This is a genomic window from Rathayibacter sp. VKM Ac-2801, from assembly GCF_009834245.1.
GTDB lineage: Bacteria > Actinomycetota > Actinomycetes > Actinomycetales > Microbacteriaceae > Rathayibacter.
In genome coordinates, this window is record NZ_CP047183.1 from 1,695,441 (window position 1) to 1,810,783 (window position 115,343).

The following is a 115,343-nucleotide window of genomic DNA, read 5'->3' on the forward strand; positions in this document are numbered from 1 at the left end:
GCTCGTCGAGGCGATGGCGCTCGGGACACCGGTTGTGGTGAGCGACATCCCGATCTTCCGCGAGATCGCCCAGGACGGCGCCGTGTACGTCGACCCGTCGAGCGCGAAGGGCATCGCCGACGGCGTGCGGTCGCTCGAGGACGGCGCCGTGTGGCGGACGCTGTCGGCACGGGCGAGGGAGCGCGCCGCGGCCTTCTCCTGGCGCGACTCCGCCCGGGTGCTCTTCGGGCTCCTGCAGGATCTCGGTCGGCGCTGACGCAGGGCCGGCGTCCGGGCCGCCTCCGGGAAGCGGCCGTCAGGCTCCCGGGGCCGGGCTGAGCACGTCGTCGAGGTCGACGTCCGCGACGACCACGTCGCCGGAGTCGTCGACGCCGACGATGCGCAGGGCCCCGTCGACGATCGCGAAGTCGTGCCGGGAGCCGTTGCCGACGGAGATGCCGTGCACGGGGAGGTCCTCGCTGCTGAGCGCGCGGATCAGGCTGCCGATGACCGCACCGTGCGTGGCGACGACGACGGACGCGTCGGGGAAGCGCTCGGCCACCTCGAGCAGCGCGGCGGTCGCCCGCTCGACGACCTCGGCGCGGGTCTCGCAGCCGGGGATCGGTGCGCGCTCGATGCCTCCGGGGAAGCGCTCGGCGAGCTCGGGGCCGGTCATCCCCTCCGCCTCGCCGTAGGCGCGCTCGGCGAGCCCCGGGACGGCCAGAGGCTCATCGAGGCCGAGACCGCGGGCGATGATCGCTCCGGTGTCGAAGGCGCGCTGCAGCGGACTGGCGACCACAGCGTCGAAGCGCTTCTCGGCGAGCAGCCGCGCCGCCGCCCGCGCCTGGGCGCGCCCGGTCGCGTTCAGCGGGATGTCGCTCCTGCCCTGGATGCGCCGGGCGGCGTTCCAGTCGGTCTGGCCGTGGCGGACGAGGGTGAGCTGGGTCACAGGGGCCTCTCGGGAGGTCGGGTGCGAAAGCGGGCGGGAGCTCAGAGGGCGGCGGTGCGCCGGGCGGGCAGGCGCTCGGCGAGCTCGCGGAGCACCTCGCTGGTGCCGCCGTCGATCTTGATGCTCGCGCGCGTGTCGCCCTTGGTGGTGCCGCGGTTGACGATCACGATCGGCATCCGGGCGCGGCGGGCGATCTCGAGGAAGCGGATCCCGGAGTTGACCACGAGCGAGGAGCCGGCCACGAGCAGGGCGTCGGCGCCCGCGACGATGGCGCGCGCCTCCTCGAACCGCTCGGTCGGGATGAACTCGCCGAAGAAGACGATGTCCGGCTTCAGGATCCCGCCGCAGACCGTGCACTCGGGGACGGTCATCGCCGAGACGTCGTGGACCTCGGCGTCGCCGTCGGGGTTGAGGGAGGAGACGTCGGGGTCGTCGAGCCAGGGGTTGAGCGCCTCGATCCGCTCGGCCACTGCGTCGCGGGCGAAGTACTGGCCGCAGGTCATGCAGCGCACGCGGTCCGCCGAGCCGTGGAGATCCACCACGCGGCGCGAGCCGGCGCGGACGTGCAGGCCGTCGACGTTCTGGGTGACGACGCCCGTGAGCAGGCCCCGCTCCTCGAGCCGGGCCAGGGCTCGGTGGCCGTCGTTCGGGAGGGTGCTGGTGAAGCGGCGCCAGCCGAGCTGGCTGCCGGCCCAGTACCGGCGGCGGTAGTCGGGATCGGCGACGAACTGCGAGTAGGTCATCGGGCTGCGCACAGGTGCCCCGGCTCCGCGGTAGTCGGGGATGCCCGAGTCGGTGCTCATGCCCGCGCCGGTGACGGCGGCGATGCGGCGCCCGCTGAGGAGTTCGACGGCCTGCTCGACCGCGAGTGCCTCGGGGCCCTCGGCGACCGGTGTCGGACTCGACTCCATCCGCGCCTCCTTCGAGGGCCGTTCGAGCGGCCCCTGGACGAGTTTAGTCCGCGCCGTGCCCTAGATTGCCGGGATGCCGATCGTGCACATCACCGACCTCGACCACCCGCTCCTCGCCGACTACCACCGCCTCACCGACGTGGCGCTGCGGCGGGTGCTGGAGCCGGAGGGCGGCCTGTACGTCGCCGAGTCGGCCAAGGTGATCGAGCGAGCGCTCGACGCCGGGCACCGTCCCCGCTCGGTCCTGGTGCAGGAGAAGCGGCTTCCGGATGCGGCCGGGGTGCTCGAGCGTCATCCCGAGGTGCCGGTCTTCGTGGCGCCGGATCCGCTGATCGAGGAGCTGACCGGGTTCCACCTCCACCGCGGAGCACTCGCCTCGATGCACCGTCCGCCGCTGCGGCCGATGGCCGAGCTGCTGGAGGGCGCGCGCCTCGTCGTGATCCTGGAGGACCTGGTCGACCACACCAACGTCGGCGCCGTCTTCCGCGCCGCCGCCGGCATGGGCGCGGACGCGGTGCTCGTGACGCCGCGCTGCGCGGACCCCCTCTACCGGCGCAGCGTCCGAGTGAGCATGGGCACGGTCCTGCAGGTGCCGTGGACGCGCACGCCCGAGTGGGCACCGGCTCGCCGGGCTCTGGAGGAGGCCGGGTTCTCGGTCGCCGCGCTGGCGCTCGCCCCGGACGCGGTGCCGCTCGACGAGTACGCGGCGGCCCGCCCCGAGCGTGTCGCGATCGTCCTGGGCGCGGAGGGGGACGGGCTCAGCCGCGCAGCGCTGGACGCCTCCGACACCGTCGTCACCATCCCGATGCTGCACGGCGTCGACTCGCTCAACGTCGCCTCGGCGAGCGCCGTCGCACTGTGGGCGCTGACCCGCGGACGCTGACCCGCCGGGTCCGGCCCGCGTCGACCCGGCGGTGAGCGGCCGCTGACGCTCGGGGCGCGGGATCGGCGTCGGCGCCGTGCGTCGCCCCGCCGCGCCTGACGCCGGGGCGGCGTCCGGGGCGGGTGCGGGGCCCGCCCGTACGATGACGGGGTGACCTCCCCGACCCGATCCGACGACGCCCTCGACCTGTTCGGGGAGCCCGCCGCGCCGGAGCCGCGACCGCGTCGACGGCGCGGAGCGGTCGTCGCCGGCCTCGTCGCCGCGACGGTGCTGGTCGGCGGAGGCGGCGCCTACGCGACCAACGCGGCGACGGCGGAGCTGCCGACGGCGAGCGCCGTCGCGGTCGAGCCCGTCTCCAGCACCGTCGACGCGCCCGCTCTGGCCTGGCCGGCCTACGGCTCCGGCGCCGTGGCGGCCGTCGGCGTCGACGGCACGGAGGAGGACGGGCTGCTCGCCCGCTACGGCTCCACCGGCACCGTGCCGACGGGGAGCATCGCCAAGGTCGTCACCGCTCTCGTCGTCCTCGCGGCGAAGCCGATCGCGGAGGGGACGGACGGGGAGACCATCACCTTCACGAACGCGGACGTGCAGTACTACGACGACACCCTGGCCGAGAACGGCTCGAACGCTCCGGTCACCGCGGGTCTGCAGCTGACGGAGCGGGAGGCGCTGACCGCCATGATGCTCCCGTCCGCGAACAACTACGCGAAGTCGCTCGCGATCTGGGCGTACGGCTCGGAGGACGCCTTCCTCGCCGCCGCGCGCAGCTGGCTCGACGAGCGGGGACTCGAGCGGACCTCCCTCGCCGACACCAGCGGGCTCTCGCCGGCGACGGTCAGCACGACGGCCGAGATGGTGCGGCTGGGCGAGCTGCTGATCGCGGACCCGGTGCTCGCTCCGATCGTCGCGATGCCGACCGCGGACATCCCGGGGGTCGGCGAGGTCGACAACACCAACTCGCTCCTCGGCCGCTCGGGAGTCGACGGGATCAAGACGGGGACGACCGACGAGGCGGGCTCCTGCCTGCTGTTCTCGCTCGACGCGACCGTCGAGGGGCAGCCGGTCACCCTGGTCGGCGTGGTGGTGGGGGCGCGCACGCATCCGCAGCTCGCCGCGGACGTGCTGACCCTCGTCCCGACCGTCGAGGCGGGCTTCCGGACCGTTCCGCTGACCGTCGAGGGCCAGGACTACGGCACTCTCACCAGCGCCTGGGGGGAGGCGGCGACGGCCGAGACCGAGGAGGCGCGGTCCGTGCTGGTGTGGGGCGCGGTGTCGACGACGACCACGGTCGCCCTCGACCCGCTCGAGACGGTCGCCGACGGCGGGCGCGTGGGGACCGCGACCGTCGACGTCAACGGCACCCCGTACGACCTTCCTCTCGTCGCCGATGGATCCATCGAGGACCCGGGCTTCGCCTGGCGCCTCGGCCACCCGGCCGAGCTGTTCGGCTAGTCCCGGGGTGATCGGCGGCCTCCCCGGGCAGGATCAGTCCCGGGGGTCCGCGGCCTGGTCGCCGACGATCCGCACGCCCGCGGTCGCGATGTCCTCGGCGACCTCCTCCGGTGTCGCGTTGCCCGGCACGACCGAGCCCGGCTCCGAGGCCGCGGGATCCGTGCGCCAGCGCTCGGCGGAGGGCCGCTTGGCGGTGATGAAGTCGCCGGAGGACTGGTGGCGGACGCGGCGCAGCACCCACGGCACGAGGTACTCCCGCGCCCACTGGATGTCCTCCGTGCGGGCGGCGCGCCACGTGCGGGCGTGCAGCGGCTCCGGCGCGAGGGGGCGCAGGTCGTTCTCGACGTTCAGCGCCTCGAGCACCATCCGTGCGACTTCGTGGTGGCCGTGCGGGTTCAGGTGCAGGCGGTCCGGCGCCCACATCCGCAGGTCCTGGATCTCCTGGAGGGACCACTGGTCGGCGACGATGCAGTCGTACCGCTTGGCCAGCGCCCGCAGGTTCTCGTTGTAGATCGCGACCTTGCCGCGGATCCGCCCGAACACGGGGGAGAAGCCCACGTCCACGCCGGTGAAGAGGACGACGGTCGCCCCGTCGGAGCGGAGCCGGGCGAGGCCCGACTCGAAGCGGGAGGCGATGTCGTCCGGGTCGGTCCCCGGTCGGATGACGTCGTTCCCGCCCGCGGAGATGGTGATGAGGTCGGGGCGCAGCTCCAGCGCGGGCTCGACCTGCTCGTCGACGATCTGCTGCAGCAGCCGGCCGCGCACGGCCAGGTTGGCGTAGGCGAAGTCCTCGTTCTGGCTGCCCAGGACCTCCGCCACGCGGTCGGCCCAGCCGCGGTGCCCGCCGGGGCTGCCGGGCTCGGGATCGCCGATCCCCTCGGTGAAGGAGTCGCCCAGGGCGACGTAGCGGGACCACGGATGACGCTGCTCGACCATCCCTCCATCATGCTCCGCACCCGGCGGCGGGTGTCACCGCGCGACACGCCGGGCGCCTCCCGGCGGGGCGCGGAGACCGAGCCGCTGTCGGAGGCGTCGGCTAGATTCGATCCACGTGAACAGTCCCTCGAGCTTCGGTCATCAGGTCGGCACCTCCGCCGCTGAGCACCTGTCCCCGTCGTTCCCGGGCAGGGCCCCGTGGGGTACCGCGAACAAGCTCCGCGCCTGGCAGGCGGAGGCGCTCGAGGCCTACTTCCAGCACGAGCCGCGCGACTTCCTGGCGGCCGCGACCCCGGGCGCGGGCAAGACCACCTTCGCTCTGCGGCTGGCCGCCGAGCTGCTGCACAACCGCACGGTCGACCGGATCACCGTGGTCGCGCCGACGGAGCACCTCAAGCGCCAGTGGGCCGAGGCCGCGCACCGGGTCGGCATCCGTCTGGACCCCACCTTCACCAACCGCATGGGCCGCCACGCCCGCCACTACCACGGCGTCGCCGTCACCTACGCCCAGGTCGCCGTCCGAGCCGAGCTCCACCGCGAGCTCACCCTGTCCGGCCGCACCCTCGTCATCCTCGACGAGGTGCACCACGCCGGCGACGCGCTCAGCTGGGGCGACGCCGTGCGCGAGGCCTTCGAGCCCGCCGTCCGCCGGCTCTCGCTGACCGGGACGCCGTTCCGCTCGGACACGGCGGCGATCCCCTTCGTCAGCTACCTCCCGGACGAGGAGGGCATCCGCACCTCGCTCACCGACTACGCCTACGGCTACGGCCGCGCGCTCGCGGACGGCGTCGTCCGGCCGGTGCTGTTCATGGTCTACGCCGGGCAGATGCGCTGGAAGTCCAAGGCCGGCGACGAGATGGAGGCCCGGCTCGGCGAGGGCAACACCAAGGACATCACCTCCCAGGCCTGGCGGACCGCGCTGGACCCGAAGGGCGACTGGATCCCCTCGGTCCTCCGCGCCGCGAACACCCGCCTCACCGAGGTGCGGCGGGCCGTTCCCGACGCCGGGGGCCTGGTCATCGCGACCGACCACTACACCGCTCGCGCCTACGCCGCGATGCTCCGCGAGATCAGCGGCGAGACGGTCACGGTCGTGCTCTCCGACGAGAAGGAGGCGAGCGACCGGATCGAGGAGTTCGCGAAGGACACCAGCCGCTGGATGGTCGCGGTCCGCATGGTCTCCGAGGGCGTCGACGTGCCGAGGCTCGCGGTCGGCGTCTACGCGACGTCGGCGTCGACTCCGCTCTTCTTCGCCCAGGCGATCGGCCGCTTCGTGCGCGCGCGGCGCCGCGGCGAGACCGCCTCGGTGTTCCTCCCGAACGTGCCCGGACTGCTCGCGCTGGCGGGCTCGATGGAGCTGCAGCGCGACCACGCCCTCGATCGGAAGAGCTCCGACGACGAGGAGTACCCCGAGCCCGACCTGATGGCCGACGCCGAACGCAGCGACAAGGCGTCCTCCGACCTGCTGGAGGAGGGCCGCTTCGAGTCGATCGGCTCGGCCGCCACCTTCGACCGCGTCGTCTACGAGGGCGCGGAGTTCGGCATGGAGGTCGAGGTCGAGAGCGAGGAGGAGCTGGACTTCATCGGCCTGCCGGGGCTCCTCGAGCCCGACCAGGTGCGGGAGCTGCTCCAGCACCGGCAGCAGCGGCAGGCCAAGCGCGCCGGAAGCCGCACGGGAGCGGCGGCCCCGGCCGAGCCGGCGAGCGAGATCCCGGCACCGCTCTACCGTACGCTCAAGGAGCAGCGGAGCCTGCTCAACTCCCTGGTCGGGCTGTGGGCACGGGGGACGGGCGAGTCGCACGGCCAGGTGCACACCGAGCTGCGACGCCTCTGCGGCGGGCCCGCGGTGGCGCAGGCGAGCGTCACCCAGCTGCAGGCGCGGATCGACCTCCTGCGGCGCAGGCTCGGCTCGCACTGATCCCGCCGCGCCTGCCGGTCCGGGAGTCGCCGCGACCGCGAAGGGCGGGCCCGACCGACGCCCCGGGGGGCCGGGCCGGTCCCTCCGGCGCGTCTAGCCGATGCACACGCCGCGGCGCCAGCCCTCCCCGGCGGACCGGGCGCGACCGTACTGTTCGAGAGTGACCCACCGGAACGACCTGCCCGCGCACGCGCCGGCAGGACGATCCGGACGGCGGTTCCGACCATTGGTCGTGCCCACCGGAGGAGGTCCGCGCGATGAGCGCTGACCGTCAGGGGAATGCTCGAGACCCGCTCGCTAAGCTGAGCAGTCGGTCCGTCGCGGAAGTGACGGACCATCACCCCCGACGTCGGGCATCCGCAGACCGCACATCGGCGTCTTCCGGACTGCCCGAGAACTATCCCCTGAGGAGTCTCGTGGAGACCTGGCCCGGAACCGCCTACCCGTTGGGCGCGACGTTCGACGGAAGCGGCACGAACTTCGCCCTGTTCAGCGAGATCGCCGAGCACGTCGAGCTGTGCCTCTTCGACGAGGACGGCACCGAGACGCGCGTCGAGATCCAGGAGTCGGACGCGTACGTCTGGCACTGCTACCTCCCGCAGGTCCAGCCGGGCCAGCGCTACGGCTTCCGCATCCACGGGCCGTACGACCCCGACTCGGGCCACCGCTGCAACCCGAACAAGCTGCTGCTGGACCCCTACGCGAAGGCGATCTCGGGGGAGATCGACTGGGACCAGTCCCTGTTCTCGTACACGTTCGGCGACCCGGACTCGACGAACGACGAGGACTCGGCGCCGCACATGATGATGGGCGTCGTCATCAACCCCTTCTTCGACTGGGCCGGCGACCGCCGTCCGCGCACCTCCTACGACAGCACGGTGATCTACGAGGCTCACGTGAAGGGGCTCACCAAGACGCACCCCGACGTGCCGGAGGAGCTCCGCGGCACCTACGCCGGAGTCGCCCACCCCGCGGTGATCGACCACCTCAAGCACCTGGGCGTCTCGGCGATCGAGCTCATGCCCGTGCACCAGTTCGTGAACGACTCCACGCTGATGGACAAGGGCCTCTCGAACTACTGGGGCTACAACACGATCGGCTTCTTCGCGCCGCAGAACACCTACTCCTCCACGGGCGACCAGGGCCAGCAGGTCCAGGAGTTCAAGAGCATGGTGAAGGCGCTGCACGCGGCCGGCATCGAGGTCATCCTCGACGTGGTCTACAACCACACGGCGGAGGGCAATCACCTCGGCCCCACCCTGTCGTTCCGCGGCATCGACAACGAGGCGTACTACCGCCTCGTCGACGACGACAAGCGCTACTACATGGACTACACCGGCACCGGGAACACGCTGAACGTGCGCCACCCGCACTCGCTGCAGCTGATCATGGACTCCCTGCGCTACTGGGTGACGGAGATGCGCGTCGACGGCTTCCGCTTCGACCTCGCCTCCGCGCTGGCACGCGAGTTCTACGACGTCGACCGGCTCTCCACCTTCTTCGAGCTCGTCCAGCAGGACCCGGTGGTGTCGCAGGTGAAGCTGATCGCCGAGCCGTGGGACGTCGGCCCCGGCGGCTACCAGGTGGGCAACTTCCCGCCCCAGTGGACGGAGTGGAACGGCAAGTACCGCGACACGGTCCGCGACTTCTGGCGCGGCGAGCCGTCGACGCTGGGGGAGTTCGCCTCGCGCCTCACCGGCTCGGCCGACCTCTACGCGCACTCGGGCCGCTACCCGGTCGCCTCGATCAACTTCGTCACGGCGCACGACGGCTTCACCCTCCGCGACCTGGTCTCGTACAACGAGAAGCACAACGACGCGAACGGCGAGGACGGCAACGACGGGGAGTCGCACAACCGCTCCTGGAACCACGGCGTCGAGGGGCCCACGGACGACCCGCGGGTGCTCGCGCTCCGGGCGCGCCAGCAGCGGAACTTCCTCGCGACCATGCTGATCTCGCAGGGCGTCCCGATGATCCTTCACGGCGACGAGCTGGGCCGGACCCAGAACGGCAACAACAACACCTACGCCCAGGACAGCGAGCTGACCTGGATCGACTGGGCGCACGCCGACCGGCCGCTGCTCGAGTTCACCGCGGCGCTCATCCGCCTGCGTGCCGAGCACCCGACCTTCCGCCGCATGCGCTTCTTCGACGGTCGTCCCGTTCTGCGCGGGACCGGCGAGCCCCTGCCCGACATCGTCTGGTTCACCGTGGGCGGGACCGAGATGGCGCCGTCCGACTGGGACACCGGACTGGGCCGCTCCGTGGGGATCTACCTCAACGGCAACGGCATCCGCGAGCGCGACCAGCGCGGGCGCCCGGTGACCGACGACAGCTTCTTGCTGTACTTCAACGCCGACGACGTCGACGTCGAGTTCTCGATCCCGAGCGACGAGTACGCCCTCGAGTGGAGCGTCCTGGTCGACACCGCCGGCGCCGAGGCGGACTCGATCCCGCGCCCGGCGGGGGCGATGCTCACGGTCCAGGCGAAGTCGCTCGTCATCCTCCAGGAGCACAGCACCCCCGAGCCCGAGGTCGACCACTCGGTCGCCGCCTCGCTCGCGTCGCTCGCCGCGACGTCGGCCATCCCGATCGTCACCTCGACGGGACCCACCAGCCCCCACGCCGAGTCGACCGACTCCGCGACCGCCCCCTCGACAGGAGCCTGACGTGCGTCTGCCCGCCTCCACCTACCGCCTCCAGATCCGGTCGGCGTTCGACCTCGACGACGCCGCCCGCGTCGCCGACTACGTGCGCGCGCTCGGAGCGGACTGGCTGTACTTCTCGCCGCTGCTGAAGGCCGAGCCCGGCTCGGACCACGGCTACGACGTGGTGGACCACACCGAGGTCGATCCTGACCGTGGCGGCGCGGCCGGCCTGGCGAACGCCTCGGCCGCGGCGCGGGCAGAGGGCCTCGGCGTCCTCATCGACATCGTCCCGAACCACATGGGCGTCGCGACCCCGAGCGAGAACTCCTGGTGGTGGGACCTCCTGAAGAACGGGAAGTCCTCCCGCTACGCCACCGCGTTCGACATCGACTGGGAGGCGGGGGGCGGAAAGCTGCGCGTGCCTATCCTCGGCGACGGTGCGAGCGAGGGCGACAGCGACAGTGAGCTCGACGCGCTCGAGGTCGTCGGCGACGAGCTGCACTACTACGAGAACCGCCTGCCGATCGCTCCCGGGACCGCCGAGCCCGGCGACTCCGGCCGCATCGTGCACGAGCGCCAGAGCTACGAGCTCGTGAACTGGCGCCGTGCTGACGCCGAGCTGAACTACCGCCGCTTCTTCGCGGTGAACACCCTCGCCGCCATCACGGTCGAGCGGCCCGAGGTGTTCGACGCCTCGCACGCCGAGATCGTCCGCTGGTTCACGGAGGGGCTCGCGGACGGCCTGCGCGTCGACCACCCGGACGGCCTGGCCGACCCGGGCGGCTACCTCGACGACCTGGCCCGCGCGATCGGCGGCGCCCCGGTCTGGGTCGAGAAGATCCTCGAGGGCGACGAGGAGCTCCCGCCGCACTGGGCGACCGTCGGCACCACGGGCTACGACGCCCTGGCCGACGTCGACCGCATCCTGGTCGACCCCGACGCGCGCCCCGTGCTGGAGGGGCTCGACGCCGAGCTCACGGGGAAGGGCGCCCCGCTGCAGTGGGCCGACCTCATCCACGACACCAAGCGCGGCATCGCCGACGGGATCCTCCGCTCCGAGGTCCTGCGGCTGGCCCGCCTGATCCCCGGCATCGAGGGAGCGGACGACGCGCTGGCGGAGCTCCTGGCGACCTACCCCGTCTACCGCAGCTACCTGCCCTACGGAGCGGAGCACCTCGAGCACGCCCGCGTCGACGCCGTGCGCCGCCGCCCCGAGATCCGCGCGACCATCGACGAGGTCGCCGCGGCGCTCGGCGAGACCGGCACCCCGGTGTCCGTGCGCTTCCAGCAGACCTCCGGCATGGTGATGGCGAAGGGCGTCGAGGACACGGCGTTCTACCGCTTCAGCCGCCTCACCTCGCTGAACGAGGTCGGAGCGGACCCGGACGAGTTCGCGATCGACCTGGTCGAGTTCCACCGCCGCCAGGCCGTGCGCCAGGCCTCCTTCCCCGCCTCGCTCACCACGCTCTCGACGCACGACACGAAGCGCGGCGAGGACACCCGTGCCCGCATCACCGCGCTGGCCGAGGACCCGGAGGCGTGGGCGGCGACGCTCCGCGAGCTCCACGCCCTCGTCGGCATCGGCGACGGCCCGGTCGAGCACCTGCTCTGGGAGGCCGTCGTGGGGACCTGGCCCGCGAGCCGCGAGCGCCTGCACGCGTACGCCGAGAAGGCGTCGCGCGAGGCCGACGACTCGACGCACTGGACCGCTCCCGACGAGGAGTTCGAGAAGCGGATGCACGCGGCGATCGACGCGGCGTTCGACGAGCCCGCCGTCCGCCGGCTGGTGGAGCAGACCGTCGAGCGGGTGTCGGCCGCCGGCTGGTCGAACGGCCTCGCCGCGAAGCTCGTGCAGATCACCGCCCCGGGCATCCCGGACGTCTACCAGGGCAGCGAGCTCTGGGAGACCTCCCTCGTCGACCCGGACAACCGCCGCGAGGTCGACTTCGGGCAGCGCCGGGCGCTGCTGGAGCGGATCGACGGCGGCTGGAAGCCCGCTGTCGACGCCGAGGGAGCCGCGAAGCTGCTCGTCACCTCGCGCGCCCTCCGGCTCCGCCGCGACCGCCCCGAGCTCTTCACCCGCTACGCCGCCGTGCCCGCGATCGGGCCCGCCGCCGAGCACGCGATCGCCTTCGACCGCGGCGGCGCACTGACCGTCGCGACCCGGCTCCCCGAGGGCCTCGCCGCCGAGGGCGGCTGGGACGGCACGGTCGTGGTCCTGCCCGGGCACCCGATGGAGGACGTCCTCACCGGCCGCACCTTCGCGGGAGGGGTGACCCCGGTCGCCGAGATCCTCGCCGACTACCCCGTGGCCCTGCTCGCCCCGGTCTCCTGACCGGTTCCGCCACCGCACCGCAGACCGACCCGACCCCTCCTGGAGACAGCAGTGATCAGCACGACTCCCTACCGCTACGCCCTCCCGACGACCGGTCCCGAGCGGTTCGACGTCTGGGCCCCCGAGGCCTCGACGGTCGAGCTCTTGCTCGGCGGCGACTCGTCGCTGACGATGACCCGCCACGGAGACGAGGGATGGTGGCGGGCGCCCGCGTCGGCCCCGGCCACCGGCGAGGTCGACTACGGGTACCGAGTGGACGGCGGCGGTCCGCTGCCGGACCCCCGCTCGCGCCGCCAGCCGAAGGGCGTGCACGAGCTCTCGCGGACGTTCGACCCCTCGGCGCACGTGTGGGGCGACTCCGCCTGGACCGGGCGCGAGCTGGCCGGCGCCGTCATCTACGAGCTGCACCTCGGGACCTTCACGCCCGAGGGCACCCTGGACGCGGCGGCGGAGCGCTTCGAGCACCTGCGCTCGATCGGCGTGGACTTCATCGAGCTGCTGCCGGTCAACGCGGTGAACGGAACGCACAACTGGGGCTACGACGGGGTCCTCTGGTACGCCGTGCACGAGCCGTACGGCGGACCCGAGGCGTACCAGCGCTTCGTGGACGCCGCCCACCGCGCCGGTCTCGGCGTGGTCCAGGACGTCGTCTACAACCACCTCGGCCCGAGCGGCAACTACCTCCCGGAGTTCGGCCCCTACCTCAAGAACGAGAAGGCCAACACCTGGGGCAGCTCGATCAACCTGGACGGCGAGGGCTCCGACACCGTCCGCGGGTACATCATCGACAACGCCCTGATGTGGCTGCGCGACTACCATGTCGACGCCCTGCGCCTGGACGCGGTCCACGCCCTCTCGGACGAGCGGGCCGTGCACGTGCTCGAGGAGATGGCGAGCGAGGTGGCCGTGCTGTCGGCCCACGTCGGACGCCCTCTGACGCTGATCGCGGAGTCCGACCTCAACGATCCGACGCTGATCACTCCGCGGGAGGCGCACGGCTACGGGCTCGACGCGCAGTGGAGCGACGACTTCCACCACGCGGTCCACGTCGCACTGACCGGGGAGACCACGGGCTACTACGAGGACTTCGCGCCGCTCGGCGCCCTCGCGAAGGTGCTGACCCGGGGCTTCTTCCACGACGGCACTCTCTCGACGTTCCGCGGCCGTCACCACGGCCGTCCGGTGGACACCGAGCACATGCCGACCTGGCGCCTGGTGGTCTGCAGCCAGAACCACGACCAGATCGGCAACCGGGCCGTCGGCGACCGTCTGACGGCGACCCTCGACGAGGGGCGCCTGGCGATCGCGGCCGCTCTGACACTGCTGGGCCCCTTCACTCCGATGCTCTTCATGGGCGAGGAGTGGGCGGCGTCGACGCCGTGGCAGTTCTTCACCTCGCACCCCGAGAAGGATCTGGGCGAGGCGACGGCGAAGGGCCGCATCGAGGAGTTCGCGAAGATGGGCTGGGACCCGGAGGTCGTGCCCGACCCGCAGGACCCGGAGACGTTCCTGCGCTCGCGGCTCGACTGGTCCGAGGTCGGGGAGGGGCGTCACGCCCGCACCCTCGAGGTGTACCGCGAGCTGGCGGCGATCCGCCGCCGCTACCCGGAGCTGACCGACCCGCGCTTCGGGTCGCTCCATGTGGATGTCGATGAGAAGGCCCGCTGGCTGACTCTCGGCCGTGGTCGTGTGACCGTGGCGATCAACGTGGGCGAGGCCGCCGCGCGCGTCGCTCTGCCGGAGGTGGCGGAGACGCTGCTCGGCGTCGGAGAGTACGCGGTCCGGCCGGGGGACACCGAGGTGGATCTCGGTGCCTCCTCGCTGCTGGTGACGCTGAGCGGCTGAGCTCCGCGGCGGCCGGCTGTCCAGGTGGCCGGCCGCCTGAGCGCCTGAGGGGCGTCCTCGAGCCCGAGCACTCAGATCGTGACCGCGGCGTACTCCGTCGGGGTCACGACCCGCACTCCCTCGTCGTGGACGAGCAGGAGCGCCCGCAGGGGGATGGCCCGCTTGTGGCAGGCCGCGGCGAGGTGACGGGCGAGGACCCGGTCGGTCTCGCCGAGGAAGGCGCGCCCGGGACGTTCGAGGGCGAAGGCGAGCGAGCCCACGTCCTGGTGCGCCACGGCTTTGGCGAGGGTGGCGACGATCCGCTCGGTCTTCTCCTCGTCGGGGTGCACGGGGAGCCCGTCCACCGGATAGAGGATCGGCAGCTGCACGCCGTCGCGGTCGAGGAAGATCGGCCACAGTGCCCGGCGGTAGGCCGGCCCGATCAGCGAGGAGACGCGCTCGCGCAGCTCGCGGTCGTTCAGGAGCGGCGCATCCAGGTGCGGAGCGGGAGCGGCGTGGTCGAGAGTGGTCATGGTGTCGCTTTCTCGTGGGGCGAGCGGGCGGTGCCGCTGAGGGGTCATCGGAAGTTGCGTGAGGTGGTGCGAGCGCCGACCGTGAGGGTGTCGAACCGGTCGGCGAGGAGGTTCGTCACCCCCTCGTCGGAGCGCTCGAGGATCCCCCTGACCAGCAGGGCGGGTGCCTCGCGGGCCACGCGGCGATAGCGGTTCCATACTCCGACGGAGCAGATCACGTTGAGGATCCCGTGCTCGTCCTCGAGGTTGAGGAAGGTCACTCCACCGGCTGTGGAGGGACGTTGGCGGTGGATCACGACCCCGCCCACCTCGATCCGGGTCCCCGAGGGGATGCCGGGGAGATCGGCCGAGGAGCGGGCTCCGCGCCGGGCGAGCCCCTCGCGGAGGTGGCGCAGCGGGTGGTCGTCGGGCGAGATGCCGGTGGCCCAGAAGTCGAAGACCACGCGCTCCTGAGGGGAGAGCATCGGCAGGAGCGGGGGCTGCACGACGACCGTCGAGCCGGCGAGGAACTCCTCGCGGTCGCCTGCGGCGGTGCCGGCCTCCCAGAGCGCCTGCCGGCGCTGGAGACCGAGCGAGTCGAAGGCTCCCGCCGCGCCGAGGGCCTCCAGCTGAGCCGCGGTCGTTCCGACCCGCCGCGAGAGGTCGGCCATGCTCGCGTAGGGTCCACCGCGCTCGCGCTCGGCGACGATGTGCTCGGCGAGCGCGGTGCCGATACCCTTCACTCCGGCCAGCCCCAGCCGGATCACGAATCCGCTGTCGCGCCGGTGGTCGTCCGAGTGGAAGTGCTCGCTGCGGTCGAACAGGCCCGTGGGCGGCTGATCGGAGCGGAGGCAGTCGTCGCTCCCGTAGGCGGCGCCGCTTCTCCGGCGTGCGGGGGCGTCCTCCTTCGCCTCGAGCCCGGGAGGCGCCAGGGAGCGGTTGACGTCGGGCGGGACGACCTCCACTCCGTGTCGGCGGGCATCGGCGACCAGGGTGTGCGGGGCGTAGAAGCCCATGGGCTGCGCCCTCAGCAGCGCGGCGGTGAACGCGGCGGGGTAGTGCAGGCGGAGCCAGGCGCTGGCGTAGACCAGCAGGGCGAAGCTGATCGCGTGGCTCTCGGCGAAGCCGAAGTTCGCGAACGCCTGGATCCGCAGGTAGATGTCGTCCGCGACCTCGCCGGTGATGCCGTTGCGGGCCATCCCCTGGTAGAGCCGCTCGCGGAGGGTCTCGATCTTCTCGGTCCCGCGCTTGGACCCCATCGCCCGGCGCAGCAGGTCGGCGTCCTCCGCATTGCAGTCGCCGACGGCCACGGCCACCTGCATGAGCTGCTCCTGGAAGAGCGGCACGCCGAGGGTGCGCTTGAGCGGCGTCACGAGGAGGGGGTGCTGGTACGTCACCGGCTCCTCGCCGAGCTTGCGGCGGATGTAGGGATGGACCGCACCGCCCTGGATGGGGCCGGGGCGGATGAGCGCGACCTCGATCACCAGATCGTAGAAGCGGCGCGGCTGCAGCCGGGGGAGGGTGCCCATCTGCGCCCTGCTCTCGACCTGGAACACCCCGATCGAATCGGCTCGGCAGAGCTGGTCGTAGACGCCCTTCTCCTCGCGGGGGATGGTGGAGAGGTCCCACTTCTCGCCGACGTGCTCGGCGACGAGGTCGAACGTGTACTGCAGAGCGGCCAGCATCCCGAGCCCGAGGAGGTCGAACTTGACCAGGCCCATCCAGGCGCAGTCGTCCTTGTCCCACTGCAGGACGGTGCGGTCCTCCATCCGCGCGGGCTCGATCGGGCAGACCTCGCCCACGGGCCGGTCGGTCAGCACCATCCCGCCGGAGTGGATGCCCAGGTGACGGGGCGTGCCCAGCACCCGGGTGGTCAGGGCGACCACGTCCTCGGGGATGTCGTGGTCGGTGCTCTCAGTGACGGACCCCCACCGCTCGACCTGCTTGGACCAGCCGTCCTGCTGCCCGGCGCTGTACCCGAGCGCCTTGGCCATGTCGCGGACGGCGAACTTGGGCCGGTAGGTGATGACGTTGGCGACCTGGGCCGCGTTCAGGCGTCCGTACTTCCGGTAGACGTACTGGATGACCTCCTCGCGCCGTTCCGAGTCGAAGTCGACGTCGATGTCGGGCTCCTCGTCGCGGATGCTGGAGAGGAACCGCTCGAACGGCAGGTCGTAGAAGATCGAGTCGACCGCCGTGATGCCCAGGACGTAGCAGACCGCCGAGTTGGCGGCCGAGCCGCGTCCCTGGCAGAGGATGCCGTTCCGCTTGGCGTAGTGGACGATGTCGTGGACGATCAGGAAGTAGCCCGGGAAGTCCTTCTGCTCGATCACCGCGAGCTCCTTCTCGAGACGGGCGAGGACGTCGGCGTCGGCGCGGGGGTACTTGGCCGGTACCGCCTCGCGCACGAGCTCGCGCAGCCAGCTCATCGAGGTGTGCCCCTCGGGGACCTCCTGGCGCGGGAGCCGGGGCCGGACGCGGCCGAGCTCGAAGGCGATCTCGTCGGCGACGCGCACCGTGTTCTCGACGGAGCCGGGGTAGCGGCAGAAGCGCTCGGCCATCTCGGCGCCGGAGCGCAGGTGGGCCCCGCCGGCGGCGGGGAGCCAGCCGTCCATCTCGTCGAGGCTCCGGCGTGCTCTGACCGCGGCGAGGGCGGTCTGGAGGGGGCGCTCCTCCGGCCGGGCGTAGTGCACGTTGCCGGTGGCGACCGTCCGGAGCTGGAGCTTCTCGGCGATCGCCGCCAGGTGGTCGTTGGCCCGCGAGGCGAGGGGGTCGCCGTGGTCATAGAGCTCCACGAGGACGTTGGCGGGACCGAAGAGCCGGACGAGCTCGCGGACCTCCCGCTCGGCGGCGGCCTCTCCCGCGGCGGCGAGGGCCTGGCGGACCGCTCCCTTGCGGCAGCCCGTCAGCACGATCCAGTGCCCGTCGGCGGCGCGGGCGAGCTCCTCGAGGTCGTAGCTCGGCTTGCCCTTCTCGGCTCCGGCGAGCTGGGCGGTGGTGATCGCGCGGGCGAGGCGGTGGTAGCCCTCCTCGCGGCGGGCGAGGACGAGCAGGTGGGTCCCCTCCGGGTCGGCGACGCCGTTCTGGGGCGAGGTGAGCCCGATGGAGAGCTCGGCTCCGAAGGCGGTGCGGACTGCGTGCCCCTGCGCGGCCTCGGCCATCCTCACGATGCCGTAGAGGCCGTCGTGGTCGGTGAGCGCCAGAGTGTCGATGCCGAGCCGGACCGCCTCCTCGACCAGCTGCTCCGGCTTGCTCGCGCCGTCGAGGAAGCTGAAGTGGGAGTGGGCGTGCAGCTCGGCGTAGGGCACCGGATGCGCCGGCGGCAGGACGTCGTCCCCGGCGACGTAGGCGGGGCGCCTGTGCGACCAGGCCGGGCTGTCGCCGCCGTCGCCGCGGACGACCGTGCCGTCGGCGCGCTTGCCGCTGGACAGGCGGCGCTCGAACTCCGACCAGGGGATCGGCGGGTTGTTCCAGCCCATCGGGGCTCCTTCGGTTCTCGTTCGCGGTGGTGGAGGGACTCTCCGGGTCAGTCGTAGCGGGCCTCGGCGGCCCAGACCCCGTCGAGGCAGAGCAGCAGCCAGGCGACACCGGCGGCGTCGACCACCTGGAAGCGGTCGTAGCGGACGGCGGTGCTCGGATCCCACCAGCGCTCGTCGATCGGCCAGGGACCCGCCCATCCCGCGAGGGGCTCCAGGCGGGCCTGGGACGTCCCGGGGGTGAAGTAGGCGGGCACGGAGCTGAGGGTGCCGCGCTCGTCGACCGCGACGGGTTCGCCCCTCGGTCCGCGGACCAGCACGGCGGCGGGCTCCGCGAAGACGGTCGGCGGCAGGGGCGGCGGCAGGGAGCCGGGCCAGGGCAGGGCCCTCGGACGGGCGTCGCCCGGCTCCCGGTCTCCCCACGGGATCAGGTGCTGGCGGTCGCGGAGGGACCGACCGCCTCCGATCGACGCGGTCATCACGGCCTCGTGCCCGAGCATGCTCTGCACGCGGCTCAGCCCGTGGTGGACGCGCTCCTCCGGGGCGGTGCCCCAGAGGCCCTGCTCGTGGTTGCCGATCGCGTCGACGGCTTCGGGCTCGACGCACAGCCGCGAGATCGGCGCTCCGAGACCGGTGTCGATCGCCCCGCTGCCCTGGAGCTGCCAGCGGACCCGGTCGAGCACGTCGCCCGGGTTGAACCATCTCGGGTGCAGCCAGCTCCGGGAGGAGACCTCACCGCGCTCGCTGACGACCTCGATGCGGATGGCGGTCGCGACCAGCTGTGCGCGGGTGAGCCCGGCGACGAACTCCTCCGCCGGCACGCGGAAGGCGAAGGCTGCCTGGTCGATGCGGTCCAGAGGAGGCTCGAACTCCATCGCCCGGTCGAGGCGCTCGGGCGGAAGCCGGGGCACCACCGTCTCCGACTCCGCTCCGGCGGCGAGGAGGTGCGCGTGGGCGCCCTCCGGTCCGAACCGGGCGGCGACGTCCTCTCGAGGGAGCGCGGCGAAGGCGCCGAGGGTGCGGACGCCGAGCTTGCGCAGGAGCGCCACCAGGTCGTCCCCCCGGTGGGGAACGCGGGCAGGCGCTGCGACGGACTCGGTCTCGAGCGAGTCGAGCGGGAGCGGGGAGAGGAACCCGGCCGCTGATCCTGCGGGCACGACGGCGATGGGACGGCCGGAGTGCTTCGCGGCGAGCTCGGAGGCGAAGAGCCCGTCGGCGATCCCGATACGGGCATCGGGCAGACCCAGCTCGGCCAGACGCTGCAGGATCGCCTCGGCCGCGCTCTGCTCGCTCCCGTAGTACCGGCGAGGACCGCGGGCGCGGATCGCGCACAGACCGGGCCGGATCAGCTGGACGCCCGGGGTGATCTCCTCGAGCGCCTGGATGAGCGGCTCGAACGCCCGGTGGTCGAGAACCGGGTCGTACGGGAGGACGGCGAGACCCGTGCAGCGGGACTGCGCCTCGCGCACGCGCATGCCCCGCCGGACCCCTTCGGCCCGGGCAGCGGGGGAGGAGGCGAAGACCAGGCTCTTCTCGGTGAGGGCCAGGGGGTGCTCGGCGCCGAGGCCGGCGTCGGCAGCGGCCGCGAGGAGGGGCCAGTCGGGGCACCAGACGAGGATCGTCCGCCGCAGCTCGGGTGCGCTCGCCATCTCAGACCGCCCGCTCGCGCAGGCGGCCGTGCTCGACCCGGGAGCCGAAGACGCTCTCGACGCCCGGCATGCTCATCCTCACCGTGCGCACCCGGGTGCCGGCCCGACCGACCACATCGACCATAGCCTCTCGGGAGCGGAGGTAGCCGTGGCCGTCGCCGAGCCCCTCCCAACGGCTGCTGCGGAGGCTGAGCCGCGCCTCGGCCTGGGGCCACTCGCCGAGGACCACCAGCGCGGCCCCCCGCTGCCGCAGTCGTGCTCCCAGACGTGAGACGTCTGCCGAGGAGACGGAGGCGGGAGGACGGGTGAGCACGACGGTCAGCACATCGACCAGTGCGGCGGTGACGGTGAGCCAGTGCTCGGCGGGTGCGGGCACGAGAACCAGGCGCTCGAGGTCGATCCCCATGCCGGCCGCGGCCTCGGCCCCGAACTCCGGGACGCCCACAACGCCGCACCACGAGCCCTCGGCGGACGGGCCGGCGAGCAGCCCCATCGCCAGGCTCATCGAGCCCTCCACCGAGTAGGCCGCGCCCTGCTTGAGCGAGCCGCCCGGGAGAACGGAGGAGAAGGCCGGCAGGGTGGCGAGGCTCCTGGTCTCGAGGGTCGTCGCCTGCATGTCACGGATGCGGGACTGCAGCTCCTTCACCGACGCGAGCTGCCGCAGAAGGGGCTCTGCGGCCTCGGCCGTCTCCGCGGAGACGAGGGGTGAAGGGGGGCTCATCTGCCCATGTTCGAACATGTGTTCGAGTATGTCAATCGCCACCGACATCCACCGGCGAGCCGCTTGGACCCTTCCGCGACAGCCCTGTCCAGGGCTCTGCGGAGGAGGTTCGACGCGTGCCGGGCAGTCTCGCATGCGACCCCGACATCGCCGTGCGGCGGCGTCCTCCGCCTGGTCTCGTCAAGGGAGGGCCTCTGCCCGCGCCTCTACCATGGGAGCCATGTCCGACGCCCTGCCCGATCCCGCCGACTCCGACGCCATTACCCCGGCCGCGCCGCGCAGGCGGACCCTCGTGGTCAAGATGGGGTCCAGCTCGGTCACCAAGCAGTCGGGCCCGGATCCCGTGCTCCTGGCCAGTGCGCTCGAGAGCGCGTTCGCCGCCCGGGCGCTGGGCTGGGACGTCGTGCTGGTCTCCTCCGGCGCCGTCTCCTCGGGCCGGGCGCTCTTCGCCCGCTCGCAGGAGGAGCCGATCAGCGCCCGCCTGGCGGCAGCGGTGGGCCAGACCGTCCTCATGGGCTTCTACCGCTCGGTGGCCGAGCTCTCGGGTGCCCTGGTCGCGCAGATCCTGATCGGCGAGTCCGACCTCGCCTCGCCCCGGCAGATGGCGCACGTCGCCGAGGCGATCCGCCACGCCCTCGACGCCGGAGTCGTGCCCGTGGTCAACGGCAACGACACGATCGACTCCGCCGGCTCGGACAACGACGGCGTCGCCGGCGGACTGGCGATGCTCCTCGGCGCGGACCTGCTGCTGCTCCTCACCGATGTGCCCGGTGTCTTCGCCGGCAGCATCGCCGAGGGCGTGCACCTCGAGGAGCTGGGCATCTCGGAGCTGCGCCGCATCGGCGTGCAGAAGGGCGGGACCGGACGAGGGGGCATCCGCTCCAAGCTGCGGGCCGCCGAGCTCGCCGCTCACAACGGCGTCTCGACCAGGATCGCCGGGGCGCGCACCCCCGAGGTGATCCTGGGTGCCCTGGGCGGTCCGGGCCCGGGCACCCTCGTGCGCGCGGTGCACGCGCACCCGCCCGTCGAGCAGCGCTGGATCTCCGGAGTGGCGACCGGCCGCGGCCGCGTCGAGATCAACCTCGAGGCCGAGCGGAGCATCGGAGCCGGCTCGAGCCTGTTCGCCTCGGGCATCAAGCGCGTCTCGGGCGAGTTCGGCGGCGGCGACGTGATCGAGGTGCGCGCCCTCAGCGGAGAGCTCCTCGCACGCGGCGTCTCCCGCGTCTCCTCGCGTCTGCTGACCCTGGTCCGAGCGCTCCGGGTCGACGAGATCGCCCGGGTCTTCGTGGCGGTCCTCGGCCATGCGGCCGCGACGTCGCCGTCGGCGAGTCCCGAGGGGGAGGAGAGGCCGCAGCTGACCCGCGCCCTGGAGTACGCGCGCACTCTCTCCTCCGAGCATGCGCGAGCGGTAGCGATGGAGATCGTCTCCCTCTTTCCCGCCGAGAGCATCTCGGCCCTGCTGGGTCAGGGAGCGGGTGAGGGCGAGCTGGTCGAGCGCTACACCCGGCTCGTCCGCACCCTCGCCATCGTGGAGAACGAGAACCTGGCCGTCTTCCGCTCCTGACCGCCGGAGGCGCGCCACGCCTCAGTGCATTTCGCGCCTTCGCGTCATGATCTCCGTTCTCCGGTGTCTTCCTGGTGATGGCGCCGCTCCTGGGCGCCCCGACGGAACGGATCATCGATGAGCGTCCCCCCTTCCACAGCCGGCCACTTCCGCGAGTCCGACATCACGCCCGAGAGCTTCGAGACCGAGCGGCTCGAGCGGCGGCTCGCCCTGCTCGAGGCGTCGATCGTCCAGGGAGAGCGGGCTCTTCTCGGCCGGGTCGATCCGAGAACCGGAGATCCCCTCCCGGGTGCCTGCGGGGGGCACCGCGCCCAGCTGGTCAGCAACCTGACGACGGAGCGGGCCCTCGCCGATCGCATCCGGGCGATACTCGCCGCTCGGAGCTGACGGGGTGCGTACGGCACGATGGGGCCATGGTCACCATCACCGTCGCCGGTCTCGCCCAGCACTTCCACCCCGCCGAGCGGGGCACCGTCCGCCTCGAGATCCGGCGCGAGTCGCGGTCCCGGCCCCAGGCGCTCGCCGAGGTCACCGCCCTGCACGCGCGGGTCCGTGAGGAGGCGGCCGCCGAGCAGGCGTCCGGGGCCGCCACCTGGTGGTCCTCCGACCAGATCTCGGTGTCCTCGATCCGCCGGTACATCAAGGACTCGGACGTCACGCAGCTCTTCCACGTCGCGGCCGCCGGGGTCCGGGTGAAGTACCGCGACTTCGCGGCTCTCGGCCGCTGGGTCGGCTCAATCTCGGAGGTGCCGGGGATCCAGATCTCGGGCGTCGACTGGGACGTGACGGCGGCTCGACGGGCGGGCATCGAGCGCGAGGTCCGCACCGCTGCCGTGCGCGACGCGCTCGAGCGGGCGGAGGCCTACGCGGCGGCCCTCGGCCTGACCGAGGTACGGGTGCTGACCCTCTTCGAGCCGGGACTGCGGCCGCACACGCGCATCGAGGGCGGCTCGGCGCTGATGAGCCGCGCCAAGGCGTTCTCCTCGTCGGAGGAGCCGCTGGCCCTCAAGCCGGAGGACATCGAGGTCACCGCCTCGGTCTCCGCCGACTTCGAGGCGCACTGACGCGGAGCCGCGCCCGGGCGTGCGATCCCGCTGCGGTCCGAGAGCGCGCACCGGCACCCGCTGCCCGCTGATCGTCTCGATGCCGACCGTGAGCGGCTCGAAGCGTTCATCCGTCTGCTCCACGACGCCCCCCTCTCCGCCTGACCACCGGGCACTCGACCACCATACGAGTATTGAGGAGTCCTCGGCAGCTCTGTCGCGGTTCGGCGTCCAGAGTGCGCACCACCGGGAATAGCGGTGGACCTCCGAGCGCTGAGGCAGGCATGGTCTCGCGCATCGGCTTCCTCTCCTTCGGCCATTACCAACCGGTTCCCGGGTCGCAGACCCGCTCCGCCCGCGACGTCCTCCTCCAGACGATCGAGCTCGCGGAGGCGGCGGAGGAGATCGGAATCGACGGCGCCTACGTCCGCGTGCACCACTTCGCGCCGCAGCTCGCCTCGCCGTTCCCGCTGCTGGCGGCGATCGCCGCGCGCACCCGCCGCATCGAGATCGGCACCGGGGTCATCGACATGCGCTACGAGAAGTCCGTCCGAGCTAGTGATCTAGGCGAGGGGGCCCGACGGGGAGTCGCTCCGAAGCGCCTCCCCGCCTCGACCTAGTTCTCACACTCCCACAGAGGCAACATGCAGTACCGGCACATTGCGTACGTCTTTCGAAGCTCCCCTTCCAAGTAGGGAGGCCACACGAAGCGATCGGGGGGTGTGTACTCATGACCCACATTGGTGATAAGTTGACACGACCGCTTCGAAGCACCTCGAATCATGTCGGGGTCCTCGGGGCAGACAGTATCCATATGTTGACCTCTCGTCGACGAACCGCATACATGCGGGTGAGCGCAGCGGAACGCGAAGGCGCCCTTGAGAAGAAACTTTCGATTCCGCGCTACCAATACTACGTATAGGGTGCGGGCCGGTTTAAGCCCGCTAGACGTAGTAGTTACAGCCGTGTAGTTATCCCCCGGTTTCTCCCCCGTTCATCCACAAGCCGGAGCCTGCGGAACCGCGGAAGGACGCGGGTCAGCACGAACCATCCACAGGTGTGGACAGAAGGATCCCGTTCACTGTGCACAACGCGCCACGGCGTGTCGGCCTGCCGACCAATAGGGCCCGGGCGCATCAAAGGCCCCCACCCGTGGAGGGTAGGGGCCTCTTCTGCAACGAGCTCAGTCCCGACGGTACGCCGACGCGGGGCCGTACGACCCGTCGCGGAAGATCGCGCGGAACTCTTCGGGGCCGCCGGGCCAGGGCTCAATGCGGTAGGAAAGGTTGGCGGTGGCGTCGGCGTTCATCGGTGCTCCTTGGCTGCTCGAGCCGCGCGGTGCGGCTGGATTTATTGTTACCCAACAAATTCGGTCGCGCAACCCGCTAGCGTGGCGGCATGAGCGAGAAGGCTGCCCGCGGCAGGCCAAGGGTGGCCGAGCCGCTGAGCAAAGTCAGAGGCGTGCGCTTCACGGAGCAGGAGTACAGCCTCGTCCTCGCTGCTGCCGCCGCGGCGGGAGTGAGCCCCGCCCAATGGATCAGAGCCGCAGCGGTAGACGAGGCTCAGAAACGACGAAAAGCCCCTCCCTCCACGGATGCGGAGGAAGGGGCGTAAGCCGCTGACAAACGACCTGCGGTTTGTCAGAGGGATGCTTGGGTGGAGCCGGACTGCTATAACGTCGGCCAGGCACCCGTAGAGGCGGCACGCGCCGAGTCCTGGTCGTAGACGTCGATCCGCTCGTCGGCGACGGCCGCGGTCTGGGCGAGGAGGTACTCGCCCGTCCAGGGGTTCTGCACGTAGACCGGCGCGGGCGCCGGCGCTGCAGCCGCGAGGGCAGCCGCGCGAGACGCCTCGGCGGTCGGAGAGGCGAAGCCGGCGGTCGGCGCGACGAGCGGCCGGACCGTCGGCGAGGCGGCTGATGGCATCCTGGACTGGGTCAAGAGAGCTGGCGAGGCAACCGAAGGAGGCATCGTCGATTCTGGCCGGACTAGACGCCGTGGGATGCTCGGTGTTGCCTGTGGCTGAGGCTACGGCGCAGGTCCTCGGCGCAAAGCTTGACGACGCGACGCGCCCCGACGGGCCGCATCTCGTATGACAGCGGGTCTGCGAATTCGAACAGCTCGAGTCACGCTGACGCGACTGCTTCGTGGAGGAGCGCACTACGCCACGCTTGCTGGCCTGGCCAAAAGTCGCCGCTAGGCAGTATCCTCGCTTGAAGCGAGGGGACATTTACATGGACTGGTTCTTTGATGGCCTGGGAACTTTGCTCATCGGGCTTGCCTTGGGGGCAGGAGGGGGCTCGGCGATTACTTGGCGAGTAGTCACCCGTCGAAACCGACAGAGCCAGCGAGCTGGGCGCAATTCAACTCAGACCATGGCGGGGCGAGACCTTTCGGGTTCGAAGTGACATTTGATCGCCAGGCACAGCGCGCCGGGGCTCACTCGGTTCAGGTGATGGTGCAAGGGGACTACGTCGTCGGGGTCTCTGAGGAACGCGCTACGGAAATCGCTATGGAAGTCGCGCTCGAGATTGCGAATGGGTACCACGCGGAGGCGGCGAGGGTTGTTCGAGATCGCGTGACTGAATTTGTTCCGATCGCAATTCGACAGCTTGACGCCGCTGGTGTCCTGGACGCGTTCCGAGACCCCGGATTCAACAACGATGTTGCAAAGGCCGAGTCCGCTGCGGCGGCAAGTGGCACCGCGGATGATTACGAGATAATCGCCGACCTACTGACAGAGCGCGCCAAGACGGTCGCAGACCGAATTGCTGCAGTAGAGGTTTCGGATGCGATAGCAATCGCGGGTCGAATTGACCCAAATGCGCTGCGGGCGCTGACGGTGGTTCTCGCGCTAAACGTAGTTCATTCGTCAATAACCACCGAACAGATCCTCGACACTATGGAAAATGACTTCAAGGTCCTTGTCGGTAGTGGACTACCAAAGGGGCGCGCGTGGATCGATCACCTTGACGCCGTAGGCGCTGTCCGCCAACAGTCAGGGACAACGTTCAACTCAGCAACGGCGATTTGGACGAGCAACATGGCTGGAATCTATGCTCCCGGAATGCGTAGAGGCGAAGAGGAGATGCGTCTATATAACGAGACTTGTAGAGAAATCCGATGCGCACTCCCACTCGTTGCGCACTCCTATCGGCCGGGATACGTCAGAGTATCTGTTAGCAATTTGGACGTGTTTCGCTCTGACAGGCTAGAGGATGGCTTCGATGAGGAAGAGATATCGAAGGCGATCGATGCGGCAATCACTTTCGGGGGAGTGGGCACAATTGAAGCGGAGAGCCAAAGGCGTTTTATTGCCGACTTAAACTCGAGAGAAATTCTTGGCGAGGTTGCATCCTGGCTTCAGGATCTACCGACCTATTTCGAAGCGACCCCGGCAGGTCGGACGATCGGACGAGCAAACCTGCGGCGACTCACGGGGGTGCCCTGGAAGCCTCCAGGCCCGCTTGCCTAAGAAGCCTGAACGCTTCGCCCTATCGGGCGTCTTAAGAGGCGTCCTTGCAGCGGAAGAACTCGGCCTTTAAGCCGAGCGAGCGCCTGTCGCAGTCGTGTGCGCTGCAAAGGCATCGGCATCGTGCGTGGGACGATCGATCGGTGCGTGTCGGTGGTCTTAGGTGACGGCCATCCCTTAGCGCTCGTGACGCTGCGTGGTTCTGCCACAGTCGAGGCGGTGCAAGTTGCACTCCGGGTGGCCCGCTGACGATGTACGGCGTTGAGTCTGATGAGATTTTAGTCCGCACTTCTTCGCCGGGCGACAACCTGCGCCTTCAAGACGGCTGCCAGGGTGTCGCGGTAGACCTGTTCGTTGACGACGAAGCGCTCGCCGGGAGCCGGAGTCAGCGGAGCCGCTCCGGGAAGGTCCAGCGGCGCTCGCTCGGTGTGAGTGTTGAAGACCTCGATCTGAAACGACGGGACGGTCACGCCGACAAAGCGGAAGGTCACCTCGTAGCGCCCGGCGACGAAACAGACTCCGACGCCGCCCGCCTCGTCGAGGAGGTCGCCGGTCAGCGGGTCGATACTCGCGTCGACGATGAGCGGGACGACGGCCGTCGGGATGGGCTGCGTCGCGACGAGCGCCGAGCCGAGCCAGCGGAAGCGCACGGTCCCGACCGCGGGGCGAATGTCGGGCAGCCGGTCGAAGTCGGAGACGGTGTCGCCGACCGCGAGGATGTACCGACCGCGGACGTAGCCGTAGACGAGATCAGACGGAGCGACGGGCAAGGCGCCTCCTGGGCGTGTAAACGGGCCTGAGGCAGGCTCGACGGGCCGGGGTGGCGGCCTTGGGCGGTTTGTTGAAACCCCGGAACCCGCGCGCACAGAGAGGCGCTATGCCGTTTCGGGCTTCTAGGAGGGGGGGAGGGGAGGGGGTCGCCCCCAGGGACGCCAGCAATCCGTCAGCGGTTTGTCAGCGCGGGAGGAGGAGCTAGAGGGCCCCGGGATGGGCCTCGGGGCGCCGGTAGCGCGAGACCGCAGGCCGACGTGCAGCGGCACCCTCGGCGCTGCTCTTGCGTCCGTGATGCCATGAGCACAGCGCTTGCAGGTTGTCGAGCGAGTGGTCGTCGCCCGGCTTGACGTGGTCGCACTGGTTGGCCGGCGCTTCGCACTTCTGCCCGGTCGAGTCGCGGGCCTGGCATCGGTAGCCGTCGCGGCGCAGGACCCGGACTCGGCGGGTGCTCCAGTCGGAGGGAAGGCGGTGGCTGCCCTGAGGTACGCTCGTCAGATGCAGTGGTGGGCCGACCTTGTTTCAGAAATCGAACACCACCGAATTCCCTTGGACGGGGCAGCTTTGCTGGCGCAGGTTTATCCTCTTGGGATCCTCTTCGCAGTCATCGAAGTGCGATTCCTAGGGGGCTCGGCGCGCCGACGCGTTGTGCGGAGAGGGGCTGACCCGTCGAAGGCTTCCAGAGTGGGTCTGTATTCACGAGCTTCTGCGGGGATGATCGCCACGCTCTCGCTTCCGGCCCTTATCGCAACATATGGTCTAGTCACTTCTGTAGTGACCCAAGTTGAATTGCGCAGTTGGTGGGCGGCACTGGCTGGACTCGCCGGAACGTTTCTGTGGGTGTCGGTAGTGGCTCTGTTTTTTGAGTTTGTGTGGGCAGCGTGGGCGCTCGACCGTGCGGAGGTGAAAGCTCCGGACATGGTTCAGAAGCCACAGCATTTTGAAGGTCCGAGAACGCAACCGAAGCCCGCTTCGGTTAAGCCCGGAAAAAAGCGGAAGCGGCGCTCCTAGCTGCGGAACTTGGAGAGCGCCGCGAGCTCCCGCGCCTCTGCAATCTCGCGAGTCTGCTCCGCGCGCCGACGGTGCAGGAGCGCCGTCGGCGTGATGCCGAGCTCGTGAGCGGCGTCCTCGAGGCGGCGGCGGTCGGACGGGGCGAGCTCGTCGACGGTCGTCGGCAGCGGGTGGCTTTCGAGGACGTCGGCGACGATAGAGGCGGTCAGGGCGCGCGAGCGCTCGTCGGCGTTGTAGCTGGTCATGCTGGGCTCTTCTCTGTGGAGGGGGTCGGGGAGGGCGAGGACTACACCGCGGCCGGAATGCCGGTCAGGACGCGGACAGCCCCACCGTTGGGGACGAGGGTCACAGTCCCGTCCTCGTTGTCGACGGGCAGTGGCAGGGCGTTGACGCCGACGAAGGCCGAGACGACCGAGCGGTCCACCGCGACGTTGCCGTCGTAGGAGCGGATCCAGCGAAGGGCGAAAGGCTCGGCGCCGGTCCGGTCGACAACGGAGGCGCCGAACGGAGCGCCCTCCGGCACCTCCGGAGCGCGGACGACGAGGCTAAACGCGTTCTTCACGAAGGCGACGATTTCGTCAGGGGCGAGGCGAGTCGACTCCACGACCTTGATACCGCGGACGACGCCGGGAGAGTCAAAGGTCGTCCCGGCCGAGCCGACGGGGCCGTCGAGGAGGTCGGCGTAGACCTGGCTGCCGACGGCCGCGACGATCGGGGTCTCGGCGGTGACGCCCTTGGCGCGGAGCGCCGAGCGAATCGCCGTGAAGGTGCGCGCGGGGTTGGTCGCGTCGTAGGTGATCGTGGTCGATTCGGGCGTCGCCTTGAGAGCGGCAGCGACGGCGCGCTCGACGTGCTTCGTGATCGCCGAGGTCTGCGGATCGAGCACCTGGCGCGTGAAGTCCCCGATTTCGAGGTCGAGGTCCGCCTCCGACAGCACGACCGCGTTGTAGACGTGATCGGTGAGTTCCACCGAGACGAACTGCTCTGCGATCTTGCCAGTGACGAGCGGAGTGGTCGTGTCGGCTGCGGGCTTCGTCTGCGAGGCGATTGCGCCGGGGACACGGACCTTGACGGTCATCCCCTTGCCCGGCTCGAAGTCGGCCTCGAGGTCGCGGGCGATCAGTGCGCCGAGGTTCAGGTCGCGACCGACGAGGTTGGCGGCCACGGTCGCGATGTTGTTGGGCGTTAGAAATGCGTTGGGCATGGGGTCTCCAGGGGTCGGGAGGAGCGGGCGGGAGGGGGCGAGGCCGCGCTCAGGCCAGGAGCGGCGCGGCCTCGCGAGGGAGCGGCCTGACGCCGCCCGGGTCCTCCGGGACCTTCGACGCCCGAAAGGAAGCGCCGAAGCGGTGTGCAGCGTTGACGCTGCGGGTCTAGGAAGCGCGCAGGAGCGCGCGAGCGCGGTCGTCGAGGGCGGCGACCTGTTCAGCGGTTCCGCCGGCCGCGGCGAGGCAGTCGCGGCGCTCGAGGAGCGCGAGGGCGGCGTCACGGGCTGCCGAGCGGTTCGCGCGGGAGCGGCGCTGGCGGCAGCGGTCGGAGCACACTGTCTGTGCCCCAGACAGGGCGGCGCCGCACATCGGGCAGGACACGGGCGAGCTCCGATCAGGTGTGACACCGGTTGTTGGGCCGAAAAAAGAGGAAGAGTCCACGGGCCTGGCGGAGCTGGAACTCTTCCCGACTGAGGAGGGGGCCACGGGCCCGACAAGCGCCGTGACTCGACGAGAGCGGCAGCCGCGGCAGAGCCGGTGGAGGCCGTTGCGCTCGCGCCCGTCGCGGCCGAAGGACGAGAGGGGCCGGCGGACGCCGCACTTCGCGCACGTCTTCCCGCTGCCCGCGGTCAGCCGCTCGAGGAGCCGGAGCGCCCCGTCCGCGAGGACGCCATCTTCGCCATGCGCGAGCGCCGCGGCCCGAATCAGGCGCTCGGCGCTCATGCTGCAGCGCGGACGGCGGGACCTTCGCCGGTCCATCGGCCGATCGCACCGTCGAGGGTGTCAACACACCGCCGGAGCTCGCCGAGGGAGGAACGTAGCGTCACCTCCGCGTCGACGACGGCAGCCCGGGCGGCGAGTCGTCGAGCGTCGACGGCGGTCTCGCCCGTTGGGTCGCCGTGCCCGCCGCTTGCGCGGATGCCGGAGTCGTCGCGGGGCTGCAGGGCGGGGGCGGGCTGCCATTGAGCGTCCTCAATTGTCGCGAGGAGCCGGGCGAGGACGAGGACCTCCTCGGCGAAGGCGCGGAGGAAGATCGGGAGGGGGAGCGGCGCGGGCATGGGCTGGCGGTCCTTCTTGACAGCCGACGGCGGATCCATCGGGTACGCGTGAGGAGGGGGCCAGGAGGGCTAGCGCGGCTCGGATCCGCGGCGAAGACCCAGGGTCGGCGCCGGAGGCGCCCCCGGCGCCGTCCGGGGTGTCGAAGGTGACGGTTCTAGGGGTAGTTACCATCTGCTGTTAAGAGAGAGACCCCTTAAGAGGAGATAGAGAGAAGGGGTCACTTCCGACACCTTCGACACCCGGGAACAACGAAGCGCCCCCGCCCCGGCGTCGGGAGGGAGGCGCTTCGCGCTCGGCGGGGGCTACTCGGCGTCGGCGCTCTCGCGCATGAAGCGCACGCGGGCGCGGACGTCGCCCCGGCGGTGGGCCGGGTCGTAGGACGAAACCGTCAGGTGGTCGAAGTGGCGGGCGAGCTCGGCTCGGCGCTCGGGGACGTCGACGAGGGAGAGGAAGTGTTCGCGGATCGTCAGGCCCGACGCGCGCTCGATCGTCTCCGACGAGGGCTCGACCCGGCGGAGCTCCGAGCGGCGCTCCTTGAGGGCGGCGACGCGAGCGAGGAGGGCGGAGGTGTCGGCGTCGTCGTCCATCATTGCCGCCGTCGCCTCGCGGAGGGCAGCCTCGACCTCCCGGAGCGCGCCGAAGGCCTCCTCGCCGTAGACGACCTCGATCACTTCCCGGTGCGGCTTCGCGCCGTCGAGAGCGAGCGTGTCCTCGATCACGAACTCCTCGAGGAGGACCGCGTCGATCCGGGGCGAGCGGCAGGCCTGGCCGTTGCGGTTCGCCGGACAGAAGTAGATCGGCTTGCCGCCGGCCGTCGTGACGTAGAGCTTCCGTCCGCAGTGGGCGCAGTAGGCCAGGCCCGAGAGGAGACGGGCTGCCCGACGAGGGCGGGCGCGGTCGGGGTCGCGGTCGCCGAAGCGGGCCCGGAGGCGCTCGAGAGTCTCGAGCTCGACGAGCGGGGGCCAGACGGTCACCGGCAGCCCGTCGGTATCGCGGACGACGTCGTCGCCGAGCGGGACGCGGCCGACGATCGTCGGGGCCGTCCAGAGCGCGCGGACCGTCGACGCCGTCCAGCGCCCGCGGTCGAGGCCCTCGGTCGGGGCGCCGCGGTAGGCGGCTCGCCGGTGCGCGGACTTCGACGTCGGCACGCCTCGGGCGGTCAGGTCGGCGACGATCGCGGAGAGCGGCTCGCGCTCGGCGAGGAGCCGCTCGGCCACCTCCCGCACGACCGCCGCCTCCTCTTCGTTCACGACGAGCACCCGGCCCGGGCCGTCCTCGGCCGGCGCTGACGAGTAGCCGAAGGGGATCGTCCCGCCGCCGGTGAATCGGTGAGTGACCGTCTTGCGGTAGGCGATCGCGCTCTTGGCTCGGGCGCTCGTGTTCTCCGCCTCCGTGCGCGCGACTTCCGAGAGGACGGCCGCGATGATCCTCCACGCCGGCTGATCGGAGCGGAGGCCGTCGCGGTGCGCGACGAAGAGGGAGCCGGGGACGGCGTCGAGGGTGCTCACGAGTTCGCCGACGGCGCCGAGGCCCTGCCGGGTCAGCCGGTCGAGCTTCCAGACGGCGAGCACGGCAGCCTCGCCGGCGGTGAGCATCCGGAAGGCCTCGGCGACGTTCGCGCGCACCTTCCGGCCCGAGATCCCGTCGTCGGCGAGCACGCGGACGACCTCCCAGCCCTCGCGCTGGGCGAGCTCGCGGAGGTCGGCCTCCTGCCTGGCGATCGAGGTCGAGTCGTCAGCGGAGGCGGAGAGGCGAAGATAGAGGACGGCGCGCATGAGGAACAGATTACTAGCTCACTAGGAGAACCCGCTCTACATGGCGGAGGAGGCGGCCGCCGCCGACCTGATCTCGGGCGGGCGGCTCGAGCTCGGCGTCAGCAGGGGATCGCCCGAGACGGCCCTGCGCGGGTCCGAGGCGTTCGGCTTCGTCCCGCCTGAGGGGATGACCGACGCCGACCTCGCCAGGGAGAAGGTGCGGATCTTCCGGGAGGCGCTCGCCGGGGCGCCGGTCGCTCAGTCGGATCCGGCGATGACGCGCCAGTCGCTCCCGCTCTCGATCGAGCCGCACTCGCCCGGGCTCGCGGACCGGATCTGGTGGGGTGCGGGCAGCTTCGCGACCGCTCGCTGGGCCGCCGAGCAGGGCATGAACCTGCAGTCGTCGACCCTGCTCCTGGAGGAGGAGGGCGTGCCCTTCGACGAGCTGCAGGCGCGCCAGATCCGCGAGTACCGCGCCGCGTGGAGCGACGCGGGCTGGGAGCGCGCCCCGCGTGTCTCCGTCTCGCGCAGCGTCCTTCCGATCACGAGCGATCTCGACCGCCTGTACTTCGGCGGCCGCGGCGAGCAGGACCAGGTCGCCACCCTCGAGGGCGTCCGCGCCCGCTTCGGCCGCAGCTACACGGGCGAGCCGGACGCCGTGGCCGCCGAGCTGGCCGCCGACGTCGCCGTGCAGGAGGCGGACACGCTGCTGCTCACCGTGCCCAACCAGCTGGGCGTCGAGTACAACGCGCGGCTCCTGCGCACCGTGGCAGAGTCGATCGCCCCGGCTCTCGGCTGGTCGCCGGCGACCGTGAGAGTCTGACGCCGGGGCCCGATGCCGGAACGCTCCGTCTCCTCGAGGAGAGGCGGGGCGTTCGTCGTTCTCCGCCCCTCGCATCCCTCTCGCCGACGCGAGGAGGGGACGGTGACGGAAACGACGGAACCCCCCGCCTCTCCGAAGAGAGACGAGGGGTTCCGGTCAGTGTGTCCGAGGGGGGACTTGAACCCCCACGCCCTATACGGGCACTAGCACCTCAAGCTAGCGCGTCTGCCATTTCCGCCACCCGGACGAGTGTTTCCTTCGACCTGCGTTTCCGCGGCCGAAGAAGACATTAGCACGGTTCCGGAGCCTCTCACGCCACCTCCCGGCCCACCGGCCTCCGCGCGCCGTCGAGCCCGCGCCGGTACCGTTGCCCGCATGTCCGACAGCATCGACAGCGCGCCCGTGACCGACAGCACCCTCGACGAGACGGCGCTCATCGCGCGCGATCTCATCCGCTTCGACACCAGCAACTACGGCGACGGGAAGGCGGAGCCGGAGCGCCCGGCCGCCGAGTACGTCGCGGCGAAGCTGCGCGATCTCGGCCTCGAGCCCGAGCTGATCGATTCCGACCCGGGACGCACGAGCGTCGTCGCGCGGGTCGCGGGGGAGGACCGCGAGCGCGGCGCCCTCGTCGTGCACGGGCACCTCGACGTGGTGCCCGCCATCGCCGACAACTGGAGCGTCGACCCGTTCGGCGGCGAGATCAAGGACGGCATGCTCTGGGGCCGCGGCGCGGTCGACATGAAGAACATGGACGCGATGATCCTCGCCTCGCTCGGCGACATCCTCCGCGAGGGGAAGCGCCCCTCCCGCGACCTCGTCATCGCCTTCTTCGCCGACGAGGAGGCGGGCGGCGTGCGGGGCTCGGGATTCCTGGCCCGGGAGCGGCCCGAGCTCTTCGCGGGAGCGACCGAGGCCATCAGCGAGGTCGGCGGCTACTCGATCGAGCTGGCCGGCAAGCGCGCCTACCTCGTGCAGACCGGCGAGAAGGCGCTGATGTGGCTGACCCTCCGCGCGCACGGCACGGCGGGGCACGGCTCGCAGATCAACTCCGAGAACGCCGTCACCCGGCTGGCGCAGGCGATCGCCCGCATCGGCAGCGAGGAGTGGCCCACGCGCCTCACCGACACCACGCGCGAGCTGCTCGACGAGGTCGCCCGCCTGCTCGGCCACGACCCGCAGCGCAGCACCCCGGAGGAGCTCGCGCTCGCCACCGGCACCGCCTCGCGCTTCATCGCCGCGACGCTGCGCACCACGGCGAATCCGTCGATGCTGTCGGCCGGTTACAAGGCCAACGTGATCCCGGACTCGGCGGAGGCCACCATCGACGTGCGCGTCCTCCCCGGCGAGGAGGACGCGGTGCTGGAGCGCCTGAAGGTCCTCGCCGGCGAGCACGTCGAGATCCTCGTCCAGCACCGCGACATCGGGCTCGAGGTGCCTTTCGCCGGCCCCCTCGTCGAGAGCATGGCCGCCTCGATCCGCCGGTTCGATCCGGGCGCCGAGGTCCTCCCGTACCTGCTCTCCGGAGGCACCGACAACAAGGCGCTCTCGACGCTCGGCATCACCGGATACGGGTTCGCGCCCCTCCAGCTGCCGTCGTCCCTGGACTTCCCGGCACTGTTCCACGGGGTCGACGAGCGCGTTCCACTGGACGCACTAGTGTTTGGCAGGAAGGTCCTGACCGATCTCCTGCTGAGCTCCTGACGGCGCCGCGGACCGGGTCAGCACCGACCGATCCCGACCGACTGCTGGCCGACGACGCCCCAGCCCTCCTCGAAAGTGACGCATGGGCCTGCTCGACGCGCTGATCCTGGGACTCGTCCAGGGTCTGACCGAATTCCTCCCCATCTCCTCCAGCGCCCACCTCCGGATCGTCAGCGAGCTGCTGCCCGGTCTCGGCGGCCGCGACACCGGAGCCGCGTTCACCGCGATCACGCAGCTGGGCACTGAGACCGCAGTCATCATCTACTTCTGGCGCGACATCGTGCGGATCGTGTCGCACTGGTCCCGCTCCCTCGTCGGCCGGGTCCCGCGCTCGGACCCGGACGCCCGCATGGGCTGGCTGATCATCCTGGGCAGCCTCCCGATCATCGTCCTCGGCCTCGTCTTCCAGGACGCGATCGAGACGACCCTCCGCTCCCTGTGGGTGGTGGCCACCACGCTGATCCTCTTCGGCATCCTGCTCGGCATCGCCGACGCGGTCGGCGCGAAGAAGCGCCGCCTGCGCGACCTGGGCGTCCGCGACGGCCTGATCTACGGAGGCGCGCAGGCGCTCGCCCTGATCCCCGGCGTCTCGCGCTCGGGAGGCACCATCACCGCCGGCCTCTTCCTCGGCTACGAGCGCAAGGCTGCGGCGCGCTACTCCTTCCTCCTCGCGATCCCCGCGGTGTTCGGCAGCGGGCTCTACCAGCTGTACAAGAGCATCAGCGACCCGGTGGTGCTTCCGAACCAGGTCCAGGTCGGCGGGCTCGAGACCCTCGTGGCGACCATCGTCGCGTTCGTGGTCGGCTTCGTCGTGATCGCGTTCTTCATGAACTACATCTCCCGCCGCAGCTTCCTCCCGTTCGTCGTCTACCGCATCGTGCTCGGCGTCGTCCTGATGATCGCGCTCGCCACCGGCCTGATCGCCGCCTAGATGCGCGCCTGGACCGCCGCCGACGTCCCCGCCCTCCCCGGCCGGGGGAGCGCCCCGCGACTGCACGACACCGCGACCGCAGCCCCCGTCGAGCTCGACGCGCCCAGCGGAGTCGCGAGCCTCTACGTCTGCGGCATCACGCCCTACGACGCCACCCATCTCGGGCACGCGTCGACCTATCTCGCCTTCGACACGGTCCAGCGCGTCTGGCTCGACGCGGGCTACACGGTCGAGTACGCCCAGAACGTGACCGACGTCGACGACCCGCTGCTCGAGCGGGCGACGGCCACCGGCGTCGACTGGCGCGACCTGGCCGAGGAGCAGGTCGAGCTGTTCCGCGGCGACATGGCGGCCCTGCGCGTCCTGCCTCCGCAGCACTACGTCGGCGTCACCGAGACCGTGGATCCGATCGCTGAGGCGGTCGCCCGACTGGAGCGCGACGGCGTCGCCTACCGCGTCGCTGCTCCGGACGCGGCGGCGGAGGGGGCGAGCGACCTCTACTACGACATCGCCGCGGCCGAGAGCGCCGTCTGGCACCTGGGCAGCGAGAGCGGGCTCGACGCGGAGACGATGGCCCGCTTCTCGGCGCTGCGCGGGGGCGACCCGGAGCGTGCCGGCAAGCGCGACCCCCTCGATCCGCTGCTCTGGCGGGCCGAGCGCGCCGGCGAGCCCGCCTGGGAGGCCGAGGTCGGCCGCGGTCGCCCGGGCTGGCACATCGAGTGCTCGGTGATCGCCCTCGACCGGCTCGGACCCGAGTTCACCCTGCAGGGCGGCGGGAGCGACCTTGTCTTCCCGCACCACGAGTTCAGCGCCGGCCACGCGGCGTCGCTGTCCGGCCGTCCTCTGGCCCGTGCCTACGCGCACGCCGGGATGGTCGCCTACCAGGGCGAGAAGATGAGCAAGTCGCTCGGCAACCTGGTGCTGGTCTCCCGTCTGCGGAGTGAGGGAGCGGACCCGCGAGCGGTCCGCCTGGCGCTCCTCGCGCACCACTACCGCTCCGACTGGGAGTGGCTGCCCGAGGACCTTCCATCGGCCGAGGCGCGCCTGGCGCACTGGGAGGCGGCCCTCGCCTCCGTCGGACCGCGCTCGGCGCTGGAGGTGCTGGCGCAGCTGCGCGAGGCGCTGGCCGACGACCTCGACACTCCGGCCGCCCTCGCCGTCGTGGACGCCGCACTGACCGAGGGCGTGGACGACCCGTCGCTCCTGCGCGACGCGGTCGACGCCCTGCTCGGAGTCCGTCCGGCCTGAGGCACGTCGGGTCCGAGGCCCGCCCGGCCGGAGATCCGTCCGGGCACGAGTCCTGTCAGGACCGGTCGTCGATCACGGGTCGCGAGCAGTCGCGGGATCGCCGACCGGCTCCGACGAGCAGTCGGCGGAGGAGGCTACGGCCGCCAGGGCTCCTCGCCGGAGCGGCCGTCGCCGCGGCGGCGCAGGTAGCGCTCGAACTCCTGGGCGATCGCCTCGCCGCTCGCCTCGGGCGAGTCGACGGTGTCCCGCGCCTGCTCGAGCTGGGCGATGTACGCCGCCATCTCCTCGTCCTCGGCGGCGAGGGCGTCGATGCCGCGCTCCCACTCCTCCGCCTCCTCGACGAGGTCGCCGCGGGGGATCGCCAGGCCGACGACCTCCTCGAGCTTCTCGAGCAGCGCCAGCATCGCCTTGGGCGACGGGGCGTTGTGCACGTAGTGCGGGACGGAGGCCCAGATCGAGACGGCGGGGATGCCGACCTTCTGCGCGGCCTCGCCGATCACGCTGAGGATGCCGACCGGCCCCTCGTAGCTGGAGCGCTCGAGCTCGAACGAGCTCCGCAGCTCCGCGTTCTCGCTCGAGGCGAAGATCGAGATCGGCCGGGTGTGCGGGACGTCGGCGAGCATCGCGCCGAGGAAGACGACGGCGGAGATGTCGATCGCGAGCATGGCGTCGACGACCTCGGCGGCGAAGCTCTTCCAGCTGCGCGAGGGCTCGGTGCCGATCATGAGGTACAGCGCGCTCTCGGCGTCGACCGAGGTGTCGGCCGGGCCGAAGATCTGGGTGCCGGGCCAGGAGAGGCTGCGACGGCCGTCCTCGCCGATCGAGAGCAGGGGGCGGGTGTACTGGAAGTCGTAGTACTGCTCGGCGTCGACGGCGAAGAGGGGCACGTACTCCCCGGCGTCCTTGACCAGCCGCAGCGCGCCGCTGGCGGCGTCTCCGGCGTCGTTCCAGCCCTCGAAGGCCACGACCAGGACGTTCCCCGTGATCACGTTCATAGGCAGGATCTCCGCGTTCGGCTCGATGTCCGGGGAGCGCACAGCGCGCCTGTCCCTCCGTCCAGGATAGGACCGCCCCCGACCCCGCCCGTCCCGCCCGGCGGGATCGGGGGCGCTGTTCGCTCTGGGCCCGCGGCCGGGGAGGGGCGCGGCCCTGCCGGTACCATGGTCGCTCGTGACTCCCGAGACCTCCGCCCGGCCGCTGTCCTCCGAGCCGCTCGAAGGAGCGGCCGCCCCCGCCGCCGTCCTCTGGGACATGGACGGGACGCTCGTCGACACCGAGCCGTACTGGATGGCGTCGGAGCACGCGCTCGTCTCGTCCTTCGGGGGAGTGTGGACGCACGAGGACGCGATGGGCCTCGTCGGCTCGGGCCTGCCCGCCGCCGCCCGGATCCTGCAGGGCAAGGGCGTCGACCTCTCCGTCGACGCGATCATCGACCGGATGACCGACGAGGTCGTCCAGCAGCTGGCCGTGAGCATCCCGTGGCGCCCGGGCGCGCTCGAGCTGCTGCGCGCGGTGTCCGACGCGGGAGTGCCGCAGGCGCTGGTCACGATGTCGATCTCGCGGATGGCCGCGGCCGTCGTCGACCGGATCCCGTTCCCCGCCTTCGCGGCCGTCGTCAGCGGCGACATGGTCGAGCGCAGCAAGCCCCACCCCGAGGCGTACCTCCTCGCTGCGAGCACTCTCGGCGTCGACATCGCCGCCTGCGTCGCGATCGAGGACTCGCTCACGGGCCTCGGCGCGGCTGTCGCCTCCGGAGCCGCGGCGATCGGCGTCCCGCACCAGCTCGAGCTGGACCCCGCCGCCCCCTACGCCCTCTGGCCCACCCTCGCGGGCCGCACCGTCGCGGACCTCGCGACGGTGTCCTCCGAGCACCGCGGCTCCGGCCCGGCCACGACCGAGACGGAGGCCCGCCGATGACCGGTGAGGCACTGCAGCATTCCGGACCCTTCCGCGCGGGGGACCGCGTCCAGCTGACGGGCCCCAAGGGGCGGATGAACACCATCACGCTCGTGCCCGGCAAGGTGTTCCACACCCACCGGGGCGGCATCGAGCACGACACGGTGATCGGGCTGCCCGACGGCTCGGTGGTGACCAACACCGTCGGCGTCGAGCATCTGGCGCTGCGCCCCCTCCTCGCCGACTTCGTGATGTCGATGCCCCGCGGAGCGGCGATCGTGTACCCGAAGGACGCCGCCCAGATCCTCGCCCTCGCCGACGTCTTCCCCGGCGCCCGCGTCGTCGAGGCCGGTGTCGGCTCCGGCGCGCTCTCGCTCTGGCTGCTGCGGGCGGTCGGGCCGACCGGCCGGCTGTCGTCGTTCGAGCGGCGCGAGGAGTTCGCCGACGTCGCACGGGCGAACATCGAGACCTTCCTCGGCTACACGCCCGACAACTGGAGCGTCACCGTCGGCGACCTGGTCGAGGCCCTGCCCGGCACGGTCCCGTCGGGCGAGGCCGACCGCGTCGTGCTGGACATGCTCGCGCCGTGGGAGTGCCTCGATGTCGCCGCCGAGGCTCTCACGCCCGGGGGAGTGCTCCTCTGCTACGTGGCCACCGTCACGCAGCTCTCGCGGACGGCGGAGGCGATCCGCGCCTCAGGGCTGTTCACGAACCCGTCGTCGAACGAGACCATGGTCCGCGGCTGGCACGTCGAGGGCCTGGCGGTCCGGCCGGACCACCGGATGATCGGCCACACCGGCTTCCTCATCACCGCCCGCCGGCTCGCTCCGGACACCGTGCTCCCCGAGCTCAAGCGGCGCCCGTCGAAGACGGACTTCAGCGACGAGGACGTGGAGGCGTGGACCCCCGGCGCTCTCGGCGAGCGTGCCGTGAGCCCGAAGAGCCTGCGCAAGCGGGTCCGCGAGTCCGCCACCAGCGCCGAGCTCTCCCGTGCCCGCGGCTTCGGCGAGGAGACCGCGGAGCCCGACGACGAGGGCATCCTCTAAGCTGTTCCCGGCCTCCGGGCCGTCTCCACTCCGGGCGTCACCGCTCCCCTTCTCTCGAATCGAGGACCCGTGCGCAGGACCACCGCGCTCATCGCCGGCATCGGCATCGTCGCCGCTCTCACCGGATGCACCGCGTCCTCCTCGCAGACCGACTGCGACGCTCCGTTCTCCTCCGGCGACTCCTCGGCGGCTGTCAGCGCCACGGGCGACTTCGGAGCGAAGCCGGACGTCAGCGTCCCGACGCCGCTGAAGGCGGACGGCACGCAGGTCAGCACCCTGATCGAGGGCTCGGGCGCACCGCTCGAGAAGGGCCAGCTCGTCACCATCGACTACACCCTGGTCAACGGAGCGGACGGCACCGTCCTCGAGACCTCGCCCTACGACGGGTCGAGCACCGCCCGCTTCGGCGTCGGCGGAGCCGGGCTCGTCGGCCTGAACGAGGGCCTCCTCTGCACGCAGGTCGGCTCGCGCGTCGCCATCGCGATCGCCCCCGAGGACGGCTTCGGCCAGTCCTCCTCGCAGCTCGGCATCTCGGAGGACGACACCCTCGTGCTCGTCGCGGACGTCCGCGAGGCCTCGCTGGCCCGCGCGAACGGCGCCGCCCAGCCCGTGCCCGACGGCTTCCCGACGGTGACCCTCGGCGACGACGGACGCCCGGGGCTCGCGAAGCCCTCCGGCGATGCGCCGACCGACCTCCGCATCGCCCAGCTCAAGAAGGGCGACGGCGACGTCGTCGCCGAGGGCGATCAGGTCGTCGTGGCCTACACCGGCTGGCAGTGGAGCGACGGGAAGGTGTTCGACTCCAGCTGGGAGAAGGGCGCTCCCGCCGTCTTCACGGCCGCCGACGGCTCGACCACCCAGGGCGGAGTGATCGCCGGATTCGCCGACGCCCTCATCGGCCAGCCCGTCGGCTCCCAGGTCATCGCGGTCATCCCGCCGGACCAGGGCTACGGCGACCAGGGCTCGCCCCAGGGCGGGATCCCCGGCGGCGCCACGCTGATCTTCGTCGCCGACATCCTCGGAAAGGTCTGACCGGACCCGGCCCTAGACTGGAGGGCGTGCCTTCCGACGCCCCGTCCTCGAGCCGCGTCCCGGCCGAGGAGCGTCTGTTCAACCTCGTGCTCGCGCTCGTCGCGGCCGAGAGCGGACTGACGAAGGCCGACGTCCTCTCGACGGTGCAGGGCTACCGGCAGCGGGTGGGGCGGGGCGACCGGACCTCGCTCGAGCGCCAGTTCGAGCGCGACAAGGACGACCTGCGCGAGCTGGGCATCCCGATCGAGACGGTCGACGCCCCGGGCGATCCGGGCAACACCCAGACCGTCCGGTACCGCATCGCGAAGCGCAGCTACGACCTCCCGGCCGACCTGACCTTCGATCCGGAGGAGCTCGCGCTGCTCCGCCTGGCCGGGGCGGTCTGGCGCGAGGGGACGCTCTCGGCGGAGTCGCGGCGCGCGCTGATCAAGCTGCGCTCGATCGGCGTCGAGTCCGTCGACCCCGTCATCGGCATCAGCCCCTCCATCCGGGTCCGCGAGGCCTCGTTCGAGCCGCTCAGCACCGCGCTCGACCGCGGCCAGGTCGTCCGGTTCCCCTACCTCAAGCCCGGCGGCGAGGAGCCGCGCGTGCGCACCGTGCAGCCCCGCGCCCTGGTGAACCACCAGGGGCGCTGGCACCTCCACGGCTGGGACGAGGGTGCCGAGGGCACGCGGACCTTCCTCCTGTCGCGGATCGTCGGACCCGTCGCCCCGACCGGACGCACCGCGCCTCCAGCCGAGGGGGACCACGCCGCGACCGCCCTCGCCCAGCTCGACGAGATCCTGCGGCGCAACAGCGCTCTTTTGCGCGTCGCTCCCGACTCCGACGCCGCCCTCCGGCTCGGCGGGCGCGCCGAGGCGGAGGGCGAGGGCCAGGATCTGCTGCGCCTGCACTACACCGACCCGGACGTGCTCGCCGACGAGCTCGCCGGCCACGGCCCCGAGGTGCGGGTGCTCGAGCCGGAGGAGCTCCGGCGACGCGTCCTCGACCGCCTCCGCCGCACCCTGGACGACCATGGAGGGGATCCCCGTGGCTAGACCCCGCTCCCTGCAGGCGCGCGACCGCCTGGCCGTCCTGCTCTCCCTCGTGCCCTATCTGCTCGACCGGGGCCGCGTCTCCGTCGCCGAGGTCGCTGCGCACTTCGAGATCCCGGAGGAGGAGGTGCGCCGCGCGGTGCGCCTCATCGCCGTCTCGGGCATCCCGGGCGAGACCGCGCAGTACCAGGCGAACGACCTGTTCGACATCGGCTGGGACGACTTCGAGGAGAACGACCACGTCGTCCTCACCCACCAGGTCGCGATCGACGACTCGCCGAGGTTCTCGGCGCGCGAGGCCGCCGCCCTCATCGCCGGCATGCAGTACCTCGCGGCGCTGCCGGAGAACCAGGGCAACGATCGGATCGCCTCGCTGATGGGGAAGCTCGCGCGCGGCGCCTCGTCGGCCCCGAGCGCGGTGGCGGTCTCGCGCGGCACGGGCGCCGACAGCGCCGTGGCGCTCCTGCGGACCGCGATGGCCTCCGCGACGCAGGTCGCGTTCGACTACCGCAGCGCCCGCGGCGAGACCGAGTCCCGGCTCGTCGACCCCTTCGTGCTCGAATCCGTCGACCGGGACTGGTACCTGCGCGGGTGGGACCACCTCCGCGAGGGCGTCAGGACGTTCCGCGTCGACCGGATGCGCTCCCTCCGCGACAGGGGGGCGCCGATCGTCCGGCGCCGCAACGAGGTGACCCTCTCGGAGCGCCTCTTCGAGGCCTCCGCCTCCGATCTGGTCGTTGATCTGCGCGTCGCCCCCAGCGCTGTCGTGCTGCTGGGCGACTACGCGGCCGACGCCGAGTTCCCCGATCCGGTGCCGGGGGAGGCTGACCGAGGTGTCCTCGTCCGCCTGCGCGTCGCCCATCTGGAGGGACTGACGCGCCTGGTGGCGTCATTGGCGGGACTCGCCACGGTGGTGGCGCCCCCCGAGGCGCGCGCCGCTGTCAGGCACTGGGCGGCCGCCGCACTCGCCGCGAACGAGGGGGAGCCGTCGTGACCTGGTGGTCGTGGATCCTGATCTGGCTCGGCCTCGCGCTGGGCGCACTGGCGATGCTGGCCCTCTTCGCCCTCTCCTACTGGCGCAAGGGCAGGGTTCTGCTCGGCCGGCTGGCCGAGGTCACCGCGAAACTCGAGACGCTGAGTCCCGGAGTGACGGACGACCTGCCGCCCCGGCCGCCCTCGTCGCTCTTCGCCGATCGCGACGACGTGAGGCGCGCGCACGAGGGGCGGCGTGACGCACGTCGCGACAGGATCGATCTCCGCCGGTCAGGAAGAGTCGAACGGGGTAAGCTCCTCGTACACCGCAACCGACAAGTGAAGTGAGTCTGCAATGTTCGCTGGCCTCCAGGGGTGGCACCTCCTCATCATCCTCGCCGTGATCCTCCTCCTGTTCGGTGCGCCCAAGCTCCCGCAGCTGGCCCGCAGTGTCGGGCAGTCGATGCGGATCTTCAAGAGCGAGGTCAAGACCATGAAGGACGAGGACGGCACCGAGCGCCGTGAGTCGACCGAGGGGACCACCGGCACCGTCGCCGGATCCACCGGGACGACCACCGGCACCGGCTCCACCACGCCGCCCGAGTCCCCGCTCAAGTAATGACGTCCGTGGCAGCGAAGAAGCCACGGACGAAGCGGACGAAGAACCCCGACGGGCGCATGTCGCTCGGGGCCCACCTCGTCGAGCTTCGCAACAGGCTCTTCAAGTCGGCGATCGCGATCGTCATCGCGTGCGTCGCGGGATGGTTCGTCTCGGAGTGGGTCTTCGAGGCGCTCAAGGCTCCGATCTCCGAGGTGGCCGCCACCCAGGGCAAGGAGGCGATCCTCAACTTCCCGACGATCGCCGGAGCCTTCGACCTGCGGCTGCAGATCGCCATCACGGTGGGCATCGTCCTGGCGAGCCCGGTCTGGCTCTACCAGATCTGGGCGTTCCTCGTCCCGGGCCTGACCCGCAAGGAGATGCGGTACGGCCTCGGCTTCATCCTCACCGCCATCCCGCTGTTCTTCGCGGGCTGCGCGGCCGGCTGGTTCGTGTTCCCGCACATCGTCGAGCTCCTGACGAGCTTCACCGGCAGCGACGCGGCGAGCTTCCTCGACGCCAAGATCTACTACGAGTTCGTGCTCAAGCTCGTGCTGGTGGTCGGCATCGCCTTCGTGCTGCCCGTCTTCCTGGTGCTCCTCAACTTCCTCGGCATCCTCCCCGGAATGCTGATCCTCAAGTCGTGGCGCATCGCGATCATGGCGATCGTGCTCTTCACCGCGATCGCGACCCCCGCGGCCGACCCGATCTCGATGTTCCTCCTGGCCATCCCGATCATCTTCCTGTTCTTCCTCGCCTGCGGGATCGCGATCCTGCACGACCGGCGCGCCGCCAAGCGCCAGCTGGTGTTCGACGGCAGCCCCTCCGACCTGCCCGCGTGACCGGACCGTCTCCCGCCGAGCGGTTCGCCGCGTTCCGGACGCGCCAGGGCCATGCGAGGGTCGAGGCGTTCCGCTCGACCCTCGCGTTCGACCTCGACCCCTTCCAGTACGAGGCCTGCAGCGCGCTCGACGACGGCCACAGCGTCCTCGTCGCCGCGCCCACCGGTGCCGGCAAGACCGCGGTGGCGGAGTTCGCGATCCACCTGGCCATGCAGGACCCGACGGCCAAGGTCTTCTACACGACGCCGATGAAGGCGCTGAGCAACCAGAAGTTCCAGGAGTTCGTCGAGGACTACGGAGCCTCCGAGGTCGGCCTGCTGACCGGCGACTCCAACGTCAACGCGCGCGCCCGCATCGTCGTGATGACGACCGAGGTGCTGCGCAACATGCTGTACGCCGACTCGGACCTCCTGCACGACCTCGCCTACGTCGTGATGGACGAGGTGCACTACCTCGCCGACCGCTTCCGCGGCGCCGTCTGGGAGGAGGTCATCATCCACCTCCCGCAGCGCGTGCGGCTGGTCTCGCTCAGCGCGACCGTGTCGAACGCCGAGGAGTTCGGCGACTGGCTCCAGACCGTCCGGGGCGAGACCGAGGTCATCGTCTCCGAGGAGCGTCCCGTCCCGCTCGACCAGCACGTCCTCGTGGGCGGCAAGCTCGTCGACCTCTTCGACTCCTCCGGACGGGCGGCGACGAACCGGGTGAACCCGGAGCTCGCCCGCATGGCCCAGGGCGGCTCGCGGGTCGAGCGCGGCGGCCGGGGCGGCCGCAACGGCCGAGGCGGTCGCGGCCGCTACCCGGAGCAGCGCACCGAGGAGCTCGTGCTGCGCTCGGAGGTCGTCGAGATCCTCCGCGGCAAGAACCTCCTCCCCGCGATCTTCTTCGTCTTCAGCCGCGCCGGCTGCGACCAGGCCGTCCGCCAGGTGCTGCGGTCGGGCGTGCGCCTCACCGAGCGCCACGAGCGCGACGAGATCCGCGCGATCGTCGAGGAGCGCTGCCGGACGATCCGCGACGAGGACCTCGCGGTGCTCGGCTACTGGGAGTGGCTCGACGGACTCCAGCGGGGCGTCGCCGCCCACCACGCCGGGATGCTCCCCGCCTTCAAGGAGGTCGTGGAGGAGCTGTTCCTGCGCAGGCTCGTGCGCGTGGTCTTCGCGACCGAGACGCTCGCGCTCGGCATCAACATGCCCGCCCGCACGGTCGTCCTCGAGAAGCTCGAGAAGTTCAACGGCGAGGCGCGCGTCCCGATCACGCCGGGGGAGTACACCCAGCTCACGGGCCGCGCCGGCCGACGCGGCATCGACGTCGAGGGCCACTCGGTGATCCAGTGGCGCGGGGGGATGGACCCCCAGGCGGTCGCGTCCCTCGCCTCGCGGCGGACCTACCCGCTCAACTCCAGCTTCCGCCCCAGCTACAACATGGCCGCGAACCTGATCGAGCAGTTCGGACGGGTGCGCACGCGCGAGATCCTGGAGTCGTCTTTCGCGCAGTTCCAGGCCGACCGGTCCGTCGTCGATCTCGCCCGCCGGGTCCGCCAGCAGGAGGAGTCGATGGCGGGCTACGTGGCGGCGATGCAGTGCCACCTGGGCGACTTCGAGCAGTACGCGGCGATCCGCCGCGAGATCGGCGATCTCGAGCGCCGGGGCGCAGTGCGCGGCGAATCGGCCTCCCACGCCGAGCGCGAGAAGCGCCAGGGCCAGCTCACGAGCCTGCGGCGCCGGATGAAGGCCCACCCGTGCCACGCCTGCTCCGACCGCGAGCAGCACGCCCGCTGGGCCGAGCGCTGGTGGAAGCTGCGCCGCGAGACCGACGAGATCGAGCGCCAGATCCGCTCGCGGACCGGAGCCGTCGCCCGCATCTTCGACCACATCACGGACGTGCTGCTCGAGCTCGGATACTTCCGCCGCGACGAGGTCGGCGAGCTCTCGCTGACGCCGAACGGACGCACGCTCCGCCGGATCTACGGGGAGCGGGACCTGCTGGTCGCCGAGTGCCTCCGGAAGCAGGCGTGGACGGAGCTCGACCCGGCCGGCCTCGCGGCGATGGCGTGCTGCCTCGTCTTCGAGCCGCGACGCGAGGAGGGGACGCTGGGCGAGCGGTTCCTGCCCCGCGGCGCGTTCCCCGAGGCGCTGGAGAAGACCCAGCTGCTGTGGGCCCGGCTCGACGACGTCGAGCGCGACCACCGCCTGCCGGGCAGCAACCCGATCTCGACGAGCCTCGCGCTCTCGATGAACATGTGGGCCAAGGGCATGCCGCTCGACATGGTGCTCCGCGAGTCCGACATGGCCGCCGGCGACTTCGTGCGCTGGGCGAAGCAGACCATCGACCTCCTCGACCAGCTCTCCGTCGTCGCCGAGGGCAAGGTGGGCCGCGCTGCCCGGACCGCCCTCGACCTGGTGCGCCGCGGCATCGTCGCGTACTCGACCGTCGCATGACGCCGGTCGCTCCTCCGCCCGGTGGGCGGACCGTTCCGCTGTGGGTGGCGCTGCCCCTCGCGGCCCTCGGCGGTGCCGTGCTCGACCGCGGCTTCCCCGACTCCGACGTCTGGCCGCTGGCGATCGTGGGCGCTGCGGCGATCCTGTTCGCGCTGGCGGGCCGCGGCTTCTGGAGCGGGGCCCTCGTCGGCCTCGTCGGCGGGGCGGTCTTCTGGGGCGTCCACATCGAGTGGCTGACGCTCTACCTCGGCCCGGTCCCGTGGGCGGCCCTCGCCGGCCTGCAGGCGATCTTCTTCGCTCTCTCCGCGGGGCTCATGGCGGTCGTCTCCACGCGCGGCCACCGCGTCTGGACGGGGCCGCTCGGCCGGATGGTCGGCCTCCCCGCCCTCCTGGCGGCACTCTGGATCGGCCGGGAGTCGATCACCAGCGTCTGGCCCTACGGCGGCTTCGCCTGGGGCAGGCTCGCGATCTCTCAGTCCCTCAGCCCGCTCGCCGGTCTCGCAGCGTGGATCGGCTTCGCCGGGCTCGGCTTCATCGTGGCGTTCCTCGCCGCCGTGCTCGCGCAGGCCGTTCGCGAGGTGTCCGTCCCGGCCTCCGCCCGCGTCAGTGCTCTCGCGGGCTTCGCGATCGTGGCACTGGTGTTCCCCGCCTGGCCGGCACCGACGGAGGGCACGACCCGGATCGCCGCCGTGCAGGGCGACTCCGATGCGGGCCTGTTCTCGCAGAGCTACCGCGGGCAGATCCTCGAGGACCACACCTCGGCGACGCTGCCGATCCTCGACCAGGACGTCGACATGGTGGTGTGGCCCGAGAACGGGGTCGATATCGATCCGACCCGGAACGCCCAGTCGGCCGCCGTCCTCGACTACCTCAGCAGGACGATGGACGCGCCGTTCATCGTGGGCACGATCACGAACCCGTCGGACGACGTCTTCTACAACAGCTCGCTGCTCTGGAAGGCGGGGGAGGGGGCGACGCAGGTCTACGACAAGGTGCACCCCGTCCCGTTCGCCGAGTACATGCCGGACCGCGCGTTCTGGCGGATGTTCGCCCCGGACCTGGTCGACCTGGTGAGCCGCGACTACTCGATCGGCACGCGTCCCAACGTCTTCGACGTGAACGGCGTGCTCGCGGGCATCGCGATCTGCTTCGACATCTCGGACGACGCGCTGACGAACGCGATGGTCGACGGGGGAGCCCAGGTCATCCTCGGGCAGACCAACAACGCCGACTTCGGCCGGACCGACGAGAGCGTCCAGCAGCTCGCCATCGCGCGCCTGCGGGCCATCGAGACCGGGCGCAGCGTGGTCAACATCTCGACCGTCGGGACGAGCGCGATCATCGGGCCGGACGGCGCGACGATCGACTCCCTGACATGGTTCGAGCCGGGTGCCATGGTGGACGAGGTCCCCCTCAGCTCCACCACGACCCCGGCTCTGGTGTGGGCGCGAGACCTCGGCTGGTACTTCCTGGCCGCCGGTCTCATCGGCATGGTCTCGTTCGTCCTCAGGACTCGCGAGCCGCGACGCCGTTCCCGCTGACCGGCGCTACGCGCCGATCTTGTGCTCGCCGCGCCTGGCCCGCAGATAGGCGAGCCGCTCCTCGAGCAGCTCCTCCAGCTCCGCACGGGTCCGCCGCTCGAGCAGCATGTCCCAGTGGGTGCGCGGAGCCTTCTGCTCGCCCCTGTCCACGACGACCGGCTTCGAGTCCACCATCAGAGTGGCCTCGTGACCGCAGGAGCGGCACTCCCAGGTCTCCGGTGCTTCCGCGTCGGCCGAGAACACCATGTCGGTGTCGTGGCCGCAGTTCGCGCAGTGGTACTCGTAGGTCGATCGCGGGGAGAAGACGACGCCTTCCTCGCTCTGCAGGCTCTGGGATCCGAGCCGCATTCCTCGCAGGCTTCGATCTGCCATTGTGTGGTCTCCTCTCGCTGTGCTTCCTCAGTGTCAACGTCGTACCTGGAGGTGGTCTTCCCGTCCCTGCCATTGCCAGAGAATCCTCAGGTCGGAGGCGTATTCCGCGACTCCTGAGGGCGGCCCCGACGGGCGTCGATGAGGGCGTCGACCGCCACTCGGGCGAGATCGGTGCGGTCGGTCACGAGCCCGTCGATCCCGAGCGCGAGGAGCTCGTCCATCCGCTCCGGATCGTCGATGGTCCAGAGGTGGATCTCGCAGCCGGTCGCCCGCAGCCGGGCGAGGATCCGCGGCTCGGCGACGCGGAGGCCGAGCGCGCTCTCGGGCACCTGGAGTGCATCGATGCCGCGGAGAGCGAGACGCAGGGGGAGGGCGGCGCCGAGGTGCGCGGCGACCAGCGCGACGAGGAAGCGGAGGGCGGACGCCGAGGTCGCGGCGCCGGAAAGACGCCTGACGGCCGCTGATCGACGGCCCTCGGAGAACGAGGTGATCAGGACCCGCTCTGCAGCGGCGGCGCCGGCGACCGCGGCGACGACCGGGTCGATCGCGTCCCGCGACTTCACGTCGATGTTGAAGCGCGCCCGGGGGAGCGCGGCGAGGGCCTGCTCGAGAGAGGCGAGCCGGGCACCTCCCGACAGCCCGAGGTCGGCGAGCTCCTCCCACCGGGTCGCGGCGACGGCGTGGCGGCGGCCGGAGCGGTCGACCACCTCGGCGTCGTGGACGAGAACGGCGACACCGTCGAGGGAGGCCCGCGCATCGGTCTCGAGGAGTTCAGCGCCCGCTGCCAGGGCGCGTTCGAAAGCAGCGAGCGTGTTGCCCTCCGCAGGCGGGCCGAACCCGCGGTGCGCGATCACCCGGGGCGTCGGCCCGCTCAGGACGAGGGGTCGCTCGGAGGCGCGCATCGCGGGCCGGCTCCCGGGGCTCAGACGGCCGCCGGCGGGGGAGTGCGCGCGGAGTCGGGGGCTCCGTCGATCGGCGCGGACGCGTCCGATCCGGACCCGACAGGCGGGGAGCCGACAGACCCGGAAGCGGCTGTCGCGGACGCGGCAGGCGGCGCCGCCGTGGGCGTCGCGTCCTGCGGGCGGACCGTCGGAGCGGCCTGACTGCGCTGGCCGAGCGCGCCTCCGATGCCCTTCAGCGCCTCGGTGAGCTCGCTCGGGATGACCCAGAGCTTGTTCGCGCTGCCCTCGGCGATCTTGGGGAGCGTCTGGAGGTACTGGTAGGCGAGGAGCTCGCTGTCGGGGCGGCCCTCGTGGATGGCGTGGAAGACGGTGGTGATCGCCTTGGCCTCACCCTCGGCCCGCAGGACCGCCGCCTTCGCCTGGCCCTCCGCCGCGAGGATGGCGGCCTGGCGCTGGCCCTCGGCGTTCAGGATCTGGGACTGCTTGGTGCCCTCGGCCGTGAGGATCACGGCACGACGGTCGCGCTCGGCGCGCATCTGCTTCTCCATCGAGTCCTGGATGGAGAGGGGCGGGTCGATGGCCTTGAGCTCCACGCGTCCGACGCGGATGCCCCACTTGCCGGTGGCCTCGTCGAGGACGATGCGCAGCTGCCCGTTGATGTTGTCGCGGGAGGTCAGCGCCTCCTCGAGGTTCAGGCCGCCCACGACGTTGCGGAGCGTGGTGGTGGTCAGCTGCTCGACCGCGCCGAGGTAGTTGGCGATCTCGTACGTCGCCGCCCGGGCGTCCGTCACCTGGAAGTAGACGACCGTGTCGATCGAGACGACGAGGTTGTCCTCGGTGATCACGGGCTGGGGCGGGAACGAGACGACCTGCTCGCGCAGGTCGATCAGCGGGCGGACCCGGTCGATGAACGGCACGACGAGGTTGAGGCCCGGCAGCAGGGTCTTGTGGTACTTGCCGAGGCGCTCCACGACCCCGGCCGTGGCCTGGGGGATGATGCGGACCGCCCGGAAGAGGACGACGAGCGCGAAGAGGACGACGGCGGCGACGACGACGATCGTCACGACGGAGGACGGTGTCACGGTGTGCTCCTTTCGGCGGGGACGACGACCGCGGTCGCGCCCTCGATGGCGGTGACGACGACTCTCTCGCCGACTCCGAGTGTGCGGTCCTCGACGAGCGGGGACAGGCGGAGCGTCCAGGTCTCGCCGTTGGCGAGCTTGACCTGGCCGGCTCCGGGGCCGGCGAGGACGACGCTGCCGGCGAGGCCGAGAAGAGCATCCGCTCCGCTCGGGGTGGGATCGCCGCCCCGTTTCAGCAGCCGCAGCAGCGGCGGCCGGACGGTGAACAGCAGAAGGGCGGCGAGGACAGCCGCGACGGGCACCTGGACCCAGAAGGGAGCCCCGACCAGCCCGGTCAGCAGTCCGCCGATGCTGCCGACGGCGAGCATCAGGAACGTGAACTCAAGAGTGATCATCTCGACGATCACGAAGATGAGGATCAGCGCGAGCCAGAGGATCCATGCGTACTGGGTGACAGCGTCCATGCTGTGCGCTCCTTCCCCTCGACGAGCATTCCCAGGCTATCAACGCCCCCCGGACGAGGGCTGGGAGAGAGGGTGCGCCGAGGGTCTCGAGGCGCTTGGTAGACTCCTCCGTCGGGCCACGGCCCGTCATCGTGCCCGATCCGGTCTCCGAGCCGGCGTTCTGGAGGAATACCCGTGTCCAACCCCCTCGCCCCCGGCTCCTTCGACGGCAAGCGCGCTCTCGTCACCGGGTCGTCCCGCGGCATCGGCGCCGACACGGTCCGCTACCTGGCCGAGGCCGGAGCCCGCGTCGTCGTCAACTACCGCTCGAAGGCGCCGCGCGCCGACAAGCTCGTCGCGCAGATCGTCGAGGCCGGCGGCACCGCCATCGCCGTCGGCGCCGACCTCACGGACGCCGCCTCGCGCGCCGAGCTCTTCTCGCGCATCGAGAAGGAGTACGGCGGACTCGACGTGCTCGTCCTGAACGCCTCCGGCGGCATGGAGAGCAACATGGGGGAGGACTACGCGATGGTCCTCAACCGCGACTCGCAGGTCGCCGTGCTCGACGCGGCACTGCCGCTGCTCGGGGAGGGCTCGCGCGTCGTGTTCGTCACGAGCCACCAGGCGCACTTCATCCGGACCACGCCCACGATGCCCGAGTACGAGCCCGTCGCGCTGTCCAAGCGCGCCGGAGAGGACGCCCTGCGCGAGCGGATCGGCGAGCTCGCCGAGCGCGGGATCGAGTTCGTCGTCGTCTCGGGCGACATGATCGAGGGCACCATCACAGCGACCCTGCTGGAGCGCGCGAACCCGGGCGCGATCAGCTCGCGTCGCGAGTCGGCCGGCAAGCTCTACAACGTGCAGGAGTTCGCGGCCGAGGTCGCTCTGGCGGCCGTCGAGCCGATCCCCGCGGACAACACGCGCCTCGTCGGCGACGTCTCCGACTTCGCCTGATCCCACGCGCGAGCCGGTCCCTGCGCACGTCTGCGACCACCGACGGACGATCTCGACGGACGCCATCGGAGCGGCGTCGGGATCCCGAGACGGAGGGCGCATTGAGCTTTCGTCAGAATTGGTAGTCGCGGTGACGGAGAGGCGGAAGCGATCGCCCTTTCGCTGCCGCGGCGTCCGGCGGCCGACCGGGTGACTCGCGCCCCGTCGTCCGGAGATCCGGCCGGGAATCCGACGTCGTCTTGCGTCGACGAGCCCACCACGACGACCGGTTCTCATCCGACCGCCGGAAGCCGGGCCGGACGGTCACACGGTGGGAGTGACGGCCCGCCGAGCTCCCTCTCCGTTATCCGATAATGCACATTATGTCAGTTCGAGTGCTTTCCCCGTCGGCAGCGATGCCGGTCGGATCCCCCTGGTCACCGTCACCACACGTGATCACCGCTCGCCGTCGTGCTCCGGTGACCGTCCGGCCGCGTCGACGGTGAGGCCTCGGATCACCGCGGCGACGACCAGCCGCTGCGTGAGCGCCGCGCTCGTGTCCACGGGCCACTGGCTCACCGATCCGACGTGCGCCGCGACGACCGCCTTGGCCAGGACGGCGGACTTGACGGCGGGAACGCGTCCGTGCACGGCGGCGAGGGCCGCGAAGCGCTCGCCCAGCTCGCGCGAGACGCGGTCGTCGTCGATCATCATCCGCTCGGCGAACACCGGGTCCGCGGCGGCGCGGGCCAGGAGCACCGACCGCAGGGAGAACCACTCTCGGCTGGACGGGAGGGCGTCGAGGAGGGAGCGGACCGCGCCGTCGAGGGTCGCCTCGCGGTGCTCCTCCTGCAGCTGGACGTCGAGGGCCTCCTGCAGACTCCCCCACACTCTCGCGGCCTGCTCCTCGTGGAGCGCGAGGAAGAGCTGGTCGACGCCGGCGAAGTTCGAGTAGAACGCGCCTCGGGTGAAGCCCGCCTGTGCGCAGATGTCCTCGACGCGCTGGCCGATGGCGCCCGTGCTCTCGAAGAGCTCGGCGGCCGCGGCGAGGAGGCGCCGTCGCGTCTCGCTCCTCCGCCGGACCGGAGCCTGCTCGCCTGTGTCCACGCCCCCAGCCTATGCGGGTCCTTGCGCACTCCGCGCCTTTTCAGTACGTTCCGTGTTCAATGCATCTTGTATCGAAAGCTGAGACGACCGGACCGCGACGACGGGTCCAGTGGCTGCCGGCGGCGACCGTCGTGCTGATCGGGGCGGTCCTCGCCTGGCTGAATCAGGTGCCGTGGTGGGGGTGGCTCGTCGTCGGGACGGCCGCGTCCCTGATCGTGTCCGTCTCGAGGAGCTGGCGGCGCCGGCACGGAGCGCTGAGGGCGGCGGCCTGGCTCGCGTCCGCAGGGCTCGTCGGAGCCCTTGCCCTTGCCGCGGGTCCTCTCCCGGCGACGCGGACGCTCGCCGGTCCGCACACCGCTCCGGTCACGACCCGGGAGGGCGACGTCGTCGGAGTGCACGATGCCGCGGCCGGGGTCGACGCGTTCGCGGGGATCCCCTACGCCGCTCCCCCGGTCGGCCCGCTGCGCTGGGAGGCGCCCCGTCCGGCCCCGCAGCGGTCGGCGACCCTCGTGGCCGACGACTTCGGCCCCTCCGCGGTCCAGCCGGAGCCGACGTTCCTCTCCCGAGCGGCGACGCGCGTGCTCGACCTGCCGCTGGAGGAGACGCTCCTCGGCGGCTACGCGACGGACGAGGACAGCCTCCGCCTGAACATCTGGAGGCCGGCCGGCGGGGCCGGCGATGCGAGCCCGGTCCTCGTCTACCTCCACGGCGGCGCCTTCGTCTCGGGATCCGGCGCCCTCCCCGCCTATGACGGCGCGGCGCTCGCCTCCCGTGGCGCCGTGGTGGTCACCGTCGGCTACCGTCTGGGCGTCTTCGGCTTCCTCTCCGGTGACGCTCTCGGCGGCGGCAGCCCGGGGAACCAGGGACTGCTCGACCAGGTCGCCGCTCTGCAGTGGGTGCAGGACAACATCGCGGCCTTCGGAGGAGACCCGGGGCGGGTGACGGTCGCCGGCCAGTCCGCCGGCTCGGGCAGCGCCTGCATCCTCGGCGCCTCGCCGCTCGCCGCCGGCCTCCTCCACGGGATCATCGGGGAGAGCGGAGGATGCCTGGGGACGGCGGGAGACCGCGAGGCCGGCGACCTCTACGACGACGCCGCCACCGCACGGGAGGCGGCTGCGCGCTTGAGCCAAGCGCTCGGCGGGGCGAGCCTGGCCGAGATGCGGGCCCTGCCGGCCGAGCGCATCGTCTCGGCCGCTGCGGGCCTCTCGCAGCACTGGTGGCCGTCGATCGACGGCGTCGTCCTCCCGGACACGCCGCTCGCCGTCTACGAGGCCGGTCGGCAGAACGACGTCCCCCTCCTGCTCGGCAGCAACTCCGACGAGACCTCGCTCGATCTGCTGGGAGGCGTCGACTCGGATCCGGACGACTACGAGCAGGAGGTGCGCCGGGAGCACGGAGACGACGCGGACCGCTTCCTCGCGCTGTACCCGGGTGCCGACGAGGATCAGGTCGTCGACTCCCGACTACGTGCCGGCACCGACCGGACGATGACCGCGCCGATGCGCCTCTGGGCGCTGACGGCCGCCCGGACCGGGCGGGCGGCCGTCCACCTCTACGTCTTCACCCGCACTCCCCCGGAGAGCGGACTCGAGCGGTTCGGCGCCTACCACGGCGCCGAGGTGATGTACGCCTACGGGAACCTCGGGGCGGACGGCGACGCCGACTACACGGATCTCGACCGCCGGCTCGAGCAGGAGATGACCGCGCGCTGGCTCGCGTTCGTCTCCCGCGGCGATCCGGACGCCCCCGGCCGGGAGCGGTGGCCCGCCGTCCAGGAGGATCCGGACAGCGTGCTGGAGTTCGGCGACGTCGTCCGGGTCACCGGGCGCCCGTCCCCCGACGCCGTCGACTTCTGGCTCGAGGGGACGGGCTGACGGGGGACGCTCCTCTCGGCGGAACGCTCCGGACGGCGGGGAGCCCCCGGTCAGAGCTGCCCGACGAGGTGCGCCTGCCGGCCGTCGCGCGCGAAGACCGGGATGACGGCAAGGGGCGCGTCGGCGACGATCCACTGCCCGCCTTCGTGCTCGGCGCCTGTCGAGAGCTCGGTCCACCGCGCCCCGGCGGGCAGGTAGACCCTCCGGGAGACGGCTCCGGCGTGCGTGACCGGAGCGACCAGCAGGTCCGAGCCGAACAGGTACTGGTCGGCGAGGTCCCAGGCCTCCGGGTCGCCGGGGAACTCGTGGAACACCGCGCGCAGCACCGGCTGACCGAGCTCGTGCGCCTCCCGCATCGCCTCGCGCGTGTACGGGCGCAGGGTCTCGCGCAGATGCAGCAGGCGGGTGAGGATCGGCGTGGCCTCCTCGCCGAAGCTCCACACCTCGTTCGCGGCTCCGGTCGGCGCTCGCCTGGTGCCGTCGGCGGCCGTGACCGGGGCCGCCGGCGCGCGGTCGCCGTGCAGGCGCATCACCGGGCTGAACGCTCCGAACTGGAACCAGCGCACGAGGAGCTCACGGAACTCCGGGTCGGACGGGTCTCCCCCGGCGAATCCTCCGATGTCGGTCGTGAACCACGGGATCCCCGCGACGCCCATGTGGATGCCGGCCGTGATCTGGTGGCGGAGGTCCGCGAAGGTCGAATGGATGTCACCCGACCACACGAGCGCACCGTACCGCTGGCTGCCCGCCCAGGCCGTGCGGACGAGGTTCACGATCGCGGTCTCCCCGCTCTCGCGCTGCCCCTCGAAGAAGCCGCGGGAGAACGCCTGCGGGTAGAGGTTGCCGACCTGGACGGCAGGGCCGGCGGCGTAGCGGTAGTTGTCGAAGTCGTAGACGCCGTACTCGGGCTCGGCCTCGTCGAGCCAGAAGAGCCGGATCCCGTGCTCGCCGTAGTTGCGCCGGCACGCCTCCCAGACGAACCTCCGGGCGGCGGGGCTCGTCGCGTCGTAGAACGCGCTCGGGCCCTCGAACTGCATGTGCAGGTCCAGGCCCCGCTCGGCCTTGACGAGCAAATTCCCCTTCTTCATCGCGACGTAGTTCTCGGACTCGACCGACACCTGCGGCCAGACCGAGACCATGAGCTCGATCCCGAGCTCGCGCAGCTCGGCGACCATCGCCGACGGATCCGGCCAGAACTCCTCCTCGAAGCGGAAGTCGCCCATGCGGGGCCAGTGGAAGAAGTCGGCCACGATCACGTCCATCGGGAGGCCGCGCCGCCGGTGCTCGCGGGCGACCTCGAGCAGCTGCTCCTGGTTCCAGTAGCGCAGCTTGCACTGCCAGAAGCCCAGGCCGTGCTCGGGCATCATCGGGACGTGCCCGGTCGCGTCGGCGTAGGCGCGGGTGATGTCGGCCGGGGTCTCGCCCGCGGTCACCCAGTAGTCGAGCTGCTGGGAGGACTCGGCGGACCACTCCGAGCGGTTGGCCGCGAAGGTCGCGCGGCCGATCGCCGGGTTGTGCCAGAGGAAGCCGTATCCGCGGCTCGAGAGCACGAACGGGACGCTGGACTGGGAGTTGCGGTGCGCGAGCTCGAGCGTGCAGCCCTTCAGGTCGAGGATGTCCTGCTGGTACTGCCCCATCCCGTACAGCTTCTCGTCGGGGGCCGTCTCGAACAGCGCGGTCAGCCGGCAGTCGCCGCCCAGGTGCGGACGCTGCTCGCGGGCGCGCAGCTTGAGCGCTCCCCCGCTCCCCAGCTCCCGGAAGAGCAGCTCCCCCCGACGGTCGTAGAAGGAGAGGGAGCAGGAGAGCTCGTGGTAGCCGGTCTGGTACCCGTAGCCCTCCTGCTGCTCGAGGACGACGGTGATGCCGCCGGTGCGCAGCGTCGCCCGGGGTCCCTCGATCGAGACCTCCGGCGCGCGGCGCTCGGGGGCGATCAGCGCCCAGTCGGTGTCGAGCACCTCCCCCGAGCGGCGGGCGCGGACCCGGACGCTGTCCCTCCCCCAGGGCTCGACGACGACGGTCTCGCCGTCGCCGCGCCAGACGAGACGGTCGTCCTCGAGCGCGAACGCGTCAGTGTCCATGTGCTCCTGCTTCCTCGAGTCGGGCACGGCGCTCAGTCCTTGACCGCGCCGGCGGTGACCCCGGCGGCGACGTAGCGCTGGGCCACGATCAGCAGCACGGCGGCCGGGAGGGAGGCGATCACGGCGGTCGCCATGATCCCGTTCCAGTTGGTGGTGGTCGATCCGATGTAGCGGTAGAGGCCGAGGGTGAACGGCACGATGCTGTTGCCCGAGGTGAGCGAGTTCGCGTTGAGGAAGTCGGCCCAGGCGAACAGGAACGAGAACAGGCCCGCGGTCACGATCGAGTTCCGGCTCAGCGGTATGACGATCGAGACGAAGGAGCGCCAGTTGCTCGCGCCGTCGATCCGAGCGGCCTCGATCAGCTCGTCGGGGATGCCGAGCATGAAGGCCCGGAGGATGATCACCGCGAACGGCACCGAGGCGGTGGCGTCGGCGAGGATGAGGCCCGGATAGGTGTTGAGCAGCCCCAGCGCGTTGTAGATCGCGAACAGCGCGGTGACCAGGACGATCCCGGGGATCATCTGGGCGAGCAGGAACACGAACATCACGACGCCGGTCCCCCGCACCCGGAACTTCGCCATCGCGAAGGCGGCGGGCAGGGCGATCGCCAGCGTCAGGATCACGCAGCCGATCGAGATCACGAGGCTCGTGATCAGGTTCGGCAGCTGCGTCGAGAACGCCTGCACGTACCCGTCGAGGGTCGGGTCGCCGGGGAACAGGCTCGGCGGGGTCTGGATCAGGTTCTGCGGCTTGGTCAGCGAGACGTTGACCATCCAGTAGAGCGGGAAGAGGAGGAAGCCGCAGAGCACGATCGCGATGACCACGTCGATCCCGCGGCGCAGCCCTGTGGTGTGCCGGTTCATCCGAGGTCCTCCTTGCGCTGGGCGCGGATGTAGATCACGCCGAAGACGAGGGCGACGATCACGAGGATCTGGCCGGCCGCCGCTCCGACTCCGAACTGCAGGTCGGTGAAGGACTGCTCGTAGGCCCAGGTCGCGAGGGTGTGCGAGCTGTTGGCCGGACCGCCCTTGGTGAGGATCCAGATGACGTCGAACACCTTGATCGTGTAGACGAGGCCGAGCAGGAGGGTGACGGAGGTCACCGGTCGCAGCAGCGGCCAGGTGATGCTCCAGAAGGACCGCCAGTGCGAGGCGCCGTCCAGCGCCGCGGCCTCGTAGAGGCTCTCGGGGATGCCCTGCAGGCCTCCGTGCAGCAGCACCATGTTGAACGGGATGCCCAGCCAGATGTTCGCGATGATGACCGCCCACAGTGAGACGGACGGATCGGTCAGCCAGCCGACCGGCGTGCCGATCGCGGCGTTCAGGATGCCGAACTGCTGGTCGAAGATCCAGCGCCAGGCCGTCGCCGAGACGATCAGCGGGAGGAGCCACGGCAGCAGGATGAGGGAGCGGAAGGTCGCCGAGAGCGGGAACCGGCGGCTGAAGAACAGCGCCAGCGCCATGCCGATCGTGAACTGCCCCACCAGCGAGACCACCGTGAAGACCACGGTGTGCCACGCGATGCTCGCGAAGATCGGATCGGTGACGACGGTGACGTAGTTGTCGAAGCCGACGAAGGGGGCGATCCCGGTGACGAAGGACGACGGTCCGAAGTCCTGGAGGCTGAGGACGACGCCGCGGATGATCGGGTAGACGAAGAAGACGGCGAGGAAGATCACCACGGGTGCCATGAAGGCGGCGGCGGCGAGGCGGAGGTGGGAGCGGGGTCGGCGGCGGGCGGGCGGCCGCGTGGCCGCCCCGCCCGCGACCGGCGCCGTGAGCACGGCGGGGTCGGTCATGCGGCCGCTACTTCAGGCTCGCCGCGGCGTCGTCGAGGGCCGCCTGCGGCGTCTTCGAGCCGGTCAGCGACTCCTGGATCGCGGTCCAGAGCGCCTTCGAGGTGTCGGGGTAGGCGACGCCGAGGTCGCTGGTGCGTCCCTGCGCGACCGAGATGGCCTCGACCCACGGCTGGAGCGCGGGGTCCTCTGTCGCCTGCTCGGCGGCCGCATCGGCGTACGGCATGATGTACGACTGGCCGGCCGCCCACGCCTTCAGGCTGTCGGGCTGGATGACGCACTGGGCGAACTCCGTCGCGAGGGTCTGCTTCGCGGCGTCGGAGGCGACCACCTCGACGAACTCGCCGCCGAGCGGGCTCGGGGCCGCTCCCCCGTCCTTCGCCGGGATCGGCACGACGCCGTAGTCGATGCCCGCCTCGTCGAGGGCGGAGAGCTGCCAGGTGCCGTTGACCATCATCCCGAGCTTGCCCGCGAGGAACTGGTCGCGGACGTCCTGCTGGTTGGCGTTGACGTTCGCCTGCGAGGCCGATCCGCTCTTGACCAGGTCGGTCCAGAGCGCGAGCGCCGAGACGGCGTCGTCGGAGGAGATGTCCTCGAGGGTGGCGCCGGAGCCCCAGAAGAAGGGCAGGAACTGGAAGGTGCCCTCCTCGGTGCCGATCGCGGAGAAGCCGAGACCGGTGACGTCGCCCGCGGTGAGGGCCTTCGCGGCGGTGGTCAGCTCGTCCCAGGTCGTCGGCGGAGTGACGCCGGCGGCCTCGAAGAGCGCCGTGTTGTAGAAGAGCGCGAGGGTGTTCGAGCCGATCGACGAGCCGTAGGTCTTCCCGTCCAGCTGGCCGGCGGCGAGCACGTTCGGGAGGACGTCGCTGGTGTCGAGCCCGGAGGCGGCGTTGTCGACGAGCAGGCCGGTGTCGGCGAACTTCGCGACGTTGGGGTTGTCGAGGACGACCAGGTTCGGCGTGGTCTTCGACGCGGCCGACTGCAGGAGCTTGGTGGTGAGGTCGGGGTCGGAGGTGCGCTCGAGGGTGATCCCGGTCGAGGCCTCGCAGCCGGCCAGGAGCTGGCCGTAGGGGGAGGACGCGTCGTACTGGGTGAAGCTGTCCCAGAGGGTGAGCGACTTCGACGAGTCGTCGCCCGCTCCCTGTGCGCTGCACGCGCTCAGAGCGACTCCGGCGATGAGGACGAGGGAGGCGGCGCCTGCGGCCCGTCGGATGCTGTTCTTCACGGTATTCCTCTCTGAATACGGTCGGAACGAGCGGAGCGCTCGCGCCGGGAAGACCCTCCGGAGGCGCCCGCTGAGGCGGTCCGTCCGGAAGTCGTGGCGAGCCTAACCGAGTTGGAGAACCGGTTCAATAGATTCCGGAGAACCGGTTCTCCGGTCGACGTCGGAGCGTCACGGACGACCGGCTCCTCGTCAGCCGCGCGCCCGCCGCCACGAGGGGACGACGCCCCGGCTCGTGCCCGGCGAGAAGGGCGCGGTGGTGCCCAGGTCCACGACGACCGCGGGCAGCAGCTCCGTCACTCCCGGAGTCGCGGTGCCGGCGAGCTCGTCGAGCACCAGGTCGACCGCCCGCGAGACCATCTCGTCGCCGGGCAGGTCCACCACGGTGACCGGCTGATCGGCGTGCCGCATCACCGCCTCCGGCGCGATGGTCATGATCGAGCAGTCCTCCGGGACGCGCAGGCCCAGGCTGCTGAGGCGCTGCAGGAACGGCTCGAGCACGCCCGGCCCGTGCGTGACCACGGCGCTCAGGCCGGGGAGCTGCTCCTGAGCCTGCTCGAACCAGTCGTCGACGTCGTCGGTGCTGGGGATGACGGCACCGCGCACGCCGCGCAGGCGGCACTGGTCGAGGAAGCCCTCGCGGAACCGCAGTGCGAAGGCGTAGCCGCTCTCGTAGGCGTCCGGGCCCATCCCGAGGACCGCGATCTCCACGTGCCCGAGGTCGGCGAGGTGGTCGACCGCGACCCGCGCCGCGCCGTCGAAGTCGAGGTCGATCGCGCTGAACGGGCTGCCCTCGCCCGGATAGCCGACCAGGGCGGTGGGCAGCCCGATGCTCGCGAGGACCGGCAGCCGGGGGTCGTCCCGGCGGATGTCCATCACCACGAGCGCATCGGCGAGGACGTCGCGCGAGAGCTCCCCCTCGCCGGTTCCCATCATCAGCAGGTCGAAGCCGCGGGCACGGGCCGCGTACATCGCCGCCCGCACGAAGCGCATGAAGACGTCGACGTCGGTCTGCCGCGACTCCGGATCGACGGAGGCGAAGAAGCCGAGGATGTTCGTGCGCCGCAGCGCGAGGGCCCGCGCCATCGGGTCGGGCCGGTAGCCGAGCCGCTCCACGCTCGCGAGCACGCGCAGGCGGGTCGCCTCCGGGAGCTTCTTGTTGCCGGAGAGCACGTAGGACACCGTGCTGCGGGCCACCCCCGCATCGGCCGCGACGTCGCGAATGGTCACCATGGGCTCAGCGTAGTGAGGGCCCGGCGTCGGGAGGGCCCGCCATCGGCTCCCTCGACCGGTGGGGAGCAGCGTGCACACCCCGGCGATCCGGCCGTCCCGCGGGGGAATGAGAGCAGTCCGCGACGAGCGGTGCGGCGGGCGCCGACGACGGACGCCGGACGCGGACGAGCAGGCGATCACGGTTGCGCGCGGGTCCGGCGGGCACGTACGGTCGACGGGTACCTCGTCGCGAGCCGCGACGTCGGTGCGGCCGTCACACCGGCCGATCCAGCGGCTCGCGGTCACGGGGGCTCCCCGCACGGAAGACGGACTCTTGCGCTCCAGCACCGGTACTGCGTCCACGACGCAGCAGCTGCTCTCGCACTGACGTCCCCCGTGCCCGCCCCTCAAGGGCGAGCCGCTGCTCCCTCGGAGCCCGGTGGTCGTCGTGCGCCGACACCGACCCCTGGAGCACCGTGCCCTCCGTCTCCCGCACCACCCCGCCCGCCGTCGTCCTCCACGACTGCACGTTCGCCTGGCCCGACGGCTCCGTCGTCCTCGACCGCGTCACCGCTGCGTTCGGCCGCGGGCGCACCGGTCTCGTCGGCGCGAACGGCGCCGGCAAGTCGACGCTCGTCCGCCTCGTCACGGGCGACCTCTCCCCCACCGCCGGGAGCGTCTCGACGACGGGACCCGTCGACCTGCTGCCCCAGCGGCTCCGGCGGGGGCCCGACGACACCGTCGCCGATCTCCTCGGGATCCGGCAGCGCCTCGACGCGTTGCACGCGATCCTCCGCGGCGACGCGGATCCGCGGCACTTCGAGGTGCTCGCGGACGACTGGGACCTCGAGGCCCGGGCGCTCGCCGCCCTCGGCGACGCCGGTCTCGACCTGGAGGAGGCGGACCTGCTGCGCCCGGTCGCGACCCTCTCGGGAGGGCAGGCCGTCCTCACGGCGGTGACCGGCGTCCGCCTGCGCGACCGGCCGATCGCCGTGCTCGACGAGCCGACGAACGACCTCGACCGCCGCTCCCGGGGGCTGCTGCTCGACCTCGTCGACCGGTGGCGCGGAACGCTCGTGCTCGTCAGCCACGACCGGGAGCTGCTCGAGCACGTCGACGAGGTCGCGGAGCTGCGCGACGGGGCGGTCCGCACCTCCGGCGGGACGTTCTCGGCGTTCGAGGAGCGGCTCGCCCTCGAGCAGGCGGCCGCGGAGCGCGATCTGCGCGACGCCGACCGGCTGCTCCGCGCCGAGCGCCGGCAGCGCATCGAGGCCGAGACGACCATCGCGCGACGGGCGCGGGCGGGAGCGCGATCGGCGGAGTCGATGCCGGCGATCCTCGCGAACGCGCGGAGAGGCCGCGCCGAGGCGACCGCGGGGCGGCTGCGCTCCGGGCACGGCGCCGCCGAGGCGCGGGCGCGCGAGCAGGTCGATGCCGCGTCGCGAGCAGTGCGGGACGACGACCGGGTCCGCCTCGACCTGCCGGACCCCGGGGTCGCGGCCGGGCGCCGTCTGGCGGAGCTGACGGTGCGGGGCCGGACGACGGTGCTGCAGGGTCCGGAGCGGATCGCCGTGGTCGGCGCGAACGGGACGGGGAAGACGACCCTGCTCGAGCACCTCGTCGGGGCTCCGGGCGCGCGGGAGCATCCGCTCGCCGGCACCACGGCCCGAGCGCTGACGGAGCGGGTCGGCTGGCTCCCCCAGCGCCGCGAGGGGCTCCTCGACGAGGAGGCGACCGTGCGGGAGCACGTCGCGCGGGCCGCACCGGATCTGCCGGCGGTCGAGCTGCGGAACGCCCTCGCGCGGCTCCTGGTGCGCGGCGACGTGGTCGACCGGAGGATCGCGACGCTCTCGGGCGGCGAGCGGTTCCGCGTCGCGCTCGCCGGGCTCGTGCTGGCGCAGCCGGCTCCGCAGCTGCTCGTGCTCGACGAGCCGACGAACGACCTCGATCTCGTCACGACCGACCACCTCGTCGAGGTGCTCGCCGCCTGGCGGGGCGGCCTGGTCGTCGTCAGCCACGACGAGGCGTTCCTCGACCGGCTCGGACTCCACTCCCGAGTGGTGCTCGACGCGCAGTGACGGCTGGTCCCCCGGCCCCCGGTGGTTCCGGCCTCGACCGGGCCCCCGCCTCCGGGGAGACTGGCCGGACCCCTCCCGCCCCCAGCGAACGGACCGACGTGCTCACCGGACTCAGCGCCTTCCCCCTCACACCGCTGCGCGACGACAGCATCGACGAGCCGTCGTTCGCCGCTCTCGTCGAGCGGCTCGCGCGGGCGGGAGTCGACTCGATCGGCGCTCTGGGCTCGACCGGCTCGGCTCCGTACCTGGACCGCGGCGAGCGCCGCCGGGCCGCCGAGATCGCTGTGAGCTGCGCCGGCCCGGTGCCGGTCGTGGTCGGGATCGGAGCGCTGCGCACCTCGGACGTGCTGGCGCTCGCCGAGGACGCGCAGAGCGCCGGGGCGAGCGCGGTGCTCCTGGCGCCGCTCAGCTACCAGCCGCTGACGGACGAGGACGTGCTCGGGCTCTACGAGGACGTGACGGCTCAGCTCTCGGTGCCGCTGGTCGTGTACGACAACCCCGGGACCACGCGCTTCTCGTTCTCCGACGACCTCTACGGGGCCGTCGCCCGGCTGCCGCAGGTCGCCTCCCTCAAGATCCCCGGCGTGCCGGGGGAGCCGGGTGCGGCTGCGGCCCGTGTCCGCGAGATCCGGGCGCGGGTGCCGGAGGGGGTCACTGTCGGGGTCTCGGGGGACGCCGCCGGCGCGCGCGGGCTGCTCGGCGGCTGCGACGCCTGGTACTCGGTGGTCGGCGGCCTCTTGCCGCGGACGGCGCTGTCGATCGCCCGGGCGGCGCAGTCGGGCGACGAAGCCGCGGCGATCGCGGGATCGGCGCGCCTGCAGCCCGTCTGGGACCTCTTCGCGGAGCACGGCGGCAGCTACCGCGTGATCGCGGCGATGGCGGAGCAGCTCGGTCTCGCCGAGGCGCGCTGCCTGCCGCGTCCGGTCCGCGGGCTCGATGCGACGGCGCGGGTCCGGGTCGCGGAGGTCCTGGCGGAGCTGGGGCCGGTGCTGGAATGAGGCCCGGGCGGGTCGACCGGGAGGACGGGCCGGACGAGGCAGTCGTTCCGGTCGGCGTCGTCGTTCCGGTCGGCGTCGTCGCTCCGGACGGCCGGAGGGGCGGGCCGGGGATGCCCCCGACCCGCCCCTCCGGCGGAGCACGCGACCTCAGCAGGCCTTGGACGCGCGGTAGGTGTTGCGTCCGGCGGCCACGAACAGCGCGTCGAGGACCCGGGCCTTGCCCGGCGCGACGGAGTAGCAGCTGCCGTCGAAGTCGGCGATGATGTCGGCCTTGCGCTCGACCGTGCTCGACCCGCAGTTGCGGAAGACGAGAGCGCGCTGGCGCAGGACGCCCTCGGGTCCGAGGGTGGCACCGGTGGCCACCTCCTGGGCTCCGCACGCGTAGTTCGAGGCGTTCACGTACTGTCCGTTCGCGACCTCGGCCGCGGAGGCGGGCGTCGCGACGGCGACGACGCCGACGGAGGCGATGGCGCCCGTGAGGGCGAGGGTGGCAAGAGTTCGTCGAAGAGTCATGATCGTTTCTCCTTCTGCTTCTCGGTCCCTTCACGCTGGCACCGGTCCGCGGACGAGCGCGAGGAACCTGGGAGCCTTCACACCGGGGGCCCAGACCGGTGCGGGGAAGTGCTCCGGAACGGGGCGAAAGAGTCGGAAGCGGCGGGGCGGGCGATCAGGAACGGGCCCGGCAGCGGTGGGGCGGCGTCGCGATCGACCGCCGATGCGGTCGCCGGACCGCCGACCGTTCCGCCCCGGCGTCGTCGACCCTCCGTCGTCCCGCGACTGGCGCGCATCGACGGATCGTCCGGCCCGTCCTCGGGCTAGCGTTGTGAGCACACCCCGCCGACCCGGACCGCTCCGCCGACCTCGTCGGCCCGCGGCCCCTGCACGAGGAGCTCCCGTGTCCCCCGACGATCCAGCAGGACCCCCCTCCCGAGCTCCCGGCCTCCGGCGGCGCACCGTCGTCGGCGGCGCCCTCACGGGTGCTCTCGCCCTGGGGGCGGCGGCGTTCCCGGCGGTCTCCGCCGCAGCCTCCCCCGTGCCCGGCCTGCCCGGGGAGAAGACCCGCACGATCAACGTGAGGACGAAGAACCGGGGCGTGCTCTACGACGTCCTGACCATCTCGATCGCGGGCGACCTCGCCCGGGTCTTCGTGCCGCAGACGGTGAAGCCGCGGCAGGCGGCAGCGGTCCCGGTGATCTGGTTCATCCACTCCGCACAGGCCGACCACACCTCGCTGTCCAGTGTGTTCAAGTACCCGGCCGAGCTCGCCGTCGAGCGGGGCGCCATCGCGATCTGCCAGACCCTCGGCGGCACGATCTGGACCAACGACACCGCGCAGAAGCACCAGCGGAACGGCTACGCCTACCTCTCCGGCCAGTTCCCGATCGCCGCGAGCTACCTCTGGGCGATGTCGGCCGGCGGCGCGCTCGCGTGCGAGGACTACGGCGCCCGGGTCTTCCCCGGCATCAACGGCGTCTACCTGGTCAACGGCGTCTACGACCTCCGCGACACCCACGACCGCACGGCGCGGGGACGCTTCTCGATCGGCGGCGCCTTCGGCGGCAGCACCGCTCAGATCGACTCCCACAACCCGAAGCGGCTGCCCGCCTCCGGCTGGGCGGGCGCGAACATCCGCGCGGTGGTCTCCGACACGGCTCACCCCGACCCGAGCGTGCCGCCCGCTCTGCACGGGCTCGCCCTCGTGGCGAAGGCGACGCCCACGGCCCGGGAGGCGACTGTCCGGACGCACGCGCTCGGTCACAACGCGCCGTCGTGGGTGAACCAGGACGGCATCGACGCGATCTTCCGCTGGCACGCCGGGCTGGCCGCCGCACCGGCGCCGTCCGCGACGCCCGCACCCACCAGGACGCCGGTCGTCCGCCCGTCCACCGCGGGCCGCTGGGACTTCGATCAGGCGGACGCCCCGTTCGTGCAGGGGCCGGGGTCCCCGTTCCGACCCCGCTGAGCGGTCCGGAGGCGACCGCGTCCCTCAGGGAGCGCTGAGCACCACCGGCGAGCGCCGCGGCGTTCGACGCCGAGCGCTCGTCTGCCGCGCGACCGGGGCTGCATCCCCTCCGCGGCGCTCCTCGGCGCCCTCTTCCGGACAGGTCCGCTAGAGGACATTGTCAGCGGCGGGACGGCCGTGTCACGGTTCGAGGACGGCCGATGAGGGCCGTCCCGATCGAAGGCAGCACATGCGCTCCAGCACCGTCCCTCGTCCGCCCGCCGTCGAGGACGGCACGACGCCGCCGCGGGATCCAGGGGCGGCGCGACGGCTCCGGCGGGGCCTGCTCGGGCTGACCGCGACCGTCGCGCTCCTCGTCGGCGCCGCCGTTCCTCTCGCGGCGGTCGCCGCTGCGTCCGCTCCGGTCCTCGGGGTGGCGGCCTGGGGAAGCAGCGCCGACGGGAGGACCACGGTGCCGGCCGGGGTCGAGAACGTCCTCTCCCTCGCCGCGGGCCGGACCCACAGCCTCGCCGCGAACGGCGACGGCGGGGTCGTCGCCTGGGGCCGCGGATCGTACGGGCAGACCAGCGTCCCCGACGGGCTCACGGGGGTCGTCGCGGTGTCCGCCGGCGACTACAGCAGCCACGCCCTGAAGAGCGACGGGACTGTCGTCTCCTGGGGGTACGACGGCGACGGGCAGGTCTCGAGGAGCGCCGCGCTGACCGGGATCGTCGCGATCTCGTCGTCCCGGGACAACAGCCTCGCGCTCGGAGGCGACGGCACCGTGACCGCGTGGGGCAGCAACGGGCTGGGCGAGGGCCTGGTCCCGGCCGGGCTCGGAGGCGTCACGGCCATCGCCGCGGGACAGCGCCACAGCCTCGCCGTGTCCAGCGGGAGGGTGGTCGCCTGGGGCTGGGACCTCTACGGGCAGACCGACGTCCCCGCGGGACTGGAGGGCGTGGTGGCCGTCGCCGCGGGAGAGACCCACAGCCTCGCGCTGAAGGAGGACGGCACCGTCGTCGCCTGGGGTGCGAGCTCCGACTCGGTCGTCGTCGACTACGGCCAGACCACGGTGCCGGCCGGGCTGTCCGGAGTCGTGGCGATCGCCGCCGCGTCCGACTACAGCCTCGCGCTGAAGGGCGACGGCACGGTCGTGGGCTGGGGACGGAGCTCGGCCGGGCAGCTGCAGTTCCCCGCCGGCCTCGCCGGCACGACCGCTCTCGCGGCCGGGCCCGATCACGTCCTCGCCCGGGGGCCGCGTCCCGTTCTGACGGCGGACGCTCCCCCCGCGTCCGGATCGCTCGGTGCCGCCGCGTCGTACACCTTCGCGGCCGACAACCCGGCCTCGTTCGCGGTCGCCTCCGGCTCCCTCCCCGACGGCCTGACCCTCAGCGCGTCCGGCCTGCTCACCGGCACGCCGACGACCAAGGGGACGTCCACCTTCGCCGTCTCCGCCCGGAACCCCTTCGGCGCCACCGTCGGGGCCTCGCACACGTTCGCCGTGTCGGAGACGACGGTCGCGCCGACGCTGACGGGCGACCCGCCCGCCGCGACGGTGGGCGCCCCGTACGACTTCGACTACAGCGTGACGGGCACCCCCGCGCCGACGGTCTCGCTCGTCTCCGGCCGGCTCCCCGCCGGCCTGAGTCTCGGTGATCGAGGCGGACTGACCGGGACGCCCACCACAGCCGGCCGCTCCACCTTCACCCTGCGGGCCTCGAGCGCCGCCGGGAGCGCGGAGACCACCAGCACCGTGGTCGTCTCCCCCGCCGCCGCTGCACCGGCGATCTCGGGCACTCCCGGAGCGGGCGTCGTCGGCACCCCCTACGACTTCGGCTACACCGTCTCGGGCTTCCCCGTGCCGTCGGTGGCCGTCTCCGCCGGTGCGCTCCCGCCCGGCCTCACCCTCACCCCGGCCGGGCGCCTGTCCGGGACTCCGTCCACGCCGGGCACCTTCATGTTCACGCTGGCAGCCCGTACCGACACCGCCGGCGCCGAGACCACCAGCACCGTCACGGTCACGGCGCCGACGGGCGCGCCGACCCTCTCCGGGACGGTCGCGGCGGGCGTCGTCGGCTCGGCCTACGACTTCCACTACGCGGTGAGCGGCACGCCCGCTCCGTCGGTCTCCCTGGTCTCCGGCGCCCTGCCCGCCGGACTCACCCTCGACGCGACCGGGCGCCTCTCCGGGACGCCGACCACGGCCGGGACCACCACCTTCAGCATCCAGGCCGCGAACTCGGTGGGCACGGCGCGGGCGACGAGCACGCTGACGGTCTCGCCGAAGCAGGTCGCGACGAAGGCCGATCTGCGCGTCGACCTCTCCGCGCCGGCCTCGGCGGTGAAGGGGAGGACTCTTACCTACACCCTCATCACGACGAACGCCGGTCGGGCCGCCTCGGCGTCGGTCTTCTCGCAGGTCGTCCTGCCCGCGGGCGTGCAGTTCGTGTCGGCGACCGGCTCGTACACCAGGGTCGGGAACGTCGTGGTGTTCCAGCGAGCCGGCCTGGCGGACGGGCGGACCGTGTCGGAGAAGATCACGGTGAGGGCGACCGTCTCGGGCACGGCGACCGCGCTGGCGGCGGCGTTCTCGACGAAGACCCCCGACCCGTCCGTCCGCAGCAACGCGGACACGGCGAGCACGACGATCCGCTGACCGCGGGAGCGCGACGGTGGGCGGTCCCTCGAGGCCCGCCCGCCGTTCAGGGCGCCGGGAGCGTCGAGGTCCGGAGCGCCCGCGCCCCGTCCCCGGCCGCTAGCCGGCCTGCGGGCGGTAGTAGCGGACGACCGGGAGGGGGGCCGTCTGCGCCTCGCGCACGACGATCTCGAGGCGCTGGATCAGCGCCGGGACGGTCGGCGTGGTCTCGACCCGGCACTCGATCTCCCCGTCGCGGCCCGGCAGGAGGAAGGCCGCCTGAGCCGCGGAGGCGCTCCAGAGCAGCCGCTCGCGCAGCGGCCGCGCGGTCGGGTCCTCGGCGAGTCCGCCGATCTCGGCGATCGCCGCGGCGAGGCGGCGGGCGCGCACGTCGGCCGGCACGTCGCTCAGCAGGTTGGGGCTGAACAGGGCTCCGCTGCCCGGCTCCCCCGCCCGGGTGAGGTCGCCGGCGACGATCGCGGCCTCGACGGCGGCGGCCGCGGCGAGGGTCGACGGGAGGAGCGTGATGGTCCGCGCAGGCGGAGCGGTGTCCTCGAGGGCCGCGCGGAGCAGTCCCGTCGCGGCGGCGGCGAGCTTCGCCCCGTTCGCGGTCGCGAAGACCACGGCCCCCAGGCCCGACTCGAGGTGCCAGCGCATGTTCGAGGACCAGCCCGGCAGGCCGCCGGAGTGATGGGCGATCCCGCCGAAGCGGACGTCGTGCTCGACGACGAGGCCGAACCCGTAGGCGGACCCGTCGAGCGTGCTCTCGACGGCGCGAGGGCTCAGCGCGGGAACCGGCGTCCAGCCGTGCTGCATCTCGCGACGGGAGGCGCGGCTCAGCACCGCGTCGTCGTCCGCGCCGTCCGCGCCCTCGAACGCGGAGGAGAGCCAGCCGCTCCAGCGGGCGATGTCGCCGACGGTGCTGAACATGCTCGCTGCGCAGGCACCCGCTCCGGTGCCGGTGACGGGGCGGGGCTCCCAGGTCGCTCCGTCGTCGAAGGTGCTGAAGCCGCGCGCCAGGTCGGTGCCGTCGGGGTAGTCGGCGCTGTCGTAGCGGGTGTCGCGGAGACCGAGCGGCTCGAGGATCGTGTGCGACGCGAAGGAGGGGAAGTCCTCTCCGGTCACGTTCTCAACGAGCACGCCCAGCAGCCAGAAGCCGATGTTGGAGTACTGGTAGACCTCACCCGGACGCTCCGTGAAGGCCAGCCCGCGGCCGACGACCTCGAGGAACTCCTCCCGCGTCAGCGCCATGACGTCGTCGGCCCAGCCGTTGTCCTCCGGGAGCCCCGAGCAGTTGCTGAGGAGCATCCGGATCGTCACGGGCAGCGTCCGGCCCGCGGAGTCGACCGGGTCGGCGAACTCCGGCACGTGGTCGGCGATCCGGTCGTCGAGGTGGAGCAGCCCGCGGTCGCGCAGGATCAGCACCGCCGCCGCCTCGAAGCTCTTCGACATCGAGGCGATGCGGTGCACGGTCCCGGGTCCGGGAGCGGCGCCGTCGAGGCGGTGCTCGCCGAGGCCGTGGTGGACGAGCAGCCCGGTGCGGTCGAACAGGGCCCAGCTCAGCGAGGGGGCCGGCGGCGCCTCCTCGTCGAACCACCGGGCCAGCCGGTCCTGAAGCGGCGGGGAGAGGAGCGTCGGCCGAGGAAGCGTCATGCCCTCATCCTCCCGCACGCGGCACCGACCCCTCCGGCCGGGCGGCCTGCCTGAGACCCGAGCCCTCGAGAGCTCGCGATCCTGTGCGGAGGGGCCTGCGAGCCGGACGAGGAACTTCTCAGGTCCTCTTGCGTATCGCGGGCGCGGGAACCTAGATTCGTCGAACCGGTTCGAAGCACTGTTGCTCCGACCCCGGACCGACGCCCGCCGTCGTCCGGCCGGCTGTCCCCACAGAAAGTGACCAGCGTGACAACGATGTCCTCCCCGAGGCGGGGTACCCGCTCCCTCGCCCTCGCGCTGAGTGCCGCGACACTCGCCGCCCTCGCCGTCGCTCTCCCGAGCGCCGAGTCCGCCTCCGCGGCCGACACCTCCGTCCCCGCCGACGCGCTCATCCTCCAGTACGACTTCGAGCAGGGGCAGGTGTCCGGCTCCACGGTCGCCGACCTCTCGTCCAAGAAGCTCGACGGCACCGTCGTCAACAGCGCGAGAGCGGCCTACGTCGCGGGTCGGAAGGCCGGCACGACGGCGATCGACCTTCCCGGAGGCGCGGCCGACTCGACCTCGGCGCCCTACCTGACCGTGCCGAACGGGCTCTTCCAGGGCGTGACGCAGACCACCGTCTCCGCCTGGACGACGTGGTCCGGCACCGGAGGCTTCCAGTGGCTCTGGTGCCTGGGCATCAGCCCCGACGCCGCGTCGGCCTTCGCTCCGTCGTTCGACGGCGGCAGCGCCCGCGCGATCATCAAGCAGCTGAAGGACGGCGGCGAGACCGGCGTCTCCAGCTCGTCGCCGCTGCAGAAGGACCAGTGGGTCAACGTCACCGCGACGATGGACGGCACGACCGTGACCCTGTACCTCAACGGTCTGCAGGTCGGGACGGCCCCTGCCTCCGTCGACCTCGCGAAGCAGCTCTACTCCGCCTCCGCCTCGAAGAGCGGCAACATCGGCCGGGCGCTCTGGGACGTGCACCCCTACTTCGACGGAGCGATCGACGACTTCCGCGTCTACGACCGCGCCCTGACCGCCGCTCAGGTCCGCGGTCTGGCGGGCGACGCCGCGCCCGCCGTCACCGGCGTGCTCTCCACGAGCGTCGCGGTCACCACCGGCATCGGCGTCGCGCCGGCGCTGCCGGGGGTCCCCGCCACCTACTCCGACGGCGTGGACCGCGACGCCCCGGTCACCTGGGAGAGCGTCCCCGCCTCCGCCTACGCGACCCGCGGCACCTTCACCGTGAAGGGCACCGTCACCGGCCTCGGCACCGCGGTCACGGCGACCGTCACGGTACGCGCCCTCGACGAGATGACCATCGACCTCGGCACGAGCACCGGGGAGTTCATGGGCGGCGCGTCCGGCACCCTCTACGGGGTCTACGGCGAGGGCCTGCCCTCCGACAACCTCCTCGAGGGGATCGACCTGCGCACGGTCTCGACCAAGGCGCAGGACGGGCCGCAGCACCCGGGCGCCGACGCGCTCAGCGTCGCGAAGGCCGTCGCCGACACCTCGGACGGCGACACCTACATCTACATGACCGACATCTACCGCGGCTTCCCCTACGAGTGGCCGGGCAGCACGCCCCAGGAGAAGCTGGCCGACTACCAGGCGAAGATCGCCACGCAGGTCGACCAGGTGCTCGCGCTCCCCGAGGAGTACCAGGACAACATCGTGTTCGTGCCTTTCAACGAGCCCGAGGGCAACATGTTCGGCAACGGGACGTGGAGCTACGACGGGAAGAGCTGGCTGGAGGACCCGACCGCGTTCTTCGCGGCCTGGGACAGCACGTACGCGCTGATCCGCGACAGGATGCCCGATGCGCGCATCGCGGGACCGAACACCAGCGTCCTCTACGACCAGGTCCGCGGATTCATGACCCACACGCTCGAGCAGAACACCGTCCCCGACGTGATGACCTGGCACGAGCTGAGCGCTCCGGGCGAGATCCGCACCAACGTCGACCGCTTCCGGGCCTGGGAGGACGAGCTGTACGCGGGCACGTCCTACGCCGGGAAGCACCTGCCGGTGAACCTCAACGAGTACGCCTTCAACTACCACACCTCCGTGCCCGGCCAGATGGTCCAGTGGATCAGCGCGCTCGAGGACAAGAAGGTCGACGGCGACATCGCCTACTGGAACATCGACGGCAACCTCTCCGACTCCGCGGTGCAGGCCAACCGCGCCAACGGCCAGTGGTGGCTCCTGAACGCCTACGCCTCGATGACCGGCGACACCGTCGCGGTCACCCCGCCCAAGCCCGGCCAGAGCTACACCCTCCAGGGCGTCGCCACCCTCGACACCGAGGCCGCGCAGGCGAGAGCCCTCTTCGGAGGCGTCGGCGGCTCGCAGAAGGTCGCGTTCGAGCGCGTTCCGGCCGCCGTCTTCGGCTCGAAGGTCCACGTGGAGGTGAGTGAGATCCGCTGGACCGGCCAGGTCGGCGACTCGGGAGCCCCGCAGACGGTGAAGGAGTTCGACGCGTCCGTGGTGAACGGCGGGCTCTCGCTCGACTTCGGCGGCTCCCTCCCCGCGCTCGACGTCGACTCGGCCTACGAGGTCGTCCTGACCCCGGGCGCGAACGCGTCGTCGCCGTCCGCCTCGCCCGTCGACTTCCGCCAGAAGTACGAGGCCGAGGACGCCCGCTACACCGGATCGCGGAACCTCAACGGACCCGAGGGCTCACCGACCAACGTCGGCGGCTTCTACACCTCGGGTGGACGCAACGTGGGCGGGATCCGCACCGGCGGCGACCTGAAGCTGGACTTCGCGGTCACCGTCCCTCAGGGCGGCGAGTACGACCTCAGCGTGTTCGCCAACTCCCTCAACACCTATGCCGCCAACGCCCAGCAGGGTCCGATCAACGCCTTCCTGAGCGTCGACGGAGCCGCGGAGCAGGAGATCCTGCTTCCGCTGGCCTACAAGTTCGTGGTCTGGGACCACGCGGACACGAAGGTGACGCTGACCGCCGGCACCCACACGATCTCGCTCGCCGCGAAGAACCTCGCCGGCACGAAGTCCACCGTGGGTGACGCGATCGTCGACAAGATCGAGCTCTCCCTCCCCAGCGCGGCCGCCGCGACCTCGATCCACGAGGCCGAGACCGGCACGCTCGACAACGGAGCGACGGCCGACTACTCCCGCACCGGCGTCTCCGGCTCGGGCACGGCGGAGCTCGCCACCGGCGCCTCCACCACCGTCTGGGGCTACTCCGCGAAGGACGCACCGTCCTCCGTGACGGTGGACACCCTGGGCGGCGGCACCGGCGACCTCGTCGTCAACGACGTGAAGGTCGGGCCGGTGGGCGCGAGCTCGACCCGTCAGGTCTTCCTCTCGGGCGGCGTGAACAAGATCGAGGTCGTCGGCACGAGCGGCACCCTCCTCGTCGACCGGATCGTCATCGGAGCGAGCGCGAACCCGCCCGGGACGACGAGCTACGAGGCGGAGGCGGCCACCATCACCGGCCCCGCCACGGTCCGCGACCTGTCCTTCGCCTCGGGAGGCAAGGCAGTCGGGAGCATCGGCGGCGGACGCGACGGCGACTCGACCCTGACCTTCGGCGACGTGAGGGCCGAGCAGGACGGGACCTATGCGCTCACGCTGCGCTACTCCAACGAGGAGCAGTCCCCCGCGACGCACTACAACCCCGATCCGCTCGCCCGCCACGCGGACATCACGGTCAACGGAGTGACGCAGCGCGTCCTCTTCCCGCACACGTTCCACCAGAACCAGCTGTGGGACCTGAGCGTGCCGGTCACGCTCAGGAAGGGCTCGAACACCATCGCGATCACCTCGAAGGAGCTCCCGGGCTTCGACGGGACGACCTACCTCTCCGACACGTTCCCCGGCGTCCTGCTCACCTCGCAGTATGCGCCGAACATCGACAGGATCTCGGTCACGCCCTTCGTCGGGCGGACCGCGGGCCTGACGGTGACCGGCACGGCGGCCTCGCGCTGCACGGCGGGGAAGGTCACGATCACCGGGACGGCGACCAACACCAGCGCGGTCGCCGCTGACGTCACGATCAGCTCGGCCTGGGGCACGAAGACCTTCACCGGGGTCGCCCCCGGCAGGACGGTGTCGGCCGCGTTCAGCACCCGCGCGGCGAGCGTCGGAGCCGGCGCTCTCGACGTGCGGATCGCAGGGACGGTCGACGGCGATGCGGCGAGCGGATCCGCGACGCCGGCCTACAGCGCAGGGCGCTGCGGCTGATCCCGTCCAGAGCGCAGCCGACGCGGCCGGGCACCTCGTGCGCCCGGCCACGTCGGCGCCCGAGTTGCGTGCGCCGCGCGGCACTGCCACTCTCGACACGGTTCGAGCGGGGGTGGAGATGGCCACGATCGGAGACGTCGCGAAAGCGGCAGGGGTCTCGCGCAGCACGGTGTCGTACGTCCTCTCCGGCAAGCGCAGCATCTCCCCCGAGACGCGCAAGCGGATCGAGGACGCGATCGCCGAGCTCGACTTCACGGTCAACGCCGGAGCACGAGCGCTCGCCACGCGCCGCACCATGGCGCTGGGCCTGCTCGTCCACTTCGATCCGGACGAGTTCGCGCCCGCGATGGTCGAGTACGTGCTCCCCATCACGGCCCGCGCCCGCGAGCTCGGCTACGACGTGCTGCTGGCCACCGAGGCCGACGGGGCCGCCGCCGTCCGCCGGCTCACGCGCTCCGGCCAGGTCGACGGACTGATCCTCCTGAGCGTCGCGGACGACGACGACCGGCTGCCGGTCCTGCGCGCGTCGCAGCGGCCCGGTGCCGCCCTCGGCGTGCCCGCGGACGCCTCCGGGGTGGACGTCTTCGACCTCGACTTCGGCGACGCGGCCCGCCTGCTGATCGAGCACCTGGGTGACCTCGGGCATCGGAGCGTCGGTCTCCTCACCCCTCCCGAGCGCGTCTTCGACCGCGGAGGGACCTACGGGCTCCGGTTCCGGGAGTCGGCTCTCGAGACCGCCGACCGGCTCGGGATCGAGCTGGTGCTGCGCCCGGCCGCCACCGCCGCCGACGCCGTCGAGCCGATGGTCTCGGCGTTCCTCGACGACCACCCCGGCCTCACGGCGCTGGTCGTCCACAGCGACCGCACGATCGCGATGCTCCCCGCGATCCTCGGCCGACGCGCTGTCGCCGTGCCCGAGCAGCTGTCCGTCGTGAGCCTGTACTCGGCCGAGTTCGCCCGCGACTTCTCGCTCCCCTACAGCTACGTCGAGACGGGTGCCGCCGAGCTCGGCGCGCACCTGGTCGACACGCTCGTCGAGCGGATCGAGCAGCCGTCCTTCGGCGAGGAGCCGTCGATCCGCCTCCTGCCCGCGCGTCTCGTCGACCGCGGGAGCGCCCGGGCGGTCTGAGGACCGGCCGACGAGTCCGAGGCCCGCTCGGAGGCGCCTGAGGCCCGGTCAGAAGCGCGAGGCGACCTCGTAGAGGACCTCGTCGTCGCCCGCGTAGACCCCGCCGCGCCGCGGCCAGTGCGCGATCACGTCCGTGAAGCCGAGCTCCTCCGCGCGGCCGGCCATGTCCTCGAAGCGGGCGACGCTCTCGAGGGAGTAGTCGCTCCCGGAGTCGAGCGAGAGGTGGCGCTCGACGGTCCGCGGGTCGCGCCCGGCCGCCTCGAGCGCTGTGTCGAGCCGCCGGGAGAGGGTCGCCACCGCCCGCCACCACTCCTCGCTCGACACCCCGTCCGGGCCGGTGGTGACCCAGCCCTGCCCGCGCTCCGCGACGAGCGCGAGGCCCTTCGGCCCGTTCGCGGCGAGGACGAACGGGACGCGGGGTCGCTGCGCGGGCTCGCCCACCATGCGCGCCGAGCGAGCGGTGAACCACTCCCCCTCGACGTCCACGCCGCCCGAGCCGGGCTCCTCGAAGCGCAGGAGCGCGTCGAGGGCCGAGACGAACTCGGCGAAGCGCTCGTGCCGCTGCCGGGGCGAGTACTCGGGCTGCCCCAGCACGCGCGCGTCGAAGCCGGTGCCGCCCGAGCCGACCCCGAGGATCGTCCGACCGCCCGAGATCTCGTCCAGGGTCGCGATCTCCTTGGCGAACGGCACCGGGTGACGGAAGTTCGGGGAGGCGACGAATGTGCCCAGGCGGAGCGTGCCGGTCACCATCGCGGCAGCGGTGAGGGTGGGGACGGTGGCGTGCCACGGCTCGTCGGCGAGGGAGCGCCAGGAGAGGTGGTCGTAGGTCCACGCGTGGTCGAAGCCCAGGCCCTCGGCCGACTGCCACTTCCGGCGGGCCTCGGCCCACGGGTCCTGCGGGAGGATGACGATGCCGTGTCGCATCGTCCGAGTGTACGAGCGCCGTCGGGTCGGAGCGCGGCGGGCGGCACCGGGGGCGGGTCGGGCACCTCGTCCACGACCGAGCGCGGGACCATCAGGGTCGGCATCCGCGCGCGCAGGCGCAGCGGCTCCCGCTCCGCAAGGCCGAGCAGCTCGCGGGCGGCGCTGCTCACCTGCCGGGCCGGCGCCGGGTGCACGGCACCCGCCCGGGCCTGTCCGGTCGCGGCTACTCTCGGGGCGTGATCACGACGACGGAGCGGGTGGACGACTGGATCGAGGGCTGGTGCCGCGCGCGCGGCGTGCAGCGCGTCCGCGACGACGGGGCCTGGCTGGTCGAGGTCGGAGCGGAGTCGCGCAGGAGGGAGCGGATCCTGGTCGATCCGTCGCCCTCCGTGCTGCAGCGGGGCGCCGAGCGGACGGCCGGGCCCGAGGAGTGGCTGACGGTCGTGGGCGAGGGCGACGACGCCCGCCTCGCTCCCCTGGCAGGGCTCGAGCTCGTCGCGGGCGACGAGAGCCTGATGGCGGCGCTCCTCGGCCCGGGCCGCACCGTCGAGGGCGCCGTGCTCGAGGCCGCGGACGCAGTGGCGAGCGTCCGGCTGCTGGTCGACGGGGTCGTCGCCGCCCGCGGCAGCGCCGCCGTGCACGGGACGGTCGCGGTCCTGGACCGGATCGAGACCGACGCGCGGTTCCGCCGACGCGGGCTGGGACGGCAGGTCGTCGACGCCCTCACCGCCTGGGGCCGGGCCGAAGGTGCACGGAGCGGTCTGCTCGTCGCGAGCACCGACGGCCGCGCCCTCTACCTCGCCCTCGGCTGGGAGGTGGTCGCGCCGGTGCGCATCTGGCGCGGAGTCGCGCTCTGAGATCTGGGACAGGGCGGCTCCGTCATCGGAGGGAAGTCCTCGCCGATCGTCTCTCCGGACATGCACGTCCACGTGATTCCGGCCCGGATCCGGCGCCTTTTTGAGAGAAAGGCGCCGGACTTCCCGGCTCCGGAGAAAGGCGGCCGAGAACGACGCGACGATCGCGATCCGGCCACGGAAGCGGCGATGGCCGCCCAGTGCAATCACCCCCGGAAGAGGGAGCCGCGATATCGATCACGCGGCTCTGTCCGATAAGCGGATCAGCCGCTTCCCAGACTCGTGTCACCGCCCCCGGGTCATCAGCCGAGAGCGCCCTTCTCGGCCGAGTAGAGCTGCTTCACCTGCTCCGCGGTCAGCGCCCGGTCCCACACCCGCAACCGGGCGAGGGAGCCGGCGAAGCGGTTGATCATCGTGCCGTCCCGGCCGACAGCTCCGACCACGAAGTCGCCCGGAGCCGCGTTGAGGCCGTCGGGGTAGACATACGGGTTCTTGGCGTAGGTCGCGCCGAGCTTGTCGGTGTAGACCGGGTATGCGGTGGCGGAGCCGTCGAGGTAGGAGACAGCGACACCGCCGTCGTACGTCCCGACGTGCAGCTGCCACACCCCGCGCGTGATCCGGCGGGGCTCCACCGAGTAGTCGCGCGAGTACGGGTAGCCGGGCGTCGGCCCGCCGAGCTTCGAGACGTGCATGCACACGCGCTCCCAGCCGCCGTACTCGGGGAGGTTGTTGAACAGCGCGTAGGAGCGCAGCGGCCCGACCGTCGACTCCTCCCAGACGCCCGCGATGCAGGCGCCGTCCGGGTCGGAGTTGAGCACCCAGGCGGCGATCGTCACCTGGCCGGTCGAGGCGCCCAGGTTGAGGGGGCCGACCTCGCCCTTGGGCACGAGGAGGTGATCGGTCGTCCCGTTCAGGGCGACACCGGTGCCGAACGGCGTGGCGACGGCACGGGCGGAGGAGCCGGCACCCTGCTGCAGCGCCGGAGCGCCCGCGACGGCCGAGGCGAAGGGGGCGGCGCTCTCGGCGAAGGACCACTCTGCGATCGGCGAGGGCACGGTGACCGCGGGGACCGGAGCGGCGTCGCCGACGACGAACGCGTCGAGGATCAGGTTGGTGCCGCTCGAGGCCGGGTTGCGCCCGCTCCCGCGGCGGATCGTCACCGTGTGCGGCCCGGCCGCGAGCTGTCCGCTGCTCCAGACCGTCTGCTTCGACCGCGTCGCGGCGCTGTAGCGGTCGACGGACGCGACCTTCGCGCCGTCGAGCTCGACGTCGTTGGTGCCGGACGAGCCGGTGAGGCGGCTGATCCAGCTCACGCTGGTACCCGTGAAGGCGAGGGTGGCGGAGGCGCCCGCCGTGGTCGAGTACGCGATGCTGCCGCCGCTGTCCGTGCTCGCCTTCAGCGTCGACCAGGTGCCGGTCGTGACGATCGGGGCGGCGCCGTTCTCGTAGGTGCCCGCACCGGGGAGCGTCGTCGCCGGCGGAGGCGTCGCGTCCCCGACCACGAAGGAGTCGAGCAGCAGGTTGCTTCCCGTCGAGGCCGGGTTGCGGCTGCTCCCCCGGCGGATCGTCAGCGTGTGCGGTCCCGCGGTGAGCTGTCCGCTGCTCCACACGGTCTGCTTCGAGCGGGTGGCCGCGCTGTAGCGGTCGACGGACGCGACCTTCACTCCGTCGAGCTCGACGTCGTTGATCCCGGAGGACGACGTGAGGCGGCTGACCCAGGCGATGCTCGTGCCGGTGAAGGCGAGCGTCGCGGAGGCGCCGGAGCTGGTGGAGTAGGCGATGCTCCCGCCGCTGTCCGCCGTGGCCTTCAGCGTCGTCCAGGTGCCGGTGGTGACGATCTGCGCGGCGCCGTTCTCGTAGGTGCCCGCGCCGGGCAGCGTGGACACGGGCGGGGTCTCGGGCGCGGGCTCCGTCTGCGGCACGGGGCCCTCGACGATCCAGCGCTGGAAGGTGTCGATCATCTCCCTGTTGGTGAAGCTCGGGACCTTGTGGCCGTCGGCGCCCTCCCCCGGGTGGGTGCGGATCGTCGCCTCCTTCGCCAGGGGCAGGGCCGCGGCGTGCAGAGCGGCGCCGTGCAGGGCGAGCGGAACCATGACGTCGTCGGGCGATCCGGTGATCCTCAGCCGTGCGCCGCGCCACACCGACGCGGGCAGTCGCGCGGGATTGGTGGCGATGATCGCCGCGGCGTCCGCGTACTCGGGGCCGATCTTGTCCGGCTCGCTCGCCGCCCGCTCCTCCATGTCGTAGGAGCTGCTGCAGAGGTACGCGCCCCGGATGTTCGGCACCATCCGCTTCCCGTAGGCCCAGGCCAGGAGCGGTCCGCCCCCGGAATCGGAGCGCAGGAGGCTCGCGTCGATCCGCCACACCGACGAGGCCCAGGCGGCGATCGCGGCCTGGATCTCGATCGCTCGCGGGCTCGACCAGATGCTGCCGCCGTAGGTCGGGCAGATGCTGACGATGCCGCGGTCGACGGCGAGGTCGGCGGAGTAGGCGAAGGCGCTCGAGAGCGCCGTGTGGGTGCCGTTGCGGGCGTGGTAGTACCAGAGCATCGACGCGCCCCTGGTCTGCGACGGAGGCGTCGCGTGCGGCACGAACAGCCGCGCCCGGTCCCCCGCGACGACGACGTCGATGATCTTGTAGCGCTTCCCGCCCGTCTTCGACGTAGCGGTGGACAGGCGCGAGACCTCGCCGGGCAGCCGGGGCACCGCAGTGAGGTCGCCGGCTGCGAGGGCCGGAGTCGCGAAGGCGAGGGCGCCCGCGCCGGCGACGGATCCGGCGAGGATCGTGCGGCGCGTAAGGGCGGAGAGAGCCTTGACGCCGGTGCGGGAGTCGGAGCGGGAGGAGTCGCCGGAATCGCCGACGGCAGTGTCCTGGGGAGTCACGAAAGAGAACGCCTTTCCGATCGTCACCGTTAGAGGTACACGAATCGAAAGAGGAGGAGAAGGCGTTCAGCGAACGAGCGGCAGTGCTCGCGCGACCTATTCGGATCACTTTCTCCTCGAAGAGAACGGGGAAGCCGGATCAGGCTAACAGAGGATAGGAGAAGCGATTCGATATTTCTTTCAGCCGGTTCATCTTCTGGAAGTGAATGCGTGAGGAATCACTTCTTCCGTCGTTTATCGTCCCTTTTCCGGGGACACCGCTCCTGCCGGACACCACCGTCTGGCAGGATGCCCCCGTGTCGGAGGCGGGTCGGCTGCAGCGGGGCGGCGCCCTCCCCGTGCTCCTCGTGTTCCTCCGCCTCGGGCTGACCTCGTTCGGCGGGCCGATCGCGCACCTCGGCTACTTCCGCGAGGAGTTCGTGGTGCGCCGCGGCTGGCTGACCGATCGCGAGTACGCCGACCTCGTGGCGCTGTGCCAGTTCCTCCCCGGACCCGCGTCCAGCCAGGTCGGGATGGCGGTCGGCCTGCAGCGCGCGGGACTCCCGGGACTCGTCGCCGCGTGGTGCGGATTCACGCTCCCCTCGGCGATCGCCCTGGTCCTCGTCGCCGGTCTCGTCGCAGGAGCGGGCGACGTCGCCTCCGCCGGCTGGCTCCTCGGCCTGCAGGCGGCGGCGGCCGCTGTCGTCGCGCAGGCCGTGCTCGGGATGGCGCGCTCACTCGCGCCGGACCGCCGCCGCGCGACGATCGCCGGCGCGGCGGCCGTCGCCGTGCTCCTCGCCCCGGAGCCCTCGCTGCAGGTGGCGGTGATCGCGGCGGCGGGCGTGGCCGGCGTCCTGTGGCTGCGTCACGAGGAGGCGGCTCCGGACGACGGCTCGGGCTTCGCGGTCCGGATCCCGACGGCGCTCGCGGTCTCGGCCCTCGCCCTCTGGGGACTCCTCCTGGCCGGCCTCCCCCTCCTCGCCGCGCTCACCGGCGACGGAGCGGCGGGTCTCGCCTCCGTCTTCTACCGCGCGGGCGCTCTGGTGTTCGGGGGCGGTCACGTCGTGCTGCCTCTGCTGGAGGCGCAGACGGTCGGCGCCGGCACGGTCGGCCAGAGCGAGTTCCTGGCCGGCTACGGGGCGGCGCAGGCGGTCCCCGGCCCGCTCTTCACCTTCTCGGCGTTCCTCGGCGCGGTGGGCGCGGGGACGCCGGACGGAGTCGCGGGGGCGGCGATCGCTCTGGTCGCGATCTTCCTGCCGGGCGCTCTGCTCGTGGTCGGCGTGCTCCCGTTCTGGCAGCGGCTGCGGCACCTGCCGGTCGCGCAGCGGGCGCTGGCCGGCGTGAACGCCGGAGTGGTGGGACTGCTCGGCGCCGCCCTCTACGACCCGGTGCTGACCGAGGGCATCGGATCGACCGGTGCTCTGGCGCTCGCGATCGGCGCCTTCGTGGCGCTGACGCGCTGGAACGTGCCCCCGTGGATCGTCGTCCTCGCCACCGCGGGCCTCGGCGCTCTGCTTCTCTGACTCCCTCCGGGGGCGACGATCCGGAGCGGCTCCTGGCAGGCTGGAGGCATGAGGGCTCGGGGGACGACAGCGGCAGTGGCGATGACGGCAGCGGCGGGACTCCTGCTGCTGGGCGGGTGCACGGCCGACGAAGCGGCCGAGGCGGGCGCCACGGCATCCGCACCCGCCTCGCGGACGCCGAAACCCGCCATCACCGACCTGATCACTCCGAGCCCGACTCCCTCCGCTCCGCCGACCGCCGAGCCGGTCGGCACCGTGGTCGACGCGGGTCCGGTCGGCGAGGGAGTCCCCGCCACCGTCTCGGGCACCGGCCCGGCCGACGTGTCGTTCCAGCGGCAGGGAGAGTTCGCGGTCGTGCTGAGCCTGGACTGCTCGGCCTGCACCGGCACGGCGATCGTCACCGCGGCGGGCCGGATGTCGCCCTTCGGCGAGGCCGCCGCTCCGATGACCGGGTCGTTCCTGACCGGGATCTTCCGCGACGACCCCGTCGAGCAGCAGGTGATCGTCCGGGCGGACGGACCGTGGACGCTCGGCCTCCAGAGCTGGAACGACCTCGCGACGGTGAGCGGGACGCAGTCTGGCACCGGCCCGGCCGTCCTCTTCTTCTCCGACGACGTCCCGCGCGTGACGGTCGACTACACGCCCGCGGGACCGGACGACTCGTTCTCCGGACGCGTGTTCACGACCTCCGATCAGCCGCAGCTGTTCGGAGACTCCGACGCCTTCTCCGAGGTGTTCGAGGCCGACCTCCCCGGCGTGATGGCCATCCAGACCGACGGGAGCTGGACGGTCGCCCCGACGCCCTGACTCCGGGTCAGGACGCGCCGGCACCGGAATCAGCGAACGGGCGCCCCGTCGGCCCAGACCCGCTGCACGCGGAGCGATGCGTCGAGCAGGACGACGTCGGCGCGATGCCCGGGCGCCAGCAGGCCGAGGTCGCTCCGGCCGAGCACCCGGGCGGGAGTGGCGGTGAGCGCGACGACGGACGTCTCCAGCCCGAGCCGACCGGCACCGACCGCTCGGCGCAGCGCCTGGTCCTGAGTCAGCGTGGATCCGGCGAGCACATCGGTGCCCGACAGCCGTGCGACTCCTCCGCGCACCTCGACGTCGAGCGGGCCGAGGCGGTGCACGCCGTCGCCCGCCCCCGCCGCCGCCATCGCGTCGGTGACGAGCGCGATCCGCCCGGGAGCCGCCGCGAACGCGAGCCGCACCACCTCGACGTCCACGTGCCGGCCGTCGAGGATCAGCTCGAGCACGACCCGCTCGTCGCCGAGGGCCACCGGGATCGGGCCCGGCGAGCGGTGGCCGATCCCGGGCATGGCGTTGAACGCGTGCGTGACCAGCCGTGCCCCGCGGTCGAACGCGGCCCGCGCCTGGTCGGCGTCCGCCTCGGTGTGGCCCACGGCGACCACCGTGCCGGCGCCCGCGAGCCGCTCCACCGCGGCGAGCGCACCCGGCAGCTCGGGCGCGAGCGTGATCTGCGCGAGCCGTCCGCGGGCGGCGTCCAGCAGTCGGTCGACCGCGTCCGAGGAGGGGTGCACGAGAGCCGCGGGGTCGTGTGCTCCCCTGCGCGAGGGCGCGAGGAACGGGCCCTCCAGATGCGCGCCGAGCACGAGCGGGTCGACGGCCGCGAGGGTCGAGACGGCGTCCAGCGAGGTCTCCAGCCGCTCCAGCGGCGCCGAGACCAGGCTGACCAGGGAGCGCGTGGTGCCGCGGGAGCGGTGCAGCGCGAGGCCCGCGCGGATCGCCTCCGCTCCCCCGTCGAAGCCGTGACCGCCGCCGCCGTGCACGTGGAGGTCGATGAAGCCCGGGACAGCGGTCAGGCCCCGCGCGTCGTGCAGCTCCGCCCCCTCCGCGTGCGCGCGCCAGCCGGAGCCGGTGCCGGTCACCGTGATCGCACCGCCCAGCGCGAGGAGCCAGTGGTCCTCCACCGTCCCGGCCGCGTCGACCTTCCGTGCACTGTGGATGATGAGCGCGGCGTGCGCCATGCGGTCGTCTCCTGGGGTGTCGGTTCGGGATCGGCGGGGACTCCGCGCCCCTCCCGACGATCGCACAGCCCCCGTCGGTCGAGCCGGTCCGACACCGGTCACTGCGCCACCCCGAGCGGATTCCACGCCTCCGCGTCACGAAGAGCGGCCTCGCGCGTCTCCTCTGCATGCCCACCCTGGACACCCGAGCCCCCGTCTCCCGCCCCGCCGCCTCCCGCCGGCCTCTCGACGTCGTCGCCATTGCAGCGGCCGCCCTCGTCAACGAGCGCTACCTCGATCGGCGCTTCACCGTCCCCCGCCTCGCCGCCGAGCTGCGGATGCCCGCCCTGCTGCTGCGGCTGCGGTTCCGCCGCTGCTACGGGCTCGGCCTCGACGAGCACCTCGCCCTCCGCCGCCTCGAGCTGGCCGCCGTCCTGATGGCGAGCACCCCCGTGGCGCTCGGCGGCCTCGACCGCATCGCCCGGGGCTCCGGCTACCGCGGCACCGCCGAGCTGGACCGCGACCACCGGAGGCACCATCGGTCCTCCGCGCTGGCCGCCTGGTTCCGAGCCGCCCCGCGTCCCGAGCGCGAGCCCCGGCCCGGCACCCCGCCCGAGGAGGAGCTGCTCGGCGCAGCGCCGGGCGCAGCGACGCCGGCCCCCCTCGGCAGCGTCCGCTCGGCACCGGTCACCCCGCTGAGGCGCCGCGCCTGAGCCCGGCCGCGGAACGGTACAGTGCCACGATGCGCACCTCCGGAACCCGCCGATGACGGCCGTCCGCTACGTCGCGATCGGCGACTCCTTCACGGAGGGCGTCGGCGACGAGAGGCCGGACGGCACCCCGCGCGGCTGGGCCGACCTGACCGCTGCGGGATGGGCGGCGGCCACGGGCGAGCGGATCGAGTACGCCAATCTCGCGATCCGGGGTCGGCTCATCGCACCGATCCTCGCCGAGCAGCTCGAGCCCGCGCTCGCCCTGGGCCCGACCCACCTCTCCTTCAACGGAGGCGGCAACGACATGCTGCGCCCGCGGGCCGACATCGAGCGCATCGCCGACGCGTACCTCCGCGTCCTCGAGCGCTGCGACGAGCAGGGCGTCGTGCTGATCGCCCTGGCCGGCGCCGACCCGTCGCCGCGGCTCCCGCTCGGCTCGCTCATCCGCCGCCGCGGCGACGCGCTGACCGACGCCGTCCTGCGCCGGACGAGCCACCGCACCGACGTGGTGGTCGCCGACAACTGGCACGACCCCGCGTTCGCCGACCCGGCGCTGTGGTCGGAGGACCGCCTGCACCTCGGCCCGCGGGGGCACCGGCGGGTGGCCGACCGGGTCCTGCGGGCGCTCGGGCTCACCCCGCCCGCCGCGCTCCCCGACGCTCCCGTGGCCGCGCTCCGGTGCGGCGGAACCGTGCAGTACTACCGGCAGCACGTCGCGCCGTGGGTGCAGCGCAGGCTCACCGGCACGTCCTCGGGAGACGGCCGCGCCGCGAAGTACGCCGGATTCGTGCCGATCGACCCGGTCTGACGCCACCGGCGGGGAGGCGGGGCCGGCCGGGTCGCAGTCTCCCCTGATCCGTCAGCGCCGAGCGCCGCTGACGGCTCGACGGCGTCGAGCGCTCAGTGCCAGCCGTACCGCGCCGAGAGCACCCGGGCGACGGCGTCGTACCGGGCGCGCTCCAGAGCGGCTCCTTCCCGGCGCATCCCCGCGGGATGCACCCGGAACACGCGCTCCGGGTCGACCCAGCTGGGACGCCCGTGCGGGTCCCAGCCGCCGGTGCCGACGGCCAGGTAGTCGGAGTGCTCCTTCGAGCTCAGCCGCACGGCGAGCACCGTGCCCGACTTCTCGACCGCGAGCACGAGCACCGGGCGGTCCTTGCCGCGGCCGTCGTCCTCCTCGTAGGGCACCCAGGTCCAGACGACCTCTCCCGGGTCCGGGTCGCCGTCGGGCGTGGGCGCGTAGCCCGGACGGACCCCGCGGAGCCGCGTCGGGTCGACCTCGACGGTGCGTCCCACTCCGCTCGCGCCCGGCGTCGGCGCCGTCGTGCTCAGGTACGGGCGCTGCGGGCGGGGCCCGGCGTCCGGCCGCGGGGCGACCGCGCGGCCGAGGAGTCGGAGGAGCAGGGACACGACCGAGCGCGAGGAGGGCACTCCGGAACCCTAGCCCGGATCCGCGGCCGCCCGCCCGCGGGGGCGCGCCCAGCGGTCCGCCGTCCCGGACGCGCCGACGGGGTGCCGGCTCCGGAGAGCCGGCACCCCGTCGGGTGCTGCGAGGAGAGGGGTCAGTCCGCCAGGACGTAGCCCGCCTCGCCGTGGATGGCGGTGTCGATGCCGGCGATCTCGTCCTCGTTCTTCACGCGGAAGCCCATCGTCTTCTGGATGATCCAGCCGATGAGGAGCGTCATGACGAAGGAGTAGGCGAGGACGGTGAAGGCCGCGAGGGCCTGCTTGCCGAGCTGGCTCGCGTCGCCGGTGAGGAACAGGCCCACGCCGGTGCCGAAGAAGCCGATGTAGAGCGTTCCGATGAGGCCGCCGACCAGGTGCACGCCGACCACGTCGAGCGAGTCGTCGTAGCCGAGGCGGTACTTGAGGTCGATCGCCAGCGCGCAGACGGCACCGGTGATGACGCCCAGGACGATCGCCCAGAACGGCGAGAGGCTGGCGCAGGCCGGGGTGATCGCGACGAGGCCCGCGACCGCGCCCGAGGCGGCGCCGATGGAGGTGGGCTTGCCGTCCTTGATCTTCTCGACGACGAGCCAGCCGAGGATCGCGGCGGCCGGAGCGGCGATGGTGTTGAGGAAGGCGACGGCCGCGATGCCGTCGGCAGCGAGCTCGGAGCCCGCGTTGAAGCCGAACCAGCCGAACCAGAGCAGTCCGGCGCCCAGGAGCACGAACGGCGGGTTGTGCGGCTGGTGCGCGCCCTTGGTGAAGTTGACGCGCTTGCCGAGCACCAGGGCGAGGGCGAGGGCCGCCGCTCCGGCGTTGATGTGGACGGCGGTGCCGCCCGCGAAGTCGATCGCGCCGACGCCGTAAGCGATCCAGCCGCCGTCGACGACGGTGGCGTCGTCGCCGAGGGTGAAGTTGAAGACCCACGAGGCGACCGGGAAGTAGACCACGGTGGCCCAGACGCCGGCGAAGACCATCCACGCGCCGAACTTCGCGCGGTCGGCGATGGCGCCGGAGATGAGCGCGACGGTGATGATCGCGAACGTCGCCTGGAACGCGGCGAAGGCCAGCGTCGGGTAGGCCGACGTCTGCTCGCCGAGTGCGTCGTTGTAGATGCCCTGCAGGCCGATCTGGGCGGTGTCGATGCCGAGGACGCCGTCGATGCCGACGAAGGTGTCGGTGCCCGCGGGGCCGGACGGGCCGTTGCCGAACGCGATCGCGTAGCCGTAGAGGACCCAGAGGACCCCGATGAGGCCCATGGCTCCGAAGCTGAGCATCATCATGCTGATGACGCTCTTCGCACGCACCAGGCCGCCGTAGAAGAAGGCGAGCCCGGGGGTCATGAGCAGGACCAGCGCGGCTGCGATGAGCAGGAACGCGGTATTGCCTTGATCCATTGTTGAACCTCTCGTGAGTGTGCAGAGAAAAGCCCGGAGCGAGGACGCTGCGTCGGTGCACGGCCTGGAGACACGCGGGTGTCGGGTCACCTCGGGTAGCCGACAGTCTGGTGGCGCGAGGTTTCGTCCCGTGAGGCACCGCGTTTCGCGGAGGTTACGGCCGCGGCCCCTGTGTAAAAAGCGCGTTACACCACGCTGGCGGACGGCACGACGACGACCCCGGGATCGCCGGGAGGAGAGCGGATCCGCCCCTAGGAGCGGGGCGCCATCGAGGTGAGCGCGATGAGGCGCGACATCGAGCGCAGGTACTTCTTGCGGTAGCCGCCGCTCAGCATGTCCCCGCCGAAGACCTCGTCCAGGGGCGTCCCGGAGGCGAGCACCGGGATCTGCGCGTCGTAGACCCGGTCGATGAAGGCCACGAGGCGCAGGGCGTCGGTCTGGTCGGTCAGAGCGGTGACGCCCCGCAGCACGATGGTGTCGACGCCGTCGATCACCTTGATGTAGCGGGAGGGGTGCACGGTGCCCAGGTGGTGCACGGCGTCCGCGAACGGGTCGTCGGTGACGACGGAGCCGGCCGGGGCGGCCGCGACGAGAGCGTCGATCTCCTCGTCGGTGCGCACCACGGCGTGGCCCTCGATGTCGCGGCGCCGGTAGTCGGTGCCGTCGATCCGCATCGTCTCGAAGTGGGCGGCCATCGACTGGATCTCGCGGAGGAAGTCCGCCGCGGCGAAGCGCCCCTCGCCCAGCGCGTTGGGCGGCGTGTTCGAGGTCGCGGCGATGCGGGTCCCGGAGGCGACGAGCTCGCCGAGGAGCCGGGTCATCAGCATCGTGTCGCCCGGGTCGTCCAGCTCGAACTCGTCGATGCACAGCAGCGCCGAGCCCTTGAGGAGCGAGACGGTCGCCGCGTAGCCGAGGGCGCCGACGAGCGCGGTGTACTCGATGAACGTCCCGAAGTAGGTGCGGCCCGGCACCGCGTGCCAGATCGCCGCGAGCAGGTGGGTCTTGCCGACGCCGAAGCCGCCGTCGAGGTAGACGCCCGGCTTGACCGCGGGAGCCTTCTTCCGGCCGAAGCCCAGGAAGCCGCCTCCGCCGCCCTTCGACCCGCCGCCGGCGGCGAACGCGCGGAGTGCCTCCACCGCGCCGGCCTGCGAGGGGTACTCCGGGTCGGGACGGTAGCTCTCGAAGGTGGCGCCCTCGAACTGGCGCGGGGGCACCAGCGTCGACGCGATCTCGTGCCCGCTGATCTGGGGCGAGCGGGCGGTCAGGCTGCTCGTCGATCGGACGTCGTCGGGGCTCACTCGCGTCTCGCATCCTGCGCACGGCGGGGGTCCGTGCGCTCAGTGGCGGCGGCCGCACCGGGCACGGAGCCGCCGCGGTTCTGTGTCGAACTCTTACGGCGCCCTCCGTGCGGCGTCGTCCGCGGACGCGTACTGTCGCTGAAGGGCGGGCTCCAGCGTAGCCCGCCGTGGAATCACGCCCGCGCTCCGCGCACCATCCTGGAGGTCCTCCTTGTCCGTCGAAACCGATCCGTCGCCGAAGTTCGCCTCCTACGCGCACCCCGAACGGCTCGTCAGCGCCGACTGGCTCGAGCAGCGCCTCGGAACTCCCGGTCTCGTCGTCGTCGAGTCCGACGAGGACGTCCTGCTCTACGAGACCGGCCACGTCCCCGGCTCCGTCAAGATCGACTGGCACACCGACCTCAACGACCCGGTGCAGCGCGACTACATCGACGGCGCCGCGTTCGCCGCGCTCGTCGGCGGCAAGGGCATCGCCCGCGACACCACCGTCGTGATCTACGGCGACAAGAACAACTGGTGGGCCGCCTACGCGCTCTGGGTCTTCACCCTCTTCGGCCACGAGGACGTCCGCCTGCTCGACGGCGGCCGCGACAAGTGGCTCGCCGAGGGCCGCCCGACGACCACCGACGCCTCCTCCCCGGAGCCCGCCGAGTACCCGGTCGTCGAGCGCAGCGACGCCGAGATCCGCGCCTTCAAGGACGACGTCCTCGCCCACTTCGGCAACCCGCTGATCGACGTCCGCTCCCCGGAGGAGTTCACCGGGCAGCGCACCACGGCGCCTGCCTACCCGGAGGAGGGCGCTCTGCGCGCCGGCCACATCCCGAGCGCGCAGAACGTGCCGTGGGGCAGGGCGGCCGCCGAGGACGGCACCTTCCGCCCCCTCGACGAGCTGAACGGCATCTACCGCGAGGGTGCAGGGCTGAAGGACGGCGACTCCGTCATCGCCTACTGCCGGATCGGCGAGAGATCCGCCCACACCTGGTTCGTGCTGACCCACCTCCTCGGCTTTAAGGGCGTCCGCAACTACGACGGCTCCTGGACCGAGTGGGGCAGCGCCGTCCGCGTCCCGATCGTGCAGGGTGCCGAGCCCGGCGAGGCCCCCGCGGCTCGCTGACGCGTCACGACGGAGGCCGGGAGCGCCGATCCGCCCTAGAGGCCGGATCCGGGCTCCCGGCCTCCGCTGCGACCGCCCGCCGCCTCCCGATGAGACACTGGACCCGATGACCGACACCACGCTCCCCGACGCTCTCCGCGACATCCGCGAGGAGTTCCTCGCCCTCGAGAAGCCGGAGCGCCTGCAGCTCCTGCTCGAGTTCTCGAACGAGCTCCCCGACCTGCCCGAGCGCTACCGCGACCACCCGGACCTCTTCGAGCGCGTGGAGGAGTGCCAGGCGCCCGTCTTCATCGTCGTCGACGTCGAGGGCGGGATCGTGCACCTGCACGCCACGGCTCCCCGCGAGGCGCCCACGACGCGCGGCTTCGCGTCGATCCTGGCGCAGGGCCTGGCCGGGCTCACCCCCGACCAGGTGCTCGCCGTCCCCGACGACTTCCCGCAGACCATCGGCCTCTCGGAGGCGGTCTCGCCGCTGCGCCTGCGCGGCATGACCGCGCTGCTCGGCCGCACCAAGCGGCAGGTCCGCGCGCACCTGGCCGCATGATCCTCCGGCCGCTCGTCCCCGCCGGTCCCCCGATCGAGATCGGCGAGGAGGGCGCTCGAGCGGCGGTCGCGGACGCCTGGCGCCCCGACGAGACGGTGCGCGTGCGCCTGAACATGATCGCGAGCGTCACCGGCTCCAGCATCGGCTCCGACGGCACCAGCGAGACGCTCACCAACCGCGTCGACCGCACGATCCTCGGAGTCATCCGCGAGCAGGCCGACGTGGTCCTCGTCGGAGCGGCCAGCGTCCGCGCCGAGGGCTACCGCGTGCCCCGGCGGGTCCCGCTCGCCGTGGTCTCCGCCTCGGGCGATCTCGCCGGGCACCGCCTGGAGCTGCAGGAGGGCTCCCGGGTCCTGCTGCTGGTGCCGGAGACGCGCGGCGCGGTGGAGGGTCTCCCCTCCGGCGTCGAGGTCGTCCGGGTCCCGTCCTCCTCGGAGCGGATCGGCGTCGACGAACTCCTGGACGCTCTCGCCGGGCTCGGCCTCCACCGCGTCGTCTGCGAGGGCGGCGCCTCGCTGGCGGGCCAGTTCCTCGCCTCGGGCCGGGTCGACGAGCTGTGCCTCACCACCTCGCCGCGGGTCGTCCTCCCCGGACTCCCGGTCGCGACGGGCACGGCCGCCGTCGACGACTCCTACGCCCTCACGCTGCTGGCCGCGGACTATTCCGGGGCCGTCTACGCCCGCTGGAGCCGCACGCGCTGAGAGCCGACCACCCGGCGTGCCTCCGCGTCCCGGGCGCGTCGGAACCCTAGTCTGCGATCGTGCCCGAATTCCCAGCGTCGTCCCAGCTCCCCGAGGAGTTCCGGGTCGCGACGGAGTCGATCCGCGCTGCTGCCACGCGCGCCGAGCTCACCGTGTCCGAGATCGCCTCGCCGTCGGGCCTCGCGCCCTGGGCCCTCGCCCTGTCGGGCGACGTCTCGCCGCACGCGCACGGACGCGACTCCGAGCTGGGCACGGGCCGCTTCATCCTGCTGTACGACCCCGAGGAGCCCGAGCAGTGGGGCGGCCCCTTCCGCGTCGTCTGCTTCGCCCAGGCCCCGCTCGAGGTCGAGATCGGCACCGACCCGTTCCTCGCCGAGGTCGCCTGGTCCTGGCTCATCGACGCCCTCGGGGCGCGGGGCGCCTCCTACTCCGCCGCGTCCGGCACGGCCACCAAGGTGCTCTCCACCGGCTTCGGCGAGCTCGCTGCTCAGGGGGACGGTGCGCAGATCGAGATCCGCGCCTCCTGGAGCCCGGATGATGCGCAGCTCGCCGCTCACGTGGAAGGGTGGGGGGAGCTGTTGTGCATGCTCGCGGGTCTCCCGCCCGTATCGAGCGACGGTGTGACCCCGCTCGCCTTCCGACGGAACAACCGTGACTGATTACCGTGTCCTCTCCACGCCCGACGAGTTCCTCGCCGCGGTCGACGCCCTCGCCGCCGGCGAGGGTCCCGTCGCCGTCGACGCCGAGCGCGCCTCCGGCTTCACCTACTCGCAGCGCGCGTACCTGATCCAGGTCTACCGGCGCGGCGCCGGCGCGTTCCTTTTCGATCCCCCCGCCATCGGCCGGATGGACGCCCTGCAGGCGGTCATCGGCCAGGAGGAGTGGGTCCTCCACGCCGCCAGCCAGGACCTCGCCTGCCTGCGCGAGGTGGGCCTGGACCCGGTGCGGATCTTCGACACCGAGCTCGCCGCCCGGCTCCTCGGACTGCCCAAGGTGGGCCTCGGCGCCGTCGTCGAGGACCTCCTCGGGATCCACCTGGCGAAGGAGCACTCGGCCGCGGACTGGTCGACCCGCCCCCTCCCGCAGAGCTGGCTCGTCTACGCCGCGAAGGACGTGGAGCTCCTCGTCGACCTCCGCGACCGCATGGAGGAGATGCTCATCGCCGCGCGGAAGACGCGCATCGCCCGCGAGGAGTTCGAGGCGACGCTCGCGCGCGCTCCCAAGGCGGTCCCGCCGGATCCGTGGCGCCGCCTCTCCGGCATGCACTCGCTCCGCGGCCCGCGCCCCCTCGCCGTGGCGCGCGAGCTCTGGCTGGCCCGGGACGCGTTCGCCCGCGAGCGCGACATCGCTCCCGGCCGCCTCATCCCCGACTCCTCGATCATCGCGGTCGCCCGCAACATCCCGACCAGCATCGGCCAGCTCTCGGGCCGCCGCGACTTCACCGGCCGCGCCAGCCGCGGCGAGGTCGAGCGCTGGTGGGCCGCGATCGAGCGCGGGACGACGACCGAGGACCTGCCGAGCCCGACCCGCCCGGCCGCCGACACGCTCCCCCCGCCCCGCGCGTGGAGCGATCGCAACCCGGCCGCCGACGCCCGCCTGAAGGCGGGACGCGCCGTGGTCACCGAGATCGCCGAGCTGCTCTCGCTCCCGGTCGAGAACCTGCTCACGCCGGAGCTGCTGCGCCGGGTGGCCTGGAACCCGCCCGAGCCGCTGACCGCGGAGTCGGTCGCCGCCGAGCTCAACCGCGCCGGCGCCCGCGCCTGGCAGGTCGAGGCCACATCGGGCTCGATCGCCACCGCGTTTGTCGAAGCGGCCCAAGCGCCGGCCGAGGGCACCGAAACCCCTTCGTAGGAAGCGGCAAAGGATTCCGGCTGCGCGGTGCCGGTTCCTACGATCGACGGCGACCGTGAGTTCCTGGGAGGCATTGTGGCCGAGAGATCCGAAGTCGTGTTCGTCGACGGAGTCCGTACTCCGTTCGGGCGTGCCGGCGAGAAGGGCATGTACTGGCAGACCCGAGCCGACGACCTCGTCGTCAAGGCGATGATCGGTCTGCTGGAGCGCAACGGCGCGCTGCCGAAGGAGCGGGTGGACGAGGTGGCGATCGCCGCGACCACCCAGCAGGGCGACCAGGGCCTGACCCTCGGCCGCACGGCGGCGCTGCTCGCCGGGCTGCCGAAGTCGGTGCCCGGCTTCGCCATCGACCGCATGTGCGCCGGAGCGATGACCTCGGTCACCGCGACCGCGGGCGGCATCGCGTTCGGCGCCTACGACGTGGTCCTCGCCGGCGGTGTGGAGCACATGGGCCGTCACCCGATGGGCTTCGGCGCCGATCCGAACCCCCGCTTCCTCTCCGAGCGCCTCGTCGGCGAGGACGCGCTCAACATGGGCCGCACGGCGGAGCGGATCCACGACCGCTTCCCGCACCTGACGAAGGAGCGCGCCGACCACTACGCCCTGCGGAGCCAGCAGAAGCTCGCCGCCGCGTACGCCGCCGGAGACATCCAGCCGGACCTCGTCCCCGTCGCCACGCGCAGCGCCGCCGGCTGGGGCCTCGCGACCGCCGACGAGGCGCCGCGTCCCGAGACGACCCTCGAGGGCCTCGCGGGCCTGCGCACCCCGTTCCGCCCCCACGGCCGGGTGACCGCGGGCAACTCCTCCGGGCTCAACGACGGAGCGACGGTGTCGCTCCTGGCCAGCGCCGAGGCCGCGCAGGAGCTGGGTCTGTCCCCGAAGATGCGGATGGTGAGCTTCGCCTATGCCGGGGTCGAGCCCGAGATCATGGGCATCGGCCCGGTCCCCTCCACCGAGAAGGCCCTCCGCAAGGCGGGCCTCGGCATCGAGGACATCGGGCTCTTCGAGCTCAACGAGGCGTTCGCCGTGCAGGTGCTCTCCTTCCTCGACCACTTCGGCCTCGACGACGACGACCCGCGGGTCAACGAGTACGGCGGAGCGATCGCGATCGGGCACCCGCTCGCCTCCTCCGGCGTCCGGCTGATGATCCAGCTCGCCCGGCAGTTCGAGGCGCACCCCGAGGTGCGCTACGGAGTGACGGCCCTCTGCGTCGGTCTCGGCCAGGGCGGCACGGTGATCTGGGAGAACCCGCACTACGACGGCAAGCGCGGACGACGGAAGGGACGCTGACACATGCTCGACGGATTCGAGAACCTCGTGGACCTCGCCGAGGGCGAGGTCGTCACCCACTCCTACGTCCGCGACGTGCCGCTGCCCAGCGGCCGCACTCTCGCCCTGATCACGCTCGACAACGACCGCGACCACACCCGCCCCAACACCTTCGGTCCGGCGTCGCTCTTCGAGCTGGCGGACGTCCTCCTGGCGCAGAAGGAGCGCGCTGCGCGCGGCGAGATTCAGGCGGTCGGCATCACCGGCAAGCCGTTCATCCTCGCCGCGGGAGCCGACCTCAGCAAGGTCGGGGCGATCCCCAGCCGTGAGCTCGGCCGCCAGCTGGCGCGCCTGGGCCACCGCACGCTGGGGATGCTGGCCGAGCTGGGCGTGCCGTCGTTCGCCTTCATCAACGGGCTCGCCCTGGGCGGCGGCACCGAGATCGGCCTGAACGCCGACTACCGCACCGTCGACTCCTCCATCCCCGCGCTCGGGCTCCCCGAGGTCTTCCTCGGCATCATCCCCGGCTGGGGCGGCGCGTGGCTCCTGCCGAACCTGATCGGCATCGAGAACGCCCTCAAGGTCGTCGTCGAGAACCCGCTGAAGAACAACCGCACCCTCAAGGGCCAGGAGGTGTTCGACCTGGGCATCGCCGACGCGGTCTTCCCGCCCGCCGCCTTCCTCGAGGACTCGCTCCGCTGGGCCGACGGCGTGATCGGCGGCTCCGTGAAGGTGGAGCGGCCGAACGCGCCCGGCAAGCTGGAGCGGCTGGTCAAGTGGGACGTCGCGATCTCGATCGCGCGCAAGCAGCTGGAGTCGCGGATCGGCACGGTCGCGGCGTCGCCGTACCGCGCGCTGGAGTTGCTCAAGGCCGCGAAGAACACCACCCGCGAGGAGGGCTTCGCCGCCGAGGACGAGGCGCTGGCCGATCTGATCTCGGGTGACCAGTTCCGCGCGAGCATCTACGCGTTCGATCTGGTGCAGAAGCGCGCCAAGCGTCCCGCGGGAGCGCCCGACAAGGCGCTGGCCAAGCCCGTCACCAAGGTCGGGGTCGTCGGCGCGGGCCTCATGGCCTCGCAGTTCGCGCTGCTCTTCCTCCGCCGCCTCCAGGTCCCCGTGGTCATCACGGACCTCGACCAGGAGCGCGTGGACAAGGGCGTCGCGGGCATCCGCGCCGAGATCGACGCGCTGCTGGCGAAGGGACGCGTCTCCCCCGACGACGCGAACCGCCTCCGCGCACTGATCACCGGCACGACCGACCGCTCCGACTTCGCCGACGCCGACTGGGTGATCGAGGCGGTCTTCGAGGAGCTGTCGGTGAAGCAGGAGGTGTTCGCCGACATCGAGCGCTACGTCTCGCCCACGGCGGTCCTCGCGACCAACACCTCGTCGCTCTCGGTCGAGCGCATCGGCGAGCGGCTGCAGCACCCGGAGCGCCTCGTCGGCTTCCACTTCTTCAACCCGGTCGCGGTCATGCCGCTGATCGAGGTGGTCCGGACGCCGCACACCGACGACGAGACGCTCTCGACCGCGATGGTCACCGCCGCGAAGCTCAAGAAGAACGCCGTCATCACGCGGGACACCCCGGGCTTCGTGGTGAACCGCGTGCTGGCGAAGGTCCTGGGCGAGGCGATGCACGCGGTCGACACGGGCACTCCCTTCGAGGTCGTCGAGCAGTCGCTGGCTCCGTTCGGCCTGCCGATGACCCCGTTCGAGCTGCTCGAGCTGGTGGGCCTGAAGGTCGGCGCGCACGTGCTCGACACCCACCACGCCGCGTTCCCCGACCGCTTCTTCGACAGCCCCAACCTGCACCGCCTGGCCGAGCTCGGTCACGTCTTCGAGCGCGACGCGAAGGGGCGGGTGAAGGGCGTCGACAAGCGCGCGGTCGCGATCGTCGCCGGCGGCACGGAGCCGATGACGGCCGAGCAGCTGCGGCTGCGCGTCGAGACCGGTCTCGCGGACGAGGTCAAGCGGATGCTGGACGACGACGTCGTGCACGCCGCCGAGGACATCGACCTCTGCCTGATCCTCGGCGCGGGCTACCCGTTCCAGATGGGCGGGCTCACGCCCTACCTCGACCGCGTCGGAGCGAGCGAGCGGGCGTTCGGGGACACGTTCCACCACCCCGCGATCCGCGGCGTCGACTGACGCGGAGGGGGGCGCCGCTCCGCGGTCGGCGTCTCCTCTCTTGCCCGGCCCCTTCGCCGACTATCCGCTCGTCCGGCTCGCCCGATCCGCCGGGGACCGTGCGATCTGCAGGGGAATGTGTCGTGTTGAGGGACACGTGCGATCTGCAGGGGAACGTCCCGTGTGCAGGGACACGTGCGATCTGCAGGGGAACGTCCCGTGTGCAGGGGATCGATTCGATAGAGCTCGTTCCACGCGGCAGAAGCACCGTTCCGGCGCAGAACGCCTGCAGATCGCACCTGCACAGGAGACGATCCCCTGCAGACGGCACAGGCTCCTGCAGACGGCACAGTCCCCTGCAGATCGCACACGCGCGTGCAGAAGACACCCGCGACTGCAGACGGCACCGCGACCGGCGCCCTCAGCGCCTGCGATCAGCGCTTGCGCCCGGCTTCCGCGCCCGGCACGACGGCCGCTCAGTCGCTGCGGGCGTCGTCCCGGGCCTCGACCTCGTCCGGGAGCGGACGGGCGACCGGGATCTTGCTGCCCAGCACCTGAGCGACGACGTCGCGGGCGATGTGCTGGGGAGTGAGCCCGACGTCCTCGAGGATCTCCTCGCGCTTGGCGTGGTCGAGGAACTGGTCGGGCAGCCCGAGCTCGGTCACCGCGGTGTCCACGCCGGCCTCGCGCAGGTCCTGGCGGATCCGCGTGCCGATCCCGCCGACGCGCACGCCGTCCTCGATCGAGACGACGATGCGGTGCTCGCGGGCGAGCTCGATGATGCTGGTGGGCACGGGCACGACCCAGCGGGGGTCGACGACGGTGGCGCCGATGCCCTGCGCGGCGAGCCGCTGGGCGACCTCGAGGCCCATCGCGGCCATCGGCCCGACCGTGACCAGCAGCACGTCGTTGCGCTCGGCGCGGGCGAGCACGTCGACCCCGTCGCCGAGGCGCTCCACGGCCTCGATCTCGTCGCCGACGCTCCCCTTCGAGAAGCGCACCACGGTCGGCGCGTCGGTGACGCCGACGGCCTCGCGCAGCTCCTCCCGCAAGCGCACGGAGTCGCGCGGCGCGGCGAGGCGGATGTTCGGGACGACCTGGAGGATGGCCAGATCCCACATGCCGTGGTGACTCGGACCGTCAGGCCCGGTGACTCCGGCGCGGTCCAGCACGAAGGTGACGCCCGCGCGGTGCAGCGCGACGTCCATCAGCACCTGGTCGAAGGCGCGGTTCACGAAGGTCGCGTAGAGCGCGACCACGGGGTGCAGCCCGCCGAAGGCGAGACCGGCGGCCGAGGTCACGGCGTGCTGCTCGGCGATGCCGACGTCGAAGACGCGCTCCGGGTACTTCTCGGCGAGGCGGTCGAGACCGACGGGCCGGAGCATCGCGGCCGTGATGCCGACGATGGTCGGGTCCTCGTCGGCGAGGGTGACGATCTCCTCGGCGAACACCGACGTCCACGAGCGGGCGCCGGCCCCGCTCAGCGGCTCGCCCGTCTCGGGGTCGATCTGCCCGACGGCGTGGAACTGGTCGGCGAGATCGTGCACGGCCGGGCCGAAGCCCTTGCCCTTCTGGGTGATCGCGTGCACGATCACCGGCTGGCCGTAGTCCTTCGCCTGCTGGAGGGCCTCCTCCATCGCCGTCAGGTCGTGGCCGTCGATCGGCCCCAGGTACTTGATGTCGAGGTTGGAGTAGAGGGCCTCGTTGTTGATGAAGCGGCTGAGGAAGCCGTGGAGGCCGCCGCGCACGCCGCGGTAGACGGCGGCGGCGGGGCCGCCCAGCCGCTCGGAGACGGCCCTGGAGCCGCGGTGCATCGTGCGGTACGTCGGCCGCGTGCGGACGCCGTTGAGGAAGCGGGCCATGCCGCCGATGGTCGGGGCGTAGGAGCGCCCGTTGTCGTTGACCACGATGACCAGACCGCGGGAGTTGTCATCGCTGATGTTGTTCAGCGCCTCCCAGGTCATGCCGCCGGTGAGGGCGCCGTCGCCCACGACCGCGACGACGTGGCGGTCGGTCTGGCCGGTCATCGTGAAGGCGCGGGAGATGCCGTCCGCCCAGGACAGCGAGCTGGAGGCGTGCGAGCTCTCGACGATGTCGTGCGGCGACTCCCTCCGCTGCGGATAGCCGGCGAGGCCGCCGCGCTGCCGGAGCTTAGAGAAGTCCTGGCGACCGGTGAGCAGCTTGTGGACGTACGACTGGTGGCCGGTGTCGAACACGATCGCGTCGTGCGGCGAGTCGAAGACCCGGTGGATCGCGATGGTCGTCTCGACGACACCGAGGTTCGGACCCAGGTGACCGCCGGTCTTCGAGACCTCGCGTACGAGGAAGTCCCGGATCTCCTGCGCCAGCGTCTCGAGCTCGGCCGCGGTCAGGCGATCGAGATCGCGAGGACCGCCGATGGTCTCGAGAACAGCCATGCGCGCCGCCTTCCGGGGTCGTGAGCGAGGTGGGACGTCTCCCGAGTCTACGCACGGGGTCCCCGGGAACGCGTGTGCGCCTCCCCCGGAGGGGAGGCGCACACGTTCTGCGGCTGATCTAGACGAGCGAGCGCAGCACGTACTGCAGGATGCCGCCGTTGCGGTAGTAGTCCGCCTCGCCGGGGGTGTCGATGCGGACGACCGCGTCGAACTCGACGGTCTGCTTGCCCTCGGCCGAGTGCTCGGTCGGCTCGGCGACGACGTGAACCGTCTTCGGGGTCACGCCCTCGTTCAGCTCCTCGATGCCCGAGATGCTGATCGACTCGGTGCCGTCCAGGCCCAGCGACTCCCAGCTCTCGCTGGCGGGGAACTGCAGCGGGACGACGCCCATCCCGATCAGGTTCGAGCGGTGGATCCGCTCGAAGCTCTCGACGATGACCGCCTTGACGCCCAGCAGGCTCGTGCCCTTGGCCGCCCAGTCGCGCGACGAGCCGGAGCCGTACTCCTTGCCGCCCAGGATGACGAGCGGGGTGCCCTCGGCCTGGTAGTTCTGCGACGCGTCGTAGATGAACGACTGCGGGGCGTCCGGCTGCGTGAAGTCGCGGGTGTAGCCGCCCTCCACGCCGTCGAGCAGCTGGTTGCGCAGGCGGATGTTCGCGAAGGTGCCGCGGATCATCACCTCGTGGTTGCCGCGACGCGAGCCGTAGGAGTTGTAGTCCTTGCGGTCGATGCCGTGCTCGTCGAGGTAGCGGCCGGCGGGGCTGTCGGCCTTGATCGAGCCGGCGGGGCTGATGTGATCGGTCGTGACGGAGTCGCCGAGCTTGGCGAGCACGCGCGCACCGGCGATGTCGGTGACCGGGGTCGTCTCCATCGTCATGCCGTCGAAGTAGGGGGGCTTCCGCACGTAGGTCGACGACTCGTCCCACTCGAAGATCGAGCCCTCGGGGGTCTGCAGCGCGCGCCAGCGCTCGTCGCCGTCGAACACGCCCGCGTACTGGGTGTCGAACATCGACTTGTCGATCGACGAGTCGATCGTCGCCTGCACCTCGGCAGCGTCGGGCCAGATGTCCTTGAGGAACACGTCGTTGCCGTCGGAGTCGGTGCCGAGCGCGTCGACCTCGAAGTCGAAGTTCATCGAGCCGGCGAGCGCGTAGGCGATGACGAGCGGCGGGCTCGCCAGGTAGTTCATCTTCACGTCCGGGTTGATGCGGCCCTCGAAGTTGCGGTTGCCCGAGAGCACGGCGGTGACGGCGAGGTCGTTGTCCTGCACCGCGGCCGAGATCTCCTCGAGCAGCGGGCCGGAGTTGCCGATGCAGGTCGTGCAGCCGTAGCCGACGGTGTAGAAGCCGAGCGCCTCGAGCGACTCGGTCAGGCCGGCCTTCTCGTAGTAGTCGGTGACGACCTTCGACCCGGGCGCCAGCGTGGTCTTGACCCACGGCTTGGCCTTCAGCCCCTTCTGCGCCGCGTTGCGGGCCAGCAGGCCGGCCGCGAGCATGACCGACGGGTTGGAGGTGTTGGTGCAGGAGGTGATCGCGGCGATCGCGACGGCTCCGTGGTCGATCGTGAACGTGCCGCCCTCGCCCAGCTCGACGGTGGTCGGCTTGGAGACTGTCGCCGGCGCGTGCGAGCGGTGCGTGTGCTCGTGCATGCTGTGCTCGTCCTGCGGCTGCAGCTCTCCCGGGTCGGAGGCCGGGAAGGACTCGGTCAGGGTGAGGTCGACGATGTCGTGGGTGACGTCGGCGTAGTTGGTGAGGTCCGCCTCGAACTGCGTCTTGGCCGAGGTCAGCTCGATGCGGTCCTGGGGGCGCTTGGGGCCGGCGATCGAGGGGACGACGGTGCCGAGGTCGAGCTCGAGGTACTCGCTGAAGACCGGCTCGACCGCGGGGTCGTGCCAGAGCTTCTGCAGCTTGGAGTACTGCTCGACAAGGGCGATCTGCTCGTCGCTGCGGCCGGTGAGGCGCAGGTAGTCGAGGGTCACGTCGTCGATGGGGAACATCGCGGCGGTGGAGCCGAACTCGGGGCTCATGTTGCCGATGGTGGCTCGGTTCGCGAGCGGCACCGCGGCGACGCCGGCCCCGTAGAACTCGACGAACTTACCGACGACGCCGTGCTTGCGCAGCATCTGCGTGATGGTGAGCACGACGTCGGTCGCGGTCACGCCGGTCGGGATCGAGCCGGTGAGCTTGAAGCCGACGACCTTCGGGATGAGCATCGAGACGGGCTGGCCGAGCATCGCGGCCTCCGCCTCGATGCCGCCGACGCCCCAGCCGAGCACGCCGAGGCCGTTGACCATCGTCGTGTGCGAGTCGGTGCCCACGCAGGTGTCGGGGTAGGCGCGCAGCGCGCCGCCCACCTCGCGGGTCATGGTGACGCGGGCCAGGTACTCGATGTTGACCTGGTGCACGATGCCGGTTCCAGGCGGGACGACCTTGAAGTCGTCGAAGGCGGTCTGGCCCCAGCGGAGGAACTGGTACCGCTCGCCGTTGCGCTCGTACTCGAGCTCGACGTTGCGCTCGAGCGCGTCCTCGGTGCCGAAGAGGTCGGCGATGACGGAGTGGTCGATGACCATCTCGGCGGGCGCGAGCGGGTTGATCCGGTTCGCGTCGCCGCCCAGGGCCGCGACGGCCTCGCGCATGGTGGCGAGGTCGACGATGCAGGGCACGCCGGTGAAGTCCTGCATGACCACGCGGGCCGGCGTGAACTGGATCTCGGTGTCGGGCTCCGACTCCGGGACCCACTCGCCGAGGGCGCGGATGTGGTCGGCGGTGATGTTCGCGCCGTCCTCCGTGCGGAGGAGGTTCTCGAGCAGCACCTTGAGGCTGAACGGGAGCTTCTCGTGACCGGGGACCCGGTCGATGCGGAACACCTCGTAGTCGGTCGAGCCGACCTTCAGGGTGTCTTTCGATCCAAAGCTGTCTACCGCGGACACGTCGCCCTCTCCTTCGCTGACTGCAGCGTCCGCCGACGGGCGGAGCCGCTCTCCGTCCTCATCTTGACGACCGCGCACAGCGGCCTGCCACCAAGGAGGACCTAACTCCTCGACGCCGAGGCGCCCGGTCGACCTCGCCGCGACGGTGCGGGGAGGCGAGCGCTATTTATCTCGACGTCGAGACAATTCTACGCACGATCCGGAGCATCGCCCGCATCGGCGCTCTCGGCGGCCCCGCGGTACTCGGCCCGGACGGCGAGCACGGTGAGCACCAGCAGCGGCGCGTACAGGGGCAGGCCCAGCGCCAGCTTCCAGATGCCCAGCGCCGTGGTGTCCTCGGCGAGGAACAGGGGGTACTGCACGGCCAGGCGCAGGAGGAAGAGTCCCGCCCACGCGAGAGTGAGGGCGCCGAAGAGGCGCCGCTTCCGCCGGTCGGACCGCCAGGTCGTGCCGTCCCCCATGAGGAAGCCGGCGGCGACGCCGATCAGGGGCCAGCGCACGAGGACGGAGATCAGGAAGACGAGCCCGTAGACGAGGTTGGTGAGCAGCCCCAGGGCGAAGTTGTCGACGCCCCGCCCGGTGAACAGCGCCAGTGCGGCCGAGACCACCACGGCGAGCAGTCCGCCGACGGCCTGGATCACCGGCGTCCGGCCGAGCACCCGTGCGACGGTGAACGCCACGGCGAGCCCGACGGACGCGACCAGGGAGAGCACCAGCTCCGCGGTGACCGTGTAGAGCAGGACGAAGGCGATGCCGGGCACGACGGCCTCGAGGATCCCGCGGACACCGCCCATGGTGCGCAGCAGCGCCCTGCCGTCGAACGGCTCGCCGTCGGCGACCGCGCCGAGGCCCGAGCGGCGGGCCGCCTGCGCGATCGCGTCGCCCACCTCGGGCCGGACCGGCTCCTCCGGGCGGGCCGGGTCCTCGGGCCGCACCGGCTCCATGCCGGTCAGCTCGCGCTCTGCTGGGTCTGGCTGCCGGTCGGCACCTTCAGCGGGATCAGGTCGCGCGGAGGCATCGGGCCGCTGCCGCGGACCACGACGATGCTGCGGAAGAGCTCCTCGATCGAGGCGGCGGCCTGCTCATCGACGGCTCCGGCTCCGGCGATCACGCCGCGGAGGAACCAGCGCGGACCGTCGACGCCGACGAACCGCGCGACGCGGGTCTGGCCGCCGGCGATCGGGAGCTCGGCGACGAGCTCCGGACCGAAGACGCCGTCCCGCTCCGTCGTCGATCCGCCCTGACGGCCGATCTGCTCGGCGATCTGGCCGCGGATCTCGTGCCAGAGGCCCGAGGACCGCGGCGCGGAGAAGGGCTGGACCTGCAGCGTCGACCCGGCGTAGTCGAGGCCGACGGCGATGACGCGCTTGGTCCCCTCCTCGACCTCGAGGCGGATGTGCATGCCCTCGCGCGGGAGCACCTTCACCCCGCCGAGGTCGATGTACGGGCGGACCGGGTTGGCCTCGCGCTCGTCCAGCGGTCCGGCCTCCGCCCGGTCCTCCGGCGCCGACTTCTCGAAGTCCTGCTGGACGGGCTCGGCGGCCTCGCCGGCCGTGGGCTGGATGTCGCTCATGCGCTCTCCTCGTGGATTCTGGTCTCCTGGGCGCCGGCGGCGTACCCGGTGGATCCGAAGCCGCCCGTGCCGCGGACCGACTCGGGAAGCTCGTCGACGGCCGTGAACCTCGCCTGGACGACGGGGACGATCACGAGCTGCGCGATCCGGTCCCCCGCCGAGACGCGGTAGGTCTCGCGGCTGTCGGTGTTCAGCAGCGCCACCCGGATCTCGCCGCGGTAGCCCGCGTCGATCGTGCCAGGGGCGTTGACGACGGTGATGCCGTGCTTGAAGGCGAGCCCGCTGCGGGGGACGACGAAGCCGGCGTGGCCCTCCGGGAGGGCGACGGCCACTCCGGTGCCGACGGAGGCGCGCTCACCGGGGGCGAGCACCACGTCCTCCGTCGAGTGGAGATCGGCTCCCGCGTCGCCCGGACGGGCGTAGGAGGGGAGCCGTTCCGCGGTGATCGGGACGTCGACGGTTGCAGGCACGTGACGAGGGTAGACCAAACGTCTGATCCAATAGGGTCATGCCGTCCTACCGAGAGAGGCTGTGGCCCGCGCCCTGGCTCTTCGTCGCCACCGCCCTCGTGATCCCCGCCAGCATCCTGGTGTTCGCGCCCATCGACTTCGCGGTGGGGGTGATCGTCGCGGTCGTGCTGTACGCGGGCTGCGTGCTCTCGCTGCTCGCCCTCTCCCCCGTGATCGAGGTGGCGGAGGGGGAGCTGCGCGCCGGCCGCGCGCACATCCCGCTGGACCTCGTGGGCGAGCCGTCCTCGTACACGGGGGACCAGGCGTTCGCCGAGCGGGGGACGCGCCTGGACGCGCGGGCCTACCTGGTCATCCGCGGCTGGGTGAAGGACGTGGTGCGGGTCCCGATCGAGGACCCGGCCGACCCGACGCCGTACTGGCTGGTCTCCACCCGCCGCCCGGACGACATCGTCGCCGCGATCCGGGGATCACGGCGACGGAGCGGTCGTCCTTCGGGGCCGGGAGGCGCTTAAGCGGCGCACTCCAGGCAGATCGGTCCGAGCTTCTCCTCGTGGTCGATCTGCGAGCGGTGCTTCACGAGGAAGCAGCTCACGCACGTGAACTCGTCCGCCTGCGGCGGAAGGACCACGACGTCCAGATCGAGGTCGGACAGATCGGCACCGGGCAGTTCGAATCCGCCCGGGTTGTCGGCGTCATCGACGTCGACGACTCCGGACATCTTGTCGGGGACTCGCTCCTTCAGGGCCTCGATCGACTCGGAGTCGTCATCGGTCTTGCGGGGGGCGTCGTAGTCCGTAGCCATTCCCATCCACTTCTTATTTCTGCTGTTCAACAAATCGGCGGGGTCAGTGTGCATCACGACGCATCGATTCGCAAACCACCTCGAACGGCTCTTGACACCCGCTCGCCTCGCCTCCTTCCGCACCAACTTTCGACCCGCCCGGGGTATTCCCGGCCGATCGCCCGGGCGCGTGGCATCCTTGCCCGGTCCGCGTCCAGAAGGAGGGTCCCCACGATGATGGAACTGAAGGTGATCGGCGTCGAGGGCGGGTCGCTCGTCCTCGTGTCCGAGGGCGGCGAGCGCTTCTCGGTCCGCATCGACGAGACGCTGCAGAGCCAGCTGCGGCCGCGGGTCCACACCCTCCCGCCGCGCGAGAAGCGCGTCTCCCCCCGCGAGATCCAGGCCCACATCCGCTCCGGGCTCTCCGCCGAGGAGGTCGCCGAGCTCACGGGCGCCGACCTGGGCTACGTCCAGCGCTTCGAGGGACCCGTCACGGCCGAGCGCGAGCACATCGTCGCCTCCGCTCTCGCCGTGCGCGTCTACACGACCACCGACCCCGATCCCCTCGAGGAGGGCACGCCGTTCGGCGACGTCATCCGCGACCGCCTCGCGTCCCTCGGCGCCGAGGGCGAGCAGTGGTCGAGCTGGAAGGAGGAGGAGGGCTGGGTCGTCAAGCTCCTCTTCCGCTCGGACGAGATCGACCACGACGCCCGCTGGCGCTTCGACCCGCGGAAGGCGCTGCTGTCGCCGTTGACCTCCGAGGCGATCACGCTCTCGCAGCAGGGCGAGATCCGGCCGACCCTCATCCCGCGCCTGCGCGCCGTCATTCCCGCCGCCGTCGACGAGCTCGCCACGCGCTTCGACCCCGAGTCCGCGGAGGCGCCGACCCGCTCCGCTCGGGCCGATCACCCCACGGCCGGTCGTCCCGCCGCCATGCCGCACGCCCGTCCGGCCGCGGTCCGCCCCTCCGACACGGAGCCGCAGCCGGCCCTCTCCGAGACGCCGCGGCCGATCTCGACGCTCCCCCGCCCCGTCACCAGCACGACGGAGCAGCGCGAGCGCAACCTCAACGACACCGCCGACCTGCTCGACGCCCTGCGGCGTCGCCGGGGCGAGCGCGACCACGCCTCGAGCCTCCGCGTCCGCGAGGAGCCGGAGCCCGAGGCGGAGGCCGCTCCTCCTGTCGAGAAGGCGCCGGAGCCGCCGCGCACCGCTCCCCCGGTCCCCGAGCAGCCGTCCGGCGTGCGCGGGAGCGTCCGGCGGGGACGGGCGTCGATGCCGAGCTGGGACGAGATCGTCTTCGGGGCGCGCAGCGACGACTGACCCTCCGGGGGCGCGCGGCTCCGCGAAGCGGGTCCGGGCCCTCGGCCCGGCTCAGGCCAGCGCGCCGAAGCGGAGGAGCGGAACCTGCGTCTCCTCCGGCGTGAGCGAGCCGTGCTGCCCGATCATCGAACGGCCCGAGGAGTCGTCCGCCGGGTAGTAGGCGATGGTCCTCCGCGCCGCGACGAACACGTCGCCCATCCGCTCGGCCGCCGCCGGCGAGACCTCGCCGAACCAGCCGCTCGCGGCGACCTCGTCGCGCGTCGCGATCCAGGCGCGCGCGCCCTCCGCCTCGATCCAGCGCCGCGCCACCTCGTCGGGGTCGACGCCGGGCTCGAGGTGCAGCTGGAGGCAGCGGGGCTCTCCGCCGAGGTGGCGGACGCCCTCGAGCAGCGGTCCCCGCTCGACGAGCACGTGCGAGGACGCCGGGACGTCCACGATGCCGTGGTCGGCGGTGACCAGCACGCTCTCCCGGGCGGAGAGCCCGCGGACCGCTCCGCCGACCTCGCCGTCCAGGAGCTCGAGCGCGGCCGTCCACTCCGGCGACTCCCAGCCGCGAGCGTGCGCCGCCTGGTCGAGCTCGGGGACGTAGAGGTACACGAGCTGCCGGCCGCCCTCGTCGAGCAGGGCGCGCGCGGCCGTGAAGCGCTCGGCGACGCCGCCGGCGGAGTGGTACTCGGCGCCGCGCAGGATCGCCCGCGTGAGACCGGAGCGGGCGTACCGCGCGGGGCCGATCACTCCGGCCCGGACACCGGCGGCCGAGGCCTGCTCGAAGACCGTGGGGTGGGGCTGCCACGCCTCGGGCACCATGCGGTCGTCCCAGCCGGAGAGCTGGTTGACCAGGCGGTCGGAGGCGCGGTCGAGCACGCGGTAGCCCACCATCCCGTGCCCGCCCGGGCGCAAGCCCGTCGTCAGGCTCGCGAGGGCCGCCGCGGTGGTCGTCGGGAAGCCCGAGACGAGCGTGGTGCCGCGGTTGAGGGCCGGAGCGAGCGTGCGCGAGTGGCCCGAGCGCTGGCGGAGGTTCGCGGCTCCCAGGCCGTCGACCAGGACGACGACGATGCGCTCGACGCGGGGCGAGCCGAAGAGGCCGGGGCGGCCCAGGAGCGCGTCGAGGGCGCCCGGCAGGACGTCGGCGAGGCTCCGCCGCCCGTCGGGGGCTGGCGGTAGCATGTGGGTCATCGCGCCCAGTTTCGCACAGCGCCGCCGTCCCCGCCGGGCCGGTGCGGCGGAGTGTCCGCGTGAACGGGAGGGCCGGTCCCGTCCGCGAGGCGCCGTCTCCGCTCCGCCCGTCCCGTCGAGCGCCGCAGGGCGGTGCAGTCCTCCGCCGCCGTCCCGCGCCCGCCACCGAATCGAGTCATGAACGCTGCAGCCCCCTCCTCCGGATCCTCGCTCACCGAGCGCATCGAGGACGTCGACGTCTCGGCCGAGATGGAGGGGTCCTTCCTCGAGTACGCGTACTCGGTCATCTACTCGCGGGCCCTCCCCGACGCCCGCGACGGCCTCAAGCCGGTGCAGCGCCGGATCCTCTACATGATGAGCGAGATGGGGCTGCGGCCCGATCACGGCCACGTGAAGTCGGCCCGCGTGGTCGGCGAGGTGATGGGCAAGCTGCACCCGCACGGCGACGCCTCGATCTACGACTCCCTCGTGCGCCTCGCCCAGCCGTTCACGATGAGGGTCGCCCTCGTCGACGGCCACGGCAACTTCGGCTCCCTCGACGACGGCCCGGCCGCGGCCCGGTACACCGAGGCCCGCCTCGCCCCGGCCGCCACGGCCATGACCGAGCACCTCGGCGAGGATGTGGTCGACTTCGTCCCCAACTACGACAACTCGCACGACCAGCCCGAGGTCCTCCCCTCCGCGTTCCCGAACCTGCTCGTGAACGGCGCCAGCGGCATCGCCGTCGGGATGGCGACGAACATGGCGCCCCACAACCTCGTCGAGGTGATCGGGGCGGCCCGGCACCTGATCGCCCATCCCGACGCGTCCCTCGACGACCTGATGTCGTTCGTCCCGGGACCCGACTTCCCCAGCGGTGGCACGATCGTCGGCCTCGCCGGCGTGCGCGACGCCTACGCGACCGGCCGGGGCGGCTTCAAGACCCGCGCCCGCGTCTCGGTCGAGAGCATCACCGCACGCAAGTCCGGCCTGGTCGTCACCGAGCTGCCCTACCTCGTCGGCGCCGAGAAGGTCATCGACAAGATCAAGGACGGCGTCCAGAACAAGAAGCTCAGCGGCATCTCGGACGTCACCGACCTCACGGACCGCGACAACGGCCTCCGGCTCGTCATCGGGATCAAGACCGGCTTCAGTCCCGAGGCCGTCCTCGAGCAGCTCTACCGCTACACGCCCCTCGAGGACGCGTTCTCGATCAACAACGTCGCGCTGGTGGACGGCGGGCCGCGCACCCTCGGCCTGAAGGAGCTGCTGCAGGTCTACATCGGCCACCGGGTGCAGGTCGTCACTCGGCGGACCCGCTACCGTCTGCGGAAGCGCCAGGAGCGGCTGCACCTGGTCGAGGGCCTGCTCGTCGCGATCCTCGACATCGACGAGGTCATCCAGCTGATCCGCGGGAGCGACGACACCGCGGCGGCGCGGGCCCGGCTGATCGAGGTCTTCGACCTCAGCACCCTTCAGGCCGACTACATCCTCGAGCTCCAGCTCCGGCGGCTCACGAGGTTCTCGCGCATCGAGCTCGAGACCGAGCGAGACACCCTCCTCGCCGAGATCGCCGAGCTCGAGGCCCTGCTCGCCAGCCGCTCCCGGATCGACGAGCTGGTCTCGGACGAGCTCGACGAGGTCGCCCAGCGCCTCGGGACCCCGCGGCGCACCCTGCTGACCGAGGCGCGTCCCTCCGTCGCCACCACCGGGCGGAAGACAGCCGCGGTCCTCGAGATCGCGGATGTGCCCTGCCGGGTGCTGCTGAGCACCACCGGACGCATGGTGCGGATCGACCGCGACCCCGAGGCCGCTCCCCACCCCGAGCGCGCCACGCGCCGCTCGAAGCACGACGCCGTGCTCAGCGTGCTCGACACGACCACCCGGACGGAGATCGGCGCGGTCACCAGCGCCGGCCGGCTCCTCCGCTTCTCGGCGGTCGACGTGCCGGCGGTCCCCTCCTCCTCGGTGCAGCTGGGCGCGGGCGTGCGGATGAGCGACTACCTCCCGCACCTGGCGAAGGACGAGCGGGTGCTCGCGCTCGTCGCCCTCGACGACGAGCGGCCGATCGCCCTCGGCACCCAGCAGGGCGTCGTCAAGCGCGTCGCGCCGGGCGAGCTGCCCAACCGCGCGGACATCGAGCTCATCGCTCTCAAGCCCAAGGACGCCGTGGTGGGCGCGGCCGCGTCGGCGGAGGAGGACGAGCTGGTCTTCGTCACCGGCGAGGCCCAGCTGCTGCGCTTCTCCGCGTCCGCCGTCCGCCCCCAGGGCAGGACGGCTGCGGGGATGGCCGGGGTGAAGCTGGCCGAGACCGACGACGTCGTGCACTTCGCCGTCGTCACCTCCGAGGACCGGGACGAGGCCGTCGTCGCGACGGTCGCCGTCGACAGCTGGGCCCTCTCGGGCACCGACACCGGCAGCGCGAAGGTCTCGCCGTTCTCGGAGTTCCCCGCCAAGGGCCGGGCCACCGGCGGAGTCCGCGCGCAGCGCTTCCTCAAGGGCGAGACGGCCCTCGGAGTCGCCTGGGTCGGCCCCGGTCCCGCGCACGCCCTCGAGGCCGACGGCTCGGTCGCCGCGCTGCCGGACTCCGGGATGAAGCGCGACGGCTCCGGAGTGGCACTCGCGGCGCCGATCGCGACGATCGGAGCCGCGCCCGAGCTGTTCTGAGCCCCGCGGCTCAGACGTCGATGCGGTCCCGCGAGAGCGACTCCGACCCGCGGACGATGAACTCCTTGCGCGGCGCCACGTCGTTGCCCATCAGAAGCTCGAACACCCGGCCGGCGTTCTCGGCGTCGGCGACCCGCACCCGGCGGAGGGTGCGGCGGGAGCGGTCCATGGTCGTCGTGGCCAGCTGGTCCGCGTCCATCTCGCCGAGCCCCTTGTAGCGCTGGATCGGGTCCTGGTAGCGACGGCCCGCCTTGCCGAGGGCCGCGAGCACGCTCTGCAGCTCCTTCTCGGAGTAGGTGTAGATCGTCTCGTTCGGCTTCTTCCCCGCGTTCATCACCACGAGCCGGTGCAGCGGAGGCACGGCGGCGAAGACGCGCCCCGCCTCGACGAGCGGCCGCATGTAGCGGAAGAAGAGGGTGAGCAGCAGGGTGCGGATGTGCGCGCCGTCGACGTCGGCGTCGCTCATCAGGATGATCTTCCCGTAGCGGGCGGCCGAGAGGTCGAAGGAGCGGCCGGAGCCGGCTCCGATCACCTGGATCATCGAGGCGCACTCGGCGTTCGAGAGCATGTCGGCGATGCTCGCCTTCTGCGTGTTGAGGATCTTCCCGCGGATCGGCAGCAGGGCCTGGTACTCGCTGTTGCGGGCGAGCTTGGCGGTGCCGAGGGCGGAGTCGCCCTCGACGATGAAGAGCTCGCTGTTCTCGACGTCGCTGCTGCGGCAGTCCACGAGCTTCGCCGGGAGCGAGGAGGACTCCAGCGCGTTCTTGCGTCGCTGCGTCTCCTTGTGCGCGCGCGCCGAGATCCGCGACTTCATCTCGGCGACGACCTTCTCGAGGAGCTGCGAGGTCTGCGCCTTGTCCTCGCGGCGCGGGGAGGAGAACACCGCGCCCAGCGTCGAGGCGATGGTGGAGGCGACGATCGCGCGGACTGCGGGCGTGCCCAGCACCTCCTTCGTCTGGCCCTCGAACTGCGGCTCCGGGAGGCGCACCGTCAGCACGGCGCTGAGCCCGGCGAGCACGTCGTCCTTCTCGAGCTTGTCCGATCCGACCTTGAGGCGACGGGCGTTCGCCTCCACCTGCGAGCGGAGCAGCTTCAGCAGGCCCTGCTCGAAGCCGGTCTGGTGCGTGCCGCCCTTGGGCGTGGAGATGATGTTCACGAAGCTGCGCATCACCGTCTCGTAGCCGGTGCCCCAGCGCAGGGCGATGTCGACCTCGCAGGTGCGCTCCACCTCGGTGGGCACCATCGCGCCGCCGGGGGTCAGCACCGGCACGGTTTCGGTGAAGGTGCCCGAGCCGGTGAGGCGCAGCACCTCGGTCACGGGTGCGTCGGGGGCGAGGAACTCGACGAACTCCGAGATGCCGCCGTCGTAGCGGAACATCTCGGCGCGGCGCTCGTCCGCCCGGTCGTCGACGATGTCGATCGTGAGGCCGGGGACGAGGAACGCGGTCTGCCGGGCGCGCGTCACCAGATCGTCCGTCTGGAACGAGGCGCCCTTCGTGAAGATCTGGCGGTCGGCCCAGTAGCGCACGCGCGTGCCGGTGACGCCCTTGGCGACCTTGCCGACGACCGTCAGCTCCGACCCGTTCTCGAACGGTGTGAACGGAGCGTCGGGGGTGGGCTCGCCCGTATCGGCGAAGCGCCCGGGCTCCCCCCGGTGGAACGACATCCGGTAGGTGCGGCCGTTCCGGTCGACCTCGACGTCCAGGCGCTCCGAGAGCGCGTTGACCACGGAGGCGCCGACGCCGTGCAGACCGCCGGACGCCGCGTAGGACCCCGAGCCGAACTTGCCGCCCGCGTGCAGCTTCGTGAACACGACCTCGACTCCGGTGAGCCCCGTCTTCGGCTCGATGTCGACCGGGATCCCGCGCGCGCGGTCGCGCACCTCGACGCTGCCGTCCTTGTGCAGGAGCACGCTGATCTCGGTCCCGTGCCCGGCCAGCGCCTCGTCGACGGAGTTGTCGATGACCTCCCAGAGGCAGTGCATGAGCCCACGGGAGTCGGTCGACCCGATGTACATGCCGGGCCGCTTCCGGACCGCCTCGAGACCCTCGAGGACGGAGAGGTGACGGGCGTTGTAGTCGGTGGAGGCCATCCGCCCAGTCTACTTTCGGGAGCCGCTCCGGCCGCGGTGGCGCGGCACCCGGCGACAGCACGACGACCGCTCGGCGCGGGGCCCCTACGCGCAGAGCGAAATGCCGACCGATCGTCTCCGTGCGGAAACAATCGCGTGCTTGGATGGGTTCCACTAAGCAGAGATCGAAGACCGAGTGCAGGAGGCCAAGTCATGTCGACCACAGCAACCCAGAACGGCGTGGACGAGCTCGCCGGTGCCCACCAGCTCTCCGCCGCCGACCGCTGCGACAGCTGCGGTGCGCAGGCGTACATCCGAGTGGTCGTGAACAACGGAGAACTGCTGTTCTGCGCACACCACGGGAAGAAGTACCAGGAGAAGCTCTCCAGCATCGCCCAGAGCTGGCACGACGAGTCCGCCCGGCTCTTCGAGGAGCAGCGCCCCTAGCGCGTCCCCGATCAGCCCGGACGGCGCGTCAGCGCCCTACCGAACGACACCGAGCCGCTTCGCGATCACTTCGCGAGCGGCTCGTGCCGTTTCATCGACCAGTCGGAGACGCTCGTCCGACGGGGCGTAGGCGTCGCCGAGTGCGCGCCGGAGGATCGCGTCCGCGAGCGAGGGGTTCTTCGCCAGGACGGGGCCGTGCAGGTGCGTGCCGAGAAGGCCTCCCACCGCGTAGCCCTCGTGTCGGGCGCCGTCACCGGTGCCGTGCAGCACCCGGCCCAGCGCATGCTCGGGCGCGATCCCGGCCATCCGGCGCTCGTGGTTCTCGAAGCCGACGAGGACACCGCCCGGTGTCTCTACGAGGAGGTCGTCGGTCGCGCGCTCGCCGGTGACCGAGTCGCCCGGGAACAGCCCGATCCCCCGGGCGCCGCCCGCGGCCGTGCTGATCGACCCGGCCAGCAACTCCCAGCCGGCTCCGACCGCGACCACCTGAGTGCCCTGGTCGACCCACGTCTGCAGCGTCGGCGCGATCTCGTGGAGCAGCGTCAGGACTCCCGGGAGGTCCTCGTCCGCTCCTGTCCCGGCGACCAGGACGTCCGGACGGATCCCGGCGTCGGAGGCGGTCGCCAGCGGCACCACCTCCGCCTCGATTCCCGACCAGCGCGCCCGAGCCGCGAGGACCCGGGCGTTCGCCGCGTCGCCGTTGCTGTCCAGGACATCGGGAGCGAGCACGGCGATGCGGAGGGTGGTCACGCGGTCTCCTCGCGGTTGGTGACGAGCTGCAGGTGCGCACGGGTGCGGCGCATCGAATCGGCCGAGAAGACGATGGTCTTCCGGCCGGAGGCGGGGGTCGGCAGAGCGAGGAACGCGTCGAGCGCGCGGCCCAGGTCCTCGTCGACGGAATCGACGCGCACACCGTCGTAGCGCAGGTGCAGAGCCGCCTCGTGCGCCTTCGACCCCGAGACGACCCTGACGTGCCCGAGCACGGAGGTGTCCACGGGCCAGAAGTAGGAGGGATCCCGCACGTCGGAGCCGATCGCGAGCATGATCTGCTCGGTCCCCTCGGGGATCTCCGCGATGTTGAGGCGGTAGCTCGCCGGGTTCTGAACCAGGACGAACTCGACCTCCTGGCCGCGCACAGTGACGATCTCGCCCCGCCCGAAGACCGGGTCGATGCTCGAGAGCGCGGAGGCGGCGAGAGCCGGATCGAAGCGCTCGGCGAGCACGGCGCGGGCCGTGGAGACGGCCGCTGCGGCGTCGACCGCGTAGTGGACGCCCCGCGCGGGGAGTCGCACCTCGAGCGGGTCGCCGTCGCTGACGATGCGCGCGTCCGCTCCCCTCGTGCTCTCGACGACGGTGGTGGCACGGTCGGTTCCGGCCTCCGCCTCCGCGGCGTAGCCCAGGCCGCCGGACGCGGAGTCGCGGACGGTGGCGGAGACGCCGTACCAGCGGATCCGCTCGTCGGGGAGAGAGGTCGCGACATCGGCGACGTGGCGGTCGTCGGCGTTCAGCACGACGGGACCGGTGGCGCGGGAGGCGATGGTGCCGAGCATCCGGGCGACCATGGCCGGATCGAAGAAGCGGTCGATCTGGTCGACCACCACGTTCGTCAGCAGGACGACGCGAGGGCGCATCCGGGGCGCGAGGCGCGCGCCGTGACCTTCGTCCATCTCGAGGACGGCGATGTCCGCGTCGATCCGTCCGCGGAGGTCGGCCCGCTCCAGGAGCGCGGAGGTCAGCCCCTGGGCGATGTTGGCCGTCGAGGGGTTGGTGAAGACCCGGAGCCCGTGCGCGCGGAGGACCGCGACCAGCATCTTCGTCGTGGTCGACTTGCCCGCCGACCCCGTGACGACCACGAGGCCGTCCCGGAACCCGTCGAGCACCGCGGGCAGGAATCCGGGCGCGAGGCGGTTCACCACGAGTCCGGGCACGGCGGATCCCCCGCCGGGCTTCCGGACCCGCGCGGCGAACCGGGCGGCCCTCCCGAGGAGGACCGCCGGCGCGTAGCGGATCACCGGCCTACTCGAGGTAGTCGCGGAGCGACTGCGAGCGGGACGGGTGGCGGAGCTTGGCCATCGTCTTGGACTCGATCTGGCGGATGCGCTCGCGCGTCACGCCGAAGGTGTCGCCGATCTGGTCGAGCGTCTTCGGCATGCCGTCGCCGAGGCCGAAGCGCATGCGGATCACGCCGGCCTCGCGCTCCGAGAGCGAGTCGAGCAGCGACTCCAGCTGCTTCTGCAGCATGGTGAAGCCCACGGCGTCGGCCGGCACGACCGCCTCGGTGTCCTCGATGAGGTCGCCGAACTCGCTGTCGCCGTCCTCGCCCAGGGGCGTGTGCAGCGAGATCGGCTCGCGGCCGTACTTCTGAACCTCGATGACCTTCTCGGGAGTCATGTCGAGCTCGCGCGAGAGCTCCTCGGGCGTGGGCTCGCGGCCCAGGTCCTGGAGCATCTGGCGCTGCACGCGGGCCAGCTTGTTGATGACCTCGACCATGTGCACCGGGATGCGGATGGTGCGGGCCTGGTCGGCCATCGCGCGGGTGATCGCCTGGCGGATCCACCACGTCGCGTAGGTCGAGAACTTGAAGCCCTTGGTGTAGTCGAACTTCTCGACCGCACGGATGAGGCCCAGGTTGCCCTCCTGGATGAGGTCGAGGAACTGCATTCCGCGACCGGTGTAGCGCTTGGCGAGGCTGACGACGAGCCTGAGGTTCGCTCCGAGCAGGTGGCTCTTCGCGCGCTGGCCGTCCTTCGCGACCCAGCGCAGCTCGCGGACGAGCTCCGGGCTGAGGTCGGTCGAGTTGGCGAGCTTGTCCTCGGCGAACAGGCCGGCTTCGATGCGCATCGCGAGCTCGACCTCCTCGGCCGCGTTCAGAAGCGCGACCTTGCCGATCTGCTTGAGGTAGTCCTTGACCGGGTCGGCGGTGGCGCCCGTGATCGCGGTCGAGTAGACCGGGACCTCGTCGTCCTCTCCGCCGAAGGACAGCACGAGCGCACCGCTGGGGAGCGGCTCGGCCGGAGCGGCGGCGGCAGCGGCGGCCGGGGCCTCCGGCGTCTCCGCGTCGTCCTTCGCGTCGGTCTCGGTGTCCTCGGCGACGACCTC

92 protein-coding genes, 1 tRNA gene and 2 pseudogenes (2 of these 95 cut by a window edge) are annotated in these 115,343 nt (G+C 72.0%); 50 read left to right on the forward strand and 45 right to left on the reverse strand.

Annotated elements, in window-relative coordinates:
• Positions 1-256, forward strand: the end of a protein-coding gene (locus GSU45_RS07835; RefSeq protein WP_159914036.1) for a glycosyltransferase family 1 protein. 827 nt of this gene lie to the left of the window's left edge; the window shows 256 of its 1,083 coding nt (coding positions 828-1,083); its start codon lies off the left edge, out of view; it ends in the stop codon at positions 254-256.
• Between the two features lie 39 nt (positions 257-295).
• On the opposite strand, the gene GSU45_RS07840 is transcribed toward GSU45_RS07835, so the two are convergent.
• Together GSU45_RS07840 and GSU45_RS07845 are read right to left on the reverse strand one after the other, a co-directional pair.
• Positions 296-928: a histidine phosphatase family protein gene (locus GSU45_RS07840; RefSeq protein WP_159914037.1), complete on the reverse strand. Its 633-nt coding sequence runs from the start codon at positions 926-928 to the stop codon at positions 296-298.
• 41 nt (positions 929-969) lie between these two features.
• Positions 970-1,839, reverse strand: a complete 870-nt coding sequence (locus GSU45_RS07845) for a Sir2 family NAD-dependent protein deacetylase (protein WP_159914038.1) — start codon at positions 1,837-1,839, stop codon at positions 970-972.
• 73 nt (positions 1,840-1,912) lie between these two features.
• On the opposite strand from GSU45_RS07845, the gene GSU45_RS07850 reads away from it, so the two are divergent.
• Together GSU45_RS07850 and GSU45_RS07855 are read left to right on the forward strand one after the other, a co-directional pair.
• Positions 1,913-2,722: an RNA methyltransferase gene (locus GSU45_RS07850; RefSeq protein WP_159914039.1), complete on the forward strand. Its 810-nt coding sequence runs from the start codon at positions 1,913-1,915 to the stop codon at positions 2,720-2,722.
• Between the two features lie 150 nt (positions 2,723-2,872).
• Positions 2,873-4,174: a serine hydrolase gene (locus GSU45_RS07855; protein WP_159914041.1), complete on the forward strand. Its 1,302-nt coding sequence runs from the start codon at positions 2,873-2,875 to the stop codon at positions 4,172-4,174.
• Positions 4,175-4,207: 33 nt separating this feature from the next.
• On the opposite strand, the gene GSU45_RS07860 is transcribed toward GSU45_RS07855, so the two are convergent.
• A complete protein-coding gene (locus GSU45_RS07860; protein WP_159914043.1) occupies positions 4,208-5,110 on the reverse strand; it encodes an SGNH/GDSL hydrolase family protein in 903 nt (300 codons plus the stop codon).
• A 115-nt stretch (positions 5,111-5,225) separates the two neighbouring features.
• Between GSU45_RS07860 and GSU45_RS07865 the strand changes: the two genes are divergently transcribed.
• From GSU45_RS07865 to treZ, 4 genes are all read left to right on the forward strand, one after another.
• Positions 5,226-7,028, forward strand: a complete 1,803-nt coding sequence (locus GSU45_RS07865) for a DEAD/DEAH box helicase (protein WP_159914045.1) — start codon at positions 5,226-5,228, stop codon at positions 7,026-7,028.
• Positions 7,029-7,444: 416 nt separating this feature from the next.
• A complete protein-coding gene (gene glgX, locus GSU45_RS07870) occupies positions 7,445-9,697 on the forward strand; it encodes a glycogen debranching protein GlgX (protein WP_159914047.1) in 2,253 nt (750 codons plus the stop codon).
• 1 nt (position 9,698) lies between these two features.
• The gene (gene treY, locus GSU45_RS07875; protein WP_159914049.1) at positions 9,699-12,011 is read left to right on the forward strand and encodes a malto-oligosyltrehalose synthase; all 2,313 of its coding nucleotides are present in this window, start codon (positions 9,699-9,701) and stop codon (positions 12,009-12,011) included.
• A gap of 51 nt (positions 12,012-12,062) precedes the next feature.
• Positions 12,063-13,856 carry a malto-oligosyltrehalose trehalohydrolase gene (gene treZ, locus GSU45_RS07880; RefSeq protein WP_244248258.1) on the forward strand — a complete coding sequence of 598 codons (1,794 nt, stop codon included), beginning with the start codon at positions 12,063-12,065 and terminating at the stop codon, positions 13,854-13,856.
• A gap of 71 nt (positions 13,857-13,927) precedes the next feature.
• On the opposite strand, the gene GSU45_RS07885 is transcribed toward treZ, so the two are convergent.
• Genes GSU45_RS07885 through GSU45_RS07900 form a run of 4 tightly spaced genes read right to left on the reverse strand, consistent with a single transcriptional unit; the run spans position 13,928 to position 20,193 of the window.
• A complete protein-coding gene (locus GSU45_RS07885) occupies positions 13,928-14,368 on the reverse strand; it encodes a hypothetical protein (protein ID WP_159914051.1) in 441 nt (146 codons plus the stop codon).
• Between the two features lie 44 nt (positions 14,369-14,412).
• The gene (locus GSU45_RS07890) at positions 14,413-17,826 is read right to left on the reverse strand and encodes an error-prone DNA polymerase (RefSeq protein WP_159914053.1); all 3,414 of its coding nucleotides are present in this window, start codon (positions 17,824-17,826) and stop codon (positions 14,413-14,415) included.
• A gap of 47 nt (positions 17,827-17,873) precedes the next feature.
• Positions 17,874-19,472, reverse strand: coding sequence for a DNA polymerase Y family protein (locus tag GSU45_RS07895; protein WP_159914055.1), 1,599 nt, complete (start codon positions 19,470-19,472; stop codon positions 17,874-17,876).
• Position 19,473: 1 nt separating this feature from the next.
• Positions 19,474-20,193, reverse strand: a complete 720-nt coding sequence (locus GSU45_RS07900) for a hypothetical protein (protein WP_159914057.1) — start codon at positions 20,191-20,193, stop codon at positions 19,474-19,476.
• Between the two features lie 220 nt (positions 20,194-20,413).
• On the opposite strand from GSU45_RS07900, the gene proB reads away from it, so the two are divergent.
• The 4 genes and pseudogenes from proB to GSU45_RS07920 all read left to right on the forward strand — a co-directional run.
• On the forward strand, positions 20,414-21,757 hold the full coding sequence (gene proB, locus GSU45_RS07905) for a glutamate 5-kinase (RefSeq protein ID WP_159914059.1): 1,344 nt from the start codon (positions 20,414-20,416) through the stop codon (positions 21,755-21,757).
• Positions 21,758-21,874: 117 nt separating this feature from the next.
• Complete coding sequence (locus GSU45_RS07910) at positions 21,875-22,144, forward strand: hypothetical protein (RefSeq protein WP_159914061.1); 270 nt, start codon at positions 21,875-21,877, stop codon at positions 22,142-22,144.
• Between the two features lie 26 nt (positions 22,145-22,170).
• Positions 22,171-22,821: an SIMPL domain-containing protein gene (locus GSU45_RS07915; RefSeq protein ID WP_159914063.1), complete on the forward strand. Its 651-nt coding sequence runs from the start codon at positions 22,171-22,173 to the stop codon at positions 22,819-22,821.
• Between the two features lie 263 nt (positions 22,822-23,084).
• Positions 23,085-23,342: pseudogene (locus tag GSU45_RS07920) on the forward strand (LLM class flavin-dependent oxidoreductase); the annotation flags it as partial.
• Positions 23,343-23,983: 641 nt separating this feature from the next.
• Here the strand turns inward: GSU45_RS07920 and GSU45_RS17375 are convergent.
• Both GSU45_RS17375 and GSU45_RS07925 read right to left on the reverse strand, forming a co-directional pair.
• Complete coding sequence (locus tag GSU45_RS17375) at positions 23,984-24,109, reverse strand: hypothetical protein (protein ID WP_279631111.1); 126 nt, start codon at positions 24,107-24,109, stop codon at positions 23,984-23,986.
• 361 nt (positions 24,110-24,470) lie between these two features.
• Complete coding sequence (locus GSU45_RS07925; protein ID WP_159914065.1) at positions 24,471-24,725, reverse strand: hypothetical protein; 255 nt, start codon at positions 24,723-24,725, stop codon at positions 24,471-24,473.
• A 529-nt stretch (positions 24,726-25,254) separates the two neighbouring features.
• Here GSU45_RS07925 and GSU45_RS07930 point away from each other — a divergent pair.
• Positions 25,255-26,274: an LPO_1073/Vpar_1526 family protein gene (locus GSU45_RS07930; protein ID WP_159914067.1), complete on the forward strand. Its 1,020-nt coding sequence runs from the start codon at positions 25,255-25,257 to the stop codon at positions 26,272-26,274.
• A gap of 275 nt (positions 26,275-26,549) precedes the next feature.
• Here GSU45_RS07930 and GSU45_RS07935 read toward each other — a convergent pair whose 3' ends face one another.
• The 5 genes from GSU45_RS07935 to GSU45_RS07960 all read right to left on the reverse strand — a co-directional run bounded on the left by GSU45_RS07935 (position 26,550) and on the right by GSU45_RS07960 (position 32,092).
• Positions 26,550-27,041: a hypothetical protein gene (locus tag GSU45_RS07935; protein WP_159914069.1), complete on the reverse strand. Its 492-nt coding sequence runs from the start codon at positions 27,039-27,041 to the stop codon at positions 26,550-26,552.
• Between the two features lie 1,008 nt (positions 27,042-28,049).
• Positions 28,050-28,298 (reverse strand): hypothetical protein, encoded by a 249-nt coding sequence (locus GSU45_RS07940; RefSeq protein WP_159914071.1) that lies wholly within the window; start codon positions 28,296-28,298, stop codon positions 28,050-28,052.
• 41 nt (positions 28,299-28,339) lie between these two features.
• On the reverse strand, positions 28,340-29,257 hold the full coding sequence (locus GSU45_RS07945; protein WP_159914073.1) for a P22 phage major capsid protein family protein: 918 nt from the start codon (positions 29,255-29,257) through the stop codon (positions 28,340-28,342).
• Between the two features lie 720 nt (positions 29,258-29,977).
• On the reverse strand, positions 29,978-30,316 hold the full coding sequence (locus GSU45_RS07955; protein WP_159914077.1) for a hypothetical protein: 339 nt from the start codon (positions 30,314-30,316) through the stop codon (positions 29,978-29,980).
• 303 nt (positions 30,317-30,619) lie between these two features.
• Positions 30,620-32,092, reverse strand: coding sequence for a recombinase family protein (locus GSU45_RS07960; RefSeq protein WP_159914079.1), 1,473 nt, complete (start codon positions 32,090-32,092; stop codon positions 30,620-30,622).
• Positions 32,093-32,117: 25 nt separating this feature from the next.
• On the opposite strand from GSU45_RS07960, the pseudogene GSU45_RS07965 reads away from it, so the two are divergent.
• Positions 32,118-32,894, forward strand: a pseudogene (locus GSU45_RS07965) (LLM class flavin-dependent oxidoreductase); the annotation flags it as partial.
• A 162-nt stretch (positions 32,895-33,056) separates the two neighbouring features.
• Here GSU45_RS07965 and GSU45_RS07970 read toward each other — a convergent pair.
• Positions 33,057-33,141 (reverse strand) — tRNA-Leu (locus GSU45_RS07970).
• Between the two features lie 128 nt (positions 33,142-33,269).
• Between GSU45_RS07970 and GSU45_RS07975 the strand changes: the two genes are divergently transcribed.
• The 3 genes from GSU45_RS07975 to mshC all read left to right on the forward strand — a co-directional run bounded on the left by GSU45_RS07975 (position 33,270) and on the right by mshC (position 36,777).
• The gene (locus GSU45_RS07975; protein ID WP_244248259.1) at positions 33,270-34,598 is read left to right on the forward strand and encodes a M20/M25/M40 family metallo-hydrolase; all 1,329 of its coding nucleotides are present in this window, start codon (positions 33,270-33,272) and stop codon (positions 34,596-34,598) included.
• Positions 34,599-34,680: 82 nt separating this feature from the next.
• A complete protein-coding gene (locus tag GSU45_RS07980; protein ID WP_159914083.1) occupies positions 34,681-35,529 on the forward strand; it encodes an undecaprenyl-diphosphate phosphatase in 849 nt (282 codons plus the stop codon).
• Positions 35,530-36,777, forward strand: coding sequence for a cysteine--1-D-myo-inosityl 2-amino-2-deoxy-alpha-D-glucopyranoside ligase (gene mshC / locus GSU45_RS07985; protein WP_159914085.1), 1,248 nt, complete (start codon positions 35,530-35,532; stop codon positions 36,775-36,777).
• Between the two features lie 134 nt (positions 36,778-36,911).
• On the opposite strand, the gene GSU45_RS07990 is transcribed toward mshC, so the two are convergent.
• Positions 36,912-37,772, reverse strand: a complete 861-nt coding sequence (locus GSU45_RS07990; RefSeq protein WP_159914087.1) for a PAC2 family protein — start codon at positions 37,770-37,772, stop codon at positions 36,912-36,914.
• A gap of 175 nt (positions 37,773-37,947) precedes the next feature.
• Here GSU45_RS07990 and GSU45_RS07995 point away from each other — a divergent pair, with 175 nt between their 5' ends.
• The 10 genes from GSU45_RS07995 (at position 37,948) to lnt (ending at position 48,173) form a co-directional block, all read left to right on the forward strand.
• On the forward strand, positions 37,948-38,694 hold the full coding sequence (locus GSU45_RS07995) for an HAD family hydrolase (RefSeq protein WP_279631112.1): 747 nt from the start codon (positions 37,948-37,950) through the stop codon (positions 38,692-38,694).
• Entirely contained in the window at positions 38,691-39,719 is a 1,029-nt protein-coding gene (locus tag GSU45_RS08000; RefSeq protein WP_104222012.1) for a tRNA (adenine-N1)-methyltransferase, read from the forward strand. Before GSU45_RS07995 ends, GSU45_RS08000 begins: the two co-directional genes overlap by 4 nt.
• Positions 39,720-39,788: 69 nt before the next feature.
• Positions 39,789-40,751 (forward strand): FKBP-type peptidyl-prolyl cis-trans isomerase, encoded by a 963-nt coding sequence (locus tag GSU45_RS08005; protein ID WP_159914089.1) that lies wholly within the window; start codon positions 39,789-39,791, stop codon positions 40,749-40,751.
• Between the two features lie 26 nt (positions 40,752-40,777).
• Entirely contained in the window at positions 40,778-41,788 is a 1,011-nt protein-coding gene (locus GSU45_RS08010) for a WYL domain-containing protein (protein WP_159914091.1), read from the forward strand.
• Positions 41,781-42,779, forward strand: a complete 999-nt coding sequence (locus tag GSU45_RS08015) for a WYL domain-containing protein (RefSeq protein ID WP_244248260.1) — start codon at positions 41,781-41,783, stop codon at positions 42,777-42,779. Before GSU45_RS08010 ends, GSU45_RS08015 begins: the two co-directional genes overlap by 8 nt.
• Positions 42,776-43,105 carry a hypothetical protein gene (locus tag GSU45_RS08020; protein WP_159914095.1) on the forward strand — a complete coding sequence of 110 codons (330 nt, stop codon included), beginning with the start codon at positions 42,776-42,778 and terminating at the stop codon, positions 43,103-43,105. The genes GSU45_RS08015 and GSU45_RS08020 overlap by 4 nt, the downstream gene beginning before the upstream one ends.
• A gap of 7 nt (positions 43,106-43,112) precedes the next feature.
• A complete protein-coding gene (tatA, locus tag GSU45_RS08025) occupies positions 43,113-43,376 on the forward strand; it encodes a Sec-independent protein translocase subunit TatA (RefSeq protein WP_159914096.1) in 264 nt (87 codons plus the stop codon).
• Between the two features lie 59 nt (positions 43,377-43,435).
• Complete coding sequence (gene tatC / locus GSU45_RS08030) at positions 43,436-44,197, forward strand: twin-arginine translocase subunit TatC (RefSeq protein ID WP_159916970.1); 762 nt, start codon at positions 43,436-43,438, stop codon at positions 44,195-44,197.
• Positions 44,194-46,632: a DEAD/DEAH box helicase gene (locus tag GSU45_RS08035; RefSeq protein WP_159914097.1), complete on the forward strand. Its 2,439-nt coding sequence runs from the start codon at positions 44,194-44,196 to the stop codon at positions 46,630-46,632. Before tatC ends, GSU45_RS08035 begins: the two co-directional genes overlap by 4 nt.
• 44 nt (positions 46,633-46,676) lie before the next feature.
• On the forward strand, positions 46,677-48,173 hold the full coding sequence (gene lnt / locus GSU45_RS08040; protein WP_244248261.1) for an apolipoprotein N-acyltransferase: 1,497 nt from the start codon (positions 46,677-46,679) through the stop codon (positions 48,171-48,173).
• Positions 48,174-48,179: 6 nt separating this feature from the next.
• On the opposite strand, the gene GSU45_RS08045 is transcribed toward lnt, so the two are convergent.
• From GSU45_RS08045 to GSU45_RS08060, 4 genes are all read right to left on the reverse strand, one after another.
• A complete protein-coding gene (locus GSU45_RS08045; RefSeq protein ID WP_159914099.1) occupies positions 48,180-48,545 on the reverse strand; it encodes an RNA polymerase-binding protein RbpA in 366 nt (121 codons plus the stop codon).
• Between the two features lie 86 nt (positions 48,546-48,631).
• On the reverse strand, positions 48,632-49,447 hold the full coding sequence (locus tag GSU45_RS08050) for a glycerophosphodiester phosphodiesterase family protein (RefSeq protein WP_159914100.1): 816 nt from the start codon (positions 49,445-49,447) through the stop codon (positions 48,632-48,634).
• A gap of 20 nt (positions 49,448-49,467) precedes the next feature.
• Positions 49,468-50,529 (reverse strand): SPFH domain-containing protein, encoded by a 1,062-nt coding sequence (locus GSU45_RS08055; RefSeq protein WP_159914101.1) that lies wholly within the window; start codon positions 50,527-50,529, stop codon positions 49,468-49,470.
• Positions 50,526-50,993, reverse strand: a complete 468-nt coding sequence (locus GSU45_RS08060; RefSeq protein ID WP_159914102.1) for an NfeD family protein — start codon at positions 50,991-50,993, stop codon at positions 50,526-50,528. The genes GSU45_RS08055 and GSU45_RS08060 overlap by 4 nt, the downstream gene beginning before the upstream one ends.
• Positions 50,994-51,167: 174 nt before the next feature.
• On the opposite strand from GSU45_RS08060, the gene GSU45_RS08065 reads away from it, so the two are divergent.
• Positions 51,168-51,926 carry an SDR family oxidoreductase gene (locus tag GSU45_RS08065; RefSeq protein ID WP_159914104.1) on the forward strand — a complete coding sequence of 253 codons (759 nt, stop codon included), beginning with the start codon at positions 51,168-51,170 and terminating at the stop codon, positions 51,924-51,926.
• A 435-nt stretch (positions 51,927-52,361) separates the two neighbouring features.
• On the opposite strand, the gene GSU45_RS08070 is transcribed toward GSU45_RS08065, so the two are convergent.
• On the reverse strand, positions 52,362-53,012 hold the full coding sequence (locus GSU45_RS08070; RefSeq protein ID WP_159914106.1) for a TetR/AcrR family transcriptional regulator: 651 nt from the start codon (positions 53,010-53,012) through the stop codon (positions 52,362-52,364).
• Positions 53,013-53,071: 59 nt separating this feature from the next.
• Here GSU45_RS08070 and GSU45_RS08075 point away from each other — a divergent pair, with 59 nt between their 5' ends.
• The gene (locus GSU45_RS08075; RefSeq protein WP_159914108.1) at positions 53,072-54,886 is read left to right on the forward strand and encodes a carboxylesterase family protein; all 1,815 of its coding nucleotides are present in this window, start codon (positions 53,072-53,074) and stop codon (positions 54,884-54,886) included.
• 50 nt (positions 54,887-54,936) lie between these two features.
• On the opposite strand, the gene GSU45_RS08080 is transcribed toward GSU45_RS08075, so the two are convergent.
• The 5 genes from GSU45_RS08080 to GSU45_RS08100 form a co-directional block, all read right to left on the reverse strand.
• Positions 54,937-56,964 carry a TIM-barrel domain-containing protein gene (locus GSU45_RS08080; RefSeq protein WP_159914110.1) on the reverse strand — a complete coding sequence of 676 codons (2,028 nt, stop codon included), beginning with the start codon at positions 56,962-56,964 and terminating at the stop codon, positions 54,937-54,939.
• Between the two features lie 32 nt (positions 56,965-56,996).
• Positions 56,997-57,827, reverse strand: a complete 831-nt coding sequence (locus tag GSU45_RS08085; RefSeq protein ID WP_104237443.1) for a carbohydrate ABC transporter permease — start codon at positions 57,825-57,827, stop codon at positions 56,997-56,999.
• A complete protein-coding gene (locus GSU45_RS08090; RefSeq protein WP_159914112.1) occupies positions 57,824-58,762 on the reverse strand; it encodes a sugar ABC transporter permease in 939 nt (312 codons plus the stop codon). The genes GSU45_RS08085 and GSU45_RS08090 overlap by 4 nt, the downstream gene beginning before the upstream one ends.
• Positions 58,763-58,769: 7 nt before the next feature.
• Positions 58,770-59,981 (reverse strand): extracellular solute-binding protein, encoded by a 1,212-nt coding sequence (locus tag GSU45_RS08095; RefSeq protein ID WP_159914114.1) that lies wholly within the window; start codon positions 59,979-59,981, stop codon positions 58,770-58,772.
• A 189-nt stretch (positions 59,982-60,170) separates the two neighbouring features.
• A complete protein-coding gene (locus GSU45_RS08100; RefSeq protein ID WP_159914116.1) occupies positions 60,171-61,211 on the reverse strand; it encodes a LacI family DNA-binding transcriptional regulator in 1,041 nt (346 codons plus the stop codon).
• A 455-nt stretch (positions 61,212-61,666) separates the two neighbouring features.
• On the opposite strand from GSU45_RS08100, the gene GSU45_RS08105 reads away from it, so the two are divergent.
• Complete coding sequence (locus GSU45_RS08105; RefSeq protein WP_159914118.1) at positions 61,667-63,268, forward strand: ATP-binding cassette domain-containing protein; 1,602 nt, start codon at positions 61,667-61,669, stop codon at positions 63,266-63,268.
• A gap of 98 nt (positions 63,269-63,366) precedes the next feature.
• Positions 63,367-64,266, forward strand: a complete 900-nt coding sequence (locus tag GSU45_RS08110; RefSeq protein WP_159914120.1) for a dihydrodipicolinate synthase family protein — start codon at positions 63,367-63,369, stop codon at positions 64,264-64,266.
• A gap of 147 nt (positions 64,267-64,413) precedes the next feature.
• Here the strand turns inward: GSU45_RS08110 and GSU45_RS08115 are convergent, their stop codons facing one another.
• Positions 64,414-64,779, reverse strand: a complete 366-nt coding sequence (locus GSU45_RS08115; RefSeq protein WP_159914122.1) for a hypothetical protein — start codon at positions 64,777-64,779, stop codon at positions 64,414-64,416.
• A gap of 382 nt (positions 64,780-65,161) precedes the next feature.
• Here GSU45_RS08115 and GSU45_RS08120 point away from each other — a divergent pair, with 382 nt between their 5' ends.
• Positions 65,162-66,229 (forward strand): hypothetical protein, encoded by a 1,068-nt coding sequence (locus tag GSU45_RS08120; protein ID WP_159914124.1) that lies wholly within the window; start codon positions 65,162-65,164, stop codon positions 66,227-66,229.
• A gap of 229 nt (positions 66,230-66,458) precedes the next feature.
• Complete coding sequence (locus GSU45_RS08125; RefSeq protein WP_159914126.1) at positions 66,459-68,864, forward strand: putative Ig domain-containing protein; 2,406 nt, start codon at positions 66,459-66,461, stop codon at positions 68,862-68,864.
• Positions 68,865-68,963: 99 nt separating this feature from the next.
• Here the strand turns inward: GSU45_RS08125 and GSU45_RS08130 are convergent, their stop codons facing one another.
• Positions 68,964-70,496 carry a serine hydrolase domain-containing protein gene (locus tag GSU45_RS08130; protein ID WP_159914128.1) on the reverse strand — a complete coding sequence of 511 codons (1,533 nt, stop codon included), beginning with the start codon at positions 70,494-70,496 and terminating at the stop codon, positions 68,964-68,966.
• A gap of 255 nt (positions 70,497-70,751) precedes the next feature.
• Here GSU45_RS08130 and GSU45_RS08135 point away from each other — a divergent pair, with 255 nt between their 5' ends.
• Both GSU45_RS08135 and GSU45_RS08140 read left to right on the forward strand, forming a co-directional pair.
• A complete protein-coding gene (locus GSU45_RS08135; RefSeq protein WP_159914130.1) occupies positions 70,752-74,693 on the forward strand; it encodes a LamG-like jellyroll fold domain-containing protein in 3,942 nt (1,313 codons plus the stop codon).
• Between the two features lie 118 nt (positions 74,694-74,811).
• On the forward strand, positions 74,812-75,822 hold the full coding sequence (locus GSU45_RS08140) for a LacI family DNA-binding transcriptional regulator (protein WP_159914132.1): 1,011 nt from the start codon (positions 74,812-74,814) through the stop codon (positions 75,820-75,822).
• A 48-nt stretch (positions 75,823-75,870) separates the two neighbouring features.
• On the opposite strand, the gene GSU45_RS08145 is transcribed toward GSU45_RS08140, so the two are convergent.
• Complete coding sequence (locus GSU45_RS08145) at positions 75,871-76,746, reverse strand: LLM class flavin-dependent oxidoreductase (protein WP_159914134.1); 876 nt, start codon at positions 76,744-76,746, stop codon at positions 75,871-75,873.
• Between the two features lie 236 nt (positions 76,747-76,982).
• Here GSU45_RS08145 and GSU45_RS17120 point away from each other — a divergent pair, with 236 nt between their 5' ends.
• Entirely contained in the window at positions 76,983-77,603 is a 621-nt protein-coding gene (locus GSU45_RS17120) for a GNAT family N-acetyltransferase (RefSeq protein ID WP_208543513.1), read from the forward strand.
• A 299-nt stretch (positions 77,604-77,902) separates the two neighbouring features.
• Here the strand turns inward: GSU45_RS17120 and GSU45_RS08155 are convergent, their stop codons facing one another.
• Positions 77,903-80,482 (reverse strand): LamG-like jellyroll fold domain-containing protein, encoded by a 2,580-nt coding sequence (locus tag GSU45_RS08155; RefSeq protein WP_159914136.1) that lies wholly within the window; start codon positions 80,480-80,482, stop codon positions 77,903-77,905.
• Positions 80,483-80,778: 296 nt separating this feature from the next.
• Here GSU45_RS08155 and chrA point away from each other — a divergent pair, with 296 nt between their 5' ends.
• Both chrA and GSU45_RS08165 read left to right on the forward strand, forming a co-directional pair.
• Entirely contained in the window at positions 80,779-81,984 is a 1,206-nt protein-coding gene (gene chrA / locus GSU45_RS08160; RefSeq protein ID WP_244248262.1) for a chromate efflux transporter, read from the forward strand.
• A gap of 48 nt (positions 81,985-82,032) precedes the next feature.
• A complete protein-coding gene (locus tag GSU45_RS08165) occupies positions 82,033-82,791 on the forward strand; it encodes a hypothetical protein (RefSeq protein ID WP_159914140.1) in 759 nt (252 codons plus the stop codon).
• Positions 82,792-82,820: 29 nt separating this feature from the next.
• Here the strand turns inward: GSU45_RS08165 and GSU45_RS08170 are convergent, their stop codons facing one another.
• The gene (locus tag GSU45_RS08170; protein WP_159914142.1) at positions 82,821-83,972 is read right to left on the reverse strand and encodes an amidohydrolase family protein; all 1,152 of its coding nucleotides are present in this window, start codon (positions 83,970-83,972) and stop codon (positions 82,821-82,823) included.
• 167 nt (positions 83,973-84,139) lie between these two features.
• On the opposite strand from GSU45_RS08170, the gene GSU45_RS08175 reads away from it, so the two are divergent.
• Positions 84,140-84,664: a hypothetical protein gene (locus GSU45_RS08175; protein ID WP_159914144.1), complete on the forward strand. Its 525-nt coding sequence runs from the start codon at positions 84,140-84,142 to the stop codon at positions 84,662-84,664.
• A 52-nt stretch (positions 84,665-84,716) separates the two neighbouring features.
• Complete coding sequence (locus tag GSU45_RS08180; RefSeq protein WP_159914146.1) at positions 84,717-85,472, forward strand: SGNH/GDSL hydrolase family protein; 756 nt, start codon at positions 84,717-84,719, stop codon at positions 85,470-85,472.
• Between the two features lie 92 nt (positions 85,473-85,564).
• Here GSU45_RS08180 and GSU45_RS08185 read toward each other — a convergent pair whose 3' ends face one another.
• The 3 genes from GSU45_RS08185 to zapE all read right to left on the reverse strand — a co-directional run bounded on the left by GSU45_RS08185 (position 85,565) and on the right by zapE (position 88,805).
• On the reverse strand, positions 85,565-86,095 hold the full coding sequence (locus GSU45_RS08185) for a type II toxin-antitoxin system PemK/MazF family toxin (RefSeq protein ID WP_208543514.1): 531 nt from the start codon (positions 86,093-86,095) through the stop codon (positions 85,565-85,567).
• Positions 86,096-86,226: 131 nt separating this feature from the next.
• Positions 86,227-87,507: an ammonium transporter gene (locus tag GSU45_RS08190; protein WP_104222080.1), complete on the reverse strand. Its 1,281-nt coding sequence runs from the start codon at positions 87,505-87,507 to the stop codon at positions 86,227-86,229.
• A gap of 251 nt (positions 87,508-87,758) precedes the next feature.
• The gene (zapE, locus tag GSU45_RS08195) at positions 87,759-88,805 is read right to left on the reverse strand and encodes a cell division protein ZapE (protein ID WP_159914148.1); all 1,047 of its coding nucleotides are present in this window, start codon (positions 88,803-88,805) and stop codon (positions 87,759-87,761) included.
• A 211-nt stretch (positions 88,806-89,016) separates the two neighbouring features.
• Between zapE and GSU45_RS08200 the strand changes: the two genes are divergently transcribed.
• The 7 genes from GSU45_RS08200 to GSU45_RS08230 all read left to right on the forward strand — a co-directional run bounded on the left by GSU45_RS08200 (position 89,017) and on the right by GSU45_RS08230 (position 96,432).
• On the forward strand, positions 89,017-89,919 hold the full coding sequence (locus GSU45_RS08200; protein WP_159914150.1) for a sulfurtransferase: 903 nt from the start codon (positions 89,017-89,019) through the stop codon (positions 89,917-89,919).
• 106 nt (positions 89,920-90,025) lie between these two features.
• A complete protein-coding gene (locus GSU45_RS08205) occupies positions 90,026-90,463 on the forward strand; it encodes a SufE family protein (RefSeq protein WP_159914152.1) in 438 nt (145 codons plus the stop codon).
• Positions 90,460-91,164 (forward strand): dihydrofolate reductase family protein, encoded by a 705-nt coding sequence (locus GSU45_RS08210; RefSeq protein ID WP_159914154.1) that lies wholly within the window; start codon positions 90,460-90,462, stop codon positions 91,162-91,164. The genes GSU45_RS08205 and GSU45_RS08210 overlap by 4 nt, the downstream gene beginning before the upstream one ends.
• A 59-nt stretch (positions 91,165-91,223) precedes the next feature.
• Positions 91,224-91,823 (forward strand): DUF3000 domain-containing protein, encoded by a 600-nt coding sequence (locus GSU45_RS08215; RefSeq protein ID WP_159914156.1) that lies wholly within the window; start codon positions 91,224-91,226, stop codon positions 91,821-91,823.
• Complete coding sequence (locus GSU45_RS08220; RefSeq protein ID WP_159914158.1) at positions 91,816-93,015, forward strand: ribonuclease D; 1,200 nt, start codon at positions 91,816-91,818, stop codon at positions 93,013-93,015. The genes GSU45_RS08215 and GSU45_RS08220 overlap by 8 nt, the downstream gene beginning before the upstream one ends.
• A gap of 75 nt (positions 93,016-93,090) precedes the next feature.
• Positions 93,091-94,305, forward strand: a complete 1,215-nt coding sequence (locus tag GSU45_RS08225; RefSeq protein WP_159914160.1) for a thiolase family protein — start codon at positions 93,091-93,093, stop codon at positions 94,303-94,305.
• 3 nt (positions 94,306-94,308) lie between these two features.
• Positions 94,309-96,432, forward strand: a complete 2,124-nt coding sequence (locus tag GSU45_RS08230) for a 3-hydroxyacyl-CoA dehydrogenase NAD-binding domain-containing protein (protein ID WP_159914162.1) — start codon at positions 94,309-94,311, stop codon at positions 96,430-96,432.
• Between the two features lie 455 nt (positions 96,433-96,887).
• Here GSU45_RS08230 and dxs read toward each other — a convergent pair whose 3' ends face one another.
• The 5 genes from dxs to dut all read right to left on the reverse strand — a co-directional run bounded on the left by dxs (position 96,888) and on the right by dut (position 103,800).
• The gene (gene dxs, locus GSU45_RS08235; RefSeq protein WP_159914164.1) at positions 96,888-98,828 is read right to left on the reverse strand and encodes a 1-deoxy-D-xylulose-5-phosphate synthase; all 1,941 of its coding nucleotides are present in this window, start codon (positions 98,826-98,828) and stop codon (positions 96,888-96,890) included.
• Between the two features lie 118 nt (positions 98,829-98,946).
• Positions 98,947-101,757, reverse strand: coding sequence for an aconitate hydratase AcnA (gene acnA, locus GSU45_RS08240; protein WP_159914166.1), 2,811 nt, complete (start codon positions 101,755-101,757; stop codon positions 98,947-98,949).
• Positions 101,758-101,945: 188 nt separating this feature from the next.
• Positions 101,946-102,701, reverse strand: coding sequence for a DUF3159 domain-containing protein (locus tag GSU45_RS08245; RefSeq protein WP_159914168.1), 756 nt, complete (start codon positions 102,699-102,701; stop codon positions 101,946-101,948).
• Between the two features lie 5 nt (positions 102,702-102,706).
• A complete protein-coding gene (locus GSU45_RS08250; RefSeq protein ID WP_159914170.1) occupies positions 102,707-103,330 on the reverse strand; it encodes a DUF3710 domain-containing protein in 624 nt (207 codons plus the stop codon).
• Positions 103,327-103,800, reverse strand: a complete 474-nt coding sequence (gene dut, locus GSU45_RS08255; RefSeq protein ID WP_159914172.1) for a dUTP diphosphatase — start codon at positions 103,798-103,800, stop codon at positions 103,327-103,329. Before dut ends, GSU45_RS08250 begins: the two co-directional genes overlap by 4 nt.
• A 38-nt stretch (positions 103,801-103,838) precedes the next feature.
• Between dut and GSU45_RS08260 the strand changes: the two genes are divergently transcribed.
• Complete coding sequence (locus GSU45_RS08260) at positions 103,839-104,312, forward strand: DUF3093 domain-containing protein (RefSeq protein WP_104275681.1); 474 nt, start codon at positions 103,839-103,841, stop codon at positions 104,310-104,312.
• Here GSU45_RS08260 and GSU45_RS08265 read toward each other — a convergent pair.
• Complete coding sequence (locus GSU45_RS08265) at positions 104,309-104,602, reverse strand: DUF4193 domain-containing protein (protein ID WP_055792269.1); 294 nt, start codon at positions 104,600-104,602, stop codon at positions 104,309-104,311. The genes GSU45_RS08260 and GSU45_RS08265 overlap by 4 nt on opposite strands.
• Positions 104,603-104,815: 213 nt before the next feature.
• Here GSU45_RS08265 and sepH point away from each other — a divergent pair, with 213 nt between their 5' ends.
• Positions 104,816-105,904: a septation protein SepH gene (gene sepH, locus GSU45_RS08270; protein ID WP_159914174.1), complete on the forward strand. Its 1,089-nt coding sequence runs from the start codon at positions 104,816-104,818 to the stop codon at positions 105,902-105,904.
• A gap of 51 nt (positions 105,905-105,955) precedes the next feature.
• Here sepH and GSU45_RS08275 read toward each other — a convergent pair whose 3' ends face one another.
• The gene (locus GSU45_RS08275) at positions 105,956-107,080 is read right to left on the reverse strand and encodes a nucleotide pyrophosphatase/phosphodiesterase family protein (protein ID WP_244248062.1); all 1,125 of its coding nucleotides are present in this window, start codon (positions 107,078-107,080) and stop codon (positions 105,956-105,958) included.
• A 177-nt stretch (positions 107,081-107,257) separates the two neighbouring features.
• On the opposite strand from GSU45_RS08275, the gene GSU45_RS08280 reads away from it, so the two are divergent.
• The gene (locus GSU45_RS08280) at positions 107,258-109,726 is read left to right on the forward strand and encodes a DNA topoisomerase (ATP-hydrolyzing) (RefSeq protein ID WP_159914176.1); all 2,469 of its coding nucleotides are present in this window, start codon (positions 107,258-107,260) and stop codon (positions 109,724-109,726) included.
• Between the two features lie 10 nt (positions 109,727-109,736).
• On the opposite strand, the gene GSU45_RS08285 is transcribed toward GSU45_RS08280, so the two are convergent.
• The gene (locus GSU45_RS08285; RefSeq protein WP_159914178.1) at positions 109,737-111,818 is read right to left on the reverse strand and encodes a DNA topoisomerase IV subunit B; all 2,082 of its coding nucleotides are present in this window, start codon (positions 111,816-111,818) and stop codon (positions 109,737-109,739) included.
• A 192-nt stretch (positions 111,819-112,010) separates the two neighbouring features.
• Between GSU45_RS08285 and GSU45_RS08290 the strand changes: the two genes are divergently transcribed.
• A complete protein-coding gene (locus GSU45_RS08290; RefSeq protein ID WP_068212876.1) occupies positions 112,011-112,244 on the forward strand; it encodes a hypothetical protein in 234 nt (77 codons plus the stop codon).
• A 36-nt stretch (positions 112,245-112,280) separates the two neighbouring features.
• On the opposite strand, the gene GSU45_RS08295 is transcribed toward GSU45_RS08290, so the two are convergent.
• The 3 genes in view from GSU45_RS08295 to GSU45_RS08305 are tightly spaced (at most 4 nt apart) and all read right to left on the reverse strand, a layout consistent with a single transcriptional unit that may run on beyond the window.
• Positions 112,281-112,994, reverse strand: coding sequence for a cobyric acid synthase (locus GSU45_RS08295; RefSeq protein WP_159914180.1), 714 nt, complete (start codon positions 112,992-112,994; stop codon positions 112,281-112,283).
• Positions 112,991-114,256 carry a MurT ligase domain-containing protein gene (locus tag GSU45_RS08300; protein WP_159914182.1) on the reverse strand — a complete coding sequence of 422 codons (1,266 nt, stop codon included), beginning with the start codon at positions 114,254-114,256 and terminating at the stop codon, positions 112,991-112,993. Before GSU45_RS08300 ends, GSU45_RS08295 begins: the two co-directional genes overlap by 4 nt.
• A 4-nt stretch (positions 114,257-114,260) precedes the next feature.
• A protein-coding gene (locus tag GSU45_RS08305; RefSeq protein WP_159914184.1) for an RNA polymerase sigma factor crosses the window boundary here: on the reverse strand, positions 114,261-115,343 show its 3' portion. It continues 234 nt past the right edge of the window; 1,083 of the gene's 1,317 nt are visible here — the last part of the coding sequence; its start codon lies off the right edge, out of view — the gene reads right to left on this strand; it ends in the stop codon at positions 114,261-114,263.

Excerpts from the sequence above, each read along its gene's own strand:
- GSU45_RS07845 (WP_159914038.1), bottom strand. The coding sequence starts at position 1,839 with ATGGAGTCGAGTCCGACACCGGTCGCCGAGGGCCCCGAGGCACTCGCG.
- GSU45_RS07850 (WP_159914039.1), top strand. The coding sequence starts at position 1,913 with ATGCCGATCGTGCACATCACCGACCTCGACCACCCGCTCCTCGCCGAC.
- GSU45_RS07860 (WP_159914043.1), bottom strand. The coding sequence starts at position 5,110 with ATGGTCGAGCAGCGTCATCCGTGGTCCCGCTACGTCGCCCTGGGCGAC.
- GSU45_RS07885 (WP_159914051.1), bottom strand. The coding sequence starts at position 14,368 with ATGACCACTCTCGACCACGCCGCTCCCGCTCCGCACCTGGATGCGCCG.
- GSU45_RS07890 (WP_159914053.1), bottom strand. The coding sequence starts at position 17,826 with ATGGGCTGGAACAACCCGCCGATCCCCTGGTCGGAGTTCGAGCGCCGC.
- GSU45_RS07895 (WP_159914055.1), bottom strand. The coding sequence starts at position 19,472 with ATGGCGAGCGCACCCGAGCTGCGGCGGACGATCCTCGTCTGGTGCCCC.
- GSU45_RS07900 (WP_159914057.1), bottom strand. The coding sequence starts at position 20,193 with ATGAGCCCCCCTTCACCCCTCGTCTCCGCGGAGACGGCCGAGGCCGCA.
- proB (WP_159914059.1), top strand. The coding sequence starts at position 20,414 with ATGTCCGACGCCCTGCCCGATCCCGCCGACTCCGACGCCATTACCCCG.
- GSU45_RS07910 (WP_159914061.1), top strand. The coding sequence starts at position 21,875 with ATGAGCGTCCCCCCTTCCACAGCCGGCCACTTCCGCGAGTCCGACATC.
- GSU45_RS07915 (WP_159914063.1), top strand. The coding sequence starts at position 22,171 with ATGGTCACCATCACCGTCGCCGGTCTCGCCCAGCACTTCCACCCCGCC.
- GSU45_RS17375 (WP_279631111.1), bottom strand. The coding sequence starts at position 24,109 with ATGAACGCCGACGCCACCGCCAACCTTTCCTACCGCATTGAGCCCTGG.
- GSU45_RS07925 (WP_159914065.1), bottom strand. The coding sequence starts at position 24,725 with ATGCCATCAGCCGCCTCGCCGACGGTCCGGCCGCTCGTCGCGCCGACC.
- GSU45_RS07930 (WP_159914067.1), top strand. The coding sequence starts at position 25,255 with ATGGTGCAAGGGGACTACGTCGTCGGGGTCTCTGAGGAACGCGCTACG.
- GSU45_RS07940 (WP_159914071.1), bottom strand. The coding sequence starts at position 28,298 with ATGACCAGCTACAACGCCGACGAGCGCTCGCGCGCCCTGACCGCCTCT.
- GSU45_RS07945 (WP_159914073.1), bottom strand. The coding sequence starts at position 29,257 with ATGCCCAACGCATTTCTAACGCCCAACAACATCGCGACCGTGGCCGCC.
- GSU45_RS07955 (WP_159914077.1), bottom strand. The coding sequence starts at position 30,316 with ATGCCCGCGCCGCTCCCCCTCCCGATCTTCCTCCGCGCCTTCGCCGAG.
- GSU45_RS07960 (WP_159914079.1), bottom strand. The coding sequence starts at position 32,092 with ATGCGCGCCGTCCTCTATCTTCGCCTCTCCGCCTCCGCTGACGACTCG.
- GSU45_RS07975 (WP_244248259.1), top strand. The coding sequence starts at position 33,270 with ATGTCCGACAGCATCGACAGCGCGCCCGTGACCGACAGCACCCTCGAC.
- GSU45_RS07980 (WP_159914083.1), top strand. The coding sequence starts at position 34,681 with ATGGGCCTGCTCGACGCGCTGATCCTGGGACTCGTCCAGGGTCTGACC.
- mshC (WP_159914085.1), top strand. The coding sequence starts at position 35,530 with ATGCGCGCCTGGACCGCCGCCGACGTCCCCGCCCTCCCCGGCCGGGGG.
- GSU45_RS07990 (WP_159914087.1), bottom strand. The coding sequence starts at position 37,772 with ATGAACGTGATCACGGGGAACGTCCTGGTCGTGGCCTTCGAGGGCTGG.
- GSU45_RS08000 (WP_104222012.1), top strand. The coding sequence starts at position 38,691 with ATGACCGGTGAGGCACTGCAGCATTCCGGACCCTTCCGCGCGGGGGAC.
- tatA (WP_159914096.1), top strand. The coding sequence starts at position 43,113 with ATGTTCGCTGGCCTCCAGGGGTGGCACCTCCTCATCATCCTCGCCGTG.
- tatC (WP_159916970.1), top strand. The coding sequence starts at position 43,436 with ATGTCGCTCGGGGCCCACCTCGTCGAGCTTCGCAACAGGCTCTTCAAG.
- GSU45_RS08045 (WP_159914099.1), bottom strand. The coding sequence starts at position 48,545 with ATGGCAGATCGAAGCCTGCGAGGAATGCGGCTCGGATCCCAGAGCCTG.
- GSU45_RS08050 (WP_159914100.1), bottom strand. The coding sequence starts at position 49,447 with ATGCGCGCCTCCGAGCGACCCCTCGTCCTGAGCGGGCCGACGCCCCGG.
- GSU45_RS08060 (WP_159914102.1), bottom strand. The coding sequence starts at position 50,993 with ATGGACGCTGTCACCCAGTACGCATGGATCCTCTGGCTCGCGCTGATC.
- GSU45_RS08075 (WP_159914108.1), top strand. The coding sequence starts at position 53,072 with ATGCATCTTGTATCGAAAGCTGAGACGACCGGACCGCGACGACGGGTC.
- GSU45_RS08080 (WP_159914110.1), bottom strand. The coding sequence starts at position 56,964 with ATGGACACTGACGCGTTCGCGCTCGAGGACGACCGTCTCGTCTGGCGC.
- GSU45_RS08085 (WP_104237443.1), bottom strand. The coding sequence starts at position 57,827 with ATGAACCGGCACACCACAGGGCTGCGCCGCGGGATCGACGTGGTCATC.
- GSU45_RS08090 (WP_159914112.1), bottom strand. The coding sequence starts at position 58,762 with ATGACCGACCCCGCCGTGCTCACGGCGCCGGTCGCGGGCGGGGCGGCC.
- GSU45_RS08100 (WP_159914116.1), bottom strand. The coding sequence starts at position 61,211 with ATGGTGACCATTCGCGACGTCGCGGCCGATGCGGGGGTGGCCCGCAGC.
- GSU45_RS08115 (WP_159914122.1), bottom strand. The coding sequence starts at position 64,779 with ATGACTCTTCGACGAACTCTTGCCACCCTCGCCCTCACGGGCGCCATC.
- GSU45_RS08125 (WP_159914126.1), top strand. The coding sequence starts at position 66,459 with ATGCGCTCCAGCACCGTCCCTCGTCCGCCCGCCGTCGAGGACGGCACG.
- GSU45_RS08130 (WP_159914128.1), bottom strand. The coding sequence starts at position 70,496 with ATGACGCTTCCTCGGCCGACGCTCCTCTCCCCGCCGCTTCAGGACCGG.
- GSU45_RS08135 (WP_159914130.1), top strand. The coding sequence starts at position 70,752 with ATGTCCTCCCCGAGGCGGGGTACCCGCTCCCTCGCCCTCGCGCTGAGT.
- GSU45_RS08140 (WP_159914132.1), top strand. The coding sequence starts at position 74,812 with ATGGCCACGATCGGAGACGTCGCGAAAGCGGCAGGGGTCTCGCGCAGC.
- GSU45_RS08145 (WP_159914134.1), bottom strand. The coding sequence starts at position 76,746 with ATGCGACACGGCATCGTCATCCTCCCGCAGGACCCGTGGGCCGAGGCC.
- GSU45_RS08165 (WP_159914140.1), top strand. The coding sequence starts at position 82,033 with ATGAGGGCTCGGGGGACGACAGCGGCAGTGGCGATGACGGCAGCGGCG.
- GSU45_RS08170 (WP_159914142.1), bottom strand. The coding sequence starts at position 83,972 with ATGGCGCACGCCGCGCTCATCATCCACAGTGCACGGAAGGTCGACGCG.
- GSU45_RS08175 (WP_159914144.1), top strand. The coding sequence starts at position 84,140 with ATGCCCACCCTGGACACCCGAGCCCCCGTCTCCCGCCCCGCCGCCTCC.
- GSU45_RS08180 (WP_159914146.1), top strand. The coding sequence starts at position 84,717 with ATGACGGCCGTCCGCTACGTCGCGATCGGCGACTCCTTCACGGAGGGC.
- GSU45_RS08190 (WP_104222080.1), bottom strand. The coding sequence starts at position 87,507 with ATGGATCAAGGCAATACCGCGTTCCTGCTCATCGCAGCCGCGCTGGTC.
- GSU45_RS08205 (WP_159914152.1), top strand. The coding sequence starts at position 90,026 with ATGACCGACACCACGCTCCCCGACGCTCTCCGCGACATCCGCGAGGAG.
- GSU45_RS08210 (WP_159914154.1), top strand. The coding sequence starts at position 90,460 with ATGATCCTCCGGCCGCTCGTCCCCGCCGGTCCCCCGATCGAGATCGGC.
- GSU45_RS08230 (WP_159914162.1), top strand. The coding sequence starts at position 94,309 with ATGCTCGACGGATTCGAGAACCTCGTGGACCTCGCCGAGGGCGAGGTC.
- dxs (WP_159914164.1), bottom strand. The coding sequence starts at position 98,828 with ATGGCTGTTCTCGAGACCATCGGCGGTCCTCGCGATCTCGATCGCCTG.
- GSU45_RS08245 (WP_159914168.1), bottom strand. The coding sequence starts at position 102,701 with ATGGAGCCGGTGCGGCCCGAGGACCCGGCCCGCCCGGAGGAGCCGGTC.
- GSU45_RS08250 (WP_159914170.1), bottom strand. The coding sequence starts at position 103,330 with ATGAGCGACATCCAGCCCACGGCCGGCGAGGCCGCCGAGCCCGTCCAG.
- GSU45_RS08260 (WP_104275681.1), top strand. The coding sequence starts at position 103,839 with ATGCCGTCCTACCGAGAGAGGCTGTGGCCCGCGCCCTGGCTCTTCGTC.
- GSU45_RS08265 (WP_055792269.1), bottom strand. The coding sequence starts at position 104,602 with ATGGCTACGGACTACGACGCCCCCCGCAAGACCGATGACGACTCCGAG.
- sepH (WP_159914174.1), top strand. The coding sequence starts at position 104,816 with ATGATGGAACTGAAGGTGATCGGCGTCGAGGGCGGGTCGCTCGTCCTC.
- GSU45_RS08275 (WP_244248062.1), bottom strand. The coding sequence starts at position 107,080 with ATGACCCACATGCTACCGCCAGCCCCCGACGGGCGGCGGAGCCTCGCC.
- GSU45_RS08280 (WP_159914176.1), top strand. The coding sequence starts at position 107,258 with ATGAACGCTGCAGCCCCCTCCTCCGGATCCTCGCTCACCGAGCGCATC.
- GSU45_RS08285 (WP_159914178.1), bottom strand. The coding sequence starts at position 111,818 with ATGGCCTCCACCGACTACAACGCCCGTCACCTCTCCGTCCTCGAGGGT.
- GSU45_RS08290 (WP_068212876.1), top strand. The coding sequence starts at position 112,011 with ATGTCGACCACAGCAACCCAGAACGGCGTGGACGAGCTCGCCGGTGCC.